Origin of the sequence: Pseudomonas putida, assembly GCF_028682635.1 — a bacterium.
Classification (GTDB): domain Bacteria; phylum Pseudomonadota; class Gammaproteobacteria; order Pseudomonadales; family Pseudomonadaceae; genus Aquipseudomonas; species Aquipseudomonas putida_AE.
Window position 1 is genome coordinate 1 of sequence record NZ_JANHLK010000004.1, and the last position, 114220, is coordinate 114220.

Below are 114220 nucleotides of genomic sequence, written 5' to 3' on the forward strand. Positions count from 1 at the left end.
TTCGTCACCCAGGCGAATGAAATGTCCTTTGGCCATTGCTGATCTCCCTCTCTGCTGGCGCTCCAGTCATGGAAAGCGCACCACTGTTATAGATCGATAAGCCGACTCGAGATGAGTGGCTTAAGGCAAAGTACGTGGACAGAGAGGAAACTCAAGATGGTCGAGAAAATCAGGAAAGATCCCACAAGCCATGCAGAAAAAGGCGACAAAAATGGAGATAGGACAAATACCAATTCGTACTCGGTTCTGGGATTTGAGATTGGCCTCGCGGTTTTCGGGGCTCCCACAAGCCGTACAGAAAACGGCGACGAAAATTGTGACAGGGTGAAACCGGGGCACCACGCGCCCCGGTCAAACGCCCTACCCGTCACGCTTTCCCGTCAGAAATGCACCTTCAGCAATAGGCTCAGCGCATTCTGGTCTGTTTCAAATCCTGAAGTGTCTTCAATCCCGTATTTATTCGACCAATAATCCCACTCAAGCCCCGCATAAAACTGCTTCTGCCGTTGCCCCAGCGCTTTGCCCACGTCGTATTTGATCTGTGGGTTGAAGTGCAAGCTCTTGGCCACGTAGTTGGAGGTGCCTTTGTTGCCGACGTCGTTGACGTACCACTCCAGGTAGCCGTCGAAGAGGATGTCGGAGCGGCCCAGCGGGAGGGTCATGGACCAGGTGGGGTTGATCTGCCATTGGCCGGAGGCCTTGCCGGTGATGCCGTCGGGTTTGCGGTAGTAGGTGTTCAGGGAGAAGCGATCGAAGCCTGGAAGGGCGAGGTCGACAGCGGGGCCGAGCAGATATTTGCGGTTGCGGTCTTCGCCGCGTTCGTAGGTGGCGGCGATGAGCACGTCCTTGACGATGCCGAAGCTGAGGGACCGGTCGCTGATTTTGCCCAGAGACAGGCGTGGGGAGAATTCGCCGTAGTAGGAATGGCCGTCGCCACCCGAGAGGCCGTTGGACCATTTGTTGTCGACGAACATGAAGACGTCGCCCCAGGTCCAGCCGCTGGCGTGTTCGAAGGTCACCGTCTGCTGGGTGTCGTCGCCGGTGCCGTCGACTTTGAAGTGCTGGCCGTAGAGGTAGCTCAGGCTGTTGTCGTTCCACAGCAGCGGGCCGGCTTCGACGCTGGCGCTGGCCAGGGCGAAAAGCGACAGCAGGCTGCGGCGCAAAAGAGTAGGTGCTAGTAACGGAGATGTTTTCATGGACTGCCCCTGGTAGGTGATTGGCGTAAATCACCGGCAAGGCATGCCCGAGCTGCGGGATAGCCACTGTTCTGGCCCTCAGCGTACTGAGGGGCGCCCCTTGCCGGGTACGCGGCGTAATGCCGCCAGAGCAATGCCCGGCACCCTGGGTCCTGTTGGAGCCACTCAGTGCTGACCGCTTCTACTCGATCCGGAACTTAGCACGGGTTGTGCCAACTGATCGAATACAATCCGCAGGCCATACTCAGCACAATCTATAGCTGAAATTGAACACGCAAATACCCAATGGATTGCGCACCATATTGAGGCCTGGGCGCCCGAGTTCGCACCGTCACGAATCGTCCTCCCCCACTGCTCACCAAGCGACTGACACGCCGGATCCCCTGACTGCGCGACAGCAACGACTTGGCACACTTCTGGCTATGACTCCTCCCGAGTAGAAGCGGTCAGTGCCAGCGATGGCACCGGGCATTGCTCTTGCGCCCTCCCCTATGGGCGTACGTCCGATTGGATGCTTGAACGCGGCGCCAGCGCCCCGGGCAAGAGAGATGTGTTAGCCGCGTGTCTACAACTTGGCGCCCTCTCTCTTTCCACGTTCTCTCCAATCGGTCCCTCGCTGGCGTGCCGATTGGCGCGCGGCGGTTTTCGAATCGTTGTGGAGAACACATCATGAAAATTCGCTTTGCTTTGGGTCAACCGCTTCGCTCGATGCTGGCCATGGCCCTCGTGCCCGCTGCACTGATAGCGTCTCCGCTGGCCCTGGCCAATGACAAGGTGGTGCTGCTCACTTCCTGGTATGCCCAGGCCGAACAGGGTGGTTTCTACCAAGCCCTGGCCGATGGTTTGTACGAGAAGGAAGGCCTGGACGTGACCATTCGCATGGGTGGGCCGCAGGTCAATGGCATGCAGTTGCTGGTCAACAAGCAGGCCGACTTCATCGTCAACTACGACTTGCAGATCCTCAAGAGCGTGGAGCAAGGCCTGCCCGTGGTAGCAGTGGCCGCGCCCTTCCAGGGCGACCCACAAGGGTTGCTGACCCATGCGGACGTCAGCGGCCTGGACTCCCTGCAGAACAAGCAGGTGCTGGTGTCCACCTCGGGCCAGCAAACCTGGTGGCCGTGGCTCAAGGGCAAGTATCAGCTCTCGGACAGCCAGGCGCGTCCCTACACCTTCAACCTGCAACCCTTCCTCGCTGACGCCAACACCACGCAGCAGGCCTACGCCAGCTCCGAGTTGTTCCAGGCGCTGAAGACCGGCGAGAAAGCCAACTTTTTCCTGTTTGCCGACGCCGGCTACCCGCCCTACGGCTCGACCCTGGCCACCCGCCAGGACGTGATCGATCAACACCCTGACCGAGTCCAGCGTTTTGTCCGCGCCTCGATGGAGGGCTGGAAGCGCTACCTGGACAACCCGAGCGCCAACTCTCTGATCAAGGCCGACAACCCGAACATGAGCGATGAGCTGCTCGCCTGGGGCTTGTCGACCCTCAAGCAATACCGCCTTGTCACCGGTGGTGATGCCGCCACCCAGGGCATCGGTGTGATGAGCGATGCGCGCTGGCAGGCTACCCGCAATTTCATGGTCGAGGCCGGCCTGCTCGGTGCCGATGCGCCTTGGCAGAAGGCCTATACCACGCGCTTCGTTCAGGACCTGAAGGTGCTGCCGACCTTTGAGCAGGCCGCCAGCCGCTAAGCCCGATTGCACCAACTTTGCACCCAAAGCCCGGGCCCAAGAGCCGGCTGAACGAACACCGTGAGGACACTTGTCATGTTGGTTACCAAACAACCTGTATTGCGCCGTTTCTGGTACGCCCTGCTGCCCATGACCGCGCTGGATGCCGGCCCGCAACCCTTCACTTTATTGGGCGAAGCCCTGGTGCTGTGGAAGCGCCCCGACGGCACCCCGGTGGCCATGCGCGACCGTTGCTGCCACCGCACCGCCAAACTGTCCAAGGGCTTTGTCAGCGAGGACGGCAACATTGCCTGCGGCTATCACGGCTGGGAATACGACTGCACCGGCACCTGCGTGAAGATCCCGCAGAACCCCGCGGGCATGATCCCGCCGGGCGCCTCGGTCCAGGCCTTTCACTGCCAGGAAAAATACGGCTACGCCTGGGTCGCCCTCGACGATCCGCTGCAACCGATCCCTGAGTTTCCCGAAGACGGCGCCCCGGGCTACCGGCGCATCTTCCAGTTTTATGAAGAGTGGAAAACCAGCCCGCTGCGGGTCATGGAAAACTCCTTCGACAACTCGCACTTTTCCTTTGTCCACAAGGCCAACTTCGGCCTGTTCGACCAGCCGGCGCCGGCCGGCTACGAGTTTCACGAAACCGACTACGGCTTCGAGGCCGAAACCCGAGTGCCGATCCGCAACCCCGAAGAAAGCTTTCGCATCACCGGCACCCGCGAGCCGATCACCCAGCGCCATCTGATCAACCGTTATTACCTGCCCTTTTCTCGGCGCTTTGGCTGCATGTACCCGGACAGCGGCATCCACCACATCATCTACAACTGCGCGACACCCATGGAAGACGGGCGCCTGATGCGGGTCCAGTGGCTGTATCGCAACGACAGCGAGGAGCAATGCTCGACCCAGGAACTGATCGATTGGGACGCGGCGATCACCGCCGAAGACCGCGACATTCTGGAAGCCACCGATTACGACGCCTGTGTCGACACCCGGCGGCGGGTGGAACTGCACATGCCGTCGGACAAGCCCGGCCTGGTGATTCGCCGGCAACTGCTGGGCCTGCTCGAAGCCCACGGCGAAAGCGAAGTGTTCCTCAGCCACTGAATTCAACGCCCCGGTGCGCCGGGGCTTATCCGGTCGCTCATGACCCCAGGGGAGAGCGCTATGTTGATGCAAACCATAACGGCGGCCAACGCCCGGCCACAGGCATTGCCCGACACCGACAGCGTTAGTGTGCAAACACCGCTGTTCGCCAACCAGGTGGAAAAAACCTACAGCAATGGCACCCAGGCCTTGAGCCGGGTGAAGCTGGCGATTCAGCGCGGTGAGTTCGTGTCGTTGCTCGGCCCTTCGGGCTGCGGCAAGAGCACCTTGCTGAAGATGTTCGCCGGCCTCGAACAACCCTCTGCCGGCCATGTGCGCTGGTGGGGCAAGGACAGCCCGGCCAGCCCGACGCAGGGTCAAAGCCTGGCCATGGTGTTCCAGGAGGCGACCCTGATGCCTTGGGCCCGGGTCAGCGATAACGTGCGCCTGCCCCTGGACCTGGCCGGTGTGCCCAAGGCCCAGAGCCAGCCCAAGGTCGACGCGGCTCTGGCCCTGGTCGGCCTGGACCGCTTCAGCCAGGTGTACCCGCGGGAGCTGTCCGGCGGCATGCAAATGCGCGCATCCATCGCCCGAGCCCTGGCCACCGAGCCCAATCTGCTGCTGATGGATGAACCCTTCGGCGCCCTCGACGAGTTCACCCGCAACAAGCTCGACAGCGACCTGCGCCAGCTGTGGGCCAGCCGCGACCTGACCGTGGTGTTCGTCACCCACAGCATCTTCGAGGCGGTGTACCTGTCGTCGCGGGTGGTGGTGATGGGCGCACGCCCGGGCCGGGTGATCGCCGACATCGAGATCGACGGCCCCCTGGAGCGGGACGAGGCCTACCGCACCTCCCCGGCCTTTATCGAGCAGTGCGCACGCCTGTCCCGATTGCTGGCCCAGGCCAATGGCGACCCTTGCTGATTTCACTTTGAGAGCCCAATCATGAGCCCATCCTCTACTCCCTGGTTGCGTCACCCCACGGTGTTGCGCATCGTCTCGCCGCTGCTGCTCGGCGCCGTGTTGCTGAGCCTGTGGCAACTGGCCTGCGTGGCCTGGAAAGTGCCGGTGTACCTGGTGCCCTCCCCGGCCGACATCGGCCGCACCCTGGTCAGCGATGGCCCGATGCTGCTCGGTGCGTTGTGGATGACCTTGAAGATCACCTTCTTCTCGTTCGCCCTGGCGGTACTGATCGGCACTTTGGCGGCCTTTGTCTTCGTACAGAGCCGGGTGCTGGAAGCCAGCCTGTTTCCCTACGCCATCCTGCTGCAGGTCACGCCGGTGGTGGCGGTGGCGCCGCTGATCATCATCTGGTGCAGCAACACCACGCTGGCGTTGGTGATTTGCGCGACCCTGGTGGCGATTTTCCCGATCATCGCCAACACCGTACTCGGCCTGCGCAGCGTCAACCCCGGCCTGCTCAATCTGTTCCGCCTGAACCGCGCCAGCCGCTGGCAGGTACTGCTGCGCCTGCGCATTCCCAGCGCCCTTCCGTGTTTTTTTGCCGGGCTGCGCATTGCCAGCGGGCTGGCCTTGATCGGCGCGGTGGTGGCGGAGTTCGTCGCCGGCACCGGGGGCACTGGCGCCGGGCTGGCGTACCAGATTCTCCAGGCCGGCTTTCAACTGAATATTCCAAGGCTTTTCGCCGCCCTGCTGCTGATCGCCCTGACCGGTGTCGCGCTGTTCAGCCTGATGGCCCTGCTGGCCCGGTTGAGCCTGCGCAACTGGCACGAAAGCGAACTCGGCTAACCCTTTGAGTCCGCCGCAAGCGCGGCGTATGGAGCCTCACATGACGTTTCAAAACAGTTGGCTGGTGCGCAATGCCAGCGCCATTCTCACCGGTTTGTCCGGCGCGGCGGCGCGCCATGCCGGGCCCGATATTCGCATCATCGACGGGCGCATCGCCGCCATCGGCGCCCTGCAAGCCCTGCCTGGGGAGCGCATGCTGGATGCCACCGATTGCGTGGTCTACCCGGCGTGGGTCAACACCCACCATCACCTGTTCCAGTCGCTGCTCAAGGGCATTCCCGCAGGTATCGACCAAAGCCTGGGGGCCTGGCTGGGCGCTGTGCCCTATCGCTATCGCGGCATGTTTGACGAGCAGAGCTTTCGCCTGGCCGCACGCATTGGCCTGGTTGAATTGGCGCGCTCCGGCTGCGCCACCGTCGCCGACCACCATTACCTGTACTTGCCGGGCATGGCCTTCGACAGTGCCCAGGTGCTGTTCGAGGAAGCCGAACGGCTGGGGCTGCGTTTTGTCCTGTGCCGAGGCGGTGCCACGCAGGCGCGGCAAGCGGAAGGCAACGCGGTGGCCGGGCCGGAGACCCTGGAGCAGTACCTGGGCGACGTTGAACGCCTGGTGCGGCGTTACCACGACCCGGCCGCCGACGCCTGGCGCCGTGTGGTGATGGCGCCCACCAGCCCGCCCTACTCCATGCCGGCGGAGCACCTGCGGGAAACCGCCCGGGTTGCCCGGCGGCTGGGAATCCGCCTGCACAGCCATCTGAGCGAAACCGTCGAATACCAGAACGAGGTGCAGCAACGCCATGGCATGTCGCCGGTGGCGTTCTGTGCCGAGCAGGAGTGGCTGGGGCCGGACGTGTGGTTCGCCCATCTGGTGAAACTCGACGCCGAGGAAATCCAGATGCTCGGGGCCAGCGGCACGGGCATCGCCCATTGCCCGCAAAGCAATGGCCGCCTGGGCAGCGGCATCGCCGATGTGGTGGCCATGGAAGCCGCCGGGATGCAGGTGTCGATCGGCGTGGACGGCGCCGCCTCCAACGAGGCTTGCGACATGATCAGCGAAACCCACGCCGCCTGGCTGATGCAGCGGGCCAAGGCCGGCGAACGCACCCGTGCGCGTCATGCCGGCGGCGACGAGGAAGGCGGTGCACACGCGGCAACGGTGGAAGACGTGGTGCGCTGGGGTACCGCCGGCGGGGCCAAGGTGCTGGGGCTGGACGACGTGGGCAGCCTGCAGGTGGGCATGGCGGCCGACCTGGCGATCTACCGCCTCGACCAGCCGCGCTACTTCGGCCTGCACGACCCGGCGATCGGCCCGGTGGTGGGAGGTGGACGCCCGACCTTGCGCGCCTTGCTGGTGGGCGGACGGTTGACCGTCGACAACGACCAACTGCCCGACCTCGACCTGGCCGAACTCGGCGCCCAGGCCCGGGACGCGGTGCGCCGCTTGCAGCAGGCCGCAGGAGTACGCGCATGAGCTGGTCTGCCCTGCACGTGCGCAGCCTGCGCCTGGAAGCCGACGATGTGCTGGGTATCGAACTGGCGCCCGTCGACGCCGCGCCCCTGCCCTTCACCTGGACGCCAGGCGCCCATGTCGACCTGCGCCTGGGCAACGGCGCGGTGCGCCAGTACTCGGTGCTGAGCCTGCCGGAAGATGGCCACCTGTACCTGGGGATCAAGCGCGAGCCAGCCTCCCGGGGTGGCTCGCGCTGGCTGCACGAGCAACTGCGCCTGGGTGCGCAGATCGAAGTCAGCGCGCCACGCAACCTGTTCGCCCTGCAACCGGGCAGCGGGCCGGTGACGCTGGTGGCGGCGGGCATCGGCATTACCCCGTTGTTGCCGATGTATCGCCAGTGCCTGGCCGAAGGCCGCCCCGTGCGCTTGCTCTATTTCACCCGGGAGACGCGCGAGGCGCCTTTCATCCAACGCCTGGGCGCGGACGTCCAGTGGTACGGCGGGTTGCGCGCCGGGCAGATTGCCGAGCTGCTGGCCAGTCAATTTCCCGCCTGGCAAAGCGCAGCCGGTCTGTACTGCTGCGGCCCGACCGGCTTCATGGACACCGTCGAACAGGCGGCGCTCAAGGCGAACTGGCCAGCCACAGCCCTGTATCGCGAGCACTTCCAGGCCCGGCAGCCCGCGAGCCTTGAGACGCAGGGCTTTTCACTGGAGCTGCGACGCAGTGGTTGTGAGGTCCAGGTGCAAGCCGGGGAAAGCCTGATCCAGGCAGCTTCGCGGGCCGGGGTCAATCTGGAATTTTCCTGTGGCATGGGCATGTGCGGCGCTTGTGTGTGCCGGGTCCTTGAAGGCGAACCGGAACACCGCGACGACTGCCTGAATGACGCCCAGCGCCAAAGTGGTGAATGGATCGCGCCCTGCGTTTCCGGTAGTCGCGGCACACGCCTGGTGCTGGATGCCTGAGCGGTGAGGAATGAGGCCCGTCAAAGCGGGCCTGGTTGGGCCGTCCATAAATGCCCAACCCAACATTTGCGCCGCACTCTTCTAGACTTAATAGGTGGTCGCAGACAGAACCAAGCACGTCGCTTTGGTACAGCTGAATCAACGCCCCCGTGGCAATCTGGGTTTTATGCCCTTTCAGAGGCGCGGCGAAGACCGTGCCGGGCACAACAAGATGCCCGCTCAGGGTGCCCTGGCCTACGGCCTGAAATTGCCACGATGCCGTGACGTGGTGTGAGTGCCGCAGCCGACACTTTCGGACGACCGACAACCATCTGGTTTGTCCGTGACCGTGAGGATTGCTGAATGCCTGATGTTGAGTTGCACTTGTCTTTGGTCAACAGCCTGCTGGAGCGCCACAAGGGCTCTGCGGGTGCGCTGTTGCCCATTCTTCATGATATTCAGGAGCGCATTGGGTACATCCCCGATGCCGCCGTCCCCGAGATTGCCCATGCGCTGAACCAGAGTCAGGCCGAGGTTCGTGGGGTGATCAGTTTTTACCACGATTTCCGTACCGCGCCGCCCGCGCGACATATCCTGCGGCTGTGCCGGGCCGAGTCGTGCAAGAGTCGTGGTGCCGAGCAGTTGGCTGCGCAGTTGCGCGAGCGTCTGCAACTGGATGATCACGGCAGTAGCGCGGATGGGAGCATCAGTTTGCGGCCGGTGTATTGCCTGGGCGCTTGCGCCTGTTCGCCGGCGCTGGAGCTGGATGGCCGGGTGCATGCGCGGCTGAGTGCCGAGCGGCTGGATGCATTGCTCGATGCTTGCCGGGAGGACGCATAATGCCCGCTTTCTATGTGTCTCGTGATTCGGTAGCCCGTGCCGTGGGTGCCGAAGAGGTTGTGGAGGCCCTTATCATCCATGGCCGGGGGCGCGTCGTGCCGCTGGTGATAAACCGCACCAGCTCGCGTGGCCTGTACTGGCTGGAACCATTGCTGGAAGTGGACACGCCGCAAGGTCGTTTCGGCTTCGGCCCACTGACTGCTGACGATGTACCGTCAGTGCTCGAAGCCCTGAAAGGCGAGCCGTCTGCTCATCCTTTGGCCCTGGGTCTGGTGGAAGAGTTGCCCTATCTGAAGACTCAACAACGCCTGCTGTTTGCCCGCGCCGGCATCACACAGCCGCTGTACATCGACGATTACCTGGATCATGGCGGTTTCGAGGGTTTGAAAAGAGCCGTCATCCTCGGTGGCGAACGGACTGCGACTGAAGTGTTCGACTCAGGCCTGCGTGGCCGTGGCGGCGCGGCCTTCCCCGCCGGGATCAAATGGCGCACGGTGCGCGCAACCGAAGCGACGCAAAAGTACATTGTGTGCAACGCCGACGAAGGCGACTCCGGCACTTTCGCCGACCGCATGTTGATGGAAGGCGACCCCTTCCTGCTGATCGAAGGCATGGCCATTGCCGGCCTCTGCGTCGGCGCCACCTACGGCTACATCTATGTGCGCTCGGAGTATCCGGATGCCGTGGCCATCCTGCGCAACGCGCTGGAGATTGCCCGGAAGAATGGTTACCTCGGCGCCAATGTCGGCGGCAGCGGTCAGGCCTTCGATATGGAAGTGCGGGTCGGTGCCGGTGCCTACATCTGCGGTGAAGAAACCGCGCTGCTGGACTCTCTTGAAGGCAAACGCGGGATCGTTCGCGCCAAGCCGCCGATCCCCGCCTTGAAGGGCTTGTTCGGCCAGCCGACGCTTGTGCACAACGTGCTGACCTTGGCCTCGGTGCCGCTGATTCTGGCCAAGGGCGCGCAGTTCTATCGCGATTACGGCATGGGCCGTTCCCTGGGCACCATGCCCTTCCAGTTGGCGGGCAATGTGCGTCGCGGCGGGCTGGTGGAACGGGCCTTTGGCCTGACCCTGCGCGAACTGGTGGAAGACTACGGCGGAGGCACCGCCAGTGGCAGGCCGCTGAAGGCTGCGCAGGTGGGTGGCCCGCTTGGCGCCTGGGTGCCGCCGTCGCAATTCGACACGCCGCTGGATTACGAGGCCTTTGCCGGCATCGGCGCGATGCTCGGTCACGGCGGTGTGGTGGTGGCGGACGACACGCTGGACATGGCTCACATGGCGCGCTTCGCCATGGAGTTCTGCGCCGAGGAATCCTGTGGCAAATGCACGCCGTGCCGCATCGGCTCGACCCGGGGCGTGGAGGTGATCGACCGCTTGCTGGCCGCGCAAGACCCGAGCGGTCGCGATGAGCAGGTGATCATCCTCAAGGACCTGTGCGACACCCTGCAATACGGTTCGCTGTGTGCGTTGGGCGGCATGGTGTCCTTTCCGGTCGCCAGCGCCCTCAAGCACTTCCCCGCCGACTTCGGCTTGTTGCCCTCGGAGGCCGAGCAATGATCACTCTTTTCGACCCGAACACAGACATTGACCTGGGTACTCCTGCCCGCGACAGCCAGGTGCAGGTCACCCTGAACATCGATGGTCGTAGCATCAGCGTGCCCGAAGGCACTTCGGTGATGCGCGCCGCTGCGCTGCTTGGCACCACCATTCCGAAACTCTGTGCCACCGACAGCCTGGAAGCCTTCGGCTCCTGCCGCATGTGCCTGGTGGAGATCGACGGTATGCGCGGTTATCCGGCGTCCTGCACCACGCCTGTTACTGAAGGCATGAGCGTGCACACCCAGACGCCCAAGCTTGCGACCCTGCGGCGCAATGTCATGGAGTTGTACATCTCCGATCACCCGCTGGACTGCCTGACCTGCTCGGCCAACGGCAACTGCGAGCTGCAAACCGTGGCCGGTCAGGTCGGCCTTCGGGAGGTGCGTTACGGCTATGAAGGCGACAACCATCTGGCCGATGTGAAGGACACTTCCAACCCCTACTTCGACTACGACCCGAGCAAGTGCATCGTCTGCAACCGCTGTGTGCGCGCTTGCGAGGAAACCCAAGGCACCTTTGCCCTGACCATTACCGGGCGCGGTTTTGAATCCCGGGTGGCGGCTGCGGGTGGGGATAACTTCCTCGATTCGGAATGCGTGTCCTGCGGCGCCTGTGTGCAGGCCTGCCCTACTGCGACGCTGATGGAAAAAAGCGTGGTCGAACTGGGCCAGCCCGAGCGCAGTGTGATCACCACCTGCGCCTATTGCGGCGTGGGTTGCTCGTTCCGCGCCGAGATGAAAGGCGACCAGCTGGTGCGCATGGTTCCGGACAAGAACGGCCAGGCCAACCATGGCCACTCCTGCGTCAAGGGGCGCTTTGCCTGGGGCTACGCCACCCACCCGGATCGAATCACCAAACCGATGATCCGTAAGCACATCAACGACCCTTGGCAGGAAGTGAGCTGGGATGAGGCGGTGACCTACGCCGCCAGCGAATTCCGCCGGTTGCAGCAGAAATATGGTCGCGATTCCATTGGCGGCATCACCTCCAGCCGCTGCACCAACGAAGAAACCTACCTGGTGCAAAAGCTGGTGCGCGCCGCGTTCGGCAACAACAACGTCGACACCTGTGCGCGGGTCTGCCACTCGCCCACCGGCTATGGCCTGAAGCAGACTTTGGGCGAGTCAGCCGGCACCCAGAGCTTCGACTCGGTGATGCAGGCCGACGTGATCCTGGTGATGGGCGCCAACCCCAGCGACGCGCACCCGGTGTTCGCTTCCCAGCTCAAGCGCCGCTTGCGGGAAGGTGCGCGGCTGATCGTCATCGATCCACGCCGCATCGATCTGGTGGATTCGGTGCACGCCCGCGCTGAATATCACCTGGCGCTGCGCCCCGGCACCAACGTCGCCATGCTCAACGCCCTGGCCCATGTGATCGTCACCGAAGGGCTGCTCAACCAGGCCTTTATCGACGCCCGTTGCGAGGGCGGCGATTTCGCCAACTGGAGTGAGTTTGTCAGCCGGCCGGAAAACTCGCCGGAAGTGCTTGGCGCGATCTGCGGCGTGCCCGCTGCCGACATTCGTGCCGCCGCGCGCCTGTATGCCACTGGCGGCAATGCGGCGATTTACTATGGCCTGGGTGTCACCGAGCACAGCCAAGGCAGCACCGCCGTCATGGGCATTGCCAACCTGGCCATGGCCACCGGCAACATCGGCCGCGAAGGCGTCGGAGTGAACCCGCTGCGGGGGCAGAACAACGTTCAGGGTTCCTGTGACATGGGCTCGTTCCCCCACGAGTTGCCTGGCTACCGGCACATCTCCAACGAGGTGGTGCGGGCGCAGTTCGAACAGGCGTGGAACGTCACCCTGCAACCCGACCCGGGCCTGCGTATTCCCAACATGTTCGAGTCGGCACTGGCCGGCAGTTTCAAGGGCCTGTATTGCCAGGGCGAGGACATCGCTCAGAGCGACCCGAATACCCAGCACGTCACTGCGGCCCTGTCGGCCATGGAGTGCGTGGTGGTGCAGGATATTTTCCTCAACGAAACCGCCAAGTTCGCCCATGTATTTTTGCCGGGCAGTTCGTTCCTGGAGAAGGACGGTACTTTTACCAACGCCGAACGGCGCATCTCGCGGGTGCGCAAGGTCATGGACCCGCTGGGTGGCAAGGCCGACTGGGAAGGCACGGTGGCGCTGGCCAACGCCCTGGGTTATCCGATGAACTACAAACACCCATCGGAAATCATGGATGAAATCGCCAGCCTTACGCCGACCTTCACCAACGTCAGCTACGCCGAACTGGACCGCCACGGCAGCCTGCAATGGCCGTGCAACGCCGCGGCACCGGACGGCACGCCGACCATGCACATCGAGGAATTCGTGCGCGGCAAGGGGCGATTCATGCTCACCGGCTATGTGCCGACCGAGGAGAAGGTCAACACCCGTTATCCACTGCTGCTGACCACCGGGCGCATCCTCAGCCAGTACAACGTCGGCGCGCAAACCCGGCGTACCGAGAACGTCGCCTGGCACGATGAAGATCGCCTGGAAATCCATCCGACTGACGCCGAAAGCCGTGGCATCAACGAAGGTGACTGGGTCGGCATCGGCAGCCGTGCCGGGCAGACCGTGCTGCGCGCGCGGATCACCGAACGGGTTGCGCCGGGCGTGGTGTACACCACCTTCCACTTCCCTGAATCAGGCGCCAACGTGATCACCACCGACAACTCCGACTGGGCCACCAACTGTCCGGAGTACAAGGTCACGGCCGTGGAAGTCAGCCGCGTGTATCACCCTTCGGAGTGGCAAAAGCGCTTCCAGGAGTTCAGCGAGGAACAGGACCGCTTGCTCAGGGATCGCCGCCACGCCCGTGGTGATAAGGCGGAGGTGCGCCGATGAGCACGGAAAACCTGATCAAGATGGCCAACCAGATTGCCCAGTACTTCGCCAGCCAACCGGACCAGCAACAGGCGGTGCTCAGCGTGCGCAATCACCTGCAGATGTTCTGGGCGCCGAGCATGCGCAAGGAATTGCTGGCCTGGCAGACGGAGCATCAGGGGGCGGATTTGCATCCGTTGGTGCAAGAGGCGGTGAGTGGCGCGGGTTGGTAGCGACTGGAAAAACGCTATCCCTGTAGGAGCCGGCTTGCTGGCGATCGCGGTTCGTCAGGCGACATGTGTGTCGTCTGGATGTCCGCCATCGCCAGCAAGCCGGCTCCTACAGGGTTATGTATCAATTTTGAATGCGGCTTTCACTTTTCAGGTAGAGCGACAACTCATGTTGCCGCTGACAGCCAAGCAACAGCCAAAGCAGAACCCTGGCTTTACGCGGACATAGAAATCCCGCCATCGATGCACCCTTGCGCATCAGATCCATCTCTCCGCCGTGAAAACCATAGCTGGCTTGTGCGGTAGAGCCGGAACCGGTGCGGGTCGCGACGATGACCGGGATTCTTTCGGCGATGTGCTCAATCACCGTCGCCCAGCTCTGCGAGACATGTCCGGCGCCGAAACCGGCGATCACCAGCCCGTCATAACCGAGCGCAAGGATGTTTTCCAGAATCAGCGTGTCAGCCGAGAGGGATGCCTCCAACATCGCAACCTTCTGCGTTGTCTGTTGCGGCAGGGGCAAAACCCTACGCTGAACCGGCGCGCGCAGGTAGTGAACGCGGTCTTCCATTATCAGGCCTGCAGGCCCCACGACCGGAGAGGTAAACGCCTGCAACGCCATCGAATCAGTTTTACGCACGCTGCTCGCTTGATGAATCTCCCCGTTCATCACCACCTGAACACCACGCTTTCGGCTGTTCCTGGCCAGGGCGACGTGGCATGCATCCAGCAGATTCGCCGGTCCCTCGGCCCCTGGCTGTGCTGCCGAGCGCATCGCACCGGTCAGCACCAGTGGTGCGTCGTGGGGCTAAAGGTAATCGAAAAACGTTGCCGTTTCTTCGAGTGTGTCGGTGCCTTGGGTCAACACGACACCCACGGCGCCTTGCTTGATTTGGAGTTGCGCCCACGACAATACAGTCAGTAAAAATCCGAAATCCAATGAAGCGCTGGGCAGCAGTCCAAGGGTTTCAACGGTCACCCGGGCAAACGTCGCCAAATGCGGTACGGACGCCAGTTGAGTCTCGCCGCTGACGGTCGGGATAACGCCTTCGCCGGCATTCCTGGCTTGCATGCTCACCGTGCCGCCGAGTGCCGCGATGGCGAGTTTGGGCAGTTCCATGTGATACCTCATGTGTTCGGAAGAGAGGTGGCTGTACCCGGTTCAGGATGGGGTACAGCCCAAAGGTCGGTGGCATTTACCCCGCGATAAGGACGCCGATCAGCGGCACGATCAGCAACGTGCTGATGGCCATGGACAGGACATTGCCGATGTAGGCATGCATGTCGGCCGGCAAACGCTTGGCAATCGCACAGGCCAGGGGCGGTGCGATCAATGCCCCCAGCAATGCACTCGAAACGATCACCAGCCAACTGCCGCCATGGGTCAGAATCGCCGCGGGCACCACCGACACCAGAGGCACGTAAGTGGGGTACCAGCCGCGCAACATCCATTGCCGACGCCAGATCACCACCCCGATGGCCGAGGTCAGCGCCTGTGCAGCGATGATGTGCAGCAGCAGACCTGAACCGTACGCCGGGCTCATCGGGTTCATGCTGTAGGCGAGCAATACCCCGAGTAACAAGCCGAGGCTGGCCAGTTCATTGCCGAAGAATGGCGCTTCGGAAAAGTCTGCCAAGACCCGGCGCATGCTCCAGATCACCCCGTAGTCGGGCGCCTTGGTGACGGGCGCGGGAGGCTTGGAGGATCGTGTCGCGGATTGTTCGGACTTCATCAGGCTGGGCCGGTAGCGGCACAGCAGAAAGGCCACGACACTGGCGACCGCCATGCCCAGGACATTGCCGATCACCGCCGGCAATCCCAACGGGTTACACAGGTAATTGACGATCAGCAGGCACAGGGGCGTGACGAGTAAGGCGCCCATGATCGCGCCGTTGATGGTGACCTTCCAGCCACCGCCAAACATCAGCACCATCGCCGCTGGCAGCGAAACGAACGCGGCAAATGTCGGTTGCCAGCTGGTGGCGGTCACCGTCCAACCCCACAGCACGTTACTCAGCAGCAGCCCGAGCAGCGAACTGGTGATCAGCCACGGCCATAGCCCGGTGCCATAGGAAATGCTGAAGCCTTGCCAGGTTCTCCCCGTTCGATTCGCCCAGTAAGCGAGATAGGCGCCCGCCAACAGTCCGATCGATGCGAACTCGTGTTTGTAGAACGCCACCTCGCTGATGTCGCCGAGCAGCCAACGTAACCAGGCACTCGGCTGGGGAAGACTCGACACCATGTCGCTGTAACTCGGCCAATGGGCAGACCAGAACGAACGATTGGTGAGTGAAAGCCAGATAATCAGCAGTGTCGCGCCGATCATCAGCAGGATAACCGCCACATCGAATGGCGATCTGTGGGCAAACCGGTTTTTATCGGTTGTGGTTTCCATAAGTCAGGTCCCCCTTATCAACGTGGGAGACATGGGTGCTGGGTGTAGCCGAGCATTTGATCGTAGAGATCGGCTCGACGATCACGATGCAGATCGTTCAGGTTGTTCCAGATGAGGGCGCTGCGGGAGCTGGTCAGGTCGATATCGGCAAACAGGATTTCCTGCTGGTCTGCCGATGCTACGGCGCCAATCGGCCAGCCATTGGTCCCAGCAATCAGCGAGCATCCGAGGTAGCGGGCACCTCGCTCCTCACCAATCCGGCTGGCAGCGGCGATAAACACATTGTTGACGTGTGCCGCCGTCATCGTCAGGTACGACGCCATGCACTTGCCGGCTTCATCGAACAGCGGCGGAGGCGTCCAGACCCAGTTATTGACGCTGCAAATGATGTCGGCGCCTTGCTGACTCAGGATGCGCGGTACCTCCGGGAACCAGATGTCCCAACAAATCAACATCCCGATGCGGCCAATGGGCGTATCAAAAACCGGAAAACCAAGATCGCCCGGTGTGAACCAGAGTTTCTCCAGATTCCACAAATGGGCTTTTCGATACTTGCCGATGAAACCGTCAGGGCCAACGAGTATTGAGGTGTTGAAGAGCCGCATGCCGTCGCGCTCGGCCAGGCCGGCCACGATGTGGACGCTGTGTTTGGAGGCAAAGTCGATCCAGAGTTGCGCGCTTGGCCCGCCGGGTATCAACTGCGCATGTTCAAAAGCATCCTGCCGATTGCTGAAGAAATAACCGGTGCTGCATAGCTCAGGCAGCACAATAAGGTTCGCACCGCCGGTGACCGCCTCCAGCGCCAGTTCCAGGCTACGACACAGGTTTGCATCGCAATTTTCGATGCCGACTTGTGGATCGAATTGCACGACTGCTACACGCACAGGGCTTGTTGGCTCGCTCATTTCGGGTGACCTCTTTTTATTGTTTTTCACGCTGTTTCAGTGCGTGTTTATGAGAGTCGAAATGCCAGTGGGTGTAAGTCAGATGCTTCCTTGAGTGCTGTAGTCTTTGTCCGAAGATGTATGTTCGAAAAAGTAAAAAGGGCCTGCATTTGCAGACCCTTTTTGTGGGACGTAATGGTAGCGACTGGAGAAACGCAATTCCTGTAGGAGCCGGCTTGCTGGCGATCGCGGTTCGTCAGGCGACATCTGTGTCGACTGTACGTCCGCGATCGTCGGAACTCCGCCCGCAGCAAGCCGGCTCCTACAGGGTGCGCACCTCGTTATTTTTGGTGCGTGCCCTGTTCAGCTCAAAGCAGATGCTGAGAAATCAGTTTGGAAATTGCCACCATCGACGTCCTGCCGGTGAATTCGAATTTCACCCTTCCCAACGACGAAAAATAAATCTCCAGCTCCGAATCCAGATCAAACGTCCCCGACGTTTCCACCGAATACGCCACGATGTTTTTATACGGCAACGAGGTGAAGTCTTTTTTGCTGCCGGTGATGCCCTGCACGTTCACCGCGATGATGCGTTTGTTGGTGAAGACCACGCCGTCGCGCATGGATTTGTACGAGTCGATGACCTGTTCCCCGTCGAGCAAAAGGTCGGCTACACGCTCGGCGTATTCGTCGTTCTGCTTGAGCTTGAAGAATCCCTTGTTGTTGAAATCAATCATTTCCCGCTCCTGTCTGGGGCTCGAGTTGCTTGCGGTATTTGTCGTTGATGGCGTAGGCCGGGGATTGCGCGGTCAGCAGGATAACCAGCGCTGGCAGGATGATTCTGTTCATGTTTACCCTCTTCTTCGCGAATGCCTGCATATAGCATGAATGACTCACTTTAGCCTGCGCACGCATTTGAGTCTGTCAGTACACAAGGGCAGCAGCGCCCACCTGCGTTATCATCGCTGCCCTGTTTCCCCAAGAGCCCTGCCCCCGGATGTCCGATACTCTGCCATTGCCTGAAGACCCTCAATCGCTGCCACCGGTGCTGGCGGGCCCGCTGTTGCGGCGCCTGGAACCGACGCGGCTGGTGCTGTGGCTGGTGGGTTCGCGGGCGCTGGAGTTGACGCTGCGCTTGCAGGGCGTGGGCGATATTCGCCTCGATGCCGGGCAATGCACGGTCGTTGCGGTGGGTACCCATGCGTTTGTGCACCTGATCGATGTGGCGCTGGACGCCGCCCTGCCCTGCGATGAGGTGATCGAGTACGACCTGTTGATCGATGACGGCACGGGCATCGCCACCTGGGCGCCGCATTTGTTGTATGGCGATGCGGCTGCGCCGAACTTCGTCCTGCATGCGCGCATCGAGCAGTTGCTGCACGGTTCCTGCCGCAAACCCCATCACCCGGCGCCCGACGGCCTGCTGTGCGTCGATCAGCTGTTGGCGCAAGTGCACCTGGCCAGCGAGCGTCCGGCGCTGCTGATGATGAGCGGCGATCAGGTCTATGCCGACGATGTCGCCGGGCCGACCCTGCGGGCGATCCATGCCTTGATCGAACGGCTGGGGCTTTTCGGTGAGCATCTGGCTGGCGCCATCGTCAGCGACAGCGCCGAGCTGTACGGGCACGCCGCCTGTTATTACCACCGGGCGGATCTGCTGCCGGCGCTGCAAAGCAACGAAACCCTGCGCGAGCGCTTTTTCGGGGGTGCGCGCAAGCCGATTTTCACCAGCAGCAGTGCCGACAATCACCTGGTGACCTTCGCCGAAGTCATGGCCATGTACCTGCTGGTCTGGTCGCCGACGCCCTGGACCCTGATCGCGCCAAAACCGCCGAAACTGATCAAGGAACGCCGCGAGCGTTATGCCCTGGAACAGACGCGCATCGACGCGTTCAAGGCTGGCCTGGACAAGGTCGCGCGAGCGCTGGCACACGTGCCGACGCTGATGATCTTCGATGACCACGACATCACCGACGACTGGAATCTTTCCGCGCAATGGGAGGAAACGGCCTACGGCCATCCGTTTTCCCGGCGCATCATCGGCAATGCGCTGCTGGCCTACATGCTGTGCCAGGGCTGGGGCAACAATCCGGATGCGTTCGTCGATGTGCTGGAAAAAACCCGTTCGCTCAGCGCCACCGGCGATGACCATTACCTGGACAGCGATGTCCAGGACGCGCTGATCGATGAGCTGCTGCGCTTCCAGCACTGGCACTACGTGCTGCCCACCACGCCGGCCATGGTGGTGCTCGATACCCGCACGCGGCGCTGGCGCAGCGAGATGAACCTCAAGCAACCGTCGGGCCTGCTGGACTGGGAAGCCCTCAGCGAACTGCAGCAGGAACTGCTCGATCACCCTTCGGCGATCATCGTTTCGCCGGCGCCGATCTTCGGCGTCAAGCTGATCGAAACCGTGCAACGGGTGTTCAGCTGGCTGGGTTATCCACTGCTGGTGGACGCCGAGAACTGGATGGCCCATCGCGGCGCGGCCCAGGTGATCCTGAACATTTTCCGCCACTCGCGCACGCCGGGTAACTACGTGGTGCTGTCCGGCGATGTGCATTATTCCTTCGTCTACGAAGTGCTGATCCGCCACCGCAAGGCCGGCCCGCGCATCTGGCAGATCACCAGCAGCGGCATCAAGAACGAGTTCCCGCCGGCCCTGCTGGAGTGGTTCGACCGCCTCAATCGCTGGCTGTATTCCCCGCGCTCGCCGCTGAACTGGCTGACCAAGCGTCGGCGCATGCGCATCGTGCCTCACGTTCCGGAGCATGCTGAAGCAGGTGAGCGCCTGTGGAATTCGGCGGGGATCGGCCAGGTGTACTTCAATGAACAAGGGCAACCACGGGATATTTTCCAGCATAACGCCAATGGCTCGCCGAAGACGCGGATGGTGGCGCCCGAGGGTGATATCTGAGGGACTGGAACAAAAACCCACAGTTTGATCGGTGTCACTCATGGATTTAACCCGAACCCTGATCATCGGCAACTCCGGCTCCGGCAAGAGCTGGCTGGCGCAGCGGCTGGCTGAGCGATTGCAAGTGCCCTGGACCGATCTCGACCGCGTTCACTGGCTGTCCGACGAACACAGCATCGCCCGTCCCCGCGCCGAAGCGTTAGCCATGGCGCGAATCGCGGCCGAGCAGGAGCGCTGGGTGATCGAAGGTGTGTATGGCTGGATCGCCAGCGAACTCCTGCCCCGCACGACTGCGCTGATCTGGTTGAGCATTGCCGACGAGGTATGCGTCGCCAATATTCGTCAGCGTGAAGTCAATGACGATGAACGTCTGATCGCGTTGCTGGAGTGGGCGGGCAGTTATCGTCAGCGTGACGGTTCCAGCGGATACACGGCCCATCAGCGGCTATTCGACGGGTTTACCGGTTGCAGAATTCAATTGATGGACCGGACTGAAATCGCAGATTTCGCCTTTATCAGATAAGGACTACAGCGTTCTCGGAAACGTCCCGAGGAGCTTTCCGCGATACTCGGAAGACACGTTGATGCGCTCATTGCGCAATGACCATTCGGAGATATCGCCTTGTCGACCTGTACTCATTTCTGTACAGTCCTTGCATCGAGCGAGGATTTCACCATGCACACCATCAATTACACCACCGCACGCGCGCACTTGGCCGAGACCATGGATCGCGTCAATGAAGACCGCACCCCGCTGCTGGTCACGCGCCAGAAAGGCGAGCCGGTGGTGATGATGTCGCTAGCCGAATACAACGCCCTCGAAGAGACCGCCTACCTGCTCCGCTCCCCCGCCAATGCCGAACGCTTGATCAAATCGATCGGCAACCTGCGCGCCGGGAAAACCAAGTCACGGCAACTCATTGAAGAATGAACATCGAGTTCACTCCTGAAGCTTGGGATGACTACCTGTGGTTTCAGCAAAACGACAAGGCGGGACTCAAGCGCATCAACCTGCTGATCAAAGCCATCCAGCGTGAACCTTTCGAGGGCCTCGGAAAACCGGAACCGCTCAAACACAATTTAAGCGGCTTCTGGTCGCGCCGGATCACGGCTGAACATCGCTTGGTCTACACCATCGAAGACGGTGAGTTACGCGTTGTGATGTGCAGATACCACTACTGAACTCACCCCCCTGACAATCATCTCCACCTCCCGCTCATCAATCGTCAAAGGCGGCAACAAGCGAATGGTCTGCCCCCGCGTCACGTTGATCAGCAACGCATGATCCCGCGCGGCGATCAGGCTCAGGTCGCGGATCGGTTGCTTGAGTTCGATGCCGATCATCAGGCCCTGGCCGCGGATCGCCAGGACGTTTGGATTGTCGGCCAACTCCATGCGCAACCTGGCCAACAGACGTTCGCCCTGGCGCCGGGCGTTTTCCAGCAGGCCTTGTTCTTCGATGATATCCAGCACCGTGCAACCGACCCGACAGGCCAGCGGGTTGCCGCCGAACGTGCTGCCGTGGCTGCCGGGGGTGAAGAGTTCGGCGGCTTTGCCACGGGCCAGGCAGGCGCCGATGGGCACGCCGTTGCCCAGGCCTTTGGCCAGGGTCATGACGTCCGGGACGATGCCTTCGTGCTGAGACGCGAACCACTGCCCGGTACGGCCGATGCCGGTCTGGATTTCGTCGAGCATCAATAACCAGGCGCGCTGGTTGCACAGTTCGCGCACGGCTTTCAGGTAACCCGGTGGCGCCAGTTGCACGCCGCCTTCGCCCTGGATCGGCTCCATCAGGATCGCCACGATGCGCGAGCCGTGTTCCTGCTGCACCTTGTCCAGCGCGTTGAGGTCGCCGAAGGGCACTTTGATGAAATCCCCCGGCAATTTGTTGAAGCCCAGGCGCACCGCCGGGCCGTCGCTGGCGGACAGGGTGCCGAGGGTGCGGCCATGGAAAGCGTTGTGCATGACCACCACCAAGGGTTGCTCGATGCCTTTGCTCCAGCCATGCAGCCGAGCGATTTTCAGCGCCGTTTCGTTGGCCTCGGCACCGGAGTTGTTGAAGAACGCCCGGTCCATGCCGGCCAGCCCGGTCAGCTTGCGCGCCAGTTGTTGTTGCCAGTCGATGCTGTAGAGGTTGGAGGTGTGCAGCAACAGGCCGGCCTGCTCGCTGATGGCCGCGACGATTTTCGGGTGCGAGTGGCCGACGTTGGTCACCGCCACCCCGGCCACCGCGTCCAGGTACTCACGACCGGCCTGGTCCCACAGGCGCGTGCCCAGGCCCTTGTTGAAACTCAGGGCCAAGGGTTGGTAAGTGCTCATCAGGCAGGCGGCGGTCATGGCATCAGGCTCCATCAAGGGTCGGTGTTTTTGCAGTATGGTTAGCCACCTGAGCTGGATAAATACTGCAATACTTCAATCATTTTAAAGTCGAGCTTGATAATGGATTTGTTCCAGGCAATGACCGTGTACGTCAAAGTGGTGGAATCCGGCAGCATGACCGGCGCCGCTGCGCAGTGCAAAATGTCCACGACCATGGTCGGCAATCACCTCAAGGCGCTCGAGCAGCGCCTGGGTGTGCGCCTGCTCAACCGCACGACCCGGCGCCAGCGGCTGACCGAATTCGGCACCGCGTATTACCAGCGCTGCCTCGAAGTGTTGGGGCTGGTGGCAGACTCTGAACGCCTGGCCGAGCAAGCGGTCGATGAGCCCAGTGGCACCCTGCGCATCTCGGCGCCCCTGACCTTCGGCACGGAAAAACTGGCGCCGGCCCTGAGCGAATTTGCCCTGCTCTACCCGCGGGTAAAACTCGACGTGATGCTCACCAACCGTCGCCCGGACATGCTCGAACACGGTCTGGACGTGGCCTTTCGCCTGGGTGCCCTGGAGTCGACCACCCTGATTGCCCGCCCGCTCATCAACTACACCCTGACCATGTGCGCATCCCCGGCCTACGTGGCCCGGCGCGGCGCGCCGCAGAAACCGGAAGACCTGCGCCACCACGACTGCCTGTCGTTCGCTTATCCGGCCGGGGATGACTGGCACTCGGTGGAAAAGGAATGGCGCCTGGCCGGCCCCGAAGGTGAAGTCTCGGTGGCGGTCAGCGGCCCGATGCTGATCAACAGCTCGGCCGGGCTGCATCAGGCCGCGCGCACCGGCATGGGCATCGTGATGTTGCCCGATGTCCTGGTCGAGCAGGACATCCAGGACGGCAAGCTGCTGGGCTTGATGCCCGGCTTCACCCCGCCGAGCCGGCCGATGAACCTGATGTATGCCCAGGACCGCTACCGCCTGCCGAAATTGCGACGTTTCGTCGACTTCGCCCTGCAGATGTGGGGCAAGCACTAGCAGGTCCACCGGGCCTTGAACTACTCTCCCTGACTAGGCAGGACATTTGCTATCAGGCAGGCGTCAGGGGGAGCAGCGATGGGAGAGGCATCGAGTATCGAGCCCTTGAAGTTCAATGTCTCTGACATGAACGAAGGCATGCTGCACACCATCATGGAGTTGGTCAGCGACGGCATCTGGGACTGGAATGCCAACACCGGCTTCGTCTACCGCAACAGCCGCTGGTACGAAATGCTCGGCTACACGCCACACTCCCTGGACAACAACGCATTGACCTGGGAAAACATCATCCACCCCGATGATTTCCCGCAGGTCATGGCCCTGTTCGATGACTACCTGAAACAGCACACGCCGGTGTATCAGGCCGAGTACCGCTGCCGCGCCCACGACGGCAGTTATATCTGGATCGAAGACCGCGGCCACGTCCTGGCCCGCAATGCCGACGGTTCGGTGGCGCGGATGGTCGGCGCCCACCGCAGCATCGAAGACAGGAAACGCCTGCTCGAAGCGCTCGAACGGCGCAATCAGTCCCTTGAAGCCATCGTCGAAGAACGCACCCGTGAGCTGTCCAGGGTCAATCAGCAACTGCAGGTACAACTCGAAGAAAACCGCAAGCTGGCGCAAACCGATGCCCTGACGTCGATCGCCAATCGCTATCGCCTGGAACAGACCCTGCCCCAGGAATGTGAGCGGGCCCAGCGCTTTCGACAGCCGCTGTCGCTGATCGCCATGGACATCGACGACTTCAAGACCATCAACGATCACTACGGCCATGCCTTGGGCGATGCCACCTTGGTGCAGGTGGTCGAACGTGTGCTGCGCTTTGTGCGTGACGGTGACCTGCTGGCCCGTTGGGGCGGCGACGAATTCATCGTGATCCTGCCCGACACCCCGCTGGCCGAGGCCATAACCCTGGCCGAAAAAATCCGCGAGGGCCTGGCGGACTTGCCCGCCGTAGGCGACTTTCGGGTGACCATGAGTTTCGGCGTGGTCCAGCGCTTTGAGGAAGAGCAAAAGACCGGCCTGATGGCCAGGGCCGATCAGGCACTGTATCGGTCGAAAATCGCCGGCAAGAATGTGATCAGCGGATAACCGCCGTCACATCCCCGCCTTCACCAGCACCGGTTTGTCCTGGTAACGATCCGGGTACAGCTGCTTGAGCTGCGCCACCTTCGGCAAGTCGTTGATCACGATGTAGGGATAGGTCGGGTGCTCGGTCAAAAAATCCTGGTGTTCCTCTTCCGCCGGGTAAAAACCGTTGAAGCTTTCCAGCTTGGTCACGATCGGCTTGTCGAACGCACGCGCGGCGTCGAGCTGGGCGATGTAGGCCTGGGCGACCCGTTGCTGTTCGCCGCTCTTGGTAAAAATCGCCGAACGATACTGGGTGCCGGTGTCCGGACCCTGGCGGTTGAGTTCGGTGGGGTTGTGCGCCACGGAAAAGTAGATCTGCAGCAAAGTGCCGTAGCTGACCTGGCTCGGGTCGAAGGTCACTTCCACCGATTCCGCATGCCCGGTATCGCCACCGCTGACGCGGTCGTACTGGGCGGTATTGGCTGCACCACCGGCGTAACCGGACACGGCATTTTTTACGCCTTTGACATGCTGGAACACCCCTTGGACGCCCCAGAAGCAGCCCCCGGCGAATACCGCGGTTTCGCTGCGGGCCTGGGTGGTTTCGTCGATGGCCGGTGGCGGCAGCAGCACCCCTTCTTCAGCCCCACCGAGGGAAAACGCCGAGCATTGGCCGATGATGCCGGCAGCGGCCAGCCCCAACAGGGTACGGCGCCAGGTGAACAGGCTTTTCATGTCACAGACTCCAGAAGGATGCAGATAAATTCAGACGGTGCCGGGCTCGAACTTCAGCGCCAGGCCGTTCATGCAGTAGCGCAGGCCGGTGGGTTTCGGCCCGTCGTCGAAGACATGGCCCAGATGCCCGCCGCAACGCCGGCAGTGCACCTCTTCGCGCAGCACCCCGTAGGAACGGTCCTGGCGGGTGGCCACGGCCTTGTCCAGCGGCGCCCAAAAGCTTGGCCAGCCGGTGTGGCTGTCGAACTTGGTCGCCGAGGAGAACAGCGGCAACTGGCAACCGGCACAGGCGAACGTGCCGTCGCGGTGCTCGTTGTTCAGTGGGCTGCTGTAGGCGCGTTCGGTGCCTTCTTCGCGGAGAATTTCATACTGTTCGTCGCTCAATATCGCGTGCCATTCGCTGTCGCTGTGGGTCACTTCGAAGGCCTCGGCGGCGCTGGCATCGCTGATCAAGGCCGTGCCTGTGGAAAACTTCGGCAACAGGCCGATTGCCAGGGCTGCCACCCCCAGCCCGCCGCTCGTTAGCAGAAATTGCCGTCGTGAAAACATGCTCGTCTCCAGAAATCCAGGGGTGTTTCATGGAACACAGCCTAGGCTTTGGGTGATCGCCAAATCCTCACGGGAAGTTAAACAATTCGTGATAACTCGGGCGCCGAAAAAACCGCACAATGGGCCCTTGACGGACTTCACTGACTTGACTGATTTAACTGTAGGAGCTGCCGCAGGCTGCGATCTTTTGATCTTGATCTTTAAAAACAAGATCAAAAGATCGCAGCCTTCGGCAGCTCCTACAGTGAGTGGCATTACGCACCCTGCGCAGAAGGATTGAGCTGGATGGAACAGACCAAACGCATCCTCGTGGTCGAGGATGACCTGCATATCGCCGACCTCATCTGCCTGCACCTGCGGGACGAGCAGTTCGAGGTGGTGCACAGCGCCGATGGCACTGAAGGCATGCGCCTGCTGCAACAGGGCAACTGGGATGCGCTGATCCTCGACCTGATGCTGCCCGGTGTCGACGGCCTGGAAATCTGCCGGCGCGCCCGCGCCATGGCCCGCTATACGCCGATCATCATCACCAGTGCGCGTTCCAGCGAAGTGCACCGGATTCTCGGCCTGGAACTGGGTGCCGACGACTACCTGGCCAAGCCGTTTTCCATGCTCGAACTGGTGGCCCGGGTCAAGGCGTTGCTGCGTCGGGTGGAGGCCATGGCACGCAACCTGAAGATGGACGCCGGCAGCCTGCTCATCGACGGCCTGGCCATCGACCCGATCACCCGCGAAGTGGCCCTCGACGGCCGGCGCCTGGACCTCACGCCCCGGGAGTTCGACCTGCTGTACTTTTTCGCCCGCCAGCCGGGCAAGGTATTTTCGCGCATGGACCTGCTCAATGCCGTGTGGGGCTACAGCCACGAAGGCTATGAGCACACCGTCAACACCCACATCAATCGCCTGCGCGCCAAGATCGAGGCCGACCCGGCGCAACCGGTGCGCATCCTCACGGTCTGGGGCCGCGGCTATAAATTCGCCACCGGGGAGGAGCCGCAGCCATGAGGCTGACCCTGACGCAGCGCCTGTCCCTGGTGTTCGCCGTGCTGCTGCTGGTGTGCTGCGGTACATCGGCGTGGCTGCAGGTGCGTTCCAACCAGATGCATGAACAGGAAGTGGTGCAAGGCTTGTCCCGGGACCTGGCGCAGCACATCGCCAGTGACACGGTGCTGATGGACACCCAGGGCCTGATGCCCAACGCCGTGCGCGATCTGTTCAGCAAGCTGATGCAGGTCAACCCCAGCGTCGAGGTTTACCTGCTGGACACCGAGGGCAAGATCGTCGGCAGCGCCGCGCCCGAAGGCCGGATCCGCCGTGAGCGCGTCGACCTGGCGCCGATCCAGCGCCTGCTGCGGGGCGATGCCTTGCCGATTGCCGGCGATGATCCGCGCAGTGTCGATGGGCGCAAGGTGTTCAGCGCCGCGCCGTTGAAGGTCGACGGCAAGCCGGTCGGTTATCTCTACGTGGTGCTGTTGGGTGAAGACCACGATCGCCTGGCCGAGCGCGGCGCCACCAGCGCGGCACTGAATACTGCCCTGCTGTCCATCGGCCTGGTCGCGCTGCTGTGCCTGATTGCCGGCCTCACTGCGTTTGCGTTGATCACCCGCCCCTTGCGCCGTCTCACCGACACCGTCAGCCAGTTCGACATCGACGGCGTCCCGGTCTCGCCGGCCCTGCCCGTCACTGTGGACAAAACCGCCAGCCATGACGAGATCGCCATACTCGACGCCACATTCCGGCAGATGCAGGCGCGCCTGGGCGAACAATGGCGCTCCCTGACCCGCCAGGACCAGGAGCGCCGCGAACTGGTGGCGAACATCTCCCACGACCTGCGCACGCCGCTGGCGTCGCTGCATGGCTACCTGGAAACCCTGTCGCTCAAGGACGCCACACTGTCACCCGACGACCGTCGTCGCTATCTCGGCATCGCCCTGGATCAAAGTCGCAAGGTTGGCGGTCTGGCGCAGTCGCTGCTTGAGCTGGTGCGGCTGGAGCATGGCTTCGTGCAGCCGGTGCTGGAGCGGTTTTCCCTGACTGACCTGGCCCAGGACATCTTCCAGAAATTCGAATTGACGGCCGAGGCGCGGCAGGTCGAATTGAAGGCCACGTTCGCCCCCAACGTGTCTGCGGCCTGTGCGGACCTGGGATTGATCGAGCGGGTGTTGACCAACCTGTTCGACAACGCCTTGCGCCATACGCCGCCAGGGGGCGAGATTGAACTGGGGTTGCGTCCGCAGGGGTCGTTCATTGAAGTGACGGTCAGCGACACCGGGCCGGGTATTGCTCCGGAGTTGCGCGAAGGGCTGTTTTTGCGGCCGTTCAATATCGGTGGGGCACGGCGTGATGGTGGGTTGGGGTTGCGGATTGTGCATCGCATCCTGCAATTGCATGGGCTTGAGATTCAGTTGATCGACAGGCCGGGGCGTGGGGCGACGTTTCGGTTTTCATTGCCGATGGATGAACAGACCGCGTCGGCACTGGCGGTGCGATCGATGAACCTGAATACACCGGGGCAGGCCTGACAGACCGTGGTGACTGCATCGCCAGCAGGCTGGCTCCCACAGTGTTTTGGGTCGGCCACAGATTTAGCGTACACCCAATTCCCCTGTAGGAGCCGGCTTGCCGGCGAAGGCGCCCGAAAGACAGGGGCAATGTTCAAGGACGCCTCGGCTGGGGCGAGTCCATCCAATTACAGGGTGTGTGTGTCGTGATTTTGTCCGTTGGCCTGTTGGGCCGTGACAACGCCGCCCCGGTCCAATAGATTAGGCGGCCTGAAAAGCCCTCGGGCTTTCTCGCCCCTATTCAAGTTCAAAGAAGTAGTGAAATTTCAATGTCAGATTCCAACACCGCTGAATCCGTAGTCACCCTGTCGTCCAAAGCGGAATACGAAAACTCCATCAATCTTTCACAGCACGTATCCCAGGCCAAGACCATCAGCGAGATGGTCCTGGACGCGTTTCAATCCACCCGCGAAAGCGAGCAGATCCGCGAGCTGCGCGCCGCGATCCGCCAGGCCCACGACAGCTTCGACGACGACAAGGCCTACGAATTGATGGGCCAGCTCAAGCAGCTCAAGGACGCCGAGGCCGCCGACATCGCCGCCCTCGAAGACCTGAGCAGCAAGTTCCCGATCAGCCGCATCCTGTCCAGCTTCAAGGACGATCCGGCGTTCCAGGAAATCGTCTACGGCCTGGCCCTCAAGGTGCTGAACCAGACCCACCAGGCCATCAGCAACCCGAGCGGCGGCAAGAGCAAGGCCGCCAAGGCGAAAAAAGAAGTCGAAGTGTTCACCATCAGCAAGGACGGCATCAGCGTCACCTTGCCGCTGCGCACCCCGCGCTCGCGCCTGAGCGTCGACCGTGAAGCCCTGGAATTCCTCGGTTTCACCTTCGTCGGCGAAGGCGACGAGGCCGAGCTGCAAAGCGAGACGTTCCTGGACAACCAGGGCGCCGAACAAGCGGTCAACCGCAAGAACATCATCACCGCCCTGCAACAGCAGACCGCCTTCGACGGCTACAGCATCGCCGCCCAGTAACACCCGCCAGCGCTTCACCAGAGCCCCGCCACCGTGCGGGGCTTTTTATTGCCCGCGATTCCAGCGAAACCGCGTTTAGTGTTCCAGTATCAAGGCCAGAAAAACACTTCCCTTCACCCATCTGCACCACGGGTCCGCCTGCAGGGAGCGTCAACTCACTTTCCAGCCCAGACCTCAGTGGTGCGACTGCTGAGGTCATCATGAACACGCTTCCCTTGTACCGTCAGTTGGCCAACCACTACCTGGACGCGATCCGCAGCGGCACCCTGAAAACCGGCGAGCGCCTGCCCTCGATCCGCCTGATGATGGAAAAACACGCCGTCAGCCTGTCCACCGCCGTGCAGGTCTGCCGTGAGCTCGAGGACTATGGCGTACTGGAAGCCCGACCGCGCTCGGGCAATTACATCCGCCAGCCCGACACGCCGGGCAAAGCCGTCGCGATCAGCCTGCCGCCGCCACTGGATACGGGCGTCTATGTCGGCATCCATGAGCAAGTGTCAGCGGTGCTCAAGGCCAGCCAGCGCGCGACGGTCAAGGTCAACTTCGCCAGTGCCTACTGCGCCCCGCCGCTCTATCCGCTGAAGGTCTTGCAGGACAACATGATCAAGGCCTTGCGCCAGGACCCGCATCTGCTCGATACCAGCAGTTCGACCAGCGGCCACAGTGCCCTGCGCAATGTATTGGCCCGGCGGATGCTGACCGCCAAGACCCACCTGAGCGCCGAACGCATCGTGATTACCCACGGCGCCACCGAGGCGATCAACCTGGCCTTGCGCGCCGTGACCCTCCCCGGCGATACCGTGGCCGTGGAGTCGCCGACCTTCTACGGCGTGTTGCAGATTCTCGAAAGCCTCAACCTGCGGGTGCTGGAAGTCCCGGCCTCGACCCCTGCGGGGATTCACCTGCCGGCCCTGGAACAGCTGCTACAAGGGCCGCAGCCGATCAAGGCGCTGATCGTCATGCCCAACCTGCACAATCCACTGGGCAGCATCATGCCCGACGCTCACAAGGCGCGGCTGGTGAAACTCTGTGCCGAGCACGATACGGTGCTGATCGAGGACGATACCTACGGCGACCTGGTGGACACCGAGCAACCGCTGTCCACCCTCAAGCACTGGGACCGCACCGACAGCGTGATCTATTGCGCTTCGCTGAACAAAACCCTGGCCCCGGGCCTGCGCCTGGGCTGGATCAGCGCCGGCAAATGGCACGACCGCGTGGAAATGCTCAAGCACACCCAGACCCGTGGCTGCGAGAAGTTGTCGCAACTGGCGGTCAGTGCGTTCATGGCCACGCCTTCCTATGAACGCTACCTGCGGCGCTTGAGAAACACCCTGACCCAGCAGCGCCAGCAAATGAGCGCGGCGATATTGCGCTACTTTCCCGAGGGCACACGGGTGACCAATCCCCGGGGTGGGACGTTGCTGTGGGTAGAGTTGCCTGCGCAGTATTCGTCCATGATGCTTTTTCATGACGCGTTGAACGTTGGCATCCAGATTTCACCTGGGGATATCTTTTCCAACACCCGGCGTTTCCATCACTTTATGCGCATAGGTTGCGGAGCGCCGTATTCGCCAAGGATTGATGAGGCGCTGCAAACCCTGGCCCGCCTCCTCAAAAACCAGGGCTAAACACATCCCCCCTGTAGGAGCTGGCTTGCCAGCGAAAGCGTCAGCACATCCAGCATTGATGTGCCTGACACACCGCCTTCGCTGGCAAGCCAGCTCCTACAGGGGGGTCGGATTACAGGGGATTTTGGTGTAGGCAGATGATATGCGGGTCATCATTCCAATGCGGGAAGCGCTCGGCGATCAGCGGGTCGTGGCCGGGGATGACGTGGTCTTCGCTGTCGGCCAGGCGATTGATCTCGCTGAACGCCTCCAGGCTTTGCGCCAGGTCATCGATGATTGGAAACGGGCTGCGCTCGCGAATATTGACCCACAGGTGCGCCGCGTCCGAAGCCAGCACGATCCAGCCGCGCTCGGTGTTTACCCGCACCACCTGGCTGCCCGGCGTGTGTCCGCCCACCGCGTGCAGTGTCACGCCGGGCAGCACCTCGACCGTGCCGTTGTGCAAACGCATGCGCCCCTCGAACAGCGGCGGCAGCGCCGACATCACGTCCTCCACCTCGTAGGTCTTGTTCACGGTGTGATGGGCCATCTTCGGCCCAGTGCAGAAGCGCAGTTCCGCTTCCTGCAGATGCACCGTGGCCTTGGGAAACAACCCCAGGTTGCCGGCATGATCCCAGTGCAGGTGCGTGAGGATCAGGTGCTCGACCTGCGCCGGATCGATGTCCAGTTGCCGCAGGGAATCCTCCGGCAGGCGATACATCTGACGGTTGCGGCGGTCCGCCGTGTCCGGTTGAAAACAGGTGTCGACCACAATCACCTGATGCTCGTTGCGAATCACCCAGAAGTAGTAGTCCAGGGGCATCGGCGCATTGGGGTCGCCGCAGCAGGCATCGTAGAGAAAGTTCTCCCGGGCGGTGCGCTGCGCGTTGGCGCCGACCCGGATGGCGAACACTTCGTACAGGGGAACGGACATGGTCACCTCCGGGTTCAGGCGGCTGCGGTGGCTTTGAGGGTCGGACGGAAATCGAAATCGATCTGCTCGCTGATGCCCAGGTCCTGCGCCAGCTTATGCAGGCCACTGTAGTCGCGCATGATCGTGGCGTTTTTGTTGCTCTCGCGAGTGTCGGCGATGATCGACCCGGCATCCGTGACCCCAAGCTGGGTGAGGATCGCCTCCCACATCGAGTAGTCCTGGGCGATAAAAGCACTCAGCGCCACCGAAAGGTGACGGGCGAAAAACTCCCGCTGTTCGGGCTGCATGTTGGCGTACATCACCTTGGCGACTTCGGCCAGCACCTTGCTGTGGGCGTATTCGTCGCGGTTGTGCAGTTCGGCCACGCGGCGGTTCTGCGGCTGGATGGTCTGGTCGTCCGCCAGCAGGTCGAGGTAGGCGTTGACGCTGATCTCGGCCACCACCGCGAAGGTGATCGCCGCCAGGTCGCGCTGCCATTGTTCGGGCAGTTCCTCACGCAGGGCCTTGAGGCGCAGGTAGGTCACCGAGGGCGGCAAATCCAGGTCCTGGTCGAGGGCGCGATCGAGCTTGGTCCGCTCAATGGCGCGCAGGTGCATGAGCGTGTGGTAGTGCTCGTCGATCAGGGTCTGCTGCATCGCCTCGCGAAAATGCCAGTCGTCCTTGCCCAGGTACTGCTGGGCGATGACGCTCAGCGCCGGGTTCACTACATGCTCCTCGGCGGTGACGGTGCGCAGGTTGTAGCCGATCCAGCCCCAGGTCACCACCTTGCTCTTGAGCTCGTCGCTCAAGGCCTGGAATGTCGGGTGATGGAAAAACGGCACCATGCACTCCGGGTAATCCGGGCGTGCCGGGTCGAACACTTCGTTGACCTGGCCCCTGTCCGGCGCACACACCCCGGCGCGTTTGGTCCAGGCCTGATTGAGCCGCACGATCAGTTGGTGATCGACCTGGGCAATCTCGATTGCTGTTTGCATGACGCAATACCTGTAGAACGCGTACCCGCCAGGGGTACGCGGAAAAAAGAAGGGCGACGGAAAAATCAGGCCAGCCAGTAGCGGGTCAGGTTGCGCGCCGGGTCAGTGTATCGACTGCGGGCATGGATCATCCGCCAGTTGTCCCAAATCAGCAGGCACCCGTCGGGAATCAGCACCGGGATGTTGTGCTCGACAAAGTACGCTTCGCCCAGCGCGGCAAATCTTGCCAGCGGCGCCGTGCTGTTGGCCACCTGCGATTGCTGCAACGCCTCCTTCGATGGATTCACATCGCCGTAGTGAAACTGGTTGTAGCTGAAGCGAAAGATATCGCCGTCCTCGGTGGGGGTCAGGATGTATTCCCTGACACGGGTTTGCGCCGGTTCGCCGGGCTTGGCGGTGGCGACGAATTCCACCGGCGTGTCATCGAGCCACTCGCGCAGTTCCGGCTCGGTTTGCTCGAGCGACTTGAGGAATTCGTAGCCGTCCACCAGCCCCGTATGCCCGCCACCGCAAGTCGCCTGTGTATGGCAATGCAGCGCCAGGTAACGTGGCGGCGGGCCATACACCGGCGCTTCGGTGTGCGGGCCGATGCCGTTCATGCTCTGGGAGTACGGCAAGTCCTCGTAGCCCGGCTTGCGGGTGATGGCGAACGCCACCTGGCCATTGAACTGCGGAATGATCGGGCCGAACTCATGCAGTGTTCCCGTAACGTCGTGGGCGAATTCCCCTGGGGTCAGCACCGTCCAGCCACGACTCGACAATTCTTCATGGCGATGGCCCAGTGAAACATAAGGTGTGCACGCAACAATCCCTTGGTCTGACATGGTGAGTTTCCTGGCGGTTTATCAGGCGTTGACGGTTGAGGTGTAAGCGGCAATCAATGCACTGCAGGCGTTGCCCGGTCGGTAGCGCTGTTCATCGATGCTCTGTACCGGGGTGATTTCGGCGGCGGTGCCGGTGAGAAAACACTCGTCGAAGTCGCCCAGTTCCGTGGGCAGGATCGTGCGTTCGATGACCTGGTAATCCAGCGCCCGGGCCAGCTCGATGACGGTCTGGCGGGTAATGCCATTGAGAAAGCAATCCGGCACTGGCGTATGCAAGGTCCGCCCCTTGGCGAAGAACACATTGGCGCTGGTGGCTTCGGCGACGTGCCCGCGCCAGTCGAGCATCAAGGCATCGTGATAACCGTGGTTTTCGGCGTCGTGCTTGCTCAAGGTGGCGATCTGGTAATGCCCCGACGCCTTGGCTTCGAAGGGGCTGCTGCTGGGCGGTGGACGGCGCCACGCGGCGGTCTTCAGGCGGATGCCGGCCATGCGCGCCGCCGGGTCGAAATAGCTCGGCCATTGCCAGCAGGCGATCGCCACATGCACACGATTGAAACGGGCCGACGTGGAAATCATCTCGCTGCCGCGCCAGGCCACCGGGCGCAGATAGCCGTCGCCCACCTGGTTGCGTTGCAGCAATTGATGGCTGGCCGCTTCCAGCTCGGCGGGTTCGAAGGGAATGGCAAAATCCATCAGCTGCGCCGAGCGATACAGCCGCTCAGTGTGTTCGCGCAGCTTGAAGACCTTGCCGTTGTACACGCGCTCGCCCTCATACACCGTGCTTGCGTAATGCAGGCCGTGGCTGAGCACATGCAGGCGCGCCTGGGACCACTCGACGAACTCGCCATCGAGCCAGATCCATCCTTCGCGTTGATCAAACGGGATACCGCTCATGTCCTTGTCTCCCCAGTAATTAAGCGTCGGCTTACGCCGTTTGCAGCAAGACCGGTATCAACTGCGGCGCAGGCGCCAGCAACAACTCGGCCTCGGTCTGAAAGAAAAAAGCCCGTTCGCCGAAAGCCGGGCGCAGCTCGTCGAACCAGGTCGCCTGCGGATCGAAGCGCGCATAGAAGGTGCGCAGTACCCACAACGGGTCCCGGGCCTGGAGGAACTGCAACACGAAGACCTTTTCCCCGGCGACGGTCTCGATGCCGTTGATCAGGACCTTGCCGTAGAAGGTGCTCATCGACGGCCCGCGCACCGTACGTGCCAGCCCCGACACCGTGCGGTACGCCGCCTGGAAGATCTCGAACGCCCGTGCCAGCGGCATCGCGAAGTAGTGGCTGGGGCCGGTGTCGCGCTCGACGAACATGTAATAGGGCACCGCCCCGAGCCGTACGCCTTCGGTCCAGAGGTCCGCCCAATCGGCGGGATTTTCGTTGATATGGCGGATCACCGGTGCCTGCATGCGCAGGGTCGCCCCCGTGGAACGAATGCACTCGATGGCCTGCCGGGCGATGGCCGGGCGGATCTCCACCGGGTGGTTGTAGTGGCCCATGATCGAGAGGTTTTTCCCCGCCGCGACGATCCGCCGAAACAGCGCCAGCAACTCGGGCGCATCCTTGTCGCTGACGAACCGCTGCGGCCAGTACGCCACCGACTTGGTGCCGATGCGGATGTTCTGGATGTGCGGCAGATCCAGCAGCGGTTCGATGTACCCTGCCAGCGAGCGGGTGTTCATGATCATCGGGTCGCCCCCGGTAATCAGCACATCCGTGACGTCTGTGTGTACCTTGAGGTAGCTGACCAGCTCCTGGGATTCCCGTGCGTTGAACTTGAGCTCTTCCTCACCGATGAACTGCGCCCAGCGAAAACAGAAGGTGCAGTAGGCGTGACAGGTCTGGCCGGCACCGGGGAAAAACAACACGGTCTCGCGGTACTTGTGCTGGATGCCCGGCAGGACTTTGCCGTCGAGGGTCACGCCGTTGTGCGTCAGCTGCCCGGCCGGATGGGGGTTCATGCGCAGCCAGATCGCCTCGATCCGCCGCTTGATCGCGGCGGCGTCATCCTGTTCGATCAGTTGCTTGAGCGAGGCATACTCCTCCGCCAACAACATGTCCTTGTGGGGAAAGGTCATGCGGAAAATCGGATCGTCCGGGATGTTGTTCCAGTCGATCAGCGTCCCCAGCACGTATTCATTGGTTCGAAACGGCATGACCCGGGCCACGACCGTCATGGCTTCCTGCAACGCAGGCGTCAGCTTGTGCCAATAGGGCGTGTCGCGAATGGTGCGGGCGTTATAGGGTTTGTAGCGTTCGTGCTCCGACAGTCCTTGCATGGCAGCGCTCCTGGTGATTGCCCTGACAGTCGCCTCAAACAACAGCGGGTGCGATGGCCGGCGCTTTGCGCTCGATGTCCATCCAGGCCCGAACGCTGTCGCGATCCCACTGGCGGCGCACATAGGCCGCGAGCCGCGCCGGGACTTGATCGCCATGGGCGACCAGCCGGTTGAGCATGATCGCCAGGTCCGTGTCGGCAATGCTCCAGTCGCCAAAGAGGTGTTGGGCGCCCTCCTCCAGCAAGCGGTCGGCGACGAAAAACAGGCGCTCGACCGCGGCCCTGGCGTCGTCGGAGAGCGGTGCGAGTTGCTTGCCGAAGTACACCAGGTCGAAGGGACGCTCCTTGCGAACCACCAGCAAATCGCTGCGCAGCCAGGCCTGAAGTTGGCGGGCCCGGGCGCGCTGCTGGATGTCTTGCGGGAAGAGTCTGGTATGTCCCGGGGCGAGTTCCTCCAGATACTCGGCGATGGCGGAAGACTCCGACAGCGCAAAACCTGCGTGAACTAAGGTGGGAATCTTGCAGGTCAGGGAAATATCACGATATTTATCCTGATAGTTCTCGCGCGCTTTTAAATCCAGGGTAACAAACTCAAATGAAAGTTGCTTTTCCTTGAGCGCCACAAACGCCGACATGGCAAAAGCACTGACAAAATCCGCACCCACATAGAGTTTAAGCTTGTTGCTTTCCATAGAACGCTCCCTTGAACTAAACACATAAATCCGTTGCATTCCAGGCGATCGTAGTAAGTTGACCGGGCGCTGAATAGATACAGAAATTGTCCGTTTGCATCGATACAGATGGCAAATTGCCACGGGGCAACGCGGGTACAGCAGAAATGAAAAAGGGAGTCGGCGAATGCGGACTCCCTGGTGGGCAACGGAGGGGAAATTACAGCGAGCGGGGGATCAGGCCAACGTTGTCGTTGTAGTTGGCGAGCAGCAGCGCCTGGGGCATGTTGCTGATGTTGAGCATGGCCAGCGGCTCGGTGGCGCTGGTGTTGACGAAGCCGTGGCGGGTCCAGGCCGGCACCAGCAGCACGTCTCCACTGCCTACGCCCACGGCCTCGGCATCGCCCAGGGTCAAGGTGCCGTTGCCGCTCTGGATGATGAACAGGTGCCACCAGGCATGAACATGGCCGATGAGCTCCGCGCCCGGTATCAACCATTGCATGGACACGGCCATTCCGGGGGTCAGCGAGCAGCCGTCGAGGCTGCCGTCGTGGGCCAGCGCGACAATATCGACATCGCTCGCCTCAAGGCTTTTGCGCATATCCGTTAGTTCAACATCCTTCCACACCCGTGGTTTTAGCGGTTGTTGAACCAGACTTTGGCGAAAGTCCTTATATGAAAAGAACGCACCTTGAACGCTGTTCATGTTCGGGTTCCAACTTATTCTGCCGACTTGAGTTATCCGACCTTAGGCGAACATTTAATCGCTGTAAAGCCGAACAACTCAGACTTATAACGCAGAAGGTCGCAACGCCACGATCATGTCCACTTCCACTGCCGCGTTTTTTGGCAACTGATAAACGCCGACGGTCGTGCGAGTATGTTTGCCAGCATCGCCCAGTACATGACTGAAAACATCCGAGGCGCCGTTGGCCACTTCGCTGAGGTCTACAAAATCCGCCGTGGATTTCACATACACCGAGACCCTGATCAGCGACTTGATCTTGTCCAGCGAACCGATGGCATCGACAATCAACGCCAACCCGCGCATCGCGCAGAGGCTGGCGGCCGCTTGCGCATCCGCCATGTCGAGGTCCAGGCCGACCCGGCCGGGGTATTGGATCTTGCCGTTCACCCGCGGCACCATGCCGCTGATATGCAACTCGTCGTGGTGACGAATCAGCGGAGCGTAATGCCCGCCCACGCTGTTTTCGCCGTAGATGTCGTAGTCGAATTCCTTCGCCAGCGCGATGAAGCGCTCATCACAGGTCATGTGCTCAATCATTTAACAAACCTCTTGATCAGTACTGCAAAAAACATTGATCCCTGATGCTCAACACAGCATCCGTGCAGGTGGCGCCAGGCTGTTGATCCCGATGCTCGACTCAACGGCCTCGGCCAGGCGCAGCAGGTCATTGCTGAGCTGTGTGTAGTCTTCGTTGAACAACACGATGTGGCCGATGAACGAGAAGTTGTCTTTCACCAGCGCGCTGACCGCATCGCCAATGCGCTTGGTTACCACCGCCTCCACCAGGTCGATGTCCAGCGAGCGGGCCAGGGCCTGGATGTCCGGTACATCGCGCAGGATGCCGCCCGTGCTCGCCCGCAGCAGGCGTATGCCGCAGTAGCCGCGCGGCACCGGCTCCCGGTTATCGACCTGGCCTTCCACGGCCCAGCGCACCCAGCGCTCCCACGGGTCGAAATCGACGAATGCCTGACGTGCCAGGTCCCAGATGTGCATGCCCCCGGGGCGCATGTTGGTTTCAACGGCCGAGGTGCGATGGTTGGCCCGGTAGAACACCTCGTTGTGCCAGGCACCGTTGTCCTGGGAAACCAACCCCGCCATGTGCTGGCCGGCAGCCTTCAGTCGAGCCTGTACCTCAGGCGCCAAGGGAGCGGGCACCACTTGCTGGATCTCGGCGCGGTAGGCGCCTTCGGTGGTGGTTTTTTCGGTGATCCAGGTACTTCCGGCGACATAATCCCAGCTGTATTCCCGGGCGTTCTGGATCAGCTCTTCGAGTACGATGCCCCCCTCGCGATAAGGCTTGAGTGCCTGCCACGCGTCGTCGCATTCGGACGGGTGTCGGATGACCCGGCAGCCTCGGCTGGCACCTTCGCAGGCGGGCTTGATGAACGCCTTGCCGCCCAGCTCGATCACGCGCTGACGCAGGTCCGGCAGGCTCTCGATACGGCTGGAAGCCACCGGCCGGTAATCTTCGGGAGCCGTGCTGGCGCAAGCTTCGAGCTGGCGGAAAATCTGTTTGTCCAACCCCGCTCGGGCCTCGGCGGGAGAAATACCGGGCAAGCCGAAATGACTGGCCAGCGCCGCACCGAGCAGCACGCCACGGTCGGAAAACGGCAGCACGCCGATCAGCTTCCAGCGATCGGCGTTCAGGCACCCCACCACCAGCTCGAGGGAGGCCGCTACGTCCTGCTCGGCCAGCGAAGTGCTGCAGACATGGTCCGCCACCTGATCGTCATAGGGCTGGATCTGCTCGACCAGCAGGATCAGCCTGGCGTTGTACAGCGACTTGCACAGATCGCGCAGCTTCTGGATATCGTGAACCCGACTGCCGTTGTACCCCACCACTACTACGCATGAAGTCGTATTCATAAAGCCCCCGACTTGCAAAGTGAAAACCGAAACAGCGATGACTCAGTCGTGCAACGACGCGATGGATTGCCGGTTGAGCCAGTACCAGACCAGGATCCCGCCAGCGCCGATGGCAGCCAGCACCAACGCGTTATAGGGCGGTGGCGCGACCCGCATGATCAACACGGTCAACCCGGCGCCGACGCCCAGGGACACTTCCTTGACGAACATGTTGTTCTGCTTGACCGAGAAATAATCGAGGTGGCTGAAGGCGCATTCGGCGATGGACAGCAGCGCCACCCAGATCAGCGCGCCGACCAGGGTGTCGACGTGGAACGCGGCAGGCGAGGACAGCACGGCAAAACCGCCGACAATGATGCCGATCACCGTCAGCACCTTGAAGCGCCCGGTGCTCTCGATCAGCTTCATGACCGGCACTTGCGCGAAGACCACCACGGCGCTGTTGAGGATCAGCATCAGCCCATACCAGGCCGGCAGCTCGCCGGTCTTGAGCAGGATCGCCTGGGGCAGGATCGAGAACACGCCGAACAGCTTGATGCCCATGATGACGCCGGCGATGACCCACGGCAGTTTGTTGCGCCAGCCGCTGCCGTCCTGGCTGGCGGGACGGGCCACCACGGGGTCACAGGTGAAGGTCGCGCCCATGGCGATCGGCAGGCACAACAGGACGAAACCGGCGGCGCCCAGGAAGAACAGGGTCGGGGTCAGCAGCGGCGACAGCAGGATCAGCCCTGCCAGCAGGCTGCCCATGTTCATGGCGACACGGTTGTAGGCGGCGCCCTCCTTGGTCTGCGCCGCTTCGCTCTTGATCAGGTAGCCAGCAATCGCAATGCCGTCGGCGAACAACGCCGCGGCAAACATAACCACGCCTTGGTTGCTTGTGATCGCCAGCAGTACCAGCCCCATGGCGGCGCACAGCAGCGTAACGCTCAAGGAGCGGCGGCCGAGTACCAGCAGGGTCAACGGCAACAGCAGCAACAAGGCCCGATACCCCAGGGCCAGGATGCTGTTGGTGGCGGTATCGAGCCAGACGTTGGCCTTGCCCAGCACCGCAAACAGCGACACGGCGGTGATGATCCGGATGGTGAACAAGCGCAGGTTGATGACCGGCTTGGCCGCGACGACCGTTGTTTCGACACTCATGCAATACCTCACGAACCTGGCATCGATCAACCGGCATAGGTCGACCCTCCAGAAACTCTGTAAGGCGATGGTAGAAAGAGATGCTTGTCTTGGTCAGAGCAAGTTCGTATAGAATCAAACGAACTTTACTGCCAGAGAGACCAGTAAAATGCAGGCTCAGCGCGCAGTGATCGCCGCTATCGAGTTCCAGCCGGGTGTGCCGCTGGTGCAGCAGATCGTCGATCAGTTGTCGGTGGCAATCACCAAGGGCGGCCTGCCCCACGGCTCCAGGCTGCCACCGATCCGCGAACTCTCCGACCTGATGCATGTGGGCAAGTCCACGGTGGTCGACGCCCTCGACCGCTTGCGCGCCAAGGGCCTGGTGGTGTCACGCCAGGGCTCGGGGCATTACGTGCACCGTTCCAGCACTACCCTCCAGGCCAGCGCCGGCCCCGACCTGCTGCCCCAGGACACCCTCAGCGTAGTGCGTCGCGCGGTGCTGCTGGACAATGGCGCGCTGCGCCCGGGGGCCGGTTTCCTGCCGTCCTCCTGGTTGCCGGCCGAGGAATTGCTCAAAGCCGTGCGCGGCACCCTTCGCGCCACCACGCTGCGCATGGGTGAATACGGTAATGCCAGCGGTTACCTGCCACTGCGCCAGGCCTTGCGGGTGAAGATGGCGACCCTGGGCATCGAAGCGCCGGTGGAGCAGATCATCACCACCGCCAACACCGTACAAGCCATCGACATGCTGATGCGCCTGCTGGTCAAACCCGGCGACACGGTGCTGCTCGACGACCCGTGCTACTTCACGATGCACACCAACCTGGCCTGGCACGGCGCCAAGGTCATCACCATCCGCCGTGATTGCGACGGCATGGACCTGGAAGCGTTCGAGCAACTGCTGATCGCCCACCGTCCTGTGCTCTACATGACCAACAACGCCCTGCACAACCCGACCGGCCACTCGTTCACCTCGGCGCAGGTCTACCGCCTGGTGGAACTGAGCCATCGCTACCATTTCCACATCCTCGAGGACGACCTGTACTGCGACATGCAGCAACGCCGAACGCCGCGCCTGGCTGCGAGCGGGCTGGACAACGTGTCCTATGTCTCGGGCTTCTCCAAGACCCTGACCGCCAACAGCCGCGTCAGCTTCGCGGTGCTGTCACCGCAACTGGCGGCGCGGATGGTCACCCTGAAAATGGCCTGCGGCGGCATGACCTCGGAAATGGCCGAACAGATCATCTGCACCATGCTCAGCGACGGCAGTTACTCCAAGCACATGCGCCGCACCGTGGACCGGCTTTATGAGTCGAACAGCCGGGTGGCGGCGTGGCTAGGTGAAGCCGGGTGTTCAGTATCCTCACTGCCCGGTGAAGGGTTATACATCTGGACGCGATTGCCGGATGGATACGATGCCGAAACCCTGGCACGCAAGGGCCTGGAAATCGACCTGGTGCTGGCGCCGGGGACCATGCTCAGCAAGGCCGCGGATGGCAACCAGTTTCTGCGGTTCAACGTGGCGCACAGTGATCATGTGCAGGTGCGCGAACGGTTCTTCCGCTTGCTGGATAAACCACACAAATAACTGACTGTCTTCAATCCTGTGGGAGCGGGCTTGCTCGCGAAGAGGGCGTTATATCCAGCATCAATGTCGCCTGAAACACCGCTTTCGCGAGCAAGCCCGCTCCCACAAGGGTCCTGCGGCGCTCAATCCCATCCCGGCCAGCACAAGGCCACGATTGTGCATTCCGATATCCACACGCTAACTTCGACCGGTCGCTGCCAATTCAGCGACCGGGCCTGATAACTCGAATTCCCCAAGACCTGAAAACCATCGGCCTCACCCCCTTCTGCTACCACGCCAATGAACCACTGTTGCGCATCAACCCTGGTGTCCGGTCATCTCTGCCCTCTCCCACGACTGCGACCTGCTCCACCTCGCCAAACTGATCGCCTCAGACGCCGCCATGGTTCGCGACTCCGACCGACATGCCTGGGCCTCGCATTTCCTGCAGGACATGAGCAAGGCAATCATCGACGACGTGGTGAAGGTGCTCGAAGCACCGTGTAACAACCGCGCGTGAATGAAAAAGCCCCGGGTTTCTTTCGAAACTCGGGGCTTTTCAAGTGTTCGCTAAGCTCTATCAAACCACTGCCAGTCGATCAACCATATCCGGGAATTTCTCCACCAATCTGATCAACAAGGCTGCCTGTGCATTAGGCTTCGACTTTTCCTGTTCCCAGTTTCTCAAAGTACTGGGGCTGGTTCGAATTCGCTTGGCAAAAACGGCTTGGGACATGTGTAACTTTTCCCGTAACGCAACGATTTCTTGCGCCCCTACCTCGGGGGCCGGAATATCCTCCACCGTCGTATTGCGCAACGTAATCTTGCCTTCGCGTTGAGCCGCCATCTCATCAACGCCCTGCATCAACTCTGCAAACAGGTCGCGTTTTTTCATGGGGTACCTCGTTTTTTCAACTCTGCTTCTATGGCTTTCTTGAGCGCCTTCTCTTGCTCGGCAGTCAAATTCTCAAGCTCATCTTTGTCATAAATTGCAAACATCCAGAACTGACCATCATTCATAAGCCAATAATAGATAACCCGCAAGCCACCTCGCTTGCCTTTACCTCGACGCCCATCCGCCCAACGCAGTTTCCGGAAACCGCCTGTTCGAGGCATCACGTCCCCCGCTTGCGGATCGAGCTGCATATGGGTTTGCAGCGCTCGATACTCATCGTCCGTCAGATAGTTTCCAACGGTCGCTGTGAAGGATGTGGTTTCGAAGAATACGGTTCGCATGCGCAAACTATAGGCAAGTTGCCTATAGTCAGGCAAGCAGCGGATCATCTTCCTGACGAACCGTCTTTTCGAATCCCTATTCCCAGATCCAACAAAAAGCCCCGCTCTTCTCTCGAAGGCGGGGCTTTTCGGTGCAGCTCTGAATCTTAAGGCGCGTACGTCAGCAGCAGCTCGGTCGGCACTTTGAAGTCCAGGGACATCATCACGCTCAACGCGGTAATGGTGAAGATCGAGAACACGAACAGCTTGCGTGCCCAGACCGTGTCATCCACTGCCTTGTAGCCGGTCCAGGCCATGTACAACCAGTACATGCCCATGGCCGCGGCGACGGCGAGGTAGCTCATGCCGGCGTAGCCGCTGAAGGTCAGCATCAAGGTCGCCACGAGGAAGGCCAGGATGTAGAGCAGGATGTGCTTCTTGGCCACCTGGATGCCGCGCTTCACTGGCAGCACCGGAATCGATGCGGCCAGGTAATCGTTGAAGCGGAAGATCGCGATGGCGTAGGAATGCGGCATCTGCCACAGGCTGAACATCACCAGCAGGGTCAGTGCGGCCATGTCGAAGGTGTTGCTGACTGCGACATAGCCGATCACCGGCGGCATGGCGCCCGACAGACTGCCCACCAGCGTGCCGTGAACCGACTTGCGCTTGAGGTACAGGCTGTAGAAGCCGACGTAGATCACGAAGCCGATCACGGCGAACAAAGCGGCCAACGGGTTGGCCACCTTGTACAACAACGCAACGCCGAGAACACCCAGGACGGTCGCATAGATCAGGGCCAGTTTCAGGGAGATGAGGCCCTGGACCAGCACCCGGTTCTTGGTGCGTTCCATCTTGATGTCGATGTCGCGGTCGATGCAGTTGTTGAACACGCAACCGGAGGCGACGACCAGAGAAGTGCCGATCATGGCTGCCAGAAACACGGCCAGATCGACATGCCCTTTCGAGGCCAGGAAGAACCCGCCTGCCACAGAAAGCACGTTACCGAAAATGATCCCCGGTTTGGTGATTTGGATAAAGTGCTTGAGCGACATCGGGTCTACCTCACTTCGCCATCATGTACGTGTGGATGCTGAACATGATCCACAGCGACAGGCCAACCAGCAGCACGATCACGATGGCCGTAAAGACGAAAGCGATCACGTTGTTACGCTGAGCGATGGAACGGTCCAGGTGCAGGAAGTAATACAGGTGAACGATCACCTGGATCACTGCGAACAGCAGAACGATTGCCAGCGTGGTGGCCTTCGGCAGGCTCGGGTACATCACCAGACCGAACGGGATGACGGTCAGGATCACCGACAGGATGAAGCCGATGGCGTACGACTTTACGCTGCCGTGGCCAGCATCATGGCTGTCATGGGAGTGTGCATTAGCCATTACAGGGTCCCCATCAGGTAGACAACGGTGAAGACGCAGATCCAGACCACGTCCAGGAAGTGCCAGAACAGGCTCAGGCAACTCAGGCGAGTCTTGTTGGTCGACGTCAGGCCCTTTTTCTGCACCTGATACATCATGATCGCCATCCAGATCAAACCGGCGGACACGTGCAGACCGTGAGTACCGACCAGGGTAAAGAACGCGGACAGGAAGCCTGAACGGCTAGGGCCGTAGCCTTCGGAGATCAAGATGTGGAACTCGTTGATCTCCATCGCGATAAAGCCTGCGCCCAACAGGAAGGTCATGCCCAGCCAGGTCAGCACCGCCTTCTTGTTGCCCTTGTACAACGCCAGCATGGCGAAGCCGTAGGTGATCGAACTGAACAGCAGCAGAGCTGTTTCGCCCAGTACGTATGGCAGTTCGAAGATGTCGTGGCCCGACGGGCCACCCGCTACGTTGTTAACCAGTACCGCGTATACCGCGAAGATCGACGCAAACAGAATGCAGTCGGTCATCAGGTAGAGCCAGAAACCGTATACGGTCATCTCGCCCGAGTCGTGGTGGTGGTCATCGTGCCCATGGTCACCATGGGCGTGTCCAACATTGGTCACTAAGTTCGACATGGTTTAAGCCTGTTCCAACGAGGTTTCAACACGGGTGGCGGTGGCCGGGATTTTCCCTGCCGCTACCAGACGCTTGTGCTGCTCGGCTTCGATGCGCTCGATCGTTTCAACCGGGACCATATAGCCCTGGTCGTCACGTGCAGCGTGGATCACGAAGTAGGCGACAGTGCCTACCAGGCTCGCGATTGCCAGCCACCAGATGTGCCAGATCATCGCGAAACCGAACACGGTCAGCAGAGCGCCCATGACCACACCGGTAGCGGTGTTGTTTGGCATGTGGATCGGCTCGTACCTGGCCGGAGCCTTGTACGCGGTGCCGTTTTCCTTGGCTTCGGTGAACGGGTCGATGCAGTCAGCCTTGGGCAGCACGGCAAAGTTGTAGAACGGAGGTGGCGACGAGGTCGACCATTCCAGAGTGTGGGCATTCCACGGGTCACCGTGTTCGCACATGTTCTCTGGCTTGTTGCGGTCACGCACACTGACGTACAGCTGGATCAGTTGGCAGGCGATACCGAAGGCGATCATCACCGCACCGAACATGGCGACGTACAGGTACGGCACCCACTCAGGGTTGGTGGTGGCGTTCAGACGACGGGTCATGCCCATGAAGCCCAGTGCATAGAGCGGCATGAACGCGACGAAGAAGCCCGAGATCCAGAACCAGAACGCTGCTTTACCCCAGCCTTCGTGCAGCTTGAAGCCGAACGCTTTCGGGAAGTAGAACGCGAAACCTGCGATGTAGCCGAATACCGCGCCGCCGATGATCACGTTATGGAAGTGCGCGATCACGAACAGGCTGTTGTGCAGGACGAAGTCAGCACCCGGGATGGCCAGCAGTACGCCGGTCATGCCGCCGATGGCGAAGGTCACCATGAAGCCCAGGGTCCACAGCACCTGGCTGGTGAAACGCAGACGACCCTGGTAGATGGTGAACAGCCAGTTGAACAGTTTCACACCCGTCGGGATGGAAATCAGCATCGTCGCCAGACCGAAGAAGGCATTGACGCTGGCACCCGAACCCATGGTGAAGAAGTGGTGCAGCCAAACCATGAAGCCCAGTACCGAGATCGCGCCCGAGGCGTAGATCATCGAGTGGTGGCCGAACAGTTTCTTGCCGGTGAACGCCGAGATCACTTCCGAGAAGATGCCGAATGCCGGCAGGATCAGGATGTAAACCTCAGGGTGGCCCCAGGCCCAGAACAGGTTGACGTACATCATTGGATTGCCACCAAGTTCATTGGTGAAAATGTGGAAATCCATGTAACGGTCGAGGGTCAGCAGTGCCAGGGTAGCGGTCAGGATCGGGAACGAAGCCACGATCAGCACGTTGGCCCAGGTGCAGGTCCAGGTGAAGATCGGCATGTCCATCAGCTTCATGCCAGGGGTACGCATTTTCAGCACGGTGGCGAGGAAGTTAACCCCCGTCAGCGTCGTACCTAACCCGGATAGCTGTAGCGCCCAGATGTAGTAGTCCATCCCCACGCCAGGGCTGTACTGCAGGCCCGACAGCGGCGGATAGGCAACCCAACCGGTCTTGGCGAATTCGCCGACGCCCAGGGACAGGTTGATCAGCACCACGCCGGAAACCAGCAGCCAGAAGCTCAGGGAGTTCAGGAACGGGAAGGCAACGTCACGCGCGCCGATCTGCAGCGGCACTGCAAGGTTCATCAGGCCGGTGAAGAATGGCATCGCCATGAAGATGATCATGATCACACCGTGGGCGGTGAAGATCTGGTCATAGTGTTCAGGTGGCAGGTAGCCAGGCGAACCCTCGGTGGCCATGGCCAGCTGGGTACGCATCATGATGGCGTCGGCAAAGCCGCGCAGCAGCATGACCATGGCGACGATGATGTACATCACGCCGATTTTCTTGTGGTCGACCGAAGTCAGCCACTCGGTCCACAGATAGGTCCACTTCTTGAAATAAGTGATACCCGCGAACAGTGCCAGACCACCGAGCGCGATCATGGCGATGGTCACCATCACGATCGGCTCGTGGAACGGCACCGCTTCCCAACTTAATTTACCAAACATCGTTTACTCCTCTGCCCCGGCAGCTGAATGCGAGTTCATGTCCGTAGCGGCCACTTCTTTCTCTTTCTTCTCGTGCTTGACCTTAGGACCAGGTTTCATGCCTTCGTACTTGTCGACGATGATCTGGAACAGGTTCGGCGTCACCGAGGAGTAGAGCTCGACTGGGTTGTTCTGGCTCTGCTTGGAAAGGGCTGCGTATTCAGCTTGTTCAAGCTGTTTAGGTGCCTTTTTGACTTCACTTACCCAGGCGTCGAAATCTTCCTGGGAAGTTGCGATCGCTTTGAATTTCATACCGGTGAAACCGGCACCGCTGTAGTTGGCAGAGATGCCGTCCATTTCAGCGTTGCGGTCGGCGATCAGGTGCATTCTGGTCTGCATGCCCGCCATCGCGTAGATCTGGCCGCCCAGGCCCGGGATGAAGAACGAGTTCATCACGGCGTCGGAGGTGATCTTGAAGTTGATTGGCGTGTGCGCCGGGAACACGATCTTGTTGACCGTGGCAATGCCTTGTTCCGGGTAGATGAACAGCCACTTCCAGTCCAGCGCGACCACTTCGATGGTCACAGGCTTCACGTCGGATTCGATCGGACGGTACGGGTCCAGCTCGTGGGTCGACTTGTAGGTGATGTAACCCAGGGCAATGATGATCAACACCGGAACAGTCCACACCGCGATCTCGATCTTGGTGGAGTGGTTCCATTTAGGCGTGTAGGTCGCCTTGGTGTTGGACGCGCGGTATTTCCAGGCGAACAGGAAGGTCATCACGATGACCGGCACCACGACCAACAGCATCAGCAGCGTGGCGGTGATGATCAGGTTTCGCTGTTCCAGGCCAACCTGGCCCGTGGGATTGAGCAAGGTCATGTTGCAGCCTCCCAGCAACAACGTGCCGAGCAGCGGCAATAAGCCTAGTAGTCTGGGGTACCTGTTTTTACTCATCTCACGACCTCTAAAGCAGCTTGCGCAATGCAGTTGGGTTTTGATCGCCAACACTTCACCCTGCCAAGGGTTGGCATTTTTCTTGGATTGAATAAGGGCTTGCCCGTCGAGCGTCAGAGGCGTTTCGACAAATCCTGGGCCAGCGGTGAGTTCTTATTCGAATTCGTGGTCAAAGGCCTTGTTACAGCCCAATTCCATTTGGTGCGGATAGTTGGAGGCACCGACACCTGGGCGTCACATGAGGCCAAAAGGCCTCTCGACACCCTCGTGCCACTCATGCACCAGAGCCTGGGTGAGCAGTGCCGGGAATTCAGTGCGGGCGATTGTAGATATGTAGCGTTTTATAAACCATGTCTTATCCCGAAATAATTTTTATCCCTGACCGCAACAATCCTGACTCAATTGTGTAAAAGTGGCGCATCTTATCGAAATTGATTCTCAACAAAAACACCAAAAATAGTAGGGCTACCACCCTCGATTCAGACAGCCTTAGAGGCTCGAACACGGTGCCAAACCCAGCCCTAGCCCCGGTATGACAAGGGCTCTGGCAAATCGCCACAACCTGTTAAAACTGTCTGTTCCTTTTTGACCTGGCTAAAATCTGGCGACGTTCAAACACGTCAATTTCTTTGCAAGACACCGCACCAATCCGACACACCAAAGCGCGCTGCGGCACTCGCGATGTGACAACATGTCGCACACTTGTCGCACCCCTCGTTGCCGCTCGTCACGGTCTTTTCACCTGGCCCCGGAAATGCAAAAACGCCCCGGCCCTCTCATCGAGGACCGGGGCGTTTCGGGTCTATCAGCGCAGCGACTTGCGATTGCGCAGCGTCAGCAACGGCACCAGTACCACCACCAGCACGAAGGCCACCAGCGCCCACTGCGCCAGGGACAAGCCCAGGATCGGCGGGTACGGCGTGGAGCAGAAACCGTCGACCTGGAAGCCCAGCGGGAAGATCTTCGCCAGCGGCAAGCCATCGACTATCGGTTGCAGCACATCGATGCCACAACTGACGGCCGGATAGAACTGCGTATAGACGTGATGCCCCGCCACCCCGACGCCGGCCAGGGCACAAATCACCACCAGGGTCTCCAGCACCGTGATGCTGCGGCGGGTGCGCATGGCCGCACCGATGAACGCGAAGAGCGCGATCAACAACAGTGCATAACGCTGCAGGATGCACAACGGGCACGGCGCCTCGCCCAACACCACCTGCATGTACAGCGCACCGCCGATCAGCGCCAGGCAGATGATGCCCAACAGCACCAGGTAGCGCCGTTCACGGCCCAGACGCATCGTTTCCTCGCTCATCGTGTTTCCCTTTTGACTATCGATTGCCCGCCAGTTTACACGCTGGCCTTGACCTTTGAGAGGGCTGGAGCGCACTGGCGGATTGTGGGGAAATAGACGACAGGCCGGTTAAGACGGGATTAACCCTGACGACCCCGGCCCCTCGAACTCGGCCTGCAACAACTTCACAAAGGCCTCGCGAGCCGGGTGCCGGCCCGCGCTTTCGTGCCAGTAAAAGAGGTTGTCGATGCTCGTCAGTTCCGGGAACTCATAGCCCTGGCAACCTGCGCTAAGACCATACTGCTCGTAGATTCCCCGGGGCACCAGCGCGACGCCGGCACCAGCGCTGACACAGCCAACGATGGTGCCATAGCTGGCGATGCTGACAATCGGCTGCACCTGGTCATGGCGCAACAGCCACTGTTCCAGCGCGAAGCGGTACGGGCAACCCGGGGGCCACATGAAAATCGCCTTGCCCTGCAGGTCCGCCGCCTTGCGCAAAGGCCCATGGGAGGCGGATGCGATGAGAATCAGGTCTTCGCGGTACATCACTTCCCGCTGCAGTCCCGGGCGATCAACGTTGACCGCCACGAACGCCCCATCCAGCCGACGATGCTGGGTGTCGTCGAGTAATTGAGCCCAGGTTCCGGTGCTCAACTCCAGCATCACCTGTGGATAAAGCTCGTGGTACTTGGCCAGTAACCTGGGCAATCGCCCCGTGGCACTGGATTCGATGGCACCAATGCGCAGAGGACCGCTCGGCGCACTGCCGGGTGCCAACGCCCTGCGCGCCTCTTCGGCCAGGCCGAGGATTTTCGTCGTGTAATCAAGAAACACCTCCCCGGCGGGGGTGATCCGCAATCCACGGCCGTCGCGGGAAAACAGCGGCGTACCGAGTTCACGCTCCAGGGACTTGAGGCGCGCGGTGATATTGGACGGCACACAGTGCAGCGCCTCGGCCGCGCGCGCGATGCTGCCCAGGTGATGAACCGTGTTGAACATGCGCAGTTGGGACAGTTCCATAGCTCAGCCAAAGTGAATGCTTAAGTCAGTTTAAGTCACTTGTAGTGAATTCATAGGGTTTTGATAATTCGAGTGTCGGCATTGCACTACGCCTTTTTCCGCCGGACACAGAGGATCGCCTTATGGATTTTGTTCAACGCCGCCTCGCCGAAAGGCCTGGCGTAAAAATCGCCCTGGCGACGGTTTTCGTGATCCTCTGCTGGGCCTACTCCCCCATTGGCATCCGCATCGGGTTAGGGGCTTACGAGCCGGGTCATCTGGCGCTGATCCGCTTTCTCATCGCCTCGACGTTCATGGCTGGGGTCGCTTTGGTGGCGCGTATTTCCCTACCGCGCCTGAAAGATCTGCCACTGTTGGTTTTGCTGGGATTTTTTGCTGTCAGCCTGCACCACATCGCCCTCAACTTCGGCCAACGAGGCGTCAGCGCCGGCGCGGCCAGTGTGCTTGCGCAATCCACGCCGCTGTTCAGCACGATACTGGCGCATTTCGTGTTCAAGGACCGGGTCAATGGCTGGCAGTGGATCTGTGTGCTGTGCGGCTTGCTCGGTGCGGGGGTCGTGGTGACCGGTGATCGTGGCTTTGGAGAACTGGATGCGCACGGGCTGCTGATCCTGCTGGCGGCCTTGTCCTGGAGCCTCTATTTCGCCCTGCAAAAACGCCATTCCCATCGCTACGACGGGCTGACGATGGTGTGTTACACCATCTGGTCGGGCACGACATTATTACTGGTGTATACACCGGGCTTGTGGAGCGAAGTGCAGAACGCCTCGGCGTCGGCCAACCTGGCGGTGCTTATCCTGGGTATTTTCCCCAGTGCCCTTGCGTACCTCGCCTGGGCCTACGTACTGACTCACAGTAACGTGAGTCGCGCTTCCATTTCGCTTTACCTGATACCGCCCGCGGCCATGCTGATGGCCTCGGTGGTTCTGGCTGAGCGCCCGTCGATCATGGTCATCAGTGGGATGGTCATCGTGCTGGCGAGCGTGCTGGCGCTCAATCTGCAGCCATCGAGAGGCTGCAATGCAGTGGGGCCTTCGCGAGAAAGCCCCGAGAACAATTGATCACTCGCCGTAGATATCAGACTTGAAGTAGTGCTGAGAGATCTTCTGGTACTCGCCACTGGCGCGGATGCCGTCGATCGCGGTGTTCAGCTCCGAGACCAGCTCGGTGTTGCCCTTGCGAACCGCGATCCCGGCGCCCTCGCCCACGTATTTCGGGTCCTTGAGCTCTGGGCCGACAAAGGCGTAACCCTTGCCACGGGGCATCGACAGGAAGTCGTTGAGGGGAATGGTGTCGGCGAAGATGGCATCGAGGCGGCCCGCCGCCAGGTCCATGTAGATCTCTTCGTTGTTGCTGTAGCGCTTGACGTTGACGCCCATGGGTTCGAAGACTTCGGTCGCGTAGCGGTCGGTGGTGGTCGCCCGTTGCACGCCCACGGTCTTGCCCTTGAGGCTGGCGTATTGGTCATCGACGACCGCGCCTTCCTTCATGACCAGGCGCGACGAGGTGAAGTAGTACTTGTGGGTGAAATCCACCGACTTCTTGCGGTCTTCGTTGATGGTCATGGACGACAGGGCCATGTCGATCTTCTTCACCTTAAGGGAAGGAATCAGGCCGTCGAACTCACCCTCGACCCACACGCACTTGACCTTCATCTGCGCGCACAGGGCATTGCCGATGTCGTAGTCGAAGCCCGCGATCTCGCCTTTGTCGGTCTTGGAGGCGAATGGTGGGTAGGCCGCTTCGATACCGATGCGCAGGGTTTTCTCGGCGGCAAACAGGGTGCTGCACGCCAACAGGCTCAGGGCCAGACCGGTGATGAGGGGGAGTTTCTTCATGTTCGTTCTCTCGCGGGTTGTTGTTGGTTTGGCAAGACGAAGAAGAGCAGTTCCAAGCTTGAAGCTCGGAGCTTGAAGCTGTTTTTATACTTGGAATTCCATACTGGACTTTTATGTATTTGGCGTCAATCGGGTAAATGGGTGGCGTGCCGGCCGATGGTCGGGTGGTCAATCAAGCGGTTCTTGGGTGAAGCGGATGGCCTCTTCGCGAGCAAGCCCGCTCCCACAGGGGTCTGTGTCGTACACAGAGTTTGTGTTCACAGAAGATCACTGTGGGAGCGGGCTTGCTCGCGAAGACTGACTAAAGAACGCCGCAGGAATTACCGCTTCCAGCGATCCGCCGCCGCATGATCGCTGTCACGCCCCTCGACCCAACGCGGCCCATCGCTGGTGTTTTCCTTTTTCCAGAACGGGGCGCGGGTTTTCAGGTAGTCCATGACAAAGGCGCAGGCGTCGAAGGCCGCCTGGCGGTGGGCGCTGGCGGCGCCGACGAAGACGATGGGCTCGCCGGGCTCCAGGGCCCCGATGCGATGCAGCACTTCCAGCTTGAGCAAGGGCCAGCGCTGCTCGGCCTCGGTGGCGATCTTGCCGAGGGCTTTTTCGGTCATGCCCGGATAGTGTTCGAGGAACATCCCGGCGACATCCAGGCCGTCATTGAAGTCGCGAACGTAGCCGACGAAACTCACCACCGCGCCGACGCCGACATTGGCATCGTGCATGGCGTTGACTTCAGCACCAGGGTCGAACGCGGTCGATTGCACGCGAATGGCCATGGCTCAGCCCCCGGTCACGGTGGGGAAAAACGCCACTTCATCGCCATCGCTGACCGGTTCGTCGAGCTGGCACAGGTCTTCGTTGCGCGCGCACATCAGGTTCTGCTCGCTCAAGACTTCGGCGCCGTCGCGCTGGGCCAGCAATGCGCGCACGTCGTCGACGGTGGCGAAGTCGCCCTCGACCTTTACCGCATCGACGCCCAGCGCTTCGCGGTAACGGGCAAAAAATTTCACGGTGACGTTCATGGCTGCTCCGCCTGGAAATGCCCGCTCTTGCCGCCGACCTTCTCCAGCAGGCGCACGCTTTCGATGGTCATGCCGCGATCCACGGCCTTGCACATGTCATAGATGGTCAGGGCGGCGACGCTGGCGGCGGTCAGGGCCTCCATCTCGACACCGGTCTGCCCGGACAACTTGCAGCGGGCCACGATGCGCACGCTGTCCTCGCCTTCGGCACTGAGTTCGACCTTGACCCCGGTCAGCATCAGCGGATGGCACAGGGGAATCAGGTCGCTGGTCTTTTTCGCCGCCTGGATGCCGGCAATGCGGGCCACGGCGAACACATCGCCCTTGGGGTGACCGCCACTGACGATCATTTGCAAGGTTTCGGGCAGCATGCGCACCAGCGCCTGGGCCGTCGCTTCACGGAAGGTCACGTCTTTTTCGGTGACGTCGACCATGTTGGCGCGGCCTTGGGAATCGAGATGAGTCAGCACGGGGTTACTCCTGATCAGGAGTTTCGATTGTAAACCTGTGGGTCAGATTTCCGCACGCCAGATTATCGGATGGCCGCATTCCTGTAGGAGCTGGCTTGCCAGCGATGAGGGCCTTGAATTCAATGCAAGCTTCAAGGCCCCCTTCGCTGGCAAGCCAGCTCCTACAAGGTTTTTGTCGGCCATAAAAAACCGGGCGGCTTTGGGGCCGCCCGGTTTTGGGTGAAGGTTACAGATGCGATTCGGCGTATTCGGCCAGGATCGAACGTGGCACCCCTTGCAGGGTGATGTGCACCCCGTTCGGGAAGTCCTTGAAGCGTTCAGTCAGATAGGTCAGCCCGGAGCTGGTCGCGGACAGGTAAGGGGTGTCGATCTGTGCCAGGTTGCCCAGGCACACTACTTTTGAACCGGCACCGGCACGGGTGATGATGGTTTTCATCTGGTGCGGCGTGAGGTTCTGGCATTCGTCGATCAGGATCAGGCTCTGTTGGAAGCTGCGGCCCCGGATGTAGTTGAGGGATTTGAACTGCAACGGCACTTTGCTGAGGATGTAGTCGACGCTGCCATGGGTGCTTTCGTCATCCATGTGCAAGGCTTCGAGGTTGTCGGTGATGGCGCCCAGCCAAGGCTCCATTTTTTCCGCTTCGGTGCCGGGCAGGAAACCGATCTCCTGGTCCAGGCCTTGCACGCTGCGGGTGGCGATGATGCGGCGGTAGCGCTTGCTGACCATCGTCTGTTCAATGGCCGCGGCCAGCGCGAGGATGGTTTTACCCGAGCCTGCGGCACCGGACAGGTTGACCAGGTGGATGTCCGGATCGAGCAAGGCATACAGCGCCAGGCTCTGATAGATGTCCCGCGGCTTGAGGCCCCAGGCTTCCTGGTGCAGCAGCGGTTCCTGGTGCAGGTCCAGGATCAGCAGCTTGTCCTCCTCGATCTCCTTGATCCAGCCAACGAACCCCTGCTCGTCGATGATGAACTCGTTGATATGCACTGCGGGCAGATTGTCGATCAGCTGTACCTGATGCCAGGTGCGGCCGTGGTCCTGGCGGGTTTCGACCTTGCTCACGCGGTCCCAGAAGGAGCCGGTCATGTTGTGGTAGCCATTAGGCAGCAGCGATACGTCGTCGACCAGTTGGTCGGTGCTGTAGTCCTCGGCCGCGATCCCGCAGGCGCGGGCCTTGAGACGCATGTTGATGTCTTTGGTGACCAGCACCACGGGCTTCTGTGGGTCCCGCGCGTGCAGGTCGATCAATTGGTTGATGATTTTGTTGTCGTTCAGGTGCTCGGGCAGAATCAGGTTCGGCTCGGCGTGCTTGCTCATCAGAATTGACAGCAAGCCCTTGGGTCCGCTCTTGCCCCGCTGGATCGGCACACCCTGCTCGACGTCCTCGGGTGAGGCATCGCCCAGGGTCTTGTCGATCAGCCGGATGGCCTGGCGGCATTCGGCGGCAACGCTGTGATGCCCGCTCTTGAGCTTGTCGAGTTCCTCAAGCACGGTCATCGGGATCGCGACGTGGTGTTCTTCGAAGTTAAGCAGCGCGTTTGGATCGTGAATCAATACGTTGGTATCGAGTACATAAAGGATTGGCTGGTTGGAAGAAGAGCTACGTCCGTGATCATCCATACTCGGTCACCTTTGTGGGAGCCAGTCGACGCAATACCTTGGCGGTGCTGCGCCTCGAAGTGACTACCGAATACACCTGCGGGGACTCAAGTGTTCTGCATACATGCGGGTCTTGGGAGACGCCACCTGTGTTGCAGGTTTCGGCGGTCTGTCTTCGTAATACTCCAAAACCCATGACAGAAAAAAGTACTTTGACGCTTTTTTGAAGTTTATTTTTCAGAATGACCAATAACACTTGGCGGACTGCCATCACCCGTTTACAGTCGGAAGTCAACCTGCAGCAAAATCACCTCTAAAATCGCCTTTCACCCAATGTTTACGGGCTTTGGCGGTTTTCAGCGAAATCCCTCCTGACAGTCTTCCCACCCGATCCCGCTTTGCGCCGTTTGTGTGATCAGCCAGGGCAACGCCGTTTTCACCCCCTCCTGCTTCACATTGAAATTGATCACCCCGTGGCGCCATAGCAGCATCAGGGTCAGCACCCGTTGCGCACTCTGGCTGCCCTTGAGCTTGCCCGCACCGTCCTGGGCATCGATATCCCACAGGGCGACCTGCAAGCCCTGGGCCTTGAAGAAAGCGGCGGCGTCGGCGCGGCGCTGGCCATCGGGCGGGCGAAACAGCGGCACGAAGTTCTCCGGCAGCTTGCTTTTGGCCAGCTCGACGCTGCGGCGTACCGAGTCCTGCCAGTCCTGCCAGTGGCTGTGGGAGCGAAATTCCCAGCCCTGCACGCCGATGCACTGGGTTGACCAGGTCGACTGCAGGCTAGCCACCGAGCGCTCGTTTAAACGGGCCTGGAGGTCCTTGCCGAGCACGAAGAAGGTGCCACTGAGGTTGGCCTTGCGCAGGTACTCGGCAATCCAGTCGGTATTGTCCGGCGTGGCATTGGCGGCGCTGTCGAAGGTCATTAGAAACAGCCGATCATGCATGCCGTCGCCATTGCGTTCATAGTCGCCAAAACGATCGACTTCGCTGCTGGTTTGCGGGAACAGCGCCGCCTTGCGCAGTTGCTCATCCAGGTACTGGGTGTGGAACAGGCGACTCGGCTCGGACCATCGGGTGTAGTAGCTGTCCTCGCTGAGCTGGAACTTGCCGGCCTGCTCGCGCAAGGTGGCCATGTCCTCGACCAGGAAACAGAAGGAGGCGTCCTGGTCGCAACTCTGCTGAGCGAAGTTGTAGTTGGCCAGCAGGCGTTGCCACAGGCGCTGGCGAACCCGATTGACCGACTCCAGGTTGATGGTGCGCAAGCCAAGGCGTTGCGCCAGCGCCGCCTCGTCCAGGGCTTCACTGGCCAGCAGCACCCGGGCGAACATGAGGATTTCGGCCCGCGAGGCGACATCGAACAGGGTCGGGTTGTCGAGTTTTTCCGGCCAGGTGCTGCGATCCAGCGTTGCTACTTCACCGGGTGCCGCGATGGCGCCGAAGCTAAATAGCCAGATCGAGATGAGAAAAACGATGCGCAATGGGAAGTCTCCATAACCGGGCCCGGGCGGCACTATATCGCGGGGAGATCAAAAGATCGCAGCCTCGCTCCGCGAGACAGCTCCTACAGGGGGGGCTGTTCCGAGTTCAAGCCAACCCGCTCCCGGGTACGGTCCATTTTCAAGCCAACCCGGTCCCGTAGGAGCTGTCTCGCGAAGCGAGGCTGCGATCTTGTCCCATGACGCCACCGATCACCTATCGCACCGATAGCTGGAGTCAACACGGTCAACCCCCTAGAATCGCCGCCACGATTAAAGGAGACGACTTCATGCTGACGGTGATTTCCCCCGCCAAGACCCTCGATTACGAAACGCCGCCGGCGACCCAGCGCTTTACCCAGCCGCAATACCTCGACCATTCCCAGGAGCTGATCCTGCAGCTGCGCGAGCTGACCCCGGCGCAGATCAGCGAACTGATGCACGTTTCCGACAAGATCGGCGGGCTCAACGCCGCCCGCTTCGGCAGCTGGACACCCGCCTTCACCCCGGCCAACGCCAAGCAGGCCTTGCTGGCGTTCAAGGGCGACGTCTACACCGGGCTCAATGCGCAAACTTTCAGCGAAGCCGACTTCGACTACGCCCAGCAACATCTGCGCATGCTCTCCGGCCTGTATGGCCTGCTGCGTCCCCTCGACCTGATGCAGCCGTACCGTCTGGAAATGGGCACCAAACTGGCCAATGCCCGGGGCAAGGACCTGTATGCCTTCTGGGGTACGCGGATCAGCGAATGGCTGAACGAAGCCCTGGCCGACCAGGGCGATGACGTGCTGCTCAACCTGGCGTCCAACGAGTATTTCTCGGCGGTCAAGCGCAGCGCCTTGAACGCACGCATCATCAACACCGAGTTCAAGGACCTGAAGAACGGTCAGTACAAGATCATCAGCTTCTACGCGAAAAAGGCCCGGGGCATGATGAGCCGCTTCGTCATCGAAGAACGCATCAACGACCCGCAAGCCCTCAAGCAGTTCGATGTTCAGGGCTATCGCTACAGCGCCGAACAGTCTAAACCGGACAACCTGGTGTTCCTGCGCGACCACGCACCAGAGTAAATCAACGGGTCGGCGCACGACCTTCCAACTCCCCTCGTGCGCCCCCACTGATCCCCTCGAAATCCCTCGCTTTTTTCGTCATTTTTATGACGCCAAAATACCACCTGTCAATTTTCTAACTTTAGTTTCACTCGACTTCGATCATTTTTTTCAGTAGTGGCACCGAAAAAAATTATCGATAGTGGCAAAAAACTATCCCCTCCAATAATCCGCCTATATATAAAGGGCGAAACGGCAAGTGCTATCAATTTGAGAGCAGTGCCATCTTTGACAATATTTCAAGAAATTTCAGATTTCGTGATGAGCGGGCCGGAACTATGTCCAGATGCACCGCTCATACCACCGGTAACGATTCTCGCCGTGGATGTACGAGATAACTTACGCAGATCAGGGAACCATGTAGTGAAGTTGCAATACTAACTTCCACTGACTACCCCCCCCTGATTTGGGCAACACCAGAACGCACAGGAGATACGCACCATTAATATCCCCTGCAAGGCCAAGGCCGCGTCCCTATAAACGTGCTCACCCGGGCACCAAAACGCTTGATCTACGGGCTTTCGGCCTGACATCGAGCGTGCAGGAACATTGCACGAACTTCTTCTGAACAGAGGACGCGCTGCATAACAGGGCAAGTCATAACAACAAGGCCTAGTTGCGCACACCTTGAGTGCACTTATTTAGACACTCGGAACTTTTATGCCAGCACGCGGTATTGTCGCGCCTGCCAGGCGTAACTTCCGCGTGCACTATAACCGCTGAACACCATTAACTCCGGCCATCTAATGGCTTGATCAACACTGAGGTAAATGCGATGCGCATCAGCATATTTGGTTTGGGTTACGTAGGCGCTGTCTGTGCCGGCTGCCTGTCTGCACGGGGCCATGACGTCGTTGGCGTCGATGTTGCCAAAGACAAGATCGATATGATCAATGCCGGCAAATCGCCGATTGTTGAACCAGGCCTGGGCGAACTTCTGGCCCAGGGTATCCAGACCGGTCGCCTGCGTGGCACCACCAACTTCGCCGAGGCCATTCGCGACACCGACCTGTCGATGATCTGCGTCGGTACGCCGAGCAAGAAGAACGGCGATCTGGAACTGAACTACATCGAAGCCGTGTGCCGCGAGATCGGTTTTGTCCTGCGTGACAAGACCACCCGCCACACCATCGTGGTTCGCAGCACCGTGCTGCCAGGTACCGTGGCCAACGTGGTGATCCCGATTCTCGAAGACTGCTCCGGCAAGAAGGCCGGCGTCGATTTCGGTGTTGCCGTGAACCCTGAGTTCCTGCGCGAAAGCACCGCCATCGCCGACTACGACCAGCCGCCAATGACCGTCATCGGCGAGTTCGACAAGGCCTCGGGCGACGTTCTGCAATCGCTGTACGAAGAACTCGACGCACCGATCATCCGCAAGGACATCGCCGTTGCCGAGATGATCAAGTACACCTGCAACGTGTGGCACGCCACCAAGGTGACCTTCGCCAACGAGATCGGCAACATCGCCAAGGCCGTCGGCGTCGATGGTCGTGAAGTGATGGACGTGGTCTGCCAGGACAAGACCCTGAACCTGTCCCAGTACTACATGCGCCCGGGCTTCGCCTTCGGCGGTTCCTGCCTGCCCAAAGACGTGCGTGCCCTGACCTACCGCGCCGGCTCCCTGGACGTGGAAGCACCGCTGCTCAACTCGCTGATGCGCAGTAACGAGTCCCAGGTGCAGAACGCCTTCGACATCGTTTCCAGCCACGACAAACGCAAAGTCGCCCTGCTGGGCCTGAGCTTCAAGGCCGGCACCGACGACCTGCGCGAAAGCCCGCTGGTGGACCTGGCGGAAATGCTGATCGGCAAGGGCTACGACCTGAGCATCTACGACAGCAACGTCGAATACGCCCGCGTTCACGGCGCGAACAAGGACTACATCGAGTCGAAGATCCCCCACGTCTCGTCCTTGCTCAACGCCGACTTCGACGAAGTGATCAACAACTCCGACGTGATCATCCTCGGCAACCGTGACGAGAAATTCCGCGCCCTGGTGCAGAACGTTCCACACGGCAAGCAGGTGATCGACCTGGTCGGCTTCATGTCCAAGGCCACCAGCGTGACTGGCCGGACTGAAGGCATTTGCTGGTAAAGCAGCCATAAGCGACAAGCTTCAAGCGGCAAGTAACAGCTCTTCACTTGCAGCTTGAAGCTTGGAGCTTGCAGCTGACTTCAGGCAACTGACTTTAGGATTCCGATTATGCACAGGCTAAAGCACGGCCTACTCCAGGCCGCCGGTTGGCTGTTCTACCTGAGTTTATTGATGGGCATCGCCATGGCGCTGCCTGTGTCCACGTTCGACTCCGAGTCGAAGGACTTCATTTTCCTGATCGGTATCGTCGGTATCTGGCGCTACTCGATGGGTGCCACGCACTTTCTGCGCGGCATGCTGTTCCTGTACGTGGTCTACCCGCACCTGCGGCGCAAAGTGCGCAAGCTGGGCAAGGCGGCGGACCCGTCCCATGTATTTTTGATGGTCACCAGTTTTCGTATCGATGCGCTGACCACCGCGCAGGTCTACAGCTCGGTGATCCGCGAAGCGATCGACTGCGAGCTGCCAACCACCGTGGTCTGCTCCATCGTTGAAATGTCCGATGAACTGCTGGTCAAGAGCCTGTGGAACCGGATGAACCCGCCTGCCCGGGTCAAGCTCGACTTCGTGCGCATTCCCGGTACCGGCAAGCGCGACGGCCTGGCCTACGGTTTCCGCGCCATCTCCCGCCACCTGCCGGATGACCGCGCCGTGGTGGCCGTGATCGATGGCGACACCGTGCTTGGCGAGGGCACAGTGCGCAAGACCGTGCCGTGGTTCCAGCTGTTCGGCAACGTCGGCGGCCTCACCACCAACGAGTTCTGCGAAGTGCGCGGCGGCTACATCATGAGCGAATGGCACAAGCTGCGTTTCGCCCAGCGCCACATCAACATGTGCTCGATGGCCCTGTCCAAGCGCGTGCTGACCATGACCGGGCGCATGTCGGTGTTCCGTGCCACCGTGGTCACCAACCCGGAATTCATCGCCGACGTTGAAAGCGACTCGCTGCAACACTGGCGCCTGGGTCGTTTCAAATTCCTCACCGGTGACGACAAGTCGAGCTGGTTCAGCCTGATGCGCCTGGGCTACGACACCTTCTACGTGCCGGACGCGGCGATCAACACCGTCGAGCATCCGCCTGAGAAGAGCTTCATCAAGGCCAGCCGCAAGCTGATGTTCCGCTGGTACGGCAACAACCTGCGCCAGAACTCCCGGGCCCTCGGCCTTGGGGTCAAACGCCTCGGTGCGTTCACCTCGGTGGTGCTGTTCGATCAGCGCGTGTCGATGTGGACCTCCCTGCTGGGCTTGACCGTGGCGCTGATCGCCAGCTTCAAGTACGGCACCGCGTTCATCCTGGTGTACCTGCTGTGGATCGGCATCACCCGCCTGATCCTGACCCTGTTGCTGTCCTGCTCCGGTCACCGGATCGGCCCGGCTTACCCGGCGATTCTCTATTACAACCAGATCGTCGGCGCGCTGGTGAAGATCTACGTGTTCTTCCGCCTCGACCAACAGTCCTGGACTCGCCAGCCCACTTCCCTGACCCGTGATCTCGCCAGCTTTCAACGTTGGTTCAACACCTGGTCGTCTCGGACCATGACCTTCTCCGCCGGCAGCATTTTTGTCGCCGTGCTGCTGATGATGGTCTGACCGCCCCCTTATTGAATTAACCAGGAAATCGCCCATATGAATACCGCCGTCAACGCCAACGTAGTGCATGAATCCGAAGCCCAGCGCCAACACGCCCGAGTGAAAATCCCGGCCAAGCTGCGTTTCTTCGGCCCTGACCGTACGCCGGTCGAAGCGCGAGTGATCGACCTGTCCGCCGGTGGCCTGGCCTTCAATGCCGGGCAACTGCCACTGAAGATCGGCGACAAGTACAAGGCCCGCCTGCAATTCGTCATCGACAACCTCGGCCTGGCCATGGACGTGGAATTGCAGGTGCGCTCCCATGATCGCGAGACCGGTCGTACCGGCTGCCAGTTCCAGAACCTGGAACCACAGGACATCTCGACCTTGCGCCACCTGATCACTTCGCACCTGGCCGGCGACATCGTCACCATCGGTGAAGTGCTGGCGACCCTGCAGCGCGACAACTTCACCAAGGCGCGCAAGATCAAGGACGGCGGCCACGGCATGAGCGCGTTCGGGCGCATGAAAGCAGTGACACTCAGCCTGGGGGTTTTCGTCGTCGGCCTGGCGGCGTTCGGCTTCATCTTCAAATCGGTGTACGGCATGTACTTCGTCAGCCACGCCCAGGCCGGCCTGGTCAGCGTGCCGGGCGTGAACATCACCATGCCCCGCGACGGCACCGTGCAGAGCCTGGTGAAAGGCGATGGCGTCGCTGCCAAAGGCGCACCGCTGGCGACCTTCAGCACCAGCATGCTCGACGTGCTCAAGGGTCACCTGGAAGACGATCAACTGGCCCCGGCCAAGGTTGAAGAGCTGTTCGGCAAGCAGATGACCGGCACCCTGACCTCGCCGTGCGATTGCACCGTGGCCCAGCAAATGGTCGCCGACGGTCAGTACGCCAGCAAAGGCGACGTGATCTTCCAACTGGTGCCACGCAATACCGAAGCCAACGTCGAGGCGCGCTTCTCCTATCGCCAGTTCGGCGACGTTCTGCCAGGCACCCCGGTGCGCTTCCAGATCGCCGGCGAAGACAAGACCCGCACCGGCAAGATCGTCAGCAGCACCAGCCTGAAAAGCGCCGACCTGTCATCCGACATCCGCGTCCTGATCCAGCCTGACGAAGCCCTGGACAGCAGCCTCGCCGGCCGTCCGGTGGAAGTGAACAGCGACCGTGGCCCGAACCTGAACTGGCTGATCGACAAAGCCATGGCTGCTGGTCTGTAACCGGAGGACATGCACGTGACGACGCCACCAATTCCAAGAACACCGCAGTCCCTGTGGGAGCTGGCCTGCCAGCGATTGGATCAATGCGGTACCGCTGGAACACCGAGTCGAATGCATCGCCAGCAGGCTGGCTCCCACATAGGATTGATGGTGTGCTCGCTGGCATTGGCAGTCAGCCTCGCCGGTTGCGCCGGCCTGCCCGACCAGCGCCTGGCCAACGAAGCGCTCAAGCGTGGCGACACCGCCACTGCCGCGGCGAACTACCAGCAACTGGCAGACCTGGGCTACAGCGAAGCCCAGGTTGGCCTGGCCGATCTCCAGGTCGACAGCCGCGACCCGGCGCAGATGAAACAGGCCGAAGCGACTTACCGCGCCGCGGCCAGCGTTTCACCCCGTGCCCAGGCACGCCTGGGTCGCCTGCTGGTGGCCAAGCCCGGCTCCACCGAAGCCGAACAGCACGAAGCCGAAGGCCTGTTGAAAAAAGCCTCGGCCGCCGGCGAAGGCAACACCCTGATCCCGTTGGCGATGCTGTACCTGCAATACCCGCACAGCTTCCCCAACGTCGACGCCCAGCAGCAGATCAGCCAATGGCGCGCCGAAGGCAAGCCGGAAGCGGGCCTGGCGCAAGTGCTGCTGTATCGCACCCAGGGCACCTACGACCAGCACCTCGACGAAGTGGAAAAGGTCTGCAAGGCCGCGCTCAACACCACCGACATCTGCTACGTCGAACTGGCCACGGTCTACCAGAAACAGGCCAAGCCGGAGCAACAGGCCGAGCTGATCAAGCAGATGCAGGCCGCTCACAGTCGCGGCGCCGTTTCCGCCCAGCGTGTCGACAGCGTCGCCCGCGTGCTCGCCGATCGGACCCTGGGCACGCCCGACGAAAAAACCGCGCAGTCGCTGCTTGAACCCATCGCTCCAGGCTACCCGGCCTCGTGGGTCACCCTCGCGCAACTGATCTACGACTTCCCGGAACTCGGCGATGTCGACCAGATGATGAAGTACCTGGACAACGGCCGCGCCGCCGACCAACCGCGCGCCGAGCTGTTGCTGGGCAAGCTCTACTACGAAGGCAAGATGGTCCCGGCCGACGCCAAGGTCGCCGAGGAACACTTCCAGAAAGCCGTCGGCCGTGAAGTCGCCGCCGATTACTACCTTGGCCAGATCTATCGCCGTGGCTACCTGGGCAAGGTCTATCCGCAGAAGGCCCTGGATCATCTGCTGACCGCTGCGCGTAACGGCCAGAACAGCGCCGACTTCGCCATCGCCCAACTGTTTTCCCAAGGCAAAGGCACCAAGCCTGACCCGCTCAATGCATACGTCTTCAGCCAGTTGGCCAAGACCCAGAACACCCCGCAAGCCACCGAGCTTGCGCAAACCCTCGAAGCCCAACTGCCGCCTGCGCAGCTGGCCGAGGCCCAGCGCCTGTTGAAACAGGAACAGGCGGTTCGCGGCAACTTGAGCCAGAACACGCTGCAACTGCACGCCCTGCAAGAAGAAGACGGCGAGGAATCCCTATGAAGTTGAATCCATTCATGAAGGCCGGTATCGGCCTGACGTTCGCGCTGATCTGGTCGTGCCCGACACTGGCGGCGATGACTGAAGAAACCAAGAACTACGGCCTGGACGTGAAAATCACCGGCCAGTCCGAAGACGACCGAGACCTGGGTACCCAGAGTGGCGGCGACGTCAATGGCCTGGGCCTCGACCTGCGCCCGTGGGTGTATGGCGAGAGCGGCGCGTGGAGCGCGTATGCAATGGGTCAAGCCGTGACGTCCACCGACATCATCGAGACCGACACCCTGCAGCAATCCGAAGGCACCGAAAACACCGTCAACAATGACCGCAAGACCAAGAAGAACTACCTGGCGATGCGCGAGTTCTGGGTCGGCTACAGCGGCTTCACGCCCTACCCTGGCGAAATCCTGAAATTCGGCCGCCAGCGTCTGCACAACGATGACGGTCAATGGCGCGACACCAACATCGAAGCCCTGAACTGGACCTTCGACACCACCCTGTTGCGCGCCAACGCCGGTATCGCCGAACGCTTCAGCGAGTACCGCACCGACCTGAAGGAACTGGCACCGAAGGACAAGGATCGCCTGCACGCCTACGCCGATGCCGAATACCAATGGACACCGGGCCACTGGGCCGGCATTCGCGGTCATCACACCCACGATGACGGCAAGCTCGATTATCCAGAGCCGGGTGTGGCCGGCGATTCGCTGGACAAGAAACAGAACGGCGATATCAGCTGGCTGGGCCTGCAGGCCAACAGCGACGCCTACAACTGGCGCAACACCAACACGGTCAACTACTGGGGCAGCATCACCGGCATGAGCGGCGACCGTGACACGGTCAACCCTTTGAACGCCGATGGCACCGCACCGGCGCAAGCCAAGCACAGCGGCGACGTCGATGGCTGGGCCACCGACCTGGGCGTGCGTCTGCGCCTCGATCCGCAATGGCAAGTCGGTGCGGCCTACGCCCGTGCCAGCGCCGATTACGAACAGAACGGCCTGGAAAGCAACCGCTCGAGCTACACCGGTACCCGCTCGCGTGTGCACCGTTTCGGCGAAGCCTTCCGTGGCGAAATGAACAACATGCAATCGGCCACCCTGTTCGGTTCGTGGATGCTCAACGACGAGTACGACGCCAGCCTGATCTACCACAAGTTCTGGCGCGTCGACGGCAACAAGCCGATCACCAGCAACGGCATCGACGCCGTGCAGAACAACACCGACGACGTCACCGGCGCGGTGCTGTCCAGCACGTCCCTGCCACTGAACGATGGTGATAAAGACCTCGGCCAGGAAATGGATCTGGTGGTCACCAAGTACTTCAAGCAAGGCCTGCTGCCGGCGGCATTGAGCCAGAAGATCGATGAGCCTTCGGCCCTGGTGCGCTTCCGTGGCGGTGTGTTCAAGCCGGGCGACGCCTACGGCAAGGAAGTCGATTCGTACATGCACCGCGCGTTCGTCGACGTGATCTGGCGCTTCTGATGCACATTGCGAAGGGAGTCCCCGACATGAACAGTGCCAAGAAAGGGTCCTTGACCTTGCTCGCCGGCGCCCTGCTGCTGGCCAGCGCGACTGCCTTCGCCAATGTGGAGCCGGCCGCCAAGCCGGCCACCATGGCCAAGGAGCTGCAACAGGCCAAGACCTATACCGTCAGCAGCGCACCGACCGCGCCGCTGGAGCTGGCCACGCCGAAACTGCCGGACACCTCGGGCTACACCGCCGAAGCCATCGCCGCAAAAGTCGTGCGCAGCAAGGCCGGCAAGATCAGCGTGCGCCGCATGATGCAGGAAGACGCCCTGAAGGACTTCATCGGCGGCGATAACAAGATGGCCGAGTGGGTCGTGCGTCAGCACGGCATCCCCCAGGCGATCTTCGTTGACGACGGCTACATGAACCTCAAGGACCTGGCGAAGAAGCTGCCCAAGCAGTACTTCAGCGAAACCTCGCCGGGCGTATTCCTGGCCAAGTTGCCGATCGTGGTGGGCAACAAGGGCATCCTGGAAATCGACAAGCAGACCCAGGAACTGCGCCTGTCCCAGGAGGCCGGCTCGTTCCTGGTCAACGACGGCCAGTTGTTCGTGCGTGATACCAAAATCACTGGCTGGAGTGAGAAGGCCAACGGCCCGGCGGCCTTCAAGTCGCCCAAGGAATTCCGTCCGTTCCTGCTGTCCTGGGGCGGCACCGAGACCTACATCGCCAACAGCAAGATCGCCAGTTTCGGCTACGCCAACAGTAAGTCCTACGGCGTGAGTATTTCCCAGTACACGCCGAACATGGCCAAGGTACTCAAGCGTCCTGAGCCGACCGGCTGGATCGTCGGTTCCGAGTTCTCGGACATGTGGTACGGCTTCTACTGCTACGAAACCCGCGACTTCGTGGTCAAGGGCAACACCTACAAAGACAACATCGTCTACGGCATCGACCCCCACGACCGTTCCCACGGCCTGATCATTGCCGACAACACGGTGTTCGGGACCAAGAAGAAGCACGGGATCATCATTTCCCGTGAGGTCAACGACAGCTTCATCTTCAACAACCGCAGCTACGACAACAAGTTGTCGGGCCTGGTGATCGACCGTAACAGCGTGAACAACCTGATCGCCCATAACGAGATCTACCAGAACCACACCGACGGCATCACCCTCTACGAGAGTGCCGACAACCTGCTGTGGGGCAACAAGGTGATCAGCAACCGTCGTCACGGCATCCGCATTCGTAACAGCGTGAACATTCGCCTGTACGAAAACGTCGCCATGGCCAACGGCCTGACCGGCGTCTACGGCCACATCAAGGACCTGACCAACACCGACCGTGACATCAAGCTCGACCCGTTCGACGCCCAGGTGTCGCTGATCGTGGTCGGCGGTGAACTGGCGGCCAATGGCAGTGGCCCACTGTCCATCGACTCGCCGCTGAGCGTCGAGTTGTATCGCGTGTCCATGCTCGCCCCGACCAAATCCAGCGGCATCAGCTTCTCGGGGATTCTCGGCGAGCGCCAGGATGAAATTCTCGACCTGCTGGTGCGCCAGCAGAAAGCCGTGCTGATCGACCCTGTCGAACGCCAGACCGAAATGCGGGACTGAGGATAATTTTATGCACCCACACTTGATCAAATTACTCAGCCTGTCGGCCCTGACCGCCGGCATTCTCGCCGCCAGCGGTGGTGTTCGCGCCGATGAAGTGCAAGCACCGAAATTCAGCGCCGAGCCGTGCTGCAGCCTGTGCCCCGCCGCCCACGACGCGAAGAACTACACCACGCGTTACCAGCAGAACTTCACCACGCTGGTACAGGCCCAGGGCGACTGGTTGTTCCGTACGCAAGAAGACTTGCGCACCGAATTCGACACCACACCTGCCGGCTACAAGCGCATGAAGCAACTGCACGATGCGTTCAAGAGCAAAGGCGTGGAGCTGGTGGTGGTTTACCAGCCGACCCGTGGCCTGGTGAACCGCAACAAGTTGAACCCGGCAGAAAAAGCCAGCTTCGATTTCGACAAGGCGCTGAAGAACTACAAGACCATGCTCGGCCGTTTCGCGCAGATGGGTTACGTGGTACCGGACCTGTCGCCGCTGACCAACGAGTCGCTGCCCGACACCCTGCCCGCCCACGATTTCTACTTCCGCGGCGACCAGCACTGGACGCCGTATGGCGCCCAGCGCACGGCAAAAATCGTGGCCGAAAAGGTCAAGCAGATCCCGGCCTTCGCCGACATTCCCAAGCGTGAATTCGAGACCCACAAGTCGGGTCGCATGGGCAAGACCGGAACATTGCACAACATGGCTGGTCAACTCTGTGGCACCAGCTACGCGATCCAGTACATGGATCAATTCACCACCGAGCCGAAAGGCGAAGCAGGCGATGGCGATCTGTTCGGCGATTCCGGCAATCCGGAAATCACCCTGGTCGGCACCAGCCACAGTGGCAAGAACTACAACTTCGCCGGTTTCCTCGAAGAGGCCATCGGCGCCGACATTCTCAACGTGGCGTTCCCCGGCGGTGGCCTGGAAGGTTCGATGCTGCAGTACCTGGGCAGCGACGAGTTCCAGAAGAACCCGCCGAAGATTCTCATCTGGGAATTCTCGCCGCTCTATCGCCTCGACCAGGAAACCATCTACCGCCAGATGATGGCGCTGCTGGACAACGGTTGCGAAGGCAAGGATGCACAGATGTCGGCCAGCACCACGCTGAAGCCGGGCAAGAACGAGCTTATGGTCAACAGCAAAAACCTGAACCTGCAAAACAGCAGTCACCAGGTCGACATCCGCTTCGCCGACACCTCGGTGAAAACCTTGCAAGCCACCCTCTGGTACATGAACGGGCGCCACGAGGACATCAAGATCGACAAACCGGAAACCTCCGACACTGACGGACGTTTCGCCTTCGAGTTGCGCACGGACGAAGACTGGGCCTCGCAGAACCTGCTGGCCGTCGAAATCCAGGGCCCTGAAAAAGCGGGCACCGCGCCACAGAAAGTCGAAGCGAAAATCTGCAAACGCAACGTATTCCCGAACGCTGAGCAACGTACTGCTTCAGCCGGGCAATGAGGTCTGCTATGCGAAATCCGAAACTTGCAACACTGACGCTGTTGAGCCTGGCGATGTTCGCCGGTGCGACCCAGGCCGCGGCGCCACTGCGCCCGCCACAGGGCTATTTTGCGCCGATCGAGAAAGTCAAAACCGGCGACAAGAGCGAAGGCTGCGATGCCATGCCGACGCCCTACACCGGCTCGCTGCAATTTCGCAGCAAGTACGAAGGTTCGGACAAGGCCCGTTCAACACTGAACGTGCAGTCGGAAAAAGCCTTCCGCGACAGCACCGCCGACATCACCAAGCTCGAGCGCGGCACCAGCAAGCGCGTCATGCAGTTCATGCGTGACGGTCGCCCGGAACAGCTGGAGTGCACCCTGAACTGGTTGACGGCGTGGGCCAAGGCCGATGCGTTGATGTCCAAGGACTTCAACCACACCGGCAAGTCGATGCGCAAATGGGCGCTGGGCAGCATGGCGTCGTCCTACATTCGCCTGAAGTTTTCCGACTCCCACCCGCTGGCCAACCATCAGCAGGAGTCGCAGTTGATCGAAGCCTGGTTCAACCGCATGGCCGACCAGGTGGTCAGCGACTGGGACAACCTGCCGCTGGAAAAAACCAACAACCACTCGTACTGGGCCGCCTGGTCGGTGATGGCGACCTCGGTCGCCACCAACCGCCGCGACCTGTTCGACTGGGCCGTGAAGGAATACAAGGTCGGCGCCAATCAGGTTGATGCGGACGGTTATCTGCCGAACGAACTCAAGCGCCAGCAACGCGCCCTCGCCTATCACAACTATGCCCTGCCGCCGCTGGCGATGATCGCCAGTTTCGCCCAGGTCAATGGTGTGGATTTGCGCCAGGAAAACAACGGCGCATTGAAACGCCTGGGTGATCGCGTACTCGCCGGGGTAGAAGACCCGGATGAGTTCGAGGAAAAGAACGGCAAGAAACAGGACATGACCGACCTGAAAGTCGACTCGAAATTCGCCTGGCTCGAACCGTTCTGCACCCTCTACACCTGCGCGCCGGAGGTGCTGGAGAAGAAGCATGACATGCAACCGTTCAAGACCTTCCGCCTGGGCGGGGATTTGACCAAGGTCTACGACCCGGCCAACGAAAAGGGCAAGGGTTCCTAGAACGACGCATTCCCCCTGTAGGAGCTGGCTTGCCAGCGATGCGGTGTGTCAGTCGACATCAATGTTGGATGTCAGACCGAATCGCTGGCAAGCCAGCTCCTACAGGGATCGCGGTGGTTTTTGAATGCAATGTGCCCCCGGTTTTTCGTGGGGGGTTTGGGGGGGCCGTTGGCCCTTGAATGTAGCTTCAAACAAGGAGAGATCGGGATGGTTTTTTCGTCCAACGTGTTCCTGTTTTTGTTCTTGCCGATCTTTCTCGGCTTGTACTACTTGAGCGGGCAACGCTATCGCAATCTGCTGCTGCTGATCGCCAGCTACGTGTTCTACGCCTGGTGGCGTGTGGACTTCCTCGCACTGTTCGCGGCGGTCACGCTGTGGAACTACTGGATCGGCCTGAAAGTCGGCGCCGCAGGCGTTCGGACCAAACCGGCGCAGCGCTGGCTGCTGCTCGGCGTGGCGGTCGACCTGTGCATCCTCGGCTACTTCAAGTACGCCAACTTCGGCGTCGACAGCATCAACGCCATGATGACCTCGGTGGGCCTGGAGCCGTTTATCCTGACCCATGTGCTGCTGCCGATCGGCATCTCGTTCTACATCTTCGAGTCCATCAGCTACATCATCGACGTCTACCGTGGCGATACCCCGGCGACCCGCAACCTGATCGACTTCGCGGCGTTCGTGGCGATCTTCCCGCACCTGATCGCAGGTCCCGTGTTGCGTTTTCGCGACCTCGCCGACCAGTTCAACAACCGCACCCACACCCTCGACAAGTTCTCCGAGGGCTGCACGCGGTTCATGCAGGGTTTCATCAAGAAGGTGTTCATCGCCGACACCCTCGCGGTAGTGGCCGATCATTGCTTCGCCCTGCAAAACCCGACCACGGGTGACGCCTGGCTCGGCGCCCTGGCGTACACCGCGCAGCTGTACTTCGACTTCTCCGGCTACAGCGACATGGCCATCGGCCTGGGCTTGATGATGGGTTTCCGCTTCATGGAAAACTTCAAGCAGCCGTACATCAGCCAGTCGATCACCGAGTTCTGGCGCCGCTGGCACATCAGCCTGTCGACCTGGCTGCGTGACTACCTGTACATCACCCTGGGCGGTAACCGCAAAGGCACCCTGACCACCTATCGCAACCTGTTCCTGACCATGCTGCTCGGTGGCCTGTGGCACGGTGCGAACATCACCTACATCGTTTGGGGTGCATGGCACGGCATGTGGCTGGCGATCGAGAAAGCCCTCGGCCTGAACACTTCGCCACGCAGCTTCAACCCGATTCGCTGGGCACTGACCTTCCTGCTGGTAGTGATGGGCTGGGTGATCTTCCGTGCGGAAAACCTGCACGTGGCCGGTCGCATGTACGGCGCGATGTTCAGCTTCGGCGAGTGGTCGCTGTCGGAACTCAACCAGGCCAGCCTCACCGGCCTGCAAATCGCAACCCTGGTGGTGGCCTACGTGACCCTGGCGTTCTTCGGCCTGCGTGATTTCTACAGCAACCAGCCGCCAGTGAAGACCAAGCCTGAAGTGAATGTCGATGCCGATGGCCCTGCCGCCAGCGAACCCGGCCTGATCAAGGCCGCGCCTGGTGATAACCCGGCGAGCATCCACCAGCCTGGCTACACCGTCGGCGTCGATGCCCAGGTGCAACCGGCCTACTGGACCGCTGACTGGTCGCGCTACGCAATGCGCGCATTGGTACTGCTGCTGTTCATCGCCTCGATTCTCAAACTCTCGGCGCAAAGCTTCTCGCCGTTCCTTTACTTCCAGTTCTGAGGGATCTGACCATGACCCGCTCATTACGCATCTTCTACATCGCCCTGTTCCTGGTGACGCTGCTGGCCCTGGGCCTGTGGTCGGTCCGCAGCTTCCTCGGCTTCAGCACCAACGCCGATGCGACGGTGCTCAATGGCCGCTGGACCAAGGCCGTGGAGACGCACTACGACGACGAGTTCCCGATCAAGCGCCTGGGCACCAACCTCTGGGCCGCGCTGGACTTCAAGCTGTTCAACGAGGGTCGTCCGGGCGTCGTGCTCGGTCGCGACCAGTGGCTGTACAGCGATGAAGAATTCCATCCGACGGTCAACGAAGAGCTGAACCTGCAAGGCAACTACGCGCTGGTCGAAGGCGTGCGCCAGACCCTGAAAGACAAGGGTGTGAAACTGGTGATGGCGGTGGTTCCGGCCAAGGTGCGCCTGTACCCGGAACACCTCGGTGAGGTGAAACCGGCCAGCATCCACGCCAACCTCTACCAGGACTTCCACAAGCGTCTGGCCGCCGACCACATCCTTGCCCCTGATTTGCTGGGCCCGCTGCAAGCGGCCAAGCGCGACGGCAAGCAAGTGTTCCTGCGCACCGACACCCACTGGACTCCGGAAGGCGCCGAGATCGCCGCCAACCGCCTGGCCAGGACCATTGCCGACAAGTACCCGCTGAGCGGCGAACCGCAAAACTTCGTCACCGAGCCTGCGGAGAAAATCACCCACAAGGGCGACCTGCGTCTGTTCCTGCCACTGGACCCGCTGTTCGAAAACCTGATGCCGGCGCAAGAGCCTCTGCAGAAGCGCAACACCGTTGCCGCTGATGACCAGCCAGCCGCTGAAGACGCCCTGTTCGCCAACACCGAAGTGCCCGTGGCACTGATCGGCACCAGCTACAGCGCCAACCCTAACTGGAACTTCGTCGGCGCGTTGAAACAAGCGCTGCGCAGCGACGTGGTCAATTACGCCGAAGACGGCCACGGCCCGATCCTGCCGATGCTCAGCTACCTCAAAAGCGACGCTTTCAAGAACAGCCCGCCACAAGTGCTGATCTGGGAGTTTCCTGAACGCTATCTGCCTGTGAACAACGAAATCGGCGACGCCGACCCGCAGTGGGTCGCAGAGCTTAAACAAGCCGGCGCCCGCCAACAAAACGTAGCCATCAACACTAAATCCGAGACGCCCGACCGGGCGCAAAACTGAAAGAGAGAGGTACTACCATGACTTTCAAGACTACTCCTCGTCGTCTCGCCAAGACCTTTGCACTGGTTGCTGGTATGAGTGTGCTTTCGATGCAGGCCTTCGCCGGTGGCGATGCCGCACTGTACGGCCCGACCGCACCGAAAGGCTCGTCCTTCGTGCGGATCTACAACGCCAGCAACGCAGAAGTCAGCGCCACTGTCGGCAGCACCAACCTGAGCGATGTCGCGCCGCTGTCGAGCAGCGACTTCAGCTTCATGCCGGGCGGTGACTACAGCGCCAAGGTCGGCAGCCAGACCCTGCCGGTGAAACTGGCCGGCGACCACTATTACACCCTGGTCAACAACGCCAGCGGCGCACCGCAACTGATCGAAGAGCCGCCGTTCAAGAACAAGCAGAAATCCCTGGTGCGCGTGCAGAACCTCAGCGACAAGGCGCTGACCCTGAAAACCGCCGACGGCAAGACCGACGTGGTCCCGAACGTGGCCGCCAAGGGCCGTGGCGAGCGTGAAATCAACCCGGTCAAAGTCAGCCTGGCGCTATACGATGGCGCAACGAAAGTCGGCGACGTGAAACCGGTCGCCCTGGAACGCGGTGAAGCCGCCGTGCTGTACGTCACCGGCAGCGGCAGCAGCCTGTCGCCGGTCTGGGTAAAACGCCCGGTATCGACGCGCTAATCATTTTCCCGAATTGACCCGGCTCCGTGGGAGCCGGCCTGCCGGCGATGCAGGCCACTCGGTTTTGTCGATGTACCGAGGTGATGCCATCGCCAGCAGGCTGGCTCCCACAAAAGCCTAACCAAACGATTTTCAAGGAGTAACAACATGATTCCGGTGATCTTGTCAGGTGGTAGCGGCTCACGTCTTTGGCCGCTTTCCCGTAAGCAGTTCCCTAAACAGTTCCTGGCCCTGACCGGCGAGCACACCCTGTTCCAGCAAACCCTGGAACGCCTGGTGTTCGACGGCATGGACACGCCGATCGTGGTCTGCAACAAGGACCACCGTTTCATCGTCAACGAGCAGTTGGCCGCGCGCAAACTCGAAACCCAGCGCATCCTGATGGAACCGTTCGGCCGCAACACCGCGCCGGCCGTGGCCCTGACCGCGATGATGCTGGTCAACGAAGGTCGTGACGAACTGATGCTGGTCCTGCCGGCCGACCACGTGCTGGAAGACCAGAAAGCCCTGCAACGCGCCCTGGCCCTGGCCACCGTCGCCGCCGAAAACGGCGAAATGGTGCTGTTCGGCGTCCCGGCCACCAAACCGGAAACCGGCTACGGCTACATCAAGTCGACCAACGATTCACTGCTGCCCGAAGGCGTCAGCCGCGTTTCGCACTTCGTCGAAAAACCGGACGTGAAACGCGCCACCGAGTACGTCCAGTCCGGCGGTTACTTCTGGAACAGCGGCATGTTCCTGTTCCGCGCCAGCCGCTTCCTCGAAGAGCTGAAAAAGCACGATCCGGACATCTACGACACCTGCCTGCTGACCCTCGAGCGCAGCGCCCAGGACGCCGACACCGTGAGCATCGACGAAGCCACTTTCGCCTGCTGCCCGGACAACTCCATCGACTACTCGGTCATGGAAAAAACCCAGCGCGCCTGCGTCGTACCGCTGACTGCGGGCTGGAGCGATGTCGGCTGCTGGTCGTCGTTGTGGGAAGTGAATGCGAAAGATGCCAATGGCAACGTCACCAAAGGCGACGTGGTGATCCAGGACAGCAAGAACTGCATGATCCACGGCAACGGCAAACTGGTGTCGGTGATCGGCCTGGAAAACATCGTGGTGGTCGAAACCAAGGACGCCATGATGATCGCGCACAAGGACAAGGTCCAGGGCGTGAAGCAGATGGTCAACACCCTCAACGAACAGGGCCGCAGCGAAACCCAGAACCACTGCGAAGTCTATCGTCCGTGGGGCTCCTACGACTCGGTCGACATGGGCGGGCGTTTCCAGGTCAAGCACATCTCGGTGAAACCGGGCGCGTGCCTGTCGCTGCAAATGCACCACCACCGCGCCGAGCACTGGATCGTGGTCAGCGGCACGGCTGAAGTGACCTGCGACGAGAACGTGTTCCTGCTGACTGAAAACCAGTCGACCTACATTCCGATTGCTTCGGTGCACCGCCTGCGCAACCCGGGCAAGATTCCACTCGAGATCATCGAAGTGCAATCGGGCAGTTATCTGGGTGAGGACGATATCGAGCGGTTCGAAGACATCTACGGGCGTTCGACCCCGATTGAGCGTGGCGTGTCGGTAAAAACCATCGCGCAGTAAGCACTGTTTACCTTAAGCCCCCGCTCAACCCGCTGCGTCCCCTATCCGCAGCGGGTTGACCGGGGGCTTTTTTTTTCCGGGTTTTGTGTTGCCCAGGCTGGCCTCTTCGCGAGCAAGCCCGAGTTTTTTTTGGGAGAAATGCGATCGAATGTGGGAGCGGGCTTGCTCGCGAATAGGCCAGCACATCCGCCACAAAATCTCGCCATCGCCAACCTCCCCTACGCTTAGGTAGGATGGTCTCTCCATCCCCCAAGGTTTTCACGTCATGTTCATCGGTGTCCTGCTGGTCATCACCTGGCTGATCCTGCTCCTACGCTATCCGACCAAAGCCCTGCCCGTGTCCATGGCCGCCGCCGTAGGGCTGGGCATCGTCGCCACCTGGGTCATCTGGATGGACCACCGCGAACTCAAACAGCTTGAACGCCTGGAACTGCGCATCAGCTACGCACCGCAACATTGCCCTGCCGACCGGCCGCTGCAATTGACCATGAGCAACGGTAACGACGTGCCGCTGACCGAGTTGCGCTGGCGCGTCGCCGCTTATGCGCCGGGCGACACCGTCAACCTGGCCGACAATCAGTACACCGCCCCTCGCTATCGCGGGCCTGGCGAATTGCAGGCTGGGGGTAGCTGGGAAGATTGCCTGCCCATGCCGCCGTTGCGCCCCGGCTATCGCCCGGAAACCCTGGAGTTTCGCGCCGAGCGTTTGCACGGCACTTTCTCCGATTGACCTCTCCCCCACTTTTTTGCACAAGGACCGCGCCATGCCCGTTGCGTTGATTACCGGATGTTCCAGTGGCATCGGCCGCGCCCTGGCCGATGCCTTCAAATCTGCTGGTTATACCGTCTGGGCCAGTGCCCGCAAGACTGAAGATGTCGCAGCGCTGACCACTGCCGGTTTTATTGCCGTGCAACTGGACGTCAACGATGGCCCGGCACTCGAACAATTGAGCGAACGGATCAACCAGCAACACGGCGGCCTCGATGTGCTGATCAATAACGCCGGCTACGGTGCGATGGGGCCTTTGCTCGATGGCGGCGTGCAGGCGATGCAGCGCCAGTTTGAAACCAACGTGTTCGCCATCGTCGGCGTGACCCGGGCGATGTTTGGTGTGTTGCGTCGGGCCAAAGGGATTGTCGTCAATATCGGTAGCGTTTCCGGGGTTCTGGTCACGCCGTTCGCAGGGGCATATTGCGCCTCGAAAGCCGCGGTGCATGCCTTGAGCGATGCCTTGCGCATGGAACTGGCGCCGTTTGGCGTGCGGGTGATGGAGGTGCAGCCGGGGGCGATCGCTTCCAGTTTTGCCAGGAATGCCGGGCATGAGGCGGAGCAATTGATCACCGAACAATCGCCGTGGTTTCCGTTGCGCGAAGGTATTCGGGCACGGGCCAAGGCGTCCCAGGACAATCCGACGCCGGCCAGTGAGTTTGCCGCGGGGTTGCTCAAGGCCGTGCAGCAAAGCAAACCGCCGCGGCTGATTCGTCTTGGCAATGGCAGCCGGGCGTTGCCGTTGATGGCGGGGTTGTTGCCCAAGGGCTTGCTGGAGTCGGCGTTGATGAGGCGATTCGGGTTGCGTGGGCAGCTCTGAGACCCAGTCGACGCCTTCGCGAGCAAGCTCGCTCCTACAGTGCGTTGACCACTACCGTGCAGGTAATCCCCGCCGCCAGCAGCACCCCCTCCGGCACTTCATCGATGTGAATGCGCACCGGTACCCGTTGCGCCAGGCGCACCCAGTTGAAGGTCGGGTTCACGTCGGCGATCAGCTCGCGGCTTTCCGGGTTGTCGCGGTCGTAGATGCCGCGGGAGATGCTTTCCACGTGGCCCTTGAGCACTTCGCCGCTCATCAGTTGCATGTCGGCCTTATCGCCCACGCGCACGTGGGGCAATTTCGTTTCCTCGAAGAAGCCGTAGACCCAGAACGAGTTCATGTCGACCACGGCCATTTTCGCTTCGCCAATGCGCGCGTAGTCGCCGCGATGGACATTCAGGTTGGTCACGTAGCCATCCACCGCCGCACGCACTTCGGTGCGCTTGAGGTTCAGTTCGGCGGCTTCGAGTTGCGCCTGGGCCTGTTGGTAATCGGCCAGGGCCGAGTCGGCGAGGTTGCTGGCGTCGTCGCGGTTTTCCCGGGAGATCACCAGGTTGTCCATGTCGGCACGGCGATGGGCGTTGACCTTGCGCATCTCCCAGGTCGCCTTGCGTGACGCCACCAGCGACTGCGCCTGTTTGACCGCGAGGCGGTAGTGCTCGGGGTCGATGCGCATCAGCAGGTCGCCCTTCTTCACCAATTGGTTGTCGCGCACCGGCACGTCCACCACTTCGCCGGTGACGTCCGCAGCAACGTTGATGATGTCGGCGCGCACCCGGCCGTCGCGGGTCCACGGGGTCTCCATGTAATGCACCCAGAGTGTGCGGCCGATCCATATCGCCAGGGCCAGAACCAGCAGGGTGGCGAGCAGGCTGAAGAGCTTTTTCATCAGAGAATTCTCAACGATAAACAGTCAGCGCCATGGCGCCGAACAGACAGGTAAACAGGCTCAGGCGCAGCAGCGCCGGGTGCCAGAAGAAGCGGTACAGGTCGAACCCGGACAGGAAGCGGTCCAGTGCCCAGGCCAGCGCCGCCGCAATGAAAAACATCAGGGTCATGGTCGGCATGTAAACGCCGTGGAAGGCGATTTCACGGGGCATGGTCAAGTCCTTGGGGCTTGGTGTTCGTGTAGGAGGCGAGCGGCGATTGCGGGTCGAGTAGCGAGGTGCGGATAAAGTGCAGGTAGCTCTTCACCCGGCGCAGCGCCGAGGTGTCGAAGTGCGGGGCGAAGGGTTCGTCGGTGGCTTGCACGCGGCTGATCGCATGATCGACGGCGATCAACGCGCGCTCCAGATTGCTCTGGCCCGGTTGCAGGAACAGCCGCACCAGCGCACGCCCCATCACGCGGATGGACTGGCGCCACGGCTGGGACTCGGCATAAGCCGGATGCACCGGCAGGATCGCCTGCTCCTTGCGCAATTCGATGATCGCGTGCCCGACTTCCAGCACAACGAACATCCAGCGCAACAGCTGCCGCTGGACTTGCGGCTGCCCCGTCGCGAAACCGTAAGCCTGATGCACCAGGTCGCGGGTGCGGCTTTCGAAACTCGACGCCAGGCCCTTGAGTTTGCCGCTGATGGCGTAGACCACCTGGCCGCGCAGGTCCTGCTCCAGGCGCTGCCACAACCAGCGGCTGTTCGGCGGCAGAATGATCGCCCCCGCCGCCGCACACACCAGCATGCCGAGCACCATGGCGATGTAGTCGTTGATGAAGCTGTAGGGGTTGTAGACCGTGAGGTTGTCCGGCACCGAACCGGTGCTGAAGAAGATCAGCAAGCCGAGGCCGACTCCAGCGTATTGCGGGCGCGAGGCCAGGAATGAACCGAGCACGATCACCGGCGCGAGCATCACGCACAGCAAGGGGAAACCGTCGATCCAAGGGAAGATGAAAAACATCTCGACGAAGCCGATCAGCGCGCCGAGAAACGTCCCGCAGGCCATCTGGAATGCCATGCGTTTCGGGTTCGGCGTGGCGGCGGACAGGCCCACGGTGGCCGCCGCAATGAGCGTCATGGTCGCCCCGCTCGGCCACGCCGTCGCCACCCAATAGCTGCCCAGCACCACCAGGATGAACGCAGCGCGAATCCCTGAGGCTGCCGACACCAGCCAGTTGGTTTGCGGGGTGAAGGGCTCGTCCCAGCGTTCGCGCTCGTGGCTGTGATCGGCCAATGAAGCGTGGGTCTGTGCATAACTGTGCAAGTCGTCAACGAAGCGATAGAGCAATTCGTAGGCGGTGTGGAAATCCAGCAGCTCGGCATCGCTCGGCTCGCTCTCCTGGAACACCGCCCGCAGGCTGCGCACCCGCGCTGGCAAACTGGCCTTGTAGGCGGTCAGCGCCGAGACCAGACGCGCTGCATCGGCACTGGTCAGCGCGCGGCCGCTGAAGCCGTCGAGCAATTCGGCGAGGTCCTGCAAACCGGGCTTGATGGCTGCCACGGCGTGATCGGTGTCACTGCTGCGCAGGCGTTCGAGCAACTGGTGCAAGGCGTTGAAACGCGTGGTGATGCCCATGAACTCGCTGTTCAGGCGACTGAGCCGACCGTTGCGTCGACGCATGTGCGGGTCTTCGAACACGGTGACGCTGCGCAGCCCCTCCAGGCCCACCGCTTCGGCAATGAAGCGCACGTTGCCGGCCTCGAAAGCCTCACGCTGGCTGCGCCCGCGCAAGCCGTCGGTGACAAACAAGGCGAAGACTCCGAAGCGCTGATACAGGGCATTGCGCATCGCGGCACTGGCGGTTTGCGGCAGGATCGCGGCGCTGACCAGGGTCGCGCAGAGAATCCCCAGGGAGATTTCCAGCACCCGCCAGACCGCCGCCATGAACGCGCCGTCCGGATGGGCCAGCGCGGGCAACCCGACCATCGCGGCGGTGTAGCCGGCCAGGACAAAACCGTAGGCGCGGAAGTTGCGGCAACGCGCCGCGCCGGCCGAGCAGATACCAACCCAGATCGCCAGCGCGCCGAGGAACAATTCGGTGTTCTGCGCAAACAGGGCGATCAACGCCACCATCACTGCCGAGCCGGTCAGGGTGCCCAGAAAGCGGTAGAAACTCTTGGCGAACACCTGGCCGCTTTGCGGCTGCATGACGATGAACACGGTGATCATCGCCGTGCGCGGCTGCGGCAATTCCAAGCGCATGGCCAGCCACAGGGTCAGGAACGCGGCGAACAGCACCTTGAAAATGTAGACCCAGGTCACGCCATCGCTGCGTGCCCAGTCGAAGAAGCCCCGGCGCCATTCAAGGGAGTACAGCCAGCGCAAGGGTGCGGGCAAGGGGGTCATGGATTCCTGCTCTGTGAAACCTGTGGGAGCCAGCCTGCTGGCGATAACGGAGTATCAGTCGACATCAATGTTGAATATGCTGCCCTCATCGCCAGCAGGCTGGCTCCCACAGGTATTGTGTTCAACGCAAAAGGCTCGGGGTTTTCGGTGCCTGGGTCTGGCTGTCTTTCGGTACATCGTTGCCGGCACCCAGCCCACCGCCTAGCGCCGTTACCAACTCGGCATGCGCACTCAATCGCGCCGCCTGCACCTGCTGCTGCACCTGCTGCTGTTTGAACAACAGCGTCTGCGCGTTAAGCACATTGAGGTAATCGGTCAGCCCGCGCTGGTAGGCGATCATCGCGATGTCGTAGGTCTTCTGCGCGGTGGCCACCGACTCGGCGGCGAAGGTTTGCTGCTTGTCCATGGACTCGCGGCGGATCAACTGGTCGGAGATGTTTTTCAGCGCGTTGACCAGCGTCTGGTTGTATTTGGCCACGGCGATGTCATAACCGGCCGAAGCTTCACCCAGCTCCGAGCGCAAGCGCCCGCCGTCGAAGATCGGCAGGGAAATGGCCGGGCCGACGCTATAGTTGAGCTTCTTGCCGGTGAGGAACTCCAGGGCGCCGCCACCGGTGGCCATGTAGCCCAGGCTGCCGACCAGGTCGACGTTGGGGTAGAAACCGGCATGCGCCACGTCAATGCCCCGCGCCTGCGCCGCCACTTGCCAGCGACTGGCGACCACGTCCGGGCGTTGCCCGAGCAGTTGCGCCGGCAACGACGATGGCAATTTCAACGCGGCACCCAGCGCCAGAGTCGGCCGCTGCAACTGCGCGCCCTCCCCCGGCCCCTTGCCTCCCAGCGCAGCCAGTTGATTTCGACTGAGGGCGATTTCTTCGTCCAGGGCGTCAATCTGACGGTGGGTTTCCGGCAGCGGCGTCTGGGCCTGGCTGACTTCGAAATGGGTGCCGATGCCGCCGTTCAAGCGCTTCTGCGCCAGCTCGAGGATCTGCTCTTGCTGCTGCAATGTCGCTTCGACGATGTCCCGTTGCGCGTAGTGCAACGAGAGTTCGATGTAGACGCGCACGATGTTGTTCTGCAATTCGAGCTGCGCCTGGCGCGCTTCGGCGACCGTCATGTGGGCCATGTCCACGGCGCGCTCGGTGGCATTGCTTTCGCGGCCCCAGAGGTCGAGGGCATAACTGAAGCCCAGTGCGGCGTTATTGTCCCAGGTGGTGCTGTTGGCCAGCTCACCGGGACCGTAGAACTGATCGGTGGGCCAGTTGTGGCGCTTGAGGGTGGACTCGCCATTGATCTGCAATGACTCCGCCGCCTCGGCAACACCGGCCATGGACCTGGCCTGGCGCACCCGCGCCGCCGCCATGGCCATGGTCGGGCTGCCTTGCACGGCGAGGTCGATCCAGCGGTTCAGTTGCGGATCGCCATAGGCCTGCCACCATTGAGCGGTGGGCCAGTGCGCGTCCTGGGCGGCGCTCTGGATCGCTTCGTCCGTGGCCAGTGAATTGGCCTCCAGTGCCTTGCCCTGTGGGGCAATACCTCCGGTTCCGATGCAGCCGCTGATTGCCAGGGTTAAAACCAAAACACTGAGCGGCTGAAGCGCTCTGCTGATGCGACGCGGCACTGCTGCGATTTCCTGAATTTGGGAGGAGGCATACGGGTCCCGTGGGACCGGGGCAATTCTATGGGGCGGTCTGGATGGCGATAAGCTGGGATTCCTGTGAATCTTTGTTACCGTTAACGCGATAATCCCTTGGTCGGGGTCTCAGACCCTGAAACTTCGTGTCACAATTTGCCATCGAACCCGAGAGCACCCCATGGACACATTGCAAAACATGCGCGCCTTCAGCTACGTGGCCGAGGCCGGCAGCTTCACCGCCGCCGCCGTGCAACTGGACACCACCACGGCCAACGTCTCGCGCGCGGTCTCCAACCTGGAAGCCCACCTGCAAACCCGTCTGCTCAACCGAACCACGCGCCGCATCGCCCTGACCGAAGCCGGCAAGCGCTATTTACTGCGTTGCGAGCAGATCCTGAACTACGTCGAAGAAGCCGAAGCCGAGGCCAGTGACGCCCACGCGCGCCCGGCCGGGCAGCTCAAGGTGCACACCATGACTGGCATCGGTCAGCACTTCGTGATCGACGCCATCGCCCGCTATCGCAAGACCCACCCGGACGTGACCTTCGACCTGACCCTGGCCAACCGCGTGCCGGACCTGCTGGACGAGGGCTACGACGTGTCCATCGTGCTCGCCAGCGAACTGCCGGACTCGGGTTTCGTCTCCCAGCGCCTGGGGATTACCTACAGCATCGTTTGCGCCTCGCCCGCCTATGTCAAAGCCAACGGCTGCGCGCAAAAACCCGGCGACCTGCTCAATCACGCCTGCCTGCGCCTGGTGAGCCCGGTCATCCCCCTGGATAAATGGGCCTTCGACGGGCCTGACGGCCAGGAAATGGTCACCATCAACAGCTCGCCGTTCCTGGTGAACTCGGCCGATGCGATGAAAACCGCGATCACCAGCGGCATGGGCGTCGGTGTCCTGCCGCTATACGCCGCGATCGACGGGCTGCGCAACGGTACGCTGGTGCGGGTGATGCCCAATTACCGCTCCCAGGAACTGAACCTGTACGCGATCTATCCGTCGCGGCAGTACCTGGATGCGAAGATCAAGACCTGGGTGGAATACCTGCGCGGGTCATTGCCGGAGTTGCTGGCGGCGCACCAGGCGGAACTGGCCGCGTATGAATTGAGCGGCAGCCTCGCCGGGGCACGGATGGCGACCTGAGACATAGCTGAACGACAGGTAAAAAAAAACCCGGACACCATGTCCGGGTTTTTTCATCGCCTGGGTTCGATCAATGCAGGATCTGACTCAGGAACAGCTTGGTGCGGTCGTTCTGCGGGTTGTCGAAGAAGTCGTTCGGCGCGGCCTGTTCGACGATTTCGCCCTTGTCCATGAAGATCACGCGGTTGGCCACGGTACGGGCGAAGCCCATTTCGTGGGTCACGCAGAGCATGGTCATGCCGTCTTCAGCCAGGCCGATCATGGTGTCCAGTACCTCTTTCACCATCTCGGGGTCGAGTGCCGAAGTCGGTTCGTCGAACAACATGATTTTCGGCTTCATGCACAGCGCCCGGGCAATCGCCACACGCTGTTGCTGGCCACCGGACAGTTGCCCCGGGAATTTATGCGCCTGCTCCGGAATGCGTACGCGTTCCAGGTAGTGCATGGCGATTTCCTCGGCCTTGCGCTTGGGCATCTTGCGCACCCACATCGGCGCCAGCGTGCAGTTCTGCAGGATGGTCAGGTGCGGGAACAGGTTGAAGTGCTGGAACACCATGCCGACTTCGCGGCGGATCGCTTCGATCTGCTTGAGGTCGTTGGTCAGCTCCACGCCGTCGACCACGATGCGGCCCTGCTGGTGTTCTTCCAGGCGATTGAGGCAGCGGATGGTGGTGGACTTGCCGGAACCCGACGGGCCGCACAGGACAATGCGCTCGCCCTGCTTGACGTTGAGGTTGATGTCTTTGAGTACGTGGAACTGGCCGTACCACTTGTTGACGCCCTGCATCTGAATAATGCCTTCAGGGCTCACAGGCTGTTTGATTGCTTCGCTCATTTGAAGAGAACTCCTAACGCTTGTGGCCAGTGTCGAGCTTGCGTTCCAGATGCATGGAATAGCGCGACATACCAAAACAGAAAATCCAGAACACCAGGGCGGCGAACACATAGCCTTCGGTGGCCATGCCCAGCCATTTCGGGTCGGCGGCGGCTTGCTTGACGCTGTTGAGCAGGTCGAACAGGCCGATGATGATCACCAGGCTCGTGTCCTTGAACAGCGCGATGAAGGTGTTGACGATGCCAGGGATCACCAGCTTCAGGGCTTGCGGCAGAATCACCAGGCCCATGCTGCGCCAGTAGCCGAGGCCCATCGCTGCGGCGGCTTCGTACTGCCCCTTGGGAATCGCCTGCAGACCGCCACGTACCACTTCAGCCACGTAGGCCGACTGGAACAGGATCACGCCGATCAGCGCCCGCAGCAGCTTGTCGAAGTTCATGCCTTCGGGCAGGAACAACGGCAGCATCACCGAGGACATGAAGAGCACCGTGATCAACGGCACGCCGCGCCAGAATTCGATGAAGGTCACGCAGACCACCCGAATCGCCGGCATGTTCGAACGACGCCCCAACGCCAGGACAATCCCCAGCGGCAAGGCACCGGCAATGCCGACGGTGGCGATCACCAGGGTCAGCATCAGGCCGCCCCATTGGCTGGTCGCCACTTGGGTCAGGCCGAAGACGCCGCCGTGCAGCAGGCACCAGGCAATGATCGGGTACAGCACCAGGAAGCTCAGGCCATACACTGCTTTATGGTGAAAGCGCGAGATGAACAAAGGTGCCACGCCGATGACCGCCAGCCACACGGTCAGGTCGACGCGCCAGCGCAGTTCCGGCGGGTAGTAGCCGTACATGAACTGGCCGAAGCGCTGCTGGATGAACACCCAGCAGGCGCCCTCCTTGGTGCAGTCGGCCTGGCTGGTGCCCACCCAGTTGGCATCGAGGATCGCCCACTGCAAAATCGGCGGTACCACCAGGTAAATCAGGTAGAACGCGAACAGGGTCAGCAGGGTGTTGAGCCAGCTGGAGAACATGTTCGCGCGCATCCACGCCACTACGCCGATGCTGCGACTCGGTGGCGGCATGTCAGGTTTGAAAGTATGAGTGCTCATGCGCTTTTCCTTACCGCTCGATCAGCGCAATGCGCTTGTTGTACCAGTTCATCAGCAGGGAAATGCTGATACTGATCGCCAGGTACACGCTCATGGTGATCGCAATCACCTCGATCGCCTGGCCGGTCTGGTTCAGCACCGTGCCTGCGAACAGCGAGACCATCTCCGGATAACCGATACCGGCCGCCAGCGAGGAGTTCTTCGCCAGGTTCAGGTATTGGCTGGTCAGCGGTGGAATGATCACGCGCAGGGCTTGCGGGATGATCACCTTGCGCAGGGTCGGCCCGTTGCGCAGGCCCAACGAGTGCGCCGCCTCGGTCTGGCCGTGGCTGACCGACTTGATGCCCGAACGCACGATCTCGGCGATGAACGCCGCGGTGTACACCGTCAGCGCCAGGGTCAAGGCCAGCAGTTCCGGGATCAGCACCCAGCCGCCGACGAAGTTGAAGCCCTTGAGCTGCGGCATTTCCCAATGCACGGGCGCGCCAAAAATCAGTGCGCACAGCGCCGGGATGACCAGTAACAAGGCCAGGCCGACCCAGAACTTGTGGAACGGAACGCCGGTGGCTTCGAAGCGTTTGTTGGCCCAGCGGCACATCAGCACGATGGCGACGATGGCCACCACGACACTGATCACGAACGCCCAGAAACCATCGGCCATCAGCGCCGCCGGCATGTTCAGGCCGCGGCTGCTGACAAAGAAGGTGTCGCCGAAGTTGTGGCTGTTGCGCGGCCCCGGCATGGTCAGGAACACCGCGAAGTACCAGAACAGGATCTGCAGCAGCGGCGGAATGTTACGGAAGACTTCCACGTACACCGTCGCCACTTTGGCGATGATCCAGTTCTTCGACAGCCGTGCCACACCGACGATGAAACCGAGGATAGTCGCCAGGATCACGCCGATGAAAGTCACCAGCAAGGTGTTGAGCAGGCCGATGACAAACACCCGGGCGTAGCTGTCCGCTTCGGTGTAGTCGATCAGGTGTTGGGCGATGCCGAAGCCGGCACTGCGCTCGAGAAAGTCGAAACCGGAGGTGATGCCCCGGTGTTGCAGGTTGGTTTGCGTGTTGTCGAACAGAAACCAGCCTAGCGAGACCACACCGATAATGGTGATGATCTGGAATACCCACGCACGCACTCGTGGATCGCTGAGGCTGAGCCTCTGCTTTGGTGCGCCGATTGAATTTTGCATGAAGTGCCCCGCAAAGAATGGAACAGAACATCACCCGGCGGTTGGCCCGCCGGGTGATAGAACCATCAGCGCACTGGTGGTGCGTATTGAATGCCGCCAGCGTTCCACAGGGCGTTCAGCCCGCGGTCGATTTCCAGTGGAGTGCTCTTGCCGAGGTTTTTCTCGAACACTTCGCCGTAGTTACCCACTTGCTTGACGACCTGCACGACCCAGTCTTTCTTCACTTTCAGGTCTTTGCCGTATTCGCCGTCGGTACCCAGCAGACGGGCAACGTCAGGGTTCTTGGTGCCCTTGGCTTCGGCTTCGACGTTCTTCGAAGTGATGCCGGCTTCTTCAGCGTTGAGCATGGCGTAGCCAACCCAGCGCACGATGGCCAGCCACTCGTCGTCGCCATTACGCACGACCGGGCCCAGAGGTTCCTTGGAAATGGTTTCCGGCAGAACCACATAGTCCTTCGGCGCAGCCAGCTTGCTGCGCTGGGCGAACAGTTGGGACTTGTCGGAGGTCAGTACGTCACAACGACCGGATTCCAGCGACTTGGCGCTCTCGTCGGAGGTGTCGAAAGTGATCGGGGTGTATTTCAGGCCGTTGCCGCGGAAGTAGTCGGAAACGTTCAGCTCGGTGGTGGTACCGGCCTGGATGCAGATGGTTGCACCGTCCAGTTCCTTGGCGCTCTTGACGCCGAGTTTATTGTTGACCAGGAAGCCGATGCCGTCGTAGTAGGTAATGAAACCCGGGAATTTCAGGCCCATGCCCGCGTCACGGGAGCTGGTCATGGTGGTGTTGCGCGACAGGATGTCGATTTCGCCGGACTGCAGCGCGGTGAAGCGCTCCTTGGCGTTCAACTGACTGAACTTGACCTTGGTCGCGTCGCCGAACACGGCAGCGGCCACGGCACGGCAGTAATCAGCGTCGATGCCGACGATCTTGCCGGTAGCATCCGGAACCGAGAAGCCAGGCAGGCCATCGCTGACGCCGCACTGTACGAAACCTTTTTTCTGCACTGCATCCAGGGTCGCGCCCGCCTGAGCGAACCCACTGACACCGAGTACCGCGGCTGCAGTCACGACTGCCAGGGTGGATTTCAACATCTTCATTCAAACCTCCAGTTTTGCTCTTGTTGTGTCGGAGCGTGAGTCCAGTCGCACCCTTTTGAGGCGGTGGTGACCCGTGTTGGCTTTTTTTAGGGTCAACCGACGTAGGACCGTAGCCATGAGTCTAGTAGGAGAAAATCCACATAATGGACAACTCACTTCTCACCAATCGGCCGAACGGGCTGTAGCCCTTTCTCGTTCGCGAAGCCCGTAGCGGCCACTGGCGAACATCCATTACCGGATTTTTGCTATCCCGCGGCCAGTCGTACACTGATAGTGTTACCGCCAGGCGCGAGATGAGTTGCACCGCTTCCCCATAGCAAAGCCCGTACCACACCGGCTGCTAAAGCGGTTAAGCGACAGGTCAATAGCAAAACTTGTAACCTTGCGACATCTTCGTAACTGATCAACCAGAGGCGCCCTCAGACCTCGCACTCAATGAGAGCGTCCGCACAAAATTGGAGCAACCATGACCGAGCCCTTGATTCTTGAACCTATCAAGCCCGCAGATGCCTGCGTCATCTGGCTCCACGGCCTTGGCGCCGACCGCTACGACTTCCTGCCGGTGGCCGAAGCGTTGCAGGAAAACCTGCTGACCACGCGCTTCGTTTTCCCTCAGGCACCGACCTGTGCCGTCACCATCAATGGTGGCTACGAGATGCCGAGCTGGTACGACATATTGGCCATGAGCCCGGCGCGCGCGATCAATCGCGAACAGCTGGAAGAGTCCTCGCAGAGGATCGTTAATTTGATCGACGTGCAGCGAGCCATCGGAATAGACGCCTCGCGAATTTTCCTGGCCGGCTTTTCCCAGGGCGGCGCCGTGGTTCTACACACCGCGTTTCTGAACTGGCAGGGCCCCCTGGGTGGCGTACTTGCCCTCTCCACCTATGCACCGACCTTCAGCGATGAGCTGGAACTGTCCGCCAGCCAGCAGCGCATTCCGGTGCTGTCGTTGCATGGCCAGTACGATGACGTGGTGCAGAACTCGATGGGCCGTAGCGCCTACGAGCATCTGAAGCAGCGTGGTGTCACCGTGACATGGCAGGAATACCCAATGGGCCATGAAGTGTTACCCGAGGAGATTCGCGACATCGGCGTGTGGCTGACCGAGCGTTTGCGCTAAACATCGATGTTTAAAAACGCCCTTTGATCCATCCCTCTACGCCGCGCCCGATTCTTGCATTACACTGGCCGGCGTACATTCCTTAACCAATTGATGAGATGACCGTGCTCAAAGCACTCAAGAAAATGTTCGGTAAAAGCGAGACTGAGCAACTCGCGCCAGTCCCCAGCGCTCCGTCTCACACATCCAGCCACCGCACCGACGGTCATCAGTCTGGTCGGGCCGCCCCGGTAGCGGCGCCGAAACACGAGCCAAAGAGCGCAGCGGTCGCCGAGCCCGTTGTGCAAACCGCCGCCGAGCAACCGCGCAGCGAAGCGCCAAAACCCGCCAAACCACGCCGCGAACCCAAGCCCAAGGCGCCGGTGATTCCCTGGAAACTCGAAGACTTCGTCGTCGAACCCCAGGAAGGCAAGACCCGCTTCCACGACTTCAAACTCGCCCCCGAACTGATGCACGCTATCCAGGACCTGGGCTTCCCGTATTGCACGCCGATCCAGGCCCAGGTGCTGGGCTTCACCCTCGCCGGCAAAGACGCCATCGGCCGGGCGCAGACCGGTACCGGCAAGACCGCGGCGTTCCTGATCTCGATCATCACCCAGCTGCTGCAGACCCCGCCGCCGAAAGAGCGCTACATGGGTGAGCCGCGCGCACTGATCATCGCCCCGACTCGCGAACTGGTGGTGCAGATCGCCAAGGACGCCGCTGACCTGACCAAGTACACCGGCCTCAACGTCATGACGTTCGTGGGCGGCATGGACTTCGACAAGCAACTCAAGCACCTCGAAGCCCGCCACTGCGACATCCTCGTGGCCACGCCGGGCCGCCTGCTGGATTTCAACCAGCGCGGCGACGTGCACCTGGACATGGTCGAAGTCATGGTGCTGGACGAAGCCGACCGCATGCTCGACATGGGCTTCATCCCGCAGGTACGCCAGATCATTCGCCAGACGCCGCCGAAGAACGAGCGTCAAACCCTGCTGTTCTCGGCGACCTTCACCGAAGACGTGATGAACCTGGCCAAGCAATGGACCACCGACCCGGCCATCGTCGAGATCGAGTCGCAGAACGTGGCCAGCGAAAACGTCGAACAGCACATCTACGCCGTAGCCGGTGCCGACAAATACAAACTGCTCTACAACCTGGTCAGTGACAATGGCTGGGAGCGGGTCATCGTCTTCGCCAACCGCAAGGATGAAGTGCGGCGCATCGAAGAACGCCTGGTGCGCGATGGCGTCAACGCCGCGCAGCTGTCCGGCGACGTGCCGCAGCACAAGCGGATCAAGACCCTGGAAGGTTTCCGCGAAGGCAAGATCCGCGTACTGGTGGCCACCGACGTGGCCGGTCGCGGCATCCACATCGACGGCATCAGCCACGTGATCAACTTCACGTTGCCGGAAGTCCCGGACGACTACGTGCACCGCATCGGCCGTACCGGTCGCGCTGGCGCCGATGGAGTGTCCATCAGTTTTGCCGGTGAAGACGACTCCTACCAGCTGCCGGCCATCGAAGAAAAACTCGGTCGCAAGATCAGCTGTGAAACCCCACCGACGCATCTATTGCGGGCGGTTGAGCGCAAGCGGCCGTAACGGGCGACTTGCAGGAAAAGGCGCAGCCGGAAACGGACTGCGCTTTTTTTTCGTCTGGTTTTTTCAACAGGCGCTTGCTCGCGATAACTAAAAGTCCATAATGGACAAATTAGTTTACTCGCCACTCCCGGAGCCATCATGGCCAGCACCCCCTACGTGATCAACCAATCCCAGGCCCGCGAGTTGCTGGCCCAGGTCGACGTGCCGCAGATCCTGCGCAAACTGTTCCGCGACCTGGCTGCCGGGCAAGCCGTGCAACCGGCACAGCAACTGGTGGAATTTCCCCGGGGTGCCGGCGACTTCATCAACTACCTGGGCGTGCTGGCCGAAGAGGGCGTGTACGGGGTCAAGACCTCGCCCTACATCGTGGGCGAGCAAGGGCCGCTGGTGACCGCGTGGACCTTGCTGATGTCGATGCAGACCGGCCAGCCGCTGTTGTTGTGTGATGCTGGCGAACTGACCACTGCCCGTACGGCCGCGACCACGGCGGTGGCGGTCGATGCCCTCGCGCCGCTCACAGCGAGTCGCCTGGCAATCATCGGCAGCGGCAAAGTGGCCCAGGCGCACCTGCATTACGTTAAAGGTCTGCGCGAATGGCAGAACATCAGCCTGTACTCGCCAAGCCTGAGCGAAGATGCTGAAACGGTGAGCCTGCTGAAAAACATCGAGCCACGCCTGAACATCGTCGACAATCGCGAGACTGCCGTTCAGGACGCCGACGTGATCATGCTGTGCACCTCGTCCGCAGGGCCCGTGATCGATCCGTCGAGCTTGCGCAAACCGGCGCTGATCACCTCGATCAGCACCAACGCCCCGCGCGCCCACGAGGTGCCGCCGCAAAGCCTCAACGACATGCAGGTATTCTGCGACTACCGTGTGACCACCCCAGGTTCGGCGGGTGAAATGCTGATTGCCGCCGAACAGCATGGCTGGCATGACAAGGCGATTGTCGGCGACTTGCCCGACCTGCTCAGCGAGAAAGTGCAGCGCCCCGGCTACGACCGTCACGTGTTTTTCCGCTCCATCGGCCTGGGCCTGGAAGACATCGCACTGGCCAATGCCATCTACCGCCTGCATCCCTGACACCACACATCCCTGTAGGAGCCGGCTTGCTGGCGATCGCATCACCTCGGTTTTCCTGACAGACCGCGGCGCCTGCATCGCCAGCAAGCCGGCTCCTACAGGGATCATCGAACCTTCGGCATTTGTGTTTCACAGGAGACATTCATGAGCCAGGCAGACTTCATCATCATCGGCGGCGGGATAGCCGGCGCTTCCACCGGTTTCTGGCTGTCGCAGCACGCACGCGTCATCGTGCTCGAACGCGAATCCCATCCGGCCTATCACTCCACCGGCCGTTCGGCGGCGCTGTACACCGCCGCCTACGGCACCCCGCAAGTGCGGGCGTTGACCCAGGCCAGCCGGGATTTCTTCGACGCCCCTCCGACCGGTTTCTGCGAACACCCGCTGCTGACCCCACGCGGCGAAATGACCGTGGACTTGACCGGTGACCCGGCCGAACTGAACAACCAGTACCTGAGCGCCAAAGCCACTGTGCCGCAAATGCAGTTACTTAGCGCCGACGAAGCCTGCGCGCTCGTGCCGATCCTGCGCCGGGAAAAAGTCCACGGCGCAATCTACGATCCGACCGCCAGCGACATCGACACCGATGCCCTGCATCAGGGTTACCTGCGGGGAATCCGCCGTAACCAGGGCGAAGTCCATACCGACAGCGAAGTCCTGAGCCTGACCCGTGATGGCGCAGGCCTGTGGCAGGTGCAAACCAAGGACCAGACCTTCAGCGCGCCGGTGATCATCAACGCCGCCGGCGCCTGGGCCGACAAGATCGGCGAAATGGCCGGCGCCCGGCCGCTGGGCCTGCAACCCAAGCGCCGCGCGGCCTTCATCTTTGCCGGCCCCGAAGGCGTGGACATCCACCATTGGCCGATGCTGGTCAGCCTCGACGAATCCTTCTACATGAAACCCGACGCCGGCATGTTCCTCGGCTCGCCGGCCAACGCCGACCCGGTGGAACCTCACGACGTGCAGCCCGAAGAACTGGACATCGCCATGGGCATCTACCAGATCGAGGAAGCCACCACCCTGACCATCCGCCGCCCGACCCGAACCTGGGCCGGCCTGCGCAGTTTCGTCAGCGACGGCGACTTGCTGTCCGGTTTCGATCCGCAGGTGCCGGGGCTGTTCTGGGTGGCGGCACAAGGCGGTTACGGCATCCAGACCTCGCCGGCCATGGGCCAGGCCAGTGCTGCGCTCGTGCGCGGTGAAGCCCTGCCGGAAACCCTCAGCCGTTTCGGTCTGAACGCCGGCATGCTGTCCCCTGCCCGCCTGGGCTGACTATTGTCCTCAGGTGACGCGCCGACTCGATTGCGGCACACTTTCAGCGTCCTGAATCACGGGGCGCTGAAGCTGCCCCGGAGCCCCATTGTATGAACGCACCTGAACAAGATCCTGCCCTGAACGACACGTCCCTGGATAACTTCCGGGCGATTGCCGATGCCATCGCCACGCTGTTTTTTCCCCACGCCGAAGTAGTGCTGCACGACCTGCGCACGCAAAAGGTCGACTACATCGCCAACAACCTGTCGAAACGGGAAATCGGTGACGATTCGGCGCTGGATGACATGCTCGGCGACGATGTCGGCGAACGTAACATCGGGCCGTACGAAAAGCTCAATTGGGATGGTCAGAAGATCCGCAGCCTCAGCACCGTGCTGCGCGACCGTGAGGGACTCCCGCTGGCAGTGCTGTGCATCAACCTGAATATTTCGCTGTTCGAGAATGCCAAGGCCGCGCTGGACCTGTTCCTGTCGCCGACCAAGCTGATTCCTCAGCCGGATTCACTATTCCGCGATGACTGGCAGGAGCGGATCAATACCTTCCTCCACGCCTGGCTGCGCGAACGCCAGCTGAGCCTGAACCTGTTGACCCGCGATCACAAACGCGAACTGGTGCTGGCCCTGCACGCCGAAGGCGCCTTCAAGGGCAAAAGCGCCTCCAACTATGTGGCCAATGTGCTGAACATGGGGCGGGCGACGGTGTACAAGCATTTGAAGGAACTCAAAGGCTGAAACCATACCTTGCCGGCGATCGCATCACCCGGGTTTTCCTGATAGACCGCGGCGCCCGCATCGCCTGTAGGAGCCGGCTTGCTGGCGATCGCATCACCACGGTTCCTGACAGTCCGCAGCGCCCGCATCGCCTGTAGGAGCCGGCTTGCTGGCGATCGCATCACCACGGTTCCTGACAGTCCGCGGTGCCTGCGTCGCCAGCAAGCCGGCTCCTACAGAGCGATGTTTACTCCAAGGCGGAAGCCGGGCCGAAGAACTCGTAACGGCTCTGCTTCTCTGGCACACCCAACGCCTTGAGGTGACGCTTGACCGCCGCCATGAAGCCCTTCGGCCCGAGGAAGTAAGCGTCCAGGTCGCGCTCTTCGGGCAACCAGGCGGCCAGTTGTTCCTGGCTCAACATCCCAACCTTGTGCGCCGCCGGGCTGACGCCGTCATCTTCGGCATAGCAGTAGAACCGCTTGAGTTGCGGATGACGCTCGGCCAGCCCGTCGATCCAGTCGCGGAAGGCGTGGACGCTGCCATTGCGCGCGCAGTGGATAAAGTGCACCGGCCGCTCGGTTTGCAACGCTGCTTCCAGCATCGCCAGGGTCGGGGTGATGCCGACACCGCCGCTGATCAGCACCAGCGGCTTGTCGCTGGCGCTCAGGGTGAACTCGCCCGATGGCGGGAACAACTGGATACTCGCCCCTACCTGCAGTTGATCGTGCAAATGATTGGAGGCCCGACCACCGGTTTCACGCTTGACGCTGATGCGGTACTGGCCCTTGTTCGCCAAGGCCGACAGCGAATAGTTGCGACGGATCTCTTCGCCATCGAGGATCAGTTTCATGCCGATGTACTGGCCTGGCTCGGCGGCCAGAATCGGCCCCTTGTCGGCCGGTTCGAAATAGAAGGAGGTGATTTCCGCACTCTCCTCGACCTTGGCCACCACGATGAATTCCCGCGCCCCGCGCCAGCCGCCCGGTGCCTGCTCTTTCTGGTCGTAGATGCTTTTTTCGGCACCGATCAGAATGTCCGCCAGTTGCCCGTAGGCCGCCGCCCATGCCGCGATCACCTCCGGGGTGGCGATCTCTTCGCCCAGCACTTCGGCGATTGCACGCAACAGGCACTTGCCGACAATCGGGTAGTGTTCCGGCAGAATCTGCAGGGCCACGTGCTTGTTGATGATCTTGGCCACCAGGTCGCCCAGTTGGTCGAGCTGATCGATGTGGCGGGCGTACATCAACACACCATTGGCCAAGGCGCGCGGCTGGTCGCCGGAAGCCTGGTGGGCCTGGTTGAACAGCGGACGCACTTCTGGATACTCGGACAACATCATGCGATAGAAGTGGGTGATCAACGCTTCACCACCGCTTTCCAGCAGCGGCACAGTGGATTTGACGATGGCACGGTCTTGAACGCTGAGCATAGAGTGACTCCTGGGCAACGAGGGTTTCTTAACAGTTGCCCTATGCTTATCAGTTTCCGTGCCAAGAATTAAAACCATATAAATCAATGAGTTAATGACACAGTAGTCATATCGACACAGCGTGATCTATAGTCACATCGACTACATGGAGTCACTATGACTGCAAAATCCCTGTTAACCGCCCTGCTGCCCCTGGTCTCCGACCTGTCCCGTGAACTCCCCGAAGGCGAGCGCTATCGGCGCCTGCTGGAAGCCATGCGTGCCCTGCTCCCTTGCGACGCGGCCGCCCTGCTGCGCCTCGATGGCGAATGGCTGGTGCCGCTGGCCGTCGACGGGTTGAGCACCGACACCCTCGGTCGGCGCTTCAAGGTTAGCGAACACCCACGCTTCCAGGCCCTGCTCGGCAGCACCGGTCCCACCCGGTTCGCCGCTGACAGCGACCTGCCTGACCCCTATGACGGCTTGGTCGATGGTCTCGATGATCACCTGGAAGTCCACGATTGCATGGGCTGCCCGCTGTTCATCGACGAGCGGCCGTGGGGCCTGCTGACCCTCGACGCGCTCAATCCGGAACAGTTCGAACCGGTCGAGCTGGATGCCCTGGAAGCCTTCGCCAGCCTCGCCGCGGCCACCGTCAACGCCGCCGAACGCATCGAGCGGTTGAATAACCGAGTCGAAGACGAACACCAGCGCGCCGAGGTCTACCGCCAGGCCAGCGGCCAGCAACATCGCGAGATGATCGGCCAAAGCAAGGCGCACAAACGCCTGGTGGAAGAGATCGACCTGGTGGGCGGCAGCGATCTGACGGTGCTGATCACCGGGGAAACCGGGGTCGGCAAGGAGCTGGTGGCCCAGGCCATCCATGCCGCCTCGCCTCGCGCCGACAAACCGATCATCAGCCTCAACTGCGCGGCGTTGCCCGATACGTTGGTGGAGAGCGAACTGTTCGGGCATGTCCGCGGCGCCTTTACCGGGGCGCTGAATGATCGCCGTGGCAAGTTTGAACTGGCCAACGGCGGCACGCTGTTTCTCGATGAAGTCGGCGAACTGTCGCTGACGGTGCAGGCCAAACTGCTGCGGGTGCTGCAAAGCGGCCAGCTGCAGCGACTGGGTTCGGACAAGGAGCATCAGGTCGACGTGCGACTGATCGCGGCGACCAACCGCGACCTGGCCGAGGAAGTGCGCAGTGGCCGTTACCGCGCCGACTTCTATCACCGCCTCAGTGTCTATCCCCTGCTGGTCCCGGCGCTGCGGGATCGCGGGCGGGATGTGTTGCTGCTCAGCGGTTTTTTCCTCGAGCAGAACCGCTCGCGCATGGGCCTCAACAGCCTGCGCCTGAGCACCGACGCTCAAGCGGCGTTGCTGGCCTACGACTGGCCCGGCAATGTGCGCGAGCTGGAACACCTGATCGGCCGCAGTGCATTGAAGGCGTTGGGTAACTGCAAGGATCGCCCGAAGATCCTCAGTTTGAGTGCCGCCGACCTCGACCTGCCCCATGCCCGTGTCGAAGCCGGCGTCGAAGTCAGCGCCGAGCAACCCGCTGTTGTCGACGTCGAATCGGTGACGGGAGATTTGCGCGAAGCCACCGAGCGTTACCAGCGCCAATTGATCGGCGCCTGCCTGGAGCGCCACCATCACAACTGGGCGAGCGCTGCCCGGGAGCTGGGCCTGGACCGGGCCAATCTCGGGCGGATGGCCAAGCGCCTGGGGATGAAATAGCACCGTGGCGCATAACTTGCTTCCACAGCAACCTTCGCGGCGACATTCCGACGCCGCTGACTGCCCTCGGATGCGACTGACCGCTCAATGAATACGACGTTTTCCTGTGTAGGCTGTGGCAAATGCTGCAATGACCACCACGTACCCCTGACCCTGCCCGAAGCCCGGATGTGGGCGGCTGACGGTGGCCAGGTGATCGTGCTGGTGGAAGCCTTCCTGAGTAATGGCCTGGGCCTGTCGGCGCAGCAACGCGAGCATGCCGAAGCGCGCTCGGCGCTGGTGCGCAGCGGCGCCTGCGAGGTTTACGTTGCCATCACTTTTGCCGCCTATAGCACCGGTGCCTGCCGCCATCTGGACCAGGACAACCTGTGCCGCATCTATGAGCGCCGGCCGCTGGTGTGCCGCATCTATCCGATGGAGATCAATCCGCACATTCCCCTGAACATCGCCGCCAAGGAATGCCCGCCGCAATCGTGGGAAACAGGGCCGCAGCTGATTGTGGGTGGCCAACTGGTGGACCCGGAACTGGCGCAACTTATCCAGCGCTCCCGCCAGGCGGATCGCGACGACATCCACACCAAGGATGCGATTTGCGCGTTATTGGGGATTCGTACGACGGCCCTCAAGGGCGACGGGTTTACCGCTTACCTGCCGGACATGACCGAGTTTGCAACGATCATCGACGAATTGGCCGGGCAGACGTTACCGGTCTGGGAAAGTGAGTGGCAGTTTCATGTGTCGGGGGACGATATCGCGGGGCGCGTAATGGCGGCGGGTGCGCAGGTGGTGACTGAGCCACCCGCCGACTACGCGTTTATTTCATTGCGGGCGGCTTGATGCCACGAAGGCCCGCTGGATAAACCTGAAACCTAACGCTTGCCCATCGAACGGCGTGTACCCGGAGGCGCCATCCCCGGCGTCTTGGTGTGGCCATTCTTGGCGCCATTCTTGTACCACGGCTGGCTGGCGTCCTTGTTGGCCTGCAGCTCACCCGGCTTGAATGGGAACTTGAACGCCGGGATAGCGGGTTTGGTCTCGCTGTCAGCGCTGGAGTCGACGCTGCCTGGCAGCTCTGCCTGTTCGGCGCCCAAGGCGTCGGCTACCGGCGGTTGTTTCGGGGAAGTCATGAAAAGCTCCGGGTGATGCACACTGTGTCGGGCCCGGTCAGCGAGCCGCGAAAGTCGACAGTATAGCGGAATGGCAGCTGCAAGCTCCAAGCTGCAAGCGTCAAGTTAAAAGCGCTGCGGGTAGCTTTTAACTTGCGGCCTGGCGCTTGAAGCTTGTAGCTTTCCCCCCCTTCTCCTGCGCCCGAAGAGCCCTTTGCCCATGAAAAAGACCGTCCTCGCCTTCAGCCGCGTCACGCCAGAAATGGTTGAACGCCTGCAACAAGACTTCGACGTCATCGTGCCGAACCCGAAAAAGGGCGACATCAACGCCCAGTTCAACGAAGCCCTGCCCCATGCCCACGGCTTGATCGGGGTCGGTCGCAAGCTGGGTCGCGCACAACTGGAAAACGCCGCCCGGCTGGAAGTCGTGTCCAGCGTCTCGGTGGGCTATGACAATTATGACGTGGCCTATTTCAACGAGCGCGGGATCATGCTCACCAACACGCCGGACGTGCTCACTGAAAGCACCGCCGACCTGGCCTTCGCCTTGTTGATGAGCAGTGCGCGCCGCGTCGCCGAACTCGACGCCTGGACCAAGGCAGGTCAATGGCAAGCCAGCGTCGGTACCCCGCTGTTCGGCTGCGACGTCCACGGCAAGACCCTGGGCATCGTCGGCATGGGCAATATCGGCGCGGCCATCGCGCGCCGGGGTCGCCTGGGCTTCAACATGCCGGTCATCTACAGCGGCAACAGCCGCAAGACTTCGCTGGAACAGGAACTCGGCGCGCAGATGCGCAGCCTGGAGGAGCTGTTGGCTGAAGCCGACTTCGTCGTCCTGGTGGTCCCGCTCAGCGAGAAAACCAGGCACCTCATCAGCCATCGCGAACTGGCCCTGATGAAGCCGAGCGCGATCCTGGTGAACATTGCCCGTGGTCCGGTGGTAGATGAGCCGGCACTGATCGAGGCGCTGCAAAACAACCGCATCCGCGGCGCCGGGCTGGATGTGTATGAAAAAGAACCGCTGGCCGAATCACCACTGTTTCAACTGAAAAACGCCGTGACCTTGCCGCATATCGGTTCGGCCACCCATGAAACCCGCGACGCCATGGCCAACCGTGCCCTGGCGAACCTGCGCAGTGCCTTGCTGGGCGAGCGCCCACAAGATCTGGTCAACCCGCAGGTTTGGAAAGGCTGATTGAACGATGGCACGTCTCTGGCTGGACGTGCCACTTTGCGCAACATTAAAAAAACGCTGAATTGCTATTGAAAGACGACATAACTTGCAATGCAGTCTCCGGCCGAACTTGTCTGAACAGTTATAAACTCCGAGCGATTAAAAGAGCACCAAACGTGCACTCGGAGAATACCCCCATGAATAAACTAACCACCATCTGTGTGATAAGGCGGAGCAAAATACTGATTGTCTTGACAGCGGCATTGTTCGGACTGATGACGCTGATCAACAATGTCACCGACTATGCGGCATACGCCGACTATATCGGGCACATCATCAGCATGAGCAATACCGAGGGCAACGATTCCCGACGCTACAGGGCAATCACCTCCAACATGTTTCATCATCGATTTTACTGGGCGATCATTTCGCTGGAGACCATTTTCACTTTCAGCTGCATGGCGGGAACTTATCAGCTTTACCGAAAAGTCGATGCTCCACGCCAAGAGTTTCACGAAGCAAAAAAATTCGCGATCGCTGGCCTCGTGACAGGCATCATTGTCTACCAACTTCTATACGTCACCATACTCAATGAGTGGTTTGACCTGGAGTACTCTACTCAACGTAATGCCAATGATTGGGCACAAAGAAACATTGAATACATGTTTCTTGCCCTGATTTATCTCACCGCCGTAAAAGACAATTGAACAGCCTGCTCAAGCCAGCTTTCCCGGCACGGCGCTGGCGCTCGCCCTGGGCTTGCGAAACACCAGCACGTTGCCCAGCATGACCATCACCAGGCCCACGAGTGCCGGGGCGGTCCATTGGTAGCCTTCGGCAAACGCCGAGACATTCAGCGCCACCACCGGAAACAGTACCGTGCAATAGGCGGCGCGCTCGGGGCCCATGCGCCCGACCAGGGTCAGGTAAGCGGTGAACCCAATGACCGAACCGGGGATCACCAGGTACAACAGCGAGCCGATGTAGCGTGCGTTCCATTCCATGTCGAAGGCAATGCCCTTGGCCAGGCACCACGCACACAACATCGCCGCGCCGTAGGCCATGCCCCAGGCATTGGTCGTCAGCGGCTTGAGCCCGGCTTTTTGCTGCAGGCTCGACAGCATGTTCCCCGCCGAGAAACACAAGGTGCCGCACAGGGCCAGGCCCAGGCCGAGCAAGGTTTGCGGGCTGGCCGTGTGCCCGACCAGCTCGGGCCAGAACAACAGGCCCAGGCCGAGCAAGCCCAAGGCGCCGCCCATCAGCACATTGCGGGCGATTTTCTGGCCGAAGAACACCCGTGCATTCAGCGCATTCCACAGCGTAGCCGTGGAAAACACCACGGCGACCAGGCCGCTGGGGATCCACTGGCTGGCGGTGAGGAAACACATGAAGTTGACACAGAACAGGCACAACCCCTGCGCCAGGCAAATCAGATGCCCGCGGCGGTTCATCACTTGCAGGCGGCGGCTGAGCAACAGGATCACGAACAGCACCAGCGCCGCCAAACCAAAGCGATAGACAATGGACACGGGAATCGCCACCACGCCCAGTTGCCATTTCAGGGCAATCCAGGTGGTGCCCCAGATCAACACAGTCAGCAGGTACAACGAAAGGTTCATGACAAAGGCTCCTCGGCTAGGTGCCCAGTGTCCTGCGCCACGATGCGCCCCACTTGCATAATCTTGCGCTTTTGTCCGGCGACGGGCTGGCAGGCGAACGCCTACGGAGTAGGATGCAAGGCGTTGGAGAGAACGATCATGCCCGCACTGGAAACCCTGCAAGTCTTTCAAGCCCTCAACCGCTCGCCCAATGCTCGCCTGGAGCACAGCGCCGAGCTCGGTGACGGCATGGCTGCGGCCCTGTGGAGCAACCATCACGACGCCCAGGACTACGCAGCGCCGAGTCACCACACCTTGTCCTGCTACATCGCCGGCGGCACCGGCACCTTCCGCCGTGACCAGCCCGGCACCAAGGGCGGCCCGGACAAACTGTGCATCCTGCCGGCCGAGCATCAGTCAGGCTGGGTGATCAACGGCGACATTCGCCTGGCACACCTGTATTTCAGCCCCGAGCAATTTGCCCTCGGCTGCGTCACCCTGCTCGATCGCGAGCCCCGGCAAATGCAGTTGCGCGAGCAAACCTTTCTCGATGACCCGCAGCAGGCGGCGCGCTTTCGACGGTTGATCACCCTCAATTGGCACGAACCGGGCGAACGCCTGCTCACCAGCAGCCTGGCCCACGAGATGCTCGCCCATGCGCTGCTCAGCCAGGTCGGTACTCGTCAAGGTTTGCGCCTCAAGGGCGGATTGGCTGCGCATCAGCGCCGGCAGTTGGTGGAGTTCATCGACAGTCAGTTGGCCGAGGCCATCAGCCTGGGGCAGTTGGCTGCGTTGTGTGCGCTGTCGGAGTATCACTTTGCGCGGATGTTTCGTGAGAGCTTTGGGTTGCCGCCGCATCAGTATGTGCTCGCGCGGCGACTGAGCCGGGCGCGGGAATTGTTGCGCTCAACTTCGCAGCCGTTGGGGGAGATTGCGTTGGCGTGCGGGTTTGCCAGCGCTAGTCACTTCACCAATCGATTTCGGCAGGTATTGGGGGGAACGCCTGGAGAGTATCGGCAGGCGTTTTTACAATAAAGCAAAACCTCATAACCACCTCCAACACAATAACTAATTGTTTATCTAAAAATACAACTGAATACGACTAAACACTAGTACTTCTGACAGTACCCATCCACGCTCGGATAGATAACACTCCCCACTCAACCCAAGGAGTTTTATCCCATGTCCAAAACTACAGTAGACACCCTTAACAGCGGATCAAATACCATGATGATCCGCCTTGAAAGCTACCCTGAGATCTTTACCCTTTCCAACGCCCACATGGAAAATTATAGCCCAGGCCTAATTACAATGCAGGCCGCCATGCCTGACAAAAGTTACAGCATGTGGCTTAGGTTTGACAGCTCTATCAAAGAGGGAGACATCCATTTCTCCCAAGTAGACAAGTTCTGGTTCGAGGCAAAACAGAACAATGACAGCAACGACGTCTATTCGCTCGTCCAAAGCGACGATTTCCGAATCAACGTCAAGTCAATTGATAAAGTTAAACGTAATTGCCAGCTTGATTTCCAAGTTCGCTTGCAAAGCGGATCCAGCGCTCCAACATTGTATGCAACAGGAAAAGTCAGCATTCAGGGCGAATAACGTCCGATAAATTCACCCCCCTTGCCGATAACACGGCAAGGGGGGTGTCAACCACCGTCAAAACTCCAACGTACTCGACAACGTCACCTGCCGCGAATCCCCCATCGACACGAAGAACCGGCTCGCCGCCGAGGTGTAGTAGGTGCGGTCAAACAGGTTCTTCACGTTGAGCTGAAACTTGACCCGCTGCCCATCGAGCTGGGTGTCGTACGTGGCGAACGCATCGGCGACGGTATAGCTCGGCAGGTCGAAATCATTCACGGCATTGCCCGCTCGCTCCCCGACATAACGCGCGCCTGCGCCCACCCGCAGCTGATCGCCACCGATGAAGCTGCCAAAGTCGTACACCGCCGACAGCGAGCCGCTATTCCTGGCCACGTTCTGCAGCTGCTTGCCTTTGTAGACCGGGTCTTCGGTCACTTCGGCATCGGTGTAGGCATAGCTGCCGATCATGCTCCAACGGTCGCTGAGCTGGCCGCTCAAATCCACTTCCAGGCCGCGGGAACGCACTTCGCCCGCCGCGCTGTAGAGGGTCACCGGGCCTTCGGAATTGGCCACCAGGACGTTGCGTTTGTTGATGTCGAACAGCGCGATGTTGCCCGTTACGCGGCCCGGCATTTCCAGCCTGGCCCCGACTTCCCAGGACTTGGCTTCTTCCGGCGCAATGCTGCCATCGAGCACTGTGCTGCTGCCGCTCAACGGCGCGATGGTCGAGTTGGGCTTGAACGATTCGGTGTAGCTACCATAGAACGACAGCTCATCGGTGTAGCGGTAGACCAGACCGGCGCGCGGCACCCATTTCTGCCCGTTGCTGTCGGTGTTGGCCTTGAACGGCACGCCTTTGCCGGCGTACTGGTCGTACTCCTGGAAGCGTGCGCCCGCCACCAGGATCCATTGGTCGGTGAGGTGGATCGAGTCCTGCATGAACACCGAATCGCTGCGCAGCTTGTCGGTCTGGGCACTGTCGGCCGGGCTGACTGTGGTACCCGGCACTTCACGGCCGTATACCGGGTCGAGGTAGCTGAAGGTGGTCAGGCTTTTCTGACGGATCAGGTCGGCCCGGTAGATCTTGCGGTACTCGTCATCGATCCCGAACACCAGGTCGTGTTGCATGCCCGCGACATCGACCTTGCCTTCGAGGCTGGCGGTGGTGAAACGGTCGGTGCTGATTGCATTCTGCGTGCCGTCCATGCTGCGTGTCAGCGTGCCCTTGCTGGTGTCGATGGCGGTCACGCGCACCTGGCTGGCGTCATAGGTTTCGCGGTTCCAGCTGTAGCCGAAATGGGCTGTCCAGTTGTCGTGGAGTTCGTGATCGGCCTGGAAGTGATACAGGTCAGAGCGCCCTTCCATGTTGTTGAAGGGTTCGTCGAGCCGGCGATCCCGGGGGATGTCCAGCGGATGGTTGTCCCGGGGATCGATCACCGTGCCACGGTCGAACGGGGTCAGGAACTCCCGGTGTTCATAGGCGAACAACAGCTTGGTGCTTTCCCCGAACCAGGCCAGCGACGGCGCCACCAGGGTCTCGCGGTGCACGCCGTAGTTGCGCCAGTAATCTTCGTCTTCGTGGTCCAGCACCATGCGGTAGGCGAAGCCGGAATCGCCCAGGGCGCCCGTGCTGTCAAAGGTGCCACCGCTGCCGTTCTTGCCTTCGCCATAGGTCGAACCACGCAAGGTCAGGGCGTTGTACGGATCAAGCTGCGGCTGCTTGCTGACCATGTTGACCACACCACCGGGATCCTGGATGCCGTAGAGCAACGAGGCCGGGCCCTTGAGCACTTCAACCCGGTCGACCGTGGCGTTCATGCCCCGCCCCTGCACCAGCGGCATGCCGTCGCGCATGATCGAGCCGTTGCGGTTATCGCCGAAACCGCGGGTCATCACCGAATCCTGGGTGCTGCCCAGCGTGTTGCCCTGGGTGATGCCGCTGACGTTCGCCAGCGCGTCGTCGAGGTTGCGCGGCGCCTGGTCGCGAATGACCTGGGCCGGGACGACGTTGACCGTCTGGGGAATTTCCTGAAGCGGCGTCGAGGTGCGCATCACCGAACTGGTGGGTGGCGGCTGGTAGCTGGTGGACTGATCCATCACCGAGGTAATGGTGGTGGCACCCAGGTTCAGCGCGCCCTCGATCGGTAGCGGCTCCAGGGCCATGGTGTGGCCATCAATGCGGCGGAAGGTCAGGCCAGAACCGCTGAGCAAACGCTGCAGGGCCTGTTCGGCACTCAACTGGCCGTTGAGCGCCGGGGCATTGAGGGCGTAAGGCGCTTCATCGGTGTAGACCACGCTGATGCCGGTGACCTGGCTGAAGTCGCTCAAGGCCTGGGGCAGTGGTTTGGCGGCCATCGAAAAGCTGAACAGCGAACTTTGCCGGGCGTTGGCCTGCGCGGCCATCACCCCATTCAACGGCAGCAGCGCCAACGCCGCGAAGCTCAACGCAGACACACCCAACCATTGTTTGACCGAACCCGATATTGCCCTGGACTTCATGACTCATGACCTGTGTAGAACCGCAACGGATGCGAATGACTCGCAGTTTCAGTCACTACACGGATGGCATTCGGGTTTACCTCAGCAGAAAGTTGAAATATTTTTTTTTGGACGTTGAGGTGTTTGATCTGACGCCTTCGCTGGCAAGCCAGCTCCTACAGGGGACCGCGTTCAACCTGTAGGAGCTGGCTTGCCAGCGAAAGGGCCAGTCGCCTCACCGCAAAATGATCAGACGCCCCAGAACCTGATGCTGCTCAAACCCCAACACCCCCTGCAAGGAACTCAAAACCGCCTGCGGATTCTGGCTCGGAAAACTGCCACTAACCGTTCGCTTGGCCAGCTCATCATTGAGCAACACGATCCGCCCGGGGTAATACCGCTGCAAATCCTCAACCACATCGGCCAGCGTCGCCTTGTAGTAATTGAGCCAACCTTGGCGCCACGCCAACTGAGCCTCGCTGTCCACCGCGTGGAGCTTCTGCGCCGAGCCTTCGCCATAGGCCACCTGCTGGCCAGCCGTCAGGATCTGCTGCTCCGCATTCCTGTCCGCCGTCACGCCAACCCGACCCGACAACACTGTCACCTGCGCCCCATGGGGTTGCAGGCGCACCTCGAACTGCGTGCCCAGCACCCGCGCCTGGCCCTTCTCGGCGTCGACCACAAAGGGCTCTCCGGTGTGGACCACGCTGAAAAATCCGGCGCCGCGCCGCACCTGCACATGCCGCTCGCCACCGCTGAAATCCACGGCAATCGCACTGTCGGCATCGAGAGTGACTTGCGAATGGTCGGCCAGGGTGACGGTGCGGATTTGCCCCGGTGCCGAGACATAATCGGCGCCCAGGTCATCGATCCAGCGCAAGGGCTGCCAACCGCTGCCAAGGCTGATCATCAGCAGCAGGCAAGCCGCCATGGCCAGCGCACCCGACCAACGCCGGACGCTGCTGCGGCGTGAGCGATTCATCGCGTTGAGGTAACCCTGCAAGGCCAGAGCATCCTCATCGGCAAGCGTGCGCGCCGGCACTTCACTCAACTCCCACAGCACTTGGGCACGGGCATACGCCTCGGCATGGGCCGGGTCGGCCTGCAACCACTGGCTGAAGGTGACCTGATCACCACTGCTGGGCTGGTCATGCAACAGACTCAGCCAGGCCAGCGCTTGCTGTTCCTGAGCGGGCGTCGGCATGACGCGTTCGATGCTATTCACGGTGCTTTCCCTGGCGTGCGCGGGTCGGGCTCCCGCAGGCTGGCCTTGCAGGCCTCGAGCGCGCGCATCATATGTTTTTCCACGGCACTTTGGGACAGGCCCATGGCCTTGGCGATCTCGGCGTACTTGCGGCCATGGATGCGGTTGAGCAGGAAGATCTGCCGCGTGCGCTCGGGCAACGCGCGTAATGCCGCTTCGACATGGCGCAGATCGTTGCCCGCCTCCAGCGCCGCTTGCGGTTCGCCGCCCACGCTGTCCGACGGTTGCGCCATCAAGCCTTCGTTGGCCCGCACCCGCGTGCCTTCACTGCGCAAATGGTCGATGGCGATGTTGCCAGCGCAGCGCAACAGGTAGGTACTGAGTTCTTCAACCTGCACCAGGGGGCGGCGCCAGAAACGGACGAACAGGTCCTGCACCAGGTCCGCCGCCGTTGCCCGGCAACCGACGCGACGATTCACCAGCGCTTCCATTTGCGAACGCTGGGAGAGAAACACCTGGAGAAAATGTGCACGGGCGCAGCGTGGTTCGGCGTGCTCGATCTCAGGGGATTCGGGGGGCGTCATCGATTCAGTACTGCGCCATGGCGGCCATCGGGCTGGCCAACAGGCTCAGCCCGGCCAGCGCCAACGCCAGGCGCGGGCGATACGGCAGCAGCAACACCAGCAGCAAAGCACTGAGCATCAGCACCGCGAACCACTCCACCAGCCCCAACGCCCAGCCTGGGACCGACACCGCGATCCAGAGCGACAGCACAAGCAACAGCCCGCCAGCCAGATTCAATCCCAGGCATAAGCGCTGCGACGGTTTGCGCCCCAGCAAGTCGGCATGGTGCCGATCCATGGACAAACACAGTGCCGTGAAACCGGCGTAGCAGAGCAACGAGACCAGCAACATTCAGTTCGCCTCTTGCTCAAGATGGGTCGATCGGGCGCGTTGCTGTCCACGGGCTTTTGCCAGCTCTGCGCGCTGCATTTTCCAGGCGGCCCAACCCAGTAGCAGGCCGCTGGCCAGGCACGCCAGATCGAAACCGGCCATGGCCCAATCACCCTCAACAAGCGAGACGCCCAGGTGCCAGGGCGTGGTCAAGGCGTTGAGCAACGGCACCGCGGCAAACAGCGCCGCCGCCAGCGTCAACTGCTCCACCCACGCGGCGCGACCCCGGCGGACCAGGGCATGCAGCAGGCTCAAGCCCCACACGATAAAGAAGCTGTCGACCTCCCAATCCGCTCGCCCGACCATGCCGACCGGCAGCAGCCGGTTGGCCCAGAAGTATACGGCGACGGCGACCAGCAACCCCGACATGCTTGCGATGTTAAGGACCTCCACCAGCCGCAATTCAAATGGCAGCACGCCGCTTTTGGCATGCTTGAGCTGACGCTTGCCGAGCCAGATCACCAGCCCGGTGCCGATCATTGCCGTGCCCGCCAGTCCGCAGATGAAATACAGCCAGCGCAACATCGGGCCGGCGAAATGCCCCATGTGCAAGCCATAGAATCCGCCGGCTATCGCCATGGGCAGGGTTCGTGGTGGTGTCGAGTCGAGCAGTTCACCGGTCACGCCATTGAAGGTCACGGCGCTGCCATAGTCGTAGACCACCCGGTCCGCGCTTTCCCGGGCCAGGATCACCGCGGCATTCGCATCGCCAGGATTGCTCACCGTCACGCGTGCGGCCCGACCGCCCGACCACTGCCCGCGAGCCTGCTCCAGCAAGGGCGCCAACGCCACCAACGGCGCAGGTTTGCCAGCCGATGGCGGCGTATTGGCCGCCGGAAAAACTTCGCTGTAAAACGCCTGGGCATCGCCCTTATAGGCGGCAACGATGCTCGCCGGCATCACCATCGCCATGAAAATCACCAGGCTGCTATAGGTGATCATCAGGTGGAACGGCAACACCAGCACACCCACCGCGTTATGCCCGTCGAGCCAGGAACGCTGGCCCTTGCGCGGACGGAAGGTGAAGAAGTCCTTGAAGATTTTCTTGTGGGTGATGATGCCGCTGATCAGCGCGACAAACATCACCATGGCCGCAAGGGTCGACAACCAGCGGCCCCACGGATAAGGCATTTGCAGTTGAAAGTGGAAGCGGTAGAAGAACTCGCCACCCCGAGTCTCGCGGCCCTGCACTTGGTTGCCGGTTTGCGGGTCGAGGAGTTTCTCCGTGAGCTGGCCGCGCTCGCCGGGCTTGGCCGGCGTCTGCTGCCAGCGCACCGACAGGCGGGGATCGCGGGCACTGGGTAAATCGATGATCCAGCGCGCAGCGCCCGGGGCGTGCTGCCCAAGATAGGCCTGGGCCAGCGCCAGGCTGGCCTCGGTGGACACTGGACGGGCGGGGATTTCCGGCTGCATCCAGTGGTTGGTCTCGTCCTTGAAATAAGCGAGGGTGCCGGTCAGGAAAATCGCAAACAGCAGCCAGCCGAAAATCAGGCCGGCCCAGGTGTGCAGCCAGGCCATGGCCTGGCGAAAGCCCTCTTTCATGACCGCTCCATCCAGTACCCCATCCCCGCTGCCGCTGCCAAAACCAGGCCCGTCACGATCAATCCGAACCAGGCCCGCCACGCTGAGCGACAGGCAAAACACCAGATCACCGCCAGCAGATAAACCACGAACGAGCTCATCATCCCGGTCACTACCGCTTCGGTGCGGGCCATGGGGGCCCAAAGCGTCAGGCACACGCTGGCCAACGTGGTCACCAGATAGCCGCCGAACACGGCAGCCAGCACCCGCGAAGTGACCGCCAGGCGATAGGAAACAGGGAGTGTCTTGGCTTTCATGTCGCGACCTTGAAACCGGGTGAGGCCCCATGAACGTCACGGGGCCAGCAAGGCGCAATATTAATGATAAATATTCTCATACGCAAAACTGTCGGATGAGATCAGGTTCCAGCAGGTACAAAAAACAAAACGGGCCTGCAATGCAGGCCCGTTTTCGGTGGGAAGGTAAAAAGTGAATCAGGCGTCAGGCGTTTTGCGCAGCCTGTTCGTTTTCAAGAAACTCTTCTTCCAGGAGCACATCAGCGCGAGCCCTCGGCTCGAACGGCACTACCGCGGCGCGTGGTTTGCCTCGCAATTTGCCGAACAGGTGTTCCAGCGCATGCTCGAGTTTCTCGGCGGCTCCGTCGATCGCCAGTTCCAGGCTGGCGGCTTTATGGGTGACAGAAATCGGTTGGTGGCCTTTTGGCCGCGCTTCCAGCTGGCAGCGCATATCGTGGGGACCAGGCTTGTCGCCGTTCTCGTCCCGCAGGTGGACCTCGACACGTGTCAGGTCCTCTTCGTAGCGTTCGAGCGTGCTCTCAATGGTAGTACGTACCCACTCCTCCAGTCGTTTACTGCCTTGAATATGGTTATCGCTATTGACTTGGATTTGCATAGTTCATCCCTTATTTCAGCTAGCTCGCGAGAGGCCGGTCAGCTAAGCCCTTGGGCGTCATCACCGTGACCTCTTGGTTACACAATCGGTCTGTACGATGAACATTTCAACCCCTAGAAAAAGATAAATATCTATTCGCAAAAAAAGCCGGACAACCGGTAAATGCGCTGTTAAGGTCGGGAGTTGGGTCGACCCGCTCCTTCGTCACGAATTCTCACATCTGCCCCTCCGACAGCGGGTGCAGGCCGCGAAAAATCCCCGCTTCCTCCACCAGCCAGTCGTGCACCGCCCGCACCCCCGGATGGCTCAGCGCCCCTGGCGCGTAGAGCACCATGTAGCGCTTGTGATTGGGCACCGCCAGGCCGAACGGAACGATCAATGCGCCCCGCTCCAGCTCGTCATTGAGCAGCGTGCGTCGGGCGATGGCCACGCCCATTCCGGCGATGGCCGCTTCGATGGTCAGGTGATTGCGATTGAAGGTGTGTCCGCGCCGCACATCCGCGCCTTCAAAGCCGATGGCATCCAGATAAAACTCCCATTCCGCATATTCGTAACTGCCGCGCCAGGCGGTGATGTCATGCAACAACGGAAAATGCAGCAGGTCCGCCGGGCCATGCAACGGCGGACGCCCGCGCAACAAGCTCGGGGCGCAGACCGGGAAAATCTGCTCATCGAGCAAGGCTGTGGATAACAGGCCCGGATAGCTGCCGTCGTTGAGGTCGATGGCCAGGTCGAAATCACCTTCGTGCAACGGCACGCTGCTGTCCTCGGCCACCAGGCGCAGCTGTATGTCCGGAAAGCGCTGCTGCAAGCGCGGCAGGCGCGGCGTGAGCCATTTGCTCAGGAAGGAAGGGATCGAACGCACCCGCAGCGTGCCGCTGATCATGCCCGCGTCCAGCCGGCGCAATTCCGCATCGATGCTGCCGTAGGCCTCGTTGACGGTTATGGCCAATCGCTGGCCTTCGGCGCTCAGTTCCACGCCCCGGGCACGCCGGTGAAACAGGCGAAAACCCAGGCGCTCCTCCAGTTGCCTGATCTGCTGGCTGACCGCCCCCGGCGTTATGTGCAGTTCTTCGGCGCAACGGGTGAACGACAAGTGCCGTGCGGCACAGGAAAACACCTGCAGCCAGACATAAGTCTGGGCGTGTAATTGACGGCTCATCGTTTAGTCCTGCTAAAGGCTCTCTTAGGAAGTTTCGTTGGTCACGTAGGACCTAGGGAGGCAGTATCGCTGAAATTGCGCTTGTCCTACAAAAATGGCAGCGATTCATCTCCCATTGCAGGAATAGGCTTTAGCATGGCTATCAGTGTTTTCGATCTCTTCAAAGTCGGCATCGGCCCGTCCAGTTCCCATACCGTCGGTCCGATGCGCGCCGCGGCGACCTTCGCCCAAGCGCTGGTCGACCAGGCGCTGCTGAACGATGTGCGGCGAGTGGAGATTCGCCTCTACGGCTCCTTGTCGGCCACCGGCGTCGGTCACGCCACCGACCGTGCCTGCGTAATGGGCCTGATGGGCGAATGGCCAGACCGTATCGATCCCACCACCATCGACAGCCGCATCCATACCCTGCGGGAAACCGGCGAGTTGTCCCTGGCCGGCCAGGCGAGCATCGCGTTCGACTGGTCCCGCGATCTGCTGCTGCTCGACGAGAGCCTGCCCTACCATCCCAACGCCATGTCCCTGACCGCGTTTGGCGAGACTGGCGAACTGTTCGAGCAAACGTACTACTCGATCGGCGGCGGTTTCATCATCGAGGCGGCGGAAGCCGAATCCGGTGTGGCGCCTGCCAACGATGTGGTGTTGCCGTACGATTTCTCCAGCGCTGCCGAACTGCTAAAGCTTTGCAACCAGCACGGTCTGCGGGTTGGTGAGCTGATGATGGCCAACGAACGGGCCTGGCGCAGTGACGAAGAAATACGTCAGGGCTTGCTGCACATCTGGTCGGTGATGCGCGAATGTGTCGAGCAGGGGCTGGAGCACGAAGGCATCCTCCCTGGAGGCCTGAATGTGCCGCGACGCGCGGCGAAGTTGCACCGCAGCCTGTTGGAAATCGGCAAGCCGAACGTCATTACTTCGACCCTGTCGGCCATGGAATGGGTGAACCTGTTCGCCCTCGCCGTCAACGAAGAAAACGCCGCCGGCGGGCGCATGGTGACCGCGCCGACCAACGGCGCAGCGGGGATCATTCCGGCGGTGCTGCACTACTACATGAAGTTCAACCCTGATGCGTCGGACGATGACGTCGTGGCGTTCTTCCTGGGCGCGGCCGCCGTCGGCATTCTCTGCAAGAAAAACGCCTCGATCTCCGGCGCCGAAGTCGGCTGCCAGGGCGAGGTCGGCTCAGCCTGCGCCATGGCCGCCGCCGGTCTCGCAGAAGTGCTCGGCGCCACGCCAGAGCAATTGGAAAACGCCGCCGAGATCGGCCTGGAACACAACCTCGGCCTGACCTGCGACCCGGTCGGCGGGTTGGTGCAAGTGCCGTGCATCGAGCGCAACGCGATTGCTGCGGTCAAGGCCATCAACGCCACGCAGATGGCCCTGCGCGGCGACGGCAAACACTTCATTTCCCTGGATCGGGTGATCCGCACCATGCGCGACACCGGTGCCGACATGCACGACAAGTATAAAGAGACATCCCGTGGCGGCCTGGCGGTGAACTGGGTGGAATGCTGACCGGTTTGGTGGCATGCGGGCAGTCAGTGCCCTGAAAAGGGTAGGCAAAAACAAGGCGGACCACAGTGTCCGCCGTGTTTTTGCCCCCGTTTGTTGTCCGACAATCTTTCCGGCATGCCCCTTGCTACATCCCGCTTGGAACAATGATGGCGATTTGACGAGAAATGGCCGATGGTCCGGGTTTGCGAACCAACCCGATCATGGCCGGTCAACAACTGCACGTTCAATCAAGCGGTGACGCATCATGGACAACCCTTTTCAGCTCATTACCGATGCTTTTGCAGCGGATTATCAGATCAACCTGAGCATTCAGGGTCTGGACGGCAGCATCATGCTGACCCTCTCCAACAGTGGCCGCGTAGTAGCCAAACGCATGATCAGTGCCGAGCAACGCAACGATCCCCAACGCCTCAAACGACTGGTACAAAGCATTCAGTTCGGCATTGCGATCGAACAGGGCCACAGCGCGGTGGCCATCCTCGAAGCCATGACCGATGACGGCACGCGCAGCCTGCCGCCACCCTCTGTAAAAAACCGTCCGCGCCCGTCCATCAGGCTCTAAAGTTCGCCCTTCTCCACTTCCGGATGTTCACCCGAGCCCGCACCCGTCTTACGGTGCGGATGCTCGATCTTCACCGACGGAAATTGCGAGGAGGCATAGCGCACCACCAGGATCGCAAACGCCAGCAGCAGAATCCCGCCGCACAGGTAAATGATCCCCAGGTCCGGTGGACTGTGATGGGACACGTTGGAAATCAGCAGTCGCGTAAGCGCCGTGATCGCCACGTAGATCAGGAAACGCACCGGCATGTGGTTGGTCTTGAAGTAAATCCCGACCATCGCCCCCAGTTCCAGGTAGATGAACAGGAGCAGGATGTCATCGATCTTGATATCCCCCTTCTCGAGCATTCCGAGAAATTCCATCACCGCGGCCCACGCGGTCACCGCACCAATGGCGAACAGCGCCAGGTAGTGGAAGGTTTCGACGAACAGGTTGCCCAGCGACTCGGCCAGTTCATGCACGTTCTGCCGCAGCTTTTCGGCCCAGTTGATTTTCACGATGATGCTTCCTTAGGTCGACTCGACCGGATAATGCAGGTTGGACGTGACGGTTGTTCTGCATGCAGAAACAAGGCCACGACCATGATGGCGAGTCGCTGTTAACTGCGCTCCGTGGCGTTTGGTCGCAGCTACCCATACCTGAGGCCTGACAAATCCCGAAACCGGCCTACATTAAAAAGCCACTACCCAAACCCAAAGGATTCGCTTATCCTTAGCTGTATATAGATACAGTAGTCGAATCAGACTGACAAATGTGAAGGCATGTGAGGTGGTGAATGGCCGTCGAAGTGGTATACCGCAGCAGCCGAGATCTGGAGCGCTTGTTCATGGATAAAGCCGAAGCTGACCGTCATGACAAAATGCTCGAGCTGGCCGAATTGCTGGCTGAAGTGTTGCAAAAAGCCGTACCGTCCCTGACCGAACAGCAAGTGGAAGAAGCCGGGATCTACATGGCGAAGAACCGCGATGTGTTCGCCAAGGCATTCAAGAGCCAGCCGGACGCCTTGTCCGAACTGCTCACGGCGCCAGCGGAAGCTGCGCCGCAGGTTGAAGTGCCTGAAGTACCTGAAGTGGTTGAAGCTGCTGAACAAACGGCACCGGCCAAGCCTGCCAAGGCTGCAAAAGCAGCGAAGTCAACGTCGTAAAAATCAAAAGATCGCAGCCTTTGTAGGAGCTGCCGCAGGCTGCGATCTTTTTGGTCTTCTTATCGATACAACACTTTCTCCGCCAGCTCATCCGCCACTCGAGCCGGCGAACGTTTTTCCGCCTGGGCATGAGCGAAGACTTCAGTGAGTCGCGAGCTTATTTTCGACAAATGCGCGGTGATGGTCCCCAACTCTTCGCCACGATGCTTGAGCGAAACATAAATCAATCCACCGGCGTTGATCACGTAATCCGGCGCATACAGGATGCCTCGCCGTTCCAGCTGATCGGCGACGTCCAGATGGGTCAGTTGGTTGTTCGCCGAACCGGCCACCGCCGAGCAGCGTAGTTGCGTCACGCTGTGGCTGTTAAGCACCCCACCCAGGCCGCACGGCGCCAGAATGTCGCAAGGCGTGCTAAGCAATGCATCGTTGGCTATCGGGTGCGCACCAAGCTGCTCCATCGCCAGTTGGACCTTGCCGTGGTCGATGTCGCTGACCAGCAGCTCGGCACCGGCGGCGTGCAACTGTTCGGCCAGGGCAAAACCAACGTTGCCCAGGCCCTGGATGGCGACGCGCAGGCCTTCGAGATTATCGCTGCCCAGCCGGGCCATCGCCGTCGCGCGAATGCCGGTAAACACGCCCATCGCCGCGTGAGGGGCGGGGTCGCCGGCAGACGTGGTGCTGGTGACGTGTTGGGTCTGTTGGGCGATGCAATCCATGTCCGCCACCGAGGTGCCACTGTCGATGGCGGTGATGTAGCGCCCATCGAGCTGATTGATACAACGTCCGAAGGCTTCAAACAGCGCAGCGCGATTGGCCACATGGACGGGGCGAATAATCACCGCCACTCCGCCGCCCTGGGCCAGCCCGGCCAGCGCCGCCTTATAGCTCATGCCTTGGGCAAGGCGCACGGCATCCTCGACCGCGGACTCGTCGCTGGGATAGGCAAGGTATCGACAGCCACCCAGGGCAGGCCCCAGACGGCTGTTATGAATGGCAATGACCGCCTTCAACCCGGTGGCCGGGTCGACGCTCAGATGCAGCGATTCAAGGCGAGTGCTTTGCATGAGAGCGAACATCGGAGGGCTCCCGAATCACTTCTTGTAGACGCCAGTATAGGCTTGCGCCCAAAAATTGCAGAAGCGCACCGGAATAAGCGAGGGCGCCAGACAAGCTTTAGGAAATAACCGCAATTGCGCCTGTGCGGTACTGGACGAAAGGCATAGACCGGTCTAAAACGAGGCATAGCCCGGAGATTGTGATGACGCCGCGCCAATCGTTTTTCGCCTGCTTGCAACGATCACCGCCTGCGCTGTTCGAGGCGGCGCTGTGGATTGCCGTCGAACATGACAACCAGGTGAACCCCGAGTCGGTATTGGCGCACTTCAAGGAGCTGCAACAGCGAATCAGTGGCGGCTTGCCAATGCTACCGGTGAGCGAGTTGGCGCAACCCCTGCTCAGGCGCATGGTCGAGCTGGGGTTCGCCCAGGACGACTTCGCCCCCTTGCGACCGCAAGTG

The 114220-nt window shown here is 61.1% G+C and carries 105 protein-coding genes and 3 pseudogenes (1 of these 108 cut by a window edge); 54 read left to right on the forward strand and 54 right to left on the reverse strand.

Annotation, left to right across the window (positions count from 1 at the left end; genetic code table 11):
* Positions 1 to 380: 380 nt before the first annotated feature.
* Positions 381 to 1196 (reverse strand): outer membrane protein OmpK, encoded by an 816-nt coding sequence (locus NPS56_RS06035; RefSeq protein ID WP_274073875.1) that lies wholly within the window; start codon positions 1194 to 1196, stop codon positions 381 to 383.
* Positions 1197 to 1865: 669 nt separating this feature from the next.
* On the opposite strand from NPS56_RS06035, the gene NPS56_RS06040 reads away from it, so the two are divergent.
* The 10 genes from NPS56_RS06040 to NPS56_RS06085 all read left to right on the forward strand — a co-directional run bounded on the left by NPS56_RS06040 (position 1866) and on the right by NPS56_RS06085 (position 13598).
* Positions 1866 to 2888, forward strand: a complete 1023-nt coding sequence (locus NPS56_RS06040) for an ABC transporter substrate-binding protein (protein WP_274073876.1) — start codon at positions 1866 to 1868, stop codon at positions 2886 to 2888.
* 75 nt (positions 2889 to 2963) lie between these two features.
* Positions 2964 to 3989, forward strand: coding sequence for an aromatic ring-hydroxylating oxygenase subunit alpha (locus NPS56_RS06045; protein WP_274073877.1), 1026 nt, complete (start codon positions 2964 to 2966; stop codon positions 3987 to 3989).
* 60 nt (positions 3990 to 4049) lie between these two features.
* Entirely contained in the window at positions 4050 to 4892 is an 843-nt protein-coding gene (locus NPS56_RS06050; RefSeq protein ID WP_274073878.1) for an ABC transporter ATP-binding protein, read from the forward strand.
* 96 nt (positions 4893 to 4988) lie between these two features.
* Positions 4989 to 5717: an ABC transporter permease subunit gene (locus tag NPS56_RS06055; protein ID WP_172681856.1), complete on the forward strand. Its 729-nt coding sequence runs from the start codon at positions 4989 to 4991 to the stop codon at positions 5715 to 5717.
* Positions 5718 to 5757: 40 nt separating this feature from the next.
* On the forward strand, positions 5758 to 7188 hold the full coding sequence (locus tag NPS56_RS06060) for an amidohydrolase family protein (RefSeq protein WP_274073880.1): 1431 nt from the start codon (positions 5758 to 5760) through the stop codon (positions 7186 to 7188).
* Positions 7185 to 8129, forward strand: coding sequence for a PDR/VanB family oxidoreductase (locus tag NPS56_RS06065; RefSeq protein ID WP_274073881.1), 945 nt, complete (start codon positions 7185 to 7187; stop codon positions 8127 to 8129). The genes NPS56_RS06060 and NPS56_RS06065 overlap by 4 nt, the downstream gene beginning before the upstream one ends.
* Before the next feature lie 342 nt (positions 8130 to 8471).
* Positions 8472 to 8948 carry a formate dehydrogenase subunit gamma gene (locus NPS56_RS06070; protein ID WP_274073882.1) on the forward strand — a complete coding sequence of 159 codons (477 nt, stop codon included), beginning with the start codon at positions 8472 to 8474 and terminating at the stop codon, positions 8946 to 8948.
* On the forward strand, positions 8948 to 10507 hold the full coding sequence (locus NPS56_RS06075; protein ID WP_274073883.1) for a formate dehydrogenase beta subunit: 1560 nt from the start codon (positions 8948 to 8950) through the stop codon (positions 10505 to 10507). The genes NPS56_RS06070 and NPS56_RS06075 overlap by 1 nt, the downstream gene beginning before the upstream one ends.
* Positions 10504 to 13386, forward strand: a complete 2883-nt coding sequence (fdhF, locus tag NPS56_RS06080; protein WP_274073884.1) for a formate dehydrogenase subunit alpha — start codon at positions 10504 to 10506, stop codon at positions 13384 to 13386. Before NPS56_RS06075 ends, fdhF begins: the two co-directional genes overlap by 4 nt.
* A complete protein-coding gene (locus tag NPS56_RS06085; protein WP_248687421.1) occupies positions 13383 to 13598 on the forward strand; it encodes a formate dehydrogenase subunit delta in 216 nt (71 codons plus the stop codon). The genes fdhF and NPS56_RS06085 overlap by 4 nt, the downstream gene beginning before the upstream one ends.
* A gap of 121 nt (positions 13599 to 13719) precedes the next feature.
* Here the strand turns inward: NPS56_RS06085 and NPS56_RS06090 are convergent.
* The 4 genes and pseudogenes from NPS56_RS06090 to NPS56_RS06105 form a co-directional block, all read right to left on the reverse strand.
* Positions 13720 to 14727, reverse strand: a pseudogene (locus NPS56_RS06090) (asparaginase).
* A 64-nt stretch (positions 14728 to 14791) separates the two neighbouring features.
* Positions 14792 to 15991, reverse strand: a complete 1200-nt coding sequence (locus NPS56_RS06095; RefSeq protein WP_274073885.1) for a hypothetical protein — start codon at positions 15989 to 15991, stop codon at positions 14792 to 14794.
* Positions 15992 to 16008: 17 nt separating this feature from the next.
* The gene (locus tag NPS56_RS06100) at positions 16009 to 16896 is read right to left on the reverse strand and encodes a nitrilase family protein (protein ID WP_274073886.1); all 888 of its coding nucleotides are present in this window, start codon (positions 16894 to 16896) and stop codon (positions 16009 to 16011) included.
* 347 nt (positions 16897 to 17243) lie between these two features.
* Complete coding sequence (locus tag NPS56_RS06105) at positions 17244 to 17612, reverse strand: PH domain-containing protein (RefSeq protein ID WP_274073887.1); 369 nt, start codon at positions 17610 to 17612, stop codon at positions 17244 to 17246.
* A gap of 260 nt (positions 17613 to 17872) precedes the next feature.
* Between NPS56_RS06105 and NPS56_RS06110 the strand changes: the two genes are divergently transcribed.
* The 4 genes from NPS56_RS06110 to NPS56_RS06125 all read left to right on the forward strand — a co-directional run bounded on the left by NPS56_RS06110 (position 17873) and on the right by NPS56_RS06125 (position 20974).
* A complete protein-coding gene (locus NPS56_RS06110) occupies positions 17873 to 19792 on the forward strand; it encodes an alkaline phosphatase D family protein (RefSeq protein WP_274073888.1) in 1920 nt (639 codons plus the stop codon).
* 40 nt (positions 19793 to 19832) lie between these two features.
* Positions 19833 to 20315: an AAA family ATPase gene (locus tag NPS56_RS06115; RefSeq protein ID WP_274073889.1), complete on the forward strand. Its 483-nt coding sequence runs from the start codon at positions 19833 to 19835 to the stop codon at positions 20313 to 20315.
* A gap of 153 nt (positions 20316 to 20468) precedes the next feature.
* Positions 20469 to 20723 carry a type II toxin-antitoxin system Phd/YefM family antitoxin gene (locus NPS56_RS06120; RefSeq protein ID WP_020795569.1) on the forward strand — a complete coding sequence of 85 codons (255 nt, stop codon included), beginning with the start codon at positions 20469 to 20471 and terminating at the stop codon, positions 20721 to 20723.
* Complete coding sequence (locus tag NPS56_RS06125; RefSeq protein WP_274073890.1) at positions 20720 to 20974, forward strand: Txe/YoeB family addiction module toxin; 255 nt, start codon at positions 20720 to 20722, stop codon at positions 20972 to 20974. The genes NPS56_RS06120 and NPS56_RS06125 overlap by 4 nt, the downstream gene beginning before the upstream one ends.
* On the opposite strand, the gene NPS56_RS06130 is transcribed toward NPS56_RS06125, so the two are convergent.
* Entirely contained in the window at positions 20942 to 22129 is a 1188-nt protein-coding gene (locus NPS56_RS06130) for an aspartate aminotransferase family protein (protein WP_274073891.1), read from the reverse strand. The two genes, NPS56_RS06125 and NPS56_RS06130, sit on opposite strands and share 33 nt — an antisense overlap.
* A 102-nt stretch (positions 22130 to 22231) precedes the next feature.
* Here NPS56_RS06130 and NPS56_RS06135 point away from each other — a divergent pair, with 102 nt between their 5' ends.
* Together NPS56_RS06135 and NPS56_RS06140 are read left to right on the forward strand one after the other, a co-directional pair.
* A complete protein-coding gene (locus NPS56_RS06135; RefSeq protein WP_274073892.1) occupies positions 22232 to 23137 on the forward strand; it encodes a LysR family transcriptional regulator in 906 nt (301 codons plus the stop codon).
* Positions 23138 to 23215: 78 nt separating this feature from the next.
* Complete coding sequence (locus NPS56_RS06140) at positions 23216 to 24229, forward strand: sensor domain-containing diguanylate cyclase (protein WP_274073893.1); 1014 nt, start codon at positions 23216 to 23218, stop codon at positions 24227 to 24229.
* Between the two features lie 6 nt (positions 24230 to 24235).
* Here the strand turns inward: NPS56_RS06140 and msrA are convergent, their stop codons facing one another.
* Together msrA and msrB are read right to left on the reverse strand one after the other, a co-directional pair.
* On the reverse strand, positions 24236 to 24943 hold the full coding sequence (gene msrA, locus NPS56_RS06145; protein WP_274073894.1) for a peptide-methionine (S)-S-oxide reductase MsrA: 708 nt from the start codon (positions 24941 to 24943) through the stop codon (positions 24236 to 24238).
* A 30-nt stretch (positions 24944 to 24973) separates the two neighbouring features.
* On the reverse strand, positions 24974 to 25492 hold the full coding sequence (gene msrB, locus NPS56_RS06150) for a peptide-methionine (R)-S-oxide reductase MsrB (protein WP_274073895.1): 519 nt from the start codon (positions 25490 to 25492) through the stop codon (positions 24974 to 24976).
* Positions 25493 to 25777: 285 nt separating this feature from the next.
* On the opposite strand from msrB, the gene NPS56_RS06155 reads away from it, so the two are divergent.
* The 4 genes from NPS56_RS06155 (at position 25778) to NPS56_RS06170 (ending at position 30658) form a co-directional block, all read left to right on the forward strand.
* Positions 25778 to 26497, forward strand: coding sequence for a response regulator transcription factor (locus tag NPS56_RS06155; protein ID WP_274073896.1), 720 nt, complete (start codon positions 25778 to 25780; stop codon positions 26495 to 26497).
* Positions 26494 to 28014, forward strand: a complete 1521-nt coding sequence (locus NPS56_RS06160) for a sensor histidine kinase (protein ID WP_274073897.1) — start codon at positions 26494 to 26496, stop codon at positions 28012 to 28014. The genes NPS56_RS06155 and NPS56_RS06160 overlap by 4 nt, the downstream gene beginning before the upstream one ends.
* A gap of 308 nt (positions 28015 to 28322) precedes the next feature.
* A complete protein-coding gene (locus NPS56_RS06165; protein WP_274073898.1) occupies positions 28323 to 29027 on the forward strand; it encodes a hypothetical protein in 705 nt (234 codons plus the stop codon).
* Positions 29028 to 29227: 200 nt separating this feature from the next.
* Entirely contained in the window at positions 29228 to 30658 is a 1431-nt protein-coding gene (locus tag NPS56_RS06170; protein WP_274073899.1) for a PLP-dependent aminotransferase family protein, read from the forward strand.
* A gap of 112 nt (positions 30659 to 30770) precedes the next feature.
* Here NPS56_RS06170 and NPS56_RS06175 read toward each other — a convergent pair whose 3' ends face one another.
* From NPS56_RS06175 to NPS56_RS06220, 10 genes are all read right to left on the reverse strand, one after another.
* On the reverse strand, positions 30771 to 31571 hold the full coding sequence (locus NPS56_RS06175) for an N-acyl homoserine lactonase family protein (RefSeq protein WP_274073900.1): 801 nt from the start codon (positions 31569 to 31571) through the stop codon (positions 30771 to 30773).
* Between the two features lie 14 nt (positions 31572 to 31585).
* Positions 31586 to 32545, reverse strand: a complete 960-nt coding sequence (locus NPS56_RS06180; protein WP_274073901.1) for a diiron oxygenase — start codon at positions 32543 to 32545, stop codon at positions 31586 to 31588.
* A 65-nt stretch (positions 32546 to 32610) separates the two neighbouring features.
* The gene (locus NPS56_RS06185) at positions 32611 to 33369 is read right to left on the reverse strand and encodes a TauD/TfdA family dioxygenase (RefSeq protein ID WP_274073902.1); all 759 of its coding nucleotides are present in this window, start codon (positions 33367 to 33369) and stop codon (positions 32611 to 32613) included.
* 21 nt (positions 33370 to 33390) lie between these two features.
* Complete coding sequence (locus NPS56_RS06190) at positions 33391 to 34263, reverse strand: branched-chain amino acid aminotransferase (protein ID WP_274073903.1); 873 nt, start codon at positions 34261 to 34263, stop codon at positions 33391 to 33393.
* Between the two features lie 31 nt (positions 34264 to 34294).
* Entirely contained in the window at positions 34295 to 35647 is a 1353-nt protein-coding gene (locus NPS56_RS06195; protein ID WP_274073904.1) for a KamA family radical SAM protein, read from the reverse strand.
* Positions 35648 to 35681: 34 nt separating this feature from the next.
* Positions 35682 to 36338, reverse strand: coding sequence for a glutathione transferase (gene yfcF, locus NPS56_RS06200; RefSeq protein ID WP_274073905.1), 657 nt, complete (start codon positions 36336 to 36338; stop codon positions 35682 to 35684).
* Between the two features lie 199 nt (positions 36339 to 36537).
* Positions 36538 to 37023: a cupin domain-containing protein gene (locus NPS56_RS06205; protein ID WP_274073906.1), complete on the reverse strand. Its 486-nt coding sequence runs from the start codon at positions 37021 to 37023 to the stop codon at positions 36538 to 36540.
* An 84-nt stretch (positions 37024 to 37107) separates the two neighbouring features.
* Positions 37108 to 37602: a RidA family protein gene (locus NPS56_RS06210; RefSeq protein WP_274073907.1), complete on the reverse strand. Its 495-nt coding sequence runs from the start codon at positions 37600 to 37602 to the stop codon at positions 37108 to 37110.
* Between the two features lie 48 nt (positions 37603 to 37650).
* Positions 37651 to 38931, reverse strand: a complete 1281-nt coding sequence (locus tag NPS56_RS06215) for an ATP-grasp domain-containing protein (RefSeq protein WP_274073908.1) — start codon at positions 38929 to 38931, stop codon at positions 37651 to 37653.
* 42 nt (positions 38932 to 38973) lie between these two features.
* Positions 38974 to 40074: a hypothetical protein gene (locus NPS56_RS06220; RefSeq protein WP_274073909.1), complete on the reverse strand. Its 1101-nt coding sequence runs from the start codon at positions 40072 to 40074 to the stop codon at positions 38974 to 38976.
* 148 nt (positions 40075 to 40222) lie between these two features.
* Here NPS56_RS06220 and NPS56_RS06225 point away from each other — a divergent pair, with 148 nt between their 5' ends.
* Together NPS56_RS06225 and NPS56_RS06230 are read left to right on the forward strand one after the other, a co-directional pair.
* A complete protein-coding gene (locus NPS56_RS06225; RefSeq protein WP_274073910.1) occupies positions 40223 to 41641 on the forward strand; it encodes a PLP-dependent aminotransferase family protein in 1419 nt (472 codons plus the stop codon).
* A gap of 227 nt (positions 41642 to 41868) precedes the next feature.
* Positions 41869 to 42140 (forward strand): annotated as a pseudogene (locus NPS56_RS06230) (DUF3077 domain-containing protein).
* Between the two features lie 60 nt (positions 42141 to 42200).
* Here NPS56_RS06230 and NPS56_RS06235 read toward each other — a convergent pair.
* The 9 genes from NPS56_RS06235 to NPS56_RS06275 form a co-directional block, all read right to left on the reverse strand.
* Positions 42201 to 42515: a helix-turn-helix domain-containing protein gene (locus tag NPS56_RS06235; protein ID WP_008060552.1), complete on the reverse strand. Its 315-nt coding sequence runs from the start codon at positions 42513 to 42515 to the stop codon at positions 42201 to 42203.
* Positions 42512 to 42856, reverse strand: coding sequence for a toxin (locus tag NPS56_RS06240; RefSeq protein WP_274073911.1), 345 nt, complete (start codon positions 42854 to 42856; stop codon positions 42512 to 42514). Before NPS56_RS06240 ends, NPS56_RS06235 begins: the two co-directional genes overlap by 4 nt.
* Before the next feature lie 146 nt (positions 42857 to 43002).
* On the reverse strand, positions 43003 to 43890 hold the full coding sequence (cyoE, locus tag NPS56_RS06245; RefSeq protein WP_274073912.1) for a heme o synthase: 888 nt from the start codon (positions 43888 to 43890) through the stop codon (positions 43003 to 43005).
* Positions 43891 to 43900: 10 nt separating this feature from the next.
* Positions 43901 to 44236, reverse strand: a complete 336-nt coding sequence (cyoD, locus tag NPS56_RS06250; RefSeq protein WP_007916940.1) for a cytochrome o ubiquinol oxidase subunit IV — start codon at positions 44234 to 44236, stop codon at positions 43901 to 43903.
* Positions 44236 to 44859, reverse strand: a complete 624-nt coding sequence (locus NPS56_RS06255) for a cytochrome o ubiquinol oxidase subunit III (protein WP_033038499.1) — start codon at positions 44857 to 44859, stop codon at positions 44236 to 44238. Before NPS56_RS06255 ends, cyoD begins: the two co-directional genes overlap by 1 nt.
* 3 nt (positions 44860 to 44862) lie before the next feature.
* On the reverse strand, positions 44863 to 46893 hold the full coding sequence (gene cyoB, locus NPS56_RS06260; RefSeq protein WP_274073913.1) for a cytochrome o ubiquinol oxidase subunit I: 2031 nt from the start codon (positions 46891 to 46893) through the stop codon (positions 44863 to 44865).
* A 3-nt stretch (positions 46894 to 46896) separates the two neighbouring features.
* Positions 46897 to 47832 carry a ubiquinol oxidase subunit II gene (cyoA, locus tag NPS56_RS06265; protein ID WP_046820452.1) on the reverse strand — a complete coding sequence of 312 codons (936 nt, stop codon included), beginning with the start codon at positions 47830 to 47832 and terminating at the stop codon, positions 46897 to 46899.
* Between the two features lie 805 nt (positions 47833 to 48637).
* Complete coding sequence (locus NPS56_RS06270) at positions 48638 to 49147, reverse strand: disulfide bond formation protein B (RefSeq protein WP_274073914.1); 510 nt, start codon at positions 49145 to 49147, stop codon at positions 48638 to 48640.
* Between the two features lie 108 nt (positions 49148 to 49255).
* A complete protein-coding gene (locus NPS56_RS06275) occupies positions 49256 to 50149 on the reverse strand; it encodes a LysR family transcriptional regulator (protein WP_274073915.1) in 894 nt (297 codons plus the stop codon).
* Positions 50150 to 50271: 122 nt separating this feature from the next.
* Between NPS56_RS06275 and NPS56_RS06280 the strand changes: the two genes are divergently transcribed.
* The gene (locus tag NPS56_RS06280) at positions 50272 to 51210 is read left to right on the forward strand and encodes a DMT family transporter (protein WP_274073916.1); all 939 of its coding nucleotides are present in this window, start codon (positions 50272 to 50274) and stop codon (positions 51208 to 51210) included.
* On the opposite strand, the gene NPS56_RS06285 is transcribed toward NPS56_RS06280, so the two are convergent.
* The 6 genes from NPS56_RS06285 to NPS56_RS06310 all read right to left on the reverse strand — a co-directional run bounded on the left by NPS56_RS06285 (position 51211) and on the right by NPS56_RS06310 (position 56557).
* Positions 51211 to 51987 (reverse strand): ABC transporter substrate-binding protein, encoded by a 777-nt coding sequence (locus tag NPS56_RS06285; protein ID WP_274073917.1) that lies wholly within the window; start codon positions 51985 to 51987, stop codon positions 51211 to 51213.
* 320 nt (positions 51988 to 52307) lie between these two features.
* A complete protein-coding gene (gene moaE / locus NPS56_RS06290; RefSeq protein WP_274073918.1) occupies positions 52308 to 52760 on the reverse strand; it encodes a molybdopterin synthase catalytic subunit MoaE in 453 nt (150 codons plus the stop codon).
* Between the two features lie 3 nt (positions 52761 to 52763).
* The gene (gene moaD, locus NPS56_RS06295; protein WP_046820459.1) at positions 52764 to 53006 is read right to left on the reverse strand and encodes a molybdopterin converting factor subunit 1; all 243 of its coding nucleotides are present in this window, start codon (positions 53004 to 53006) and stop codon (positions 52764 to 52766) included.
* Positions 53003 to 53476 (reverse strand): cyclic pyranopterin monophosphate synthase MoaC, encoded by a 474-nt coding sequence (moaC, locus tag NPS56_RS06300; RefSeq protein ID WP_274073919.1) that lies wholly within the window; start codon positions 53474 to 53476, stop codon positions 53003 to 53005. Before moaC ends, moaD begins: the two co-directional genes overlap by 4 nt.
* A gap of 226 nt (positions 53477 to 53702) precedes the next feature.
* Positions 53703 to 55097 (reverse strand): PhoH family protein, encoded by a 1395-nt coding sequence (locus NPS56_RS06305; RefSeq protein ID WP_046820461.1) that lies wholly within the window; start codon positions 55095 to 55097, stop codon positions 53703 to 53705.
* 335 nt (positions 55098 to 55432) lie between these two features.
* A complete protein-coding gene (locus NPS56_RS06310; protein WP_274073920.1) occupies positions 55433 to 56557 on the reverse strand; it encodes a polysaccharide deacetylase family protein in 1125 nt (374 codons plus the stop codon).
* Positions 56558 to 56844: 287 nt separating this feature from the next.
* Here NPS56_RS06310 and yaaA point away from each other — a divergent pair, with 287 nt between their 5' ends.
* From yaaA to NPS56_RS06385, 15 genes are all read left to right on the forward strand, one after another.
* A complete protein-coding gene (gene yaaA / locus NPS56_RS06315; RefSeq protein ID WP_274073921.1) occupies positions 56845 to 57624 on the forward strand; it encodes a peroxide stress protein YaaA in 780 nt (259 codons plus the stop codon).
* An 814-nt stretch (positions 57625 to 58438) separates the two neighbouring features.
* Positions 58439 to 59755, forward strand: a complete 1317-nt coding sequence (locus tag NPS56_RS06320; RefSeq protein ID WP_274073922.1) for a nucleotide sugar dehydrogenase — start codon at positions 58439 to 58441, stop codon at positions 59753 to 59755.
* Between the two features lie 108 nt (positions 59756 to 59863).
* On the forward strand, positions 59864 to 61345 hold the full coding sequence (gene alg8, locus NPS56_RS06325; protein ID WP_406592065.1) for a mannuronan synthase: 1482 nt from the start codon (positions 59864 to 59866) through the stop codon (positions 61343 to 61345).
* A gap of 36 nt (positions 61346 to 61381) precedes the next feature.
* Positions 61382 to 62551, forward strand: a complete 1170-nt coding sequence (locus NPS56_RS06330; protein ID WP_274073923.1) for an alginate biosynthesis protein Alg44 — start codon at positions 61382 to 61384, stop codon at positions 62549 to 62551.
* 9 nt (positions 62552 to 62560) lie between these two features.
* Positions 62561 to 64072: an alginate biosynthesis TPR repeat lipoprotein AlgK gene (algK, locus tag NPS56_RS06335; protein ID WP_406592064.1), complete on the forward strand. Its 1512-nt coding sequence runs from the start codon at positions 62561 to 62563 to the stop codon at positions 64070 to 64072.
* The gene (locus NPS56_RS06340) at positions 64069 to 65553 is read left to right on the forward strand and encodes an alginate export family protein (protein ID WP_274073925.1); all 1485 of its coding nucleotides are present in this window, start codon (positions 64069 to 64071) and stop codon (positions 65551 to 65553) included. The genes algK and NPS56_RS06340 overlap by 4 nt, the downstream gene beginning before the upstream one ends.
* 26 nt (positions 65554 to 65579) lie before the next feature.
* Positions 65580 to 67154 (forward strand): mannuronan 5-epimerase AlgG, encoded by a 1575-nt coding sequence (algG, locus tag NPS56_RS06345; RefSeq protein ID WP_274073926.1) that lies wholly within the window; start codon positions 65580 to 65582, stop codon positions 67152 to 67154.
* Positions 67155 to 67164: 10 nt separating this feature from the next.
* Positions 67165 to 68616 carry an alginate O-acetyltransferase gene (locus NPS56_RS06350; protein WP_274073927.1) on the forward strand — a complete coding sequence of 484 codons (1452 nt, stop codon included), beginning with the start codon at positions 67165 to 67167 and terminating at the stop codon, positions 68614 to 68616.
* Between the two features lie 8 nt (positions 68617 to 68624).
* Complete coding sequence (locus tag NPS56_RS06355; protein WP_274073928.1) at positions 68625 to 69737, forward strand: mannuronate-specific alginate lyase; 1113 nt, start codon at positions 68625 to 68627, stop codon at positions 69735 to 69737.
* Between the two features lie 207 nt (positions 69738 to 69944).
* A complete protein-coding gene (locus NPS56_RS06360) occupies positions 69945 to 71510 on the forward strand; it encodes an MBOAT family O-acyltransferase (protein WP_274073929.1) in 1566 nt (521 codons plus the stop codon).
* Between the two features lie 11 nt (positions 71511 to 71521).
* Positions 71522 to 72697, forward strand: a complete 1176-nt coding sequence (locus tag NPS56_RS06365) for an alginate O-acetyltransferase (RefSeq protein WP_274073930.1) — start codon at positions 71522 to 71524, stop codon at positions 72695 to 72697.
* A gap of 17 nt (positions 72698 to 72714) precedes the next feature.
* A complete protein-coding gene (locus NPS56_RS06370) occupies positions 72715 to 73371 on the forward strand; it encodes an alginate O-acetyltransferase AlgF (RefSeq protein ID WP_274073931.1) in 657 nt (218 codons plus the stop codon).
* Positions 73372 to 73518: 147 nt separating this feature from the next.
* On the forward strand, positions 73519 to 74970 hold the full coding sequence (locus NPS56_RS06375; protein WP_274073932.1) for a mannose-1-phosphate guanylyltransferase/mannose-6-phosphate isomerase: 1452 nt from the start codon (positions 73519 to 73521) through the stop codon (positions 74968 to 74970).
* A 265-nt stretch (positions 74971 to 75235) separates the two neighbouring features.
* Positions 75236 to 75700, forward strand: a complete 465-nt coding sequence (locus tag NPS56_RS06380; RefSeq protein WP_274073933.1) for a multidrug transporter — start codon at positions 75236 to 75238, stop codon at positions 75698 to 75700.
* Between the two features lie 34 nt (positions 75701 to 75734).
* The gene (locus NPS56_RS06385; protein ID WP_274073934.1) at positions 75735 to 76559 is read left to right on the forward strand and encodes an SDR family oxidoreductase; all 825 of its coding nucleotides are present in this window, start codon (positions 75735 to 75737) and stop codon (positions 76557 to 76559) included.
* Between the two features lie 34 nt (positions 76560 to 76593).
* Here the strand turns inward: NPS56_RS06385 and NPS56_RS06390 are convergent, their stop codons facing one another.
* From NPS56_RS06390 to NPS56_RS06405, 4 genes are all read right to left on the reverse strand, one after another.
* Positions 76594 to 77448: an efflux RND transporter periplasmic adaptor subunit gene (locus NPS56_RS06390; protein ID WP_274073935.1), complete on the reverse strand. Its 855-nt coding sequence runs from the start codon at positions 77446 to 77448 to the stop codon at positions 76594 to 76596.
* Between the two features lie 10 nt (positions 77449 to 77458).
* Positions 77459 to 77659, reverse strand: a complete 201-nt coding sequence (locus NPS56_RS06395) for a DUF1656 domain-containing protein (RefSeq protein ID WP_015096751.1) — start codon at positions 77657 to 77659, stop codon at positions 77459 to 77461.
* Positions 77649 to 79841, reverse strand: a complete 2193-nt coding sequence (locus NPS56_RS06400) for an FUSC family protein (protein WP_274073936.1) — start codon at positions 79839 to 79841, stop codon at positions 77649 to 77651. Before NPS56_RS06400 ends, NPS56_RS06395 begins: the two co-directional genes overlap by 11 nt.
* 121 nt (positions 79842 to 79962) lie before the next feature.
* The gene (locus NPS56_RS06405; RefSeq protein WP_274073937.1) at positions 79963 to 81462 is read right to left on the reverse strand and encodes an efflux transporter outer membrane subunit; all 1500 of its coding nucleotides are present in this window, start codon (positions 81460 to 81462) and stop codon (positions 79963 to 79965) included.
* A 193-nt stretch (positions 81463 to 81655) separates the two neighbouring features.
* On the opposite strand from NPS56_RS06405, the gene NPS56_RS06410 reads away from it, so the two are divergent.
* Positions 81656 to 82624, forward strand: a complete 969-nt coding sequence (locus NPS56_RS06410; RefSeq protein WP_274073938.1) for a LysR family transcriptional regulator — start codon at positions 81656 to 81658, stop codon at positions 82622 to 82624.
* A 70-nt stretch (positions 82625 to 82694) separates the two neighbouring features.
* On the opposite strand, the gene NPS56_RS06415 is transcribed toward NPS56_RS06410, so the two are convergent.
* From NPS56_RS06415 to NPS56_RS06430, 4 genes are all read right to left on the reverse strand, one after another.
* A complete protein-coding gene (locus NPS56_RS06415) occupies positions 82695 to 83459 on the reverse strand; it encodes an amino acid ABC transporter ATP-binding protein (protein WP_003171943.1) in 765 nt (254 codons plus the stop codon).
* A gap of 13 nt (positions 83460 to 83472) precedes the next feature.
* Entirely contained in the window at positions 83473 to 84570 is a 1098-nt protein-coding gene (locus NPS56_RS06420; protein ID WP_274073939.1) for an amino acid ABC transporter permease, read from the reverse strand.
* Between the two features lie 10 nt (positions 84571 to 84580).
* Positions 84581 to 85762 (reverse strand): amino acid ABC transporter permease, encoded by a 1182-nt coding sequence (locus NPS56_RS06425; RefSeq protein ID WP_274073940.1) that lies wholly within the window; start codon positions 85760 to 85762, stop codon positions 84581 to 84583.
* A gap of 65 nt (positions 85763 to 85827) precedes the next feature.
* Positions 85828 to 86859 carry an amino acid ABC transporter substrate-binding protein gene (locus tag NPS56_RS06430; RefSeq protein WP_274073941.1) on the reverse strand — a complete coding sequence of 344 codons (1032 nt, stop codon included), beginning with the start codon at positions 86857 to 86859 and terminating at the stop codon, positions 85828 to 85830.
* Positions 86860 to 87325: 466 nt separating this feature from the next.
* On the opposite strand from NPS56_RS06430, the gene NPS56_RS06435 reads away from it, so the two are divergent.
* The 5 genes from NPS56_RS06435 to NPS56_RS06455 all read left to right on the forward strand — a co-directional run bounded on the left by NPS56_RS06435 (position 87326) and on the right by NPS56_RS06455 (position 92657).
* The gene (locus tag NPS56_RS06435; RefSeq protein ID WP_274073942.1) at positions 87326 to 87982 is read left to right on the forward strand and encodes an alpha/beta hydrolase; all 657 of its coding nucleotides are present in this window, start codon (positions 87326 to 87328) and stop codon (positions 87980 to 87982) included.
* A 98-nt stretch (positions 87983 to 88080) separates the two neighbouring features.
* Positions 88081 to 89568, forward strand: a complete 1488-nt coding sequence (gene rhlB / locus NPS56_RS06440) for an ATP-dependent RNA helicase RhlB (RefSeq protein ID WP_274073943.1) — start codon at positions 88081 to 88083, stop codon at positions 89566 to 89568.
* Positions 89569 to 89706: 138 nt separating this feature from the next.
* Entirely contained in the window at positions 89707 to 90651 is a 945-nt protein-coding gene (locus NPS56_RS06445) for an ornithine cyclodeaminase family protein (protein ID WP_274073944.1), read from the forward strand.
* A gap of 144 nt (positions 90652 to 90795) precedes the next feature.
* Positions 90796 to 91923: an NAD(P)/FAD-dependent oxidoreductase gene (locus tag NPS56_RS06450; protein WP_274073945.1), complete on the forward strand. Its 1128-nt coding sequence runs from the start codon at positions 90796 to 90798 to the stop codon at positions 91921 to 91923.
* A gap of 92 nt (positions 91924 to 92015) precedes the next feature.
* Positions 92016 to 92657 carry a helix-turn-helix transcriptional regulator gene (locus tag NPS56_RS06455; RefSeq protein WP_274073946.1) on the forward strand — a complete coding sequence of 214 codons (642 nt, stop codon included), beginning with the start codon at positions 92016 to 92018 and terminating at the stop codon, positions 92655 to 92657.
* A 226-nt stretch (positions 92658 to 92883) separates the two neighbouring features.
* Here NPS56_RS06455 and hmpA read toward each other — a convergent pair whose 3' ends face one another.
* Positions 92884 to 94065, reverse strand: a complete 1182-nt coding sequence (hmpA, locus tag NPS56_RS06460; RefSeq protein ID WP_274073947.1) for an NO-inducible flavohemoprotein — start codon at positions 94063 to 94065, stop codon at positions 92884 to 92886.
* A 156-nt stretch (positions 94066 to 94221) separates the two neighbouring features.
* Here hmpA and norR point away from each other — a divergent pair, with 156 nt between their 5' ends.
* Both norR and NPS56_RS06470 read left to right on the forward strand, forming a co-directional pair.
* On the forward strand, positions 94222 to 95784 hold the full coding sequence (gene norR, locus NPS56_RS06465; RefSeq protein ID WP_274073948.1) for a nitric oxide reductase transcriptional regulator NorR: 1563 nt from the start codon (positions 94222 to 94224) through the stop codon (positions 95782 to 95784).
* Between the two features lie 87 nt (positions 95785 to 95871).
* Positions 95872 to 96621, forward strand: a complete 750-nt coding sequence (locus NPS56_RS06470) for a YkgJ family cysteine cluster protein (RefSeq protein ID WP_274073949.1) — start codon at positions 95872 to 95874, stop codon at positions 96619 to 96621.
* A gap of 32 nt (positions 96622 to 96653) precedes the next feature.
* On the opposite strand, the gene NPS56_RS06475 is transcribed toward NPS56_RS06470, so the two are convergent.
* Positions 96654 to 96911, reverse strand: coding sequence for a hypothetical protein (locus tag NPS56_RS06475; RefSeq protein ID WP_274073950.1), 258 nt, complete (start codon positions 96909 to 96911; stop codon positions 96654 to 96656).
* A 199-nt stretch (positions 96912 to 97110) separates the two neighbouring features.
* Between NPS56_RS06475 and NPS56_RS06480 the strand changes: the two genes are divergently transcribed.
* Both NPS56_RS06480 and NPS56_RS06485 read left to right on the forward strand, forming a co-directional pair.
* Positions 97111 to 98085, forward strand: a complete 975-nt coding sequence (locus NPS56_RS06480) for a 2-hydroxyacid dehydrogenase (RefSeq protein WP_274073951.1) — start codon at positions 97111 to 97113, stop codon at positions 98083 to 98085.
* Positions 98086 to 98261: 176 nt separating this feature from the next.
* Positions 98262 to 98771 carry a DUF2165 domain-containing protein gene (locus NPS56_RS06485; protein ID WP_274073952.1) on the forward strand — a complete coding sequence of 170 codons (510 nt, stop codon included), beginning with the start codon at positions 98262 to 98264 and terminating at the stop codon, positions 98769 to 98771.
* A 9-nt stretch (positions 98772 to 98780) separates the two neighbouring features.
* Here the strand turns inward: NPS56_RS06485 and NPS56_RS06490 are convergent, their stop codons facing one another.
* Complete coding sequence (locus NPS56_RS06490; RefSeq protein WP_274073953.1) at positions 98781 to 99683, reverse strand: DMT family transporter; 903 nt, start codon at positions 99681 to 99683, stop codon at positions 98781 to 98783.
* A gap of 138 nt (positions 99684 to 99821) precedes the next feature.
* Here NPS56_RS06490 and NPS56_RS06495 point away from each other — a divergent pair, with 138 nt between their 5' ends.
* Positions 99822 to 100697, forward strand: coding sequence for a helix-turn-helix domain-containing protein (locus tag NPS56_RS06495; RefSeq protein WP_274073954.1), 876 nt, complete (start codon positions 99822 to 99824; stop codon positions 100695 to 100697).
* A gap of 147 nt (positions 100698 to 100844) precedes the next feature.
* Complete coding sequence (locus tag NPS56_RS06500) at positions 100845 to 101267, forward strand: hypothetical protein (protein WP_274073955.1); 423 nt, start codon at positions 100845 to 100847, stop codon at positions 101265 to 101267.
* A gap of 57 nt (positions 101268 to 101324) precedes the next feature.
* Here the strand turns inward: NPS56_RS06500 and NPS56_RS06505 are convergent, their stop codons facing one another.
* The 8 genes from NPS56_RS06505 to NPS56_RS06540 all read right to left on the reverse strand — a co-directional run bounded on the left by NPS56_RS06505 (position 101325) and on the right by NPS56_RS06540 (position 109483).
* Positions 101325 to 103751 (reverse strand): TonB-dependent siderophore receptor, encoded by a 2427-nt coding sequence (locus NPS56_RS06505; protein WP_274073956.1) that lies wholly within the window; start codon positions 103749 to 103751, stop codon positions 101325 to 101327.
* Positions 103752 to 103965: 214 nt separating this feature from the next.
* A complete protein-coding gene (locus NPS56_RS06510) occupies positions 103966 to 104955 on the reverse strand; it encodes a FecR family protein (RefSeq protein WP_274073957.1) in 990 nt (329 codons plus the stop codon).
* Positions 104952 to 105518 carry an RNA polymerase sigma factor gene (locus NPS56_RS06515; RefSeq protein ID WP_274073958.1) on the reverse strand — a complete coding sequence of 189 codons (567 nt, stop codon included), beginning with the start codon at positions 105516 to 105518 and terminating at the stop codon, positions 104952 to 104954. Before NPS56_RS06515 ends, NPS56_RS06510 begins: the two co-directional genes overlap by 4 nt.
* Before the next feature lie 4 nt (positions 105519 to 105522).
* Positions 105523 to 105849 (reverse strand): DUF3325 domain-containing protein, encoded by a 327-nt coding sequence (locus NPS56_RS06520; RefSeq protein WP_274073959.1) that lies wholly within the window; start codon positions 105847 to 105849, stop codon positions 105523 to 105525.
* Positions 105850 to 107430 (reverse strand): PepSY-associated TM helix domain-containing protein, encoded by a 1581-nt coding sequence (locus NPS56_RS06525; protein WP_274073960.1) that lies wholly within the window; start codon positions 107428 to 107430, stop codon positions 105850 to 105852.
* Positions 107427 to 107726, reverse strand: a complete 300-nt coding sequence (locus NPS56_RS06530) for a DUF3649 domain-containing protein (protein ID WP_274073961.1) — start codon at positions 107724 to 107726, stop codon at positions 107427 to 107429. Before NPS56_RS06530 ends, NPS56_RS06525 begins: the two co-directional genes overlap by 4 nt.
* A 184-nt stretch (positions 107727 to 107910) precedes the next feature.
* The gene (locus tag NPS56_RS06535; protein ID WP_274073962.1) at positions 107911 to 108321 is read right to left on the reverse strand and encodes an HPF/RaiA family ribosome-associated protein; all 411 of its coding nucleotides are present in this window, start codon (positions 108319 to 108321) and stop codon (positions 107911 to 107913) included.
* A 214-nt stretch (positions 108322 to 108535) separates the two neighbouring features.
* Positions 108536 to 109483, reverse strand: a complete 948-nt coding sequence (locus NPS56_RS06540) for a LysR substrate-binding domain-containing protein (RefSeq protein WP_274073963.1) — start codon at positions 109481 to 109483, stop codon at positions 108536 to 108538.
* A gap of 135 nt (positions 109484 to 109618) precedes the next feature.
* Here NPS56_RS06540 and NPS56_RS06545 point away from each other — a divergent pair, with 135 nt between their 5' ends.
* A complete protein-coding gene (locus NPS56_RS06545) occupies positions 109619 to 110995 on the forward strand; it encodes an L-serine ammonia-lyase (protein ID WP_274073964.1) in 1377 nt (458 codons plus the stop codon).
* Between the two features lie 244 nt (positions 110996 to 111239).
* On the forward strand, positions 111240 to 111557 hold the full coding sequence (locus NPS56_RS06550; protein ID WP_274073965.1) for a DUF3509 domain-containing protein: 318 nt from the start codon (positions 111240 to 111242) through the stop codon (positions 111555 to 111557).
* Here the strand turns inward: NPS56_RS06550 and NPS56_RS06555 are convergent.
* Positions 111554 to 112054, reverse strand: coding sequence for a phosphate-starvation-inducible protein PsiE (locus NPS56_RS06555; protein ID WP_274073966.1), 501 nt, complete (start codon positions 112052 to 112054; stop codon positions 111554 to 111556). The two genes, NPS56_RS06550 and NPS56_RS06555, sit on opposite strands and share 4 nt — an antisense overlap.
* A gap of 278 nt (positions 112055 to 112332) precedes the next feature.
* Here NPS56_RS06555 and NPS56_RS06560 point away from each other — a divergent pair.
* A pseudogene (locus tag NPS56_RS06560) lies at positions 112333 to 112572 on the forward strand (YebG family protein); the annotation flags it as partial.
* A 188-nt stretch (positions 112573 to 112760) separates the two neighbouring features.
* On the opposite strand, the gene NPS56_RS06565 reads toward NPS56_RS06560, so the two are convergent.
* The gene (locus NPS56_RS06565) at positions 112761 to 113780 is read right to left on the reverse strand and encodes a Glu/Leu/Phe/Val dehydrogenase family protein (RefSeq protein ID WP_008054432.1); all 1020 of its coding nucleotides are present in this window, start codon (positions 113778 to 113780) and stop codon (positions 112761 to 112763) included.
* Between the two features lie 182 nt (positions 113781 to 113962).
* Here NPS56_RS06565 and NPS56_RS06570 point away from each other — a divergent pair, with 182 nt between their 5' ends.
* On the forward strand, positions 113963 to 114220 hold the 5' portion of the coding sequence (locus NPS56_RS06570; RefSeq protein ID WP_274073967.1) for a SirB1 family protein. It continues 546 nt past the right edge of the window; only the first 258 of its 804 coding nucleotides appear in the window; its start codon is at positions 113963 to 113965; its stop codon lies beyond the right edge, outside the window.

Excerpts from the sequence above, each read along its gene's own strand:
- NPS56_RS06035 (WP_274073875.1), bottom strand. The coding sequence starts at position 1,196 with ATGAAAACATCTCCGTTACTAGCACCTACTCTTTTGCGCCGCAGCCTG.
- NPS56_RS06040 (WP_274073876.1), top strand. The coding sequence starts at position 1,866 with ATGAAAATTCGCTTTGCTTTGGGTCAACCGCTTCGCTCGATGCTGGCC.
- NPS56_RS06045 (WP_274073877.1), top strand. The coding sequence starts at position 2,964 with ATGTTGGTTACCAAACAACCTGTATTGCGCCGTTTCTGGTACGCCCTG.
- NPS56_RS06050 (WP_274073878.1), top strand. The coding sequence starts at position 4,050 with ATGTTGATGCAAACCATAACGGCGGCCAACGCCCGGCCACAGGCATTG.
- NPS56_RS06060 (WP_274073880.1), top strand. The coding sequence starts at position 5,758 with ATGACGTTTCAAAACAGTTGGCTGGTGCGCAATGCCAGCGCCATTCTC.
- NPS56_RS06065 (WP_274073881.1), top strand. The coding sequence starts at position 7,185 with ATGAGCTGGTCTGCCCTGCACGTGCGCAGCCTGCGCCTGGAAGCCGAC.
- NPS56_RS06070 (WP_274073882.1), top strand. The coding sequence starts at position 8,472 with ATGCCTGATGTTGAGTTGCACTTGTCTTTGGTCAACAGCCTGCTGGAG.
- NPS56_RS06075 (WP_274073883.1), top strand. The coding sequence starts at position 8,948 with ATGCCCGCTTTCTATGTGTCTCGTGATTCGGTAGCCCGTGCCGTGGGT.
- fdhF (WP_274073884.1), top strand. The coding sequence starts at position 10,504 with ATGATCACTCTTTTCGACCCGAACACAGACATTGACCTGGGTACTCCT.
- NPS56_RS06085 (WP_248687421.1), top strand. The coding sequence starts at position 13,383 with ATGAGCACGGAAAACCTGATCAAGATGGCCAACCAGATTGCCCAGTAC.
- NPS56_RS06095 (WP_274073885.1), bottom strand. The coding sequence starts at position 15,991 with ATGGAAACCACAACCGATAAAAACCGGTTTGCCCACAGATCGCCATTC.
- NPS56_RS06100 (WP_274073886.1), bottom strand. The coding sequence starts at position 16,896 with ATGAGCGAGCCAACAAGCCCTGTGCGTGTAGCAGTCGTGCAATTCGAT.
- NPS56_RS06105 (WP_274073887.1), bottom strand. The coding sequence starts at position 17,612 with ATGATTGATTTCAACAACAAGGGATTCTTCAAGCTCAAGCAGAACGAC.
- NPS56_RS06110 (WP_274073888.1), top strand. The coding sequence starts at position 17,873 with ATGTCCGATACTCTGCCATTGCCTGAAGACCCTCAATCGCTGCCACCG.
- NPS56_RS06115 (WP_274073889.1), top strand. The coding sequence starts at position 19,833 with ATGGATTTAACCCGAACCCTGATCATCGGCAACTCCGGCTCCGGCAAG.
- NPS56_RS06120 (WP_020795569.1), top strand. The coding sequence starts at position 20,469 with ATGCACACCATCAATTACACCACCGCACGCGCGCACTTGGCCGAGACC.
- NPS56_RS06125 (WP_274073890.1), top strand. The coding sequence starts at position 20,720 with ATGAACATCGAGTTCACTCCTGAAGCTTGGGATGACTACCTGTGGTTT.
- NPS56_RS06130 (WP_274073891.1), bottom strand. The coding sequence starts at position 22,129 with ATGACCGCCGCCTGCCTGATGAGCACTTACCAACCCTTGGCCCTGAGT.
- NPS56_RS06135 (WP_274073892.1), top strand. The coding sequence starts at position 22,232 with ATGGATTTGTTCCAGGCAATGACCGTGTACGTCAAAGTGGTGGAATCC.
- NPS56_RS06140 (WP_274073893.1), top strand. The coding sequence starts at position 23,216 with ATGGGAGAGGCATCGAGTATCGAGCCCTTGAAGTTCAATGTCTCTGAC.
- msrA (WP_274073894.1), bottom strand. The coding sequence starts at position 24,943 with ATGAAAAGCCTGTTCACCTGGCGCCGTACCCTGTTGGGGCTGGCCGCT.
- msrB (WP_274073895.1), bottom strand. The coding sequence starts at position 25,492 with ATGTTTTCACGACGGCAATTTCTGCTAACGAGCGGCGGGCTGGGGGTG.
- NPS56_RS06155 (WP_274073896.1), top strand. The coding sequence starts at position 25,778 with ATGGAACAGACCAAACGCATCCTCGTGGTCGAGGATGACCTGCATATC.
- NPS56_RS06160 (WP_274073897.1), top strand. The coding sequence starts at position 26,494 with ATGAGGCTGACCCTGACGCAGCGCCTGTCCCTGGTGTTCGCCGTGCTG.
- NPS56_RS06165 (WP_274073898.1), top strand. The coding sequence starts at position 28,323 with ATGTCAGATTCCAACACCGCTGAATCCGTAGTCACCCTGTCGTCCAAA.
- NPS56_RS06170 (WP_274073899.1), top strand. The coding sequence starts at position 29,228 with ATGAACACGCTTCCCTTGTACCGTCAGTTGGCCAACCACTACCTGGAC.
- NPS56_RS06175 (WP_274073900.1), bottom strand. The coding sequence starts at position 31,571 with ATGTCCGTTCCCCTGTACGAAGTGTTCGCCATCCGGGTCGGCGCCAAC.
- NPS56_RS06180 (WP_274073901.1), bottom strand. The coding sequence starts at position 32,545 with ATGCAAACAGCAATCGAGATTGCCCAGGTCGATCACCAACTGATCGTG.
- NPS56_RS06185 (WP_274073902.1), bottom strand. The coding sequence starts at position 33,369 with ATGTCAGACCAAGGGATTGTTGCGTGCACACCTTATGTTTCACTGGGC.
- NPS56_RS06190 (WP_274073903.1), bottom strand. The coding sequence starts at position 34,263 with ATGAGCGGTATCCCGTTTGATCAACGCGAAGGATGGATCTGGCTCGAT.
- NPS56_RS06195 (WP_274073904.1), bottom strand. The coding sequence starts at position 35,647 with ATGCAAGGACTGTCGGAGCACGAACGCTACAAACCCTATAACGCCCGC.
- yfcF (WP_274073905.1), bottom strand. The coding sequence starts at position 36,338 with ATGGAAAGCAACAAGCTTAAACTCTATGTGGGTGCGGATTTTGTCAGT.
- NPS56_RS06205 (WP_274073906.1), bottom strand. The coding sequence starts at position 37,023 with ATGAACAGCGTTCAAGGTGCGTTCTTTTCATATAAGGACTTTCGCCAA.
- NPS56_RS06210 (WP_274073907.1), bottom strand. The coding sequence starts at position 37,602 with ATGATTGAGCACATGACCTGTGATGAGCGCTTCATCGCGCTGGCGAAG.
- NPS56_RS06215 (WP_274073908.1), bottom strand. The coding sequence starts at position 38,931 with ATGAATACGACTTCATGCGTAGTAGTGGTGGGGTACAACGGCAGTCGG.
- NPS56_RS06220 (WP_274073909.1), bottom strand. The coding sequence starts at position 40,074 with ATGAGTGTCGAAACAACGGTCGTCGCGGCCAAGCCGGTCATCAACCTG.
- NPS56_RS06225 (WP_274073910.1), top strand. The coding sequence starts at position 40,223 with ATGCAGGCTCAGCGCGCAGTGATCGCCGCTATCGAGTTCCAGCCGGGT.
- NPS56_RS06235 (WP_008060552.1), bottom strand. The coding sequence starts at position 42,515 with ATGAAAAAACGCGACCTGTTTGCAGAGTTGATGCAGGGCGTTGATGAG.
- NPS56_RS06240 (WP_274073911.1), bottom strand. The coding sequence starts at position 42,856 with ATGCGAACCGTATTCTTCGAAACCACATCCTTCACAGCGACCGTTGGA.
- cyoE (WP_274073912.1), bottom strand. The coding sequence starts at position 43,890 with ATGTCGCTCAAGCACTTTATCCAAATCACCAAACCGGGGATCATTTTC.
- cyoD (WP_007916940.1), bottom strand. The coding sequence starts at position 44,236 with ATGGCTAATGCACACTCCCATGACAGCCATGATGCTGGCCACGGCAGC.
- NPS56_RS06255 (WP_033038499.1), bottom strand. The coding sequence starts at position 44,859 with ATGTCGAACTTAGTGACCAATGTTGGACACGCCCATGGTGACCATGGG.
- cyoB (WP_274073913.1), bottom strand. The coding sequence starts at position 46,893 with ATGTTTGGTAAATTAAGTTGGGAAGCGGTGCCGTTCCACGAGCCGATC.
- cyoA (WP_046820452.1), bottom strand. The coding sequence starts at position 47,832 with ATGAGTAAAAACAGGTACCCCAGACTACTAGGCTTATTGCCGCTGCTC.
- NPS56_RS06270 (WP_274073914.1), bottom strand. The coding sequence starts at position 49,147 with ATGAGCGAGGAAACGATGCGTCTGGGCCGTGAACGGCGCTACCTGGTG.
- NPS56_RS06275 (WP_274073915.1), bottom strand. The coding sequence starts at position 50,149 with ATGGAACTGTCCCAACTGCGCATGTTCAACACGGTTCATCACCTGGGC.
- NPS56_RS06280 (WP_274073916.1), top strand. The coding sequence starts at position 50,272 with ATGGATTTTGTTCAACGCCGCCTCGCCGAAAGGCCTGGCGTAAAAATC.
- NPS56_RS06285 (WP_274073917.1), bottom strand. The coding sequence starts at position 51,987 with ATGAAGAAACTCCCCCTCATCACCGGTCTGGCCCTGAGCCTGTTGGCG.
- moaE (WP_274073918.1), bottom strand. The coding sequence starts at position 52,760 with ATGGCCATTCGCGTGCAATCGACCGCGTTCGACCCTGGTGCTGAAGTC.
- moaD (WP_046820459.1), bottom strand. The coding sequence starts at position 53,006 with ATGAACGTCACCGTGAAATTTTTTGCCCGTTACCGCGAAGCGCTGGGC.
- NPS56_RS06305 (WP_046820461.1), bottom strand. The coding sequence starts at position 55,097 with ATGGATGATCACGGACGTAGCTCTTCTTCCAACCAGCCAATCCTTTAT.
- yaaA (WP_274073921.1), top strand. The coding sequence starts at position 56,845 with ATGCTGACGGTGATTTCCCCCGCCAAGACCCTCGATTACGAAACGCCG.
- NPS56_RS06320 (WP_274073922.1), top strand. The coding sequence starts at position 58,439 with ATGCGCATCAGCATATTTGGTTTGGGTTACGTAGGCGCTGTCTGTGCC.
- alg8 (WP_406592065.1), top strand. The coding sequence starts at position 59,864 with ATGCACAGGCTAAAGCACGGCCTACTCCAGGCCGCCGGTTGGCTGTTC.
- NPS56_RS06330 (WP_274073923.1), top strand. The coding sequence starts at position 61,382 with ATGAATACCGCCGTCAACGCCAACGTAGTGCATGAATCCGAAGCCCAG.
- algK (WP_406592064.1), top strand. The coding sequence starts at position 62,561 with ATGCACGTGACGACGCCACCAATTCCAAGAACACCGCAGTCCCTGTGG.
- NPS56_RS06340 (WP_274073925.1), top strand. The coding sequence starts at position 64,069 with ATGAAGTTGAATCCATTCATGAAGGCCGGTATCGGCCTGACGTTCGCG.
- algG (WP_274073926.1), top strand. The coding sequence starts at position 65,580 with ATGAACAGTGCCAAGAAAGGGTCCTTGACCTTGCTCGCCGGCGCCCTG.
- NPS56_RS06350 (WP_274073927.1), top strand. The coding sequence starts at position 67,165 with ATGCACCCACACTTGATCAAATTACTCAGCCTGTCGGCCCTGACCGCC.
- NPS56_RS06355 (WP_274073928.1), top strand. The coding sequence starts at position 68,625 with ATGCGAAATCCGAAACTTGCAACACTGACGCTGTTGAGCCTGGCGATG.
- NPS56_RS06360 (WP_274073929.1), top strand. The coding sequence starts at position 69,945 with ATGGTTTTTTCGTCCAACGTGTTCCTGTTTTTGTTCTTGCCGATCTTT.
- NPS56_RS06365 (WP_274073930.1), top strand. The coding sequence starts at position 71,522 with ATGACCCGCTCATTACGCATCTTCTACATCGCCCTGTTCCTGGTGACG.
- NPS56_RS06370 (WP_274073931.1), top strand. The coding sequence starts at position 72,715 with ATGACTTTCAAGACTACTCCTCGTCGTCTCGCCAAGACCTTTGCACTG.
- NPS56_RS06375 (WP_274073932.1), top strand. The coding sequence starts at position 73,519 with ATGATTCCGGTGATCTTGTCAGGTGGTAGCGGCTCACGTCTTTGGCCG.
- NPS56_RS06380 (WP_274073933.1), top strand. The coding sequence starts at position 75,236 with ATGTTCATCGGTGTCCTGCTGGTCATCACCTGGCTGATCCTGCTCCTA.
- NPS56_RS06385 (WP_274073934.1), top strand. The coding sequence starts at position 75,735 with ATGCCCGTTGCGTTGATTACCGGATGTTCCAGTGGCATCGGCCGCGCC.
- NPS56_RS06390 (WP_274073935.1), bottom strand. The coding sequence starts at position 77,448 with ATGAAAAAGCTCTTCAGCCTGCTCGCCACCCTGCTGGTTCTGGCCCTG.
- NPS56_RS06395 (WP_015096751.1), bottom strand. The coding sequence starts at position 77,659 with ATGCCCCGTGAAATCGCCTTCCACGGCGTTTACATGCCGACCATGACC.
- NPS56_RS06400 (WP_274073936.1), bottom strand. The coding sequence starts at position 79,841 with ATGACCCCCTTGCCCGCACCCTTGCGCTGGCTGTACTCCCTTGAATGG.
- NPS56_RS06410 (WP_274073938.1), top strand. The coding sequence starts at position 81,656 with ATGGACACATTGCAAAACATGCGCGCCTTCAGCTACGTGGCCGAGGCC.
- NPS56_RS06415 (WP_003171943.1), bottom strand. The coding sequence starts at position 83,459 with ATGAGCGAAGCAATCAAACAGCCTGTGAGCCCTGAAGGCATTATTCAG.
- NPS56_RS06420 (WP_274073939.1), bottom strand. The coding sequence starts at position 84,570 with ATGAGCACTCATACTTTCAAACCTGACATGCCGCCACCGAGTCGCAGC.
- NPS56_RS06425 (WP_274073940.1), bottom strand. The coding sequence starts at position 85,762 with ATGCAAAATTCAATCGGCGCACCAAAGCAGAGGCTCAGCCTCAGCGAT.
- NPS56_RS06430 (WP_274073941.1), bottom strand. The coding sequence starts at position 86,859 with ATGAAGATGTTGAAATCCACCCTGGCAGTCGTGACTGCAGCCGCGGTA.
- NPS56_RS06435 (WP_274073942.1), top strand. The coding sequence starts at position 87,326 with ATGACCGAGCCCTTGATTCTTGAACCTATCAAGCCCGCAGATGCCTGC.
- rhlB (WP_274073943.1), top strand. The coding sequence starts at position 88,081 with ATGACCGTGCTCAAAGCACTCAAGAAAATGTTCGGTAAAAGCGAGACT.
- NPS56_RS06445 (WP_274073944.1), top strand. The coding sequence starts at position 89,707 with ATGGCCAGCACCCCCTACGTGATCAACCAATCCCAGGCCCGCGAGTTG.
- NPS56_RS06450 (WP_274073945.1), top strand. The coding sequence starts at position 90,796 with ATGAGCCAGGCAGACTTCATCATCATCGGCGGCGGGATAGCCGGCGCT.
- NPS56_RS06455 (WP_274073946.1), top strand. The coding sequence starts at position 92,016 with ATGAACGCACCTGAACAAGATCCTGCCCTGAACGACACGTCCCTGGAT.
- hmpA (WP_274073947.1), bottom strand. The coding sequence starts at position 94,065 with ATGCTCAGCGTTCAAGACCGTGCCATCGTCAAATCCACTGTGCCGCTG.
- norR (WP_274073948.1), top strand. The coding sequence starts at position 94,222 with ATGACTGCAAAATCCCTGTTAACCGCCCTGCTGCCCCTGGTCTCCGAC.
- NPS56_RS06470 (WP_274073949.1), top strand. The coding sequence starts at position 95,872 with ATGAATACGACGTTTTCCTGTGTAGGCTGTGGCAAATGCTGCAATGAC.
- NPS56_RS06475 (WP_274073950.1), bottom strand. The coding sequence starts at position 96,911 with ATGACTTCCCCGAAACAACCGCCGGTAGCCGACGCCTTGGGCGCCGAA.
- NPS56_RS06480 (WP_274073951.1), top strand. The coding sequence starts at position 97,111 with ATGAAAAAGACCGTCCTCGCCTTCAGCCGCGTCACGCCAGAAATGGTT.
- NPS56_RS06485 (WP_274073952.1), top strand. The coding sequence starts at position 98,262 with ATGAATAAACTAACCACCATCTGTGTGATAAGGCGGAGCAAAATACTG.
- NPS56_RS06490 (WP_274073953.1), bottom strand. The coding sequence starts at position 99,683 with ATGAACCTTTCGTTGTACCTGCTGACTGTGTTGATCTGGGGCACCACC.
- NPS56_RS06495 (WP_274073954.1), top strand. The coding sequence starts at position 99,822 with ATGCCCGCACTGGAAACCCTGCAAGTCTTTCAAGCCCTCAACCGCTCG.
- NPS56_RS06500 (WP_274073955.1), top strand. The coding sequence starts at position 100,845 with ATGTCCAAAACTACAGTAGACACCCTTAACAGCGGATCAAATACCATG.
- NPS56_RS06505 (WP_274073956.1), bottom strand. The coding sequence starts at position 103,751 with ATGAAGTCCAGGGCAATATCGGGTTCGGTCAAACAATGGTTGGGTGTG.
- NPS56_RS06515 (WP_274073958.1), bottom strand. The coding sequence starts at position 105,518 with ATGACGCCCCCCGAATCCCCTGAGATCGAGCACGCCGAACCACGCTGC.
- NPS56_RS06520 (WP_274073959.1), bottom strand. The coding sequence starts at position 105,849 with ATGTTGCTGGTCTCGTTGCTCTGCTACGCCGGTTTCACGGCACTGTGT.
- NPS56_RS06525 (WP_274073960.1), bottom strand. The coding sequence starts at position 107,430 with ATGAAAGAGGGCTTTCGCCAGGCCATGGCCTGGCTGCACACCTGGGCC.
- NPS56_RS06530 (WP_274073961.1), bottom strand. The coding sequence starts at position 107,726 with ATGAAAGCCAAGACACTCCCTGTTTCCTATCGCCTGGCGGTCACTTCG.
- NPS56_RS06535 (WP_274073962.1), bottom strand. The coding sequence starts at position 108,321 with ATGCAAATCCAAGTCAATAGCGATAACCATATTCAAGGCAGTAAACGA.
- NPS56_RS06540 (WP_274073963.1), bottom strand. The coding sequence starts at position 109,483 with ATGAGCCGTCAATTACACGCCCAGACTTATGTCTGGCTGCAGGTGTTT.
- NPS56_RS06545 (WP_274073964.1), top strand. The coding sequence starts at position 109,619 with ATGGCTATCAGTGTTTTCGATCTCTTCAAAGTCGGCATCGGCCCGTCC.
- NPS56_RS06550 (WP_274073965.1), top strand. The coding sequence starts at position 111,240 with ATGGACAACCCTTTTCAGCTCATTACCGATGCTTTTGCAGCGGATTAT.
- NPS56_RS06565 (WP_008054432.1), bottom strand. The coding sequence starts at position 113,780 with ATGTTCGCTCTCATGCAAAGCACTCGCCTTGAATCGCTGCATCTGAGC.